Below are 115,343 nucleotides of genomic sequence, written 5' to 3'. Positions count from 1 at the left end.
AATGCTACTGGCCAACTGATTAACTTTTCCCTGTAAGTCACGATAAGTCCAGCGGATATTTTGATGGCGGGAAACCAAGGCTTCACGCTCAGGATATTTATCAACAATCGCATCAAAAAAATCCCCAATGGTCGCCTCAATCAACTGCACATCAAGTCCTTTATCATGGCTTTGGCTGAGTGGCGCATTTGCCGAGCGCGCACCTACATCAACTTTTGGAACATTATTAAGAATACTGTCAAAATCAGTAAGCTGAGTCATAACGAGTCCTTTCGTTTTACGGTTTAGGGTTTAGGGTTTAGGGTTTTTAGCAGTGCTATAAAAATAGGCTACCAAATTAAATGCGATATTTTTCCTTGAATACTTTTTAATGAATACTCTTTATCGCTATAGATTTATCACCGCAGATTCTGATTAAACTAAACTAAGTTTTAACCAATGATACGGTGCTTTAAATTAAAGAATATCAATAACAATACGATATGTATCGATAATATCAGACTGAAGCGTTCTTAAGTCTAAAATCGATAAAAGAGATGCGGTAGATATCAATAAAAAAAAGCCAGCACTGTATTAGAATGGCAGCACTGGCTATGGCTTAGAGTTTTTTTAATCATTAAACGTTAGGGATGACAGGCGCTTTAATAGTGACTGTTGCGCTAACTTCATTATTATCATCGAGTAAATCCATGATGAGCTCCTCATCAGTTTCAGTCTTTACCTGCCAATTACCAGACGCTTGTGGCACGCCCGTCGCCATTACCGATATCGCTTTGTTTTTTAAGCGAATCATCGGTGGCTTATGATCATAACCGCCGTGCTCTAAACCCAAGATGTCATCAGCAATGGTGGCGGCTTGCGCACGTAATGGCGCGACATAACGGCAAGCAACGCCATTGATAGACATACAGTCGCCAATCGCATAGATATTGTCGGTATTGGTACGCAGCGTTGGCGCATCCACCACGATACCGGTGCGGCGATTGAACTCAACCCCAGCTGCGGTTGGTAATTTATCATCAACGGTCAAACCAGCACTAGCAATCACATGGTCAACAATTAATGTTTCGGGTTGCTGAGCAGTATCACTGTCGGTGGCTGAGGCGACTGCTTCATAACTAACTTGCAGCTTACCCTCACTATTACGGGTGACATCAGATACTTGATAACCGCCTAAAAAGTTAATGCCCTGCGACTGCACTGCTTTGGCAATACGAGCAGTAGCTTGTGGCGGTAGCATCTGTGATAACGGCGCGTCATTCAAATCAATTAGTGTCACTTGATGACCAGCTTTTAATAAGTCTTCGGCGATTTCTGTCCCAACCATTCCGGCACCAACGATGGCAATGTGCTGACTGCCGGTTGCCAGCTTCTCTTGTAATTGTCCAAAACGCTCAATATGATTGACATGCCAGACCAAGTCTTGTGGCAAACTTTTTGGAAAGATAGGATGGGCGCCCATCGCCAGTACCAGCTTGTCATAGCCGATAGTAGCGTAATTGGTATAAACCGGATCTGAGCGCAGCGCCGAGATAAGCTGTACGGTTTGGCTAGTAGGGTCAATATCGGTCACTTGCGTATCGGCAAGCAAGTTAATATTTGCAGCCTTTGCAGCATCGCTACCAGTCGCCCGTACCAAATCCGCTGCATTTTTCTGTTGGCTAATCGCCATCGTTAGCATGGGTTTATGATAACGATCGCCATTATCAGAAGTGATCAAGGTAATCGGAATGTCTTTATCCTTTGCACGAATCGCATCAATGACGTGCCAGCCTGCTAAACCTGCACCGATGATAACGATACCTTTAGATTCTGCTGTTGTCGATGAAAGCATAGTTTTTGGGCTCATACTGACTCCATGATAGATGAGAGATTATTTTATTTTTATGATAGTGACTGCCATTGTATCAGTAAACAGGTATTCACTCACGTAGTGGCTTACAATAAAAAAAGCGTCTATTAATAGACGCTTTAACAAATAATTGAAAAACAGTATTGGATTTTAATGATTGAGAATCTTTGATAAGAACATCTGCGCGCGATCACTTTTCGCGCCTTCAAAAAACTCATCTTTGCTACAGTTTTCGACTATATGACCTTCATCCATAAAGATAATCCGATTCGCGACCTGACTGGCAAAACCCATCTCATGGGTTACGCACATCATGGTCATACCATCACGAGTTAGCTCAACCATCACGTCAAGCACTTCTTGAATCATCTCCGGGTCAAGTGCCGAGGTTGGCTCATCAAACAGCATCGCCACCGGATCCATCGCTAGTGCACGGGCAATCGCAACGCGCTGCTGCTGCCCGCCGGATAGCTCAGCTGGATATTTTGCCGCTTGTACCGTCAGCCCGACGCGGTCGAGATACGCCATGGCTTTTTGTTTGGCCTCGCTTTCTTTACGACCCAACACCTTAATTTGCGCCACTGTCAGATTATCTATAATAGTCAGATGTGGAAACAATTCAAAATGCTGGAATACCATACCGACACTACTGCGCAGTTTGGGTAAATTGGTCTTTGGCGCCCCCACAGAGATACCGTTGACCATAATATCACCTTTTTGAAAAGGCTCAAGTCCATTGACCGTTTTTATCAAGGTTGACTTACCACTACCCGATGGACCACAGACCACCACCACATCACCCTTGTGCACATGGGCGGTACAGTCATTTAGCACCTGAAAGTCGCCATACCATTTGCTGACGCTGCTCATCTTGATGACTATCTCATCGCTCGCATGACCATTGTCGGTGACCAGTCCGCCAAATTTATTTATATACGTGTCAGCATTATTCATTACTGGCTCATTCATCACTGGCTCCTAACTACATTACTTTCACAATTATTAAATAAAGCTCTTCTTATGCAATTTTCGATACCGATTTCATAAAAGCTATTAAAACCTTAAGCGTTTTTGCAGTTGCTGCACGCCTACAGAGGCACTTAAGCTGATGATAAAGTAAATAGCACCAGCGCCCAAAATATAAGGCGTTAATAAGCCCATCAGCTCACCACGGACGTAGGCGGCGCGGAAAAAATCCGTCAAACCAATAGCAAAAACCAACGTCGTATCTTGGAATAAAATAATACATTGCTGCAAAATCAGCGGTAGCATTTTGCGAAAGGCTTGCGGCAAGATAATCAAGCGCATTGTTTGGCCGTAAGTCATCCCAAGCGCTTTGGCGGCATTAACCTGCCCACTGCCGATAGATTGAATACCAGCCCGTACCACCTCTGAAAAGTATGCTGCTTCAAACATCATAAAAGCGACGACACACGAGGTAAAAGCGGTATCTAGCTGTAGATATTTACCAGCTATCCAAAAATAAATCATCGGTACGGCGAAATAAAACCATAGCAGCACCAATAGCAACGGTACTGAACGGAAATAATTGACGTATAGCTTTGCCGGTATCTCAAGTGCTTTGATACCAGATAAGCGCATCAAGGCCAGTACCGTCCCTAAACTGATGCCGCCCAAAATAGCCAAAAACAATACTTTTAAAGTGGTCAGCATCCCACCCATCAATCCAGGATAAGCGGTTGCCAATTCGGTCATCATGCTCATTTCTGACCTCCCGCAATTAGCCCAGGTACACGCAGTTTACGTTCAATTAACCCCATGATAGCAATCAGAGACAGATTAAAGACCAGATAAATAATGGTCGCATAAGTATAAATCTCGAGACTGTTTTGGGTATATTCACTGATGGTTTTGGTCTGACTAATCAGCTCCATTACCCCTACTAAAGACGCCACTGAGGCGTTTTTAAAGCAGTTGGTCAGCTCCGAGCTCAGCGGTGGCAAAATAACTCGAAAGGCTTGCGGCAATAGCACTTCTTTATACGCTTGCGGGATACTAAAGCCGAGCGCGTAGGCGGCGTTTATTTGTCCTTCAGGAAGTGACTCGATACCAGTACGTACTTGTTCGACGATACGCGCCGCGGTAAATAACCCTAAACCAATACTTGCTGACAGCATGGCTGAGGTGTTGGGAGATAAGTCCTTATACCACCAATCCTGTATCGCGGGCGTCAGCCAACCAGGGGCAATATAAAACCAAAAGAATAATTGCACGAGAAGTGGAATATTGCGAAAGAACGTCACATAGGCGGTGCCAATGCTACGAGCAGCCTTATTAGGCAAGGTACGCATAATACCAAAAATGGTACCCACGACCATAGCGATAGCCCACGCGATGCTGCCAATCAATAACAGCCAGCCAAGACCCGTAATCATCCAATGGATATAAAGCTCGTTACCGATACCGGTCTGCTCAAAGAGCACACCCCAGTTCCAGCTATAATTCATGATTGTCTCTCCAAGCAGCGATTGAAAAGCCGACGCGCCAGATTGACATTAAGATCAATCTGAGCGCGTCAGCAAGCTATATTGAGGGACAATGATTACTGTGCAGTCGCTACTTTTGGCTGATCGCTATCATGTGGATTGGCAATCAAGGCTTTTAAGTTATCAGACATCTCAAATTTCAGATTGACATTTTTTGGTGGAATAGGATTCATAAACCATTTGTCATAAATGCTATTGATCTCACCTGATTTAAAGACATTGGCTAATGCTTCATCGACCACCGCTTTGAATTCAGGATCATCTTTACGCATCATACAACCATAAATCTCAAAGGATTGTGGCTCACCAACGATAACCCAGTCATCAGGATTTTTTGCTTTGGCTTTTTCGCCAGCAAGTAGGACGTCATCCATCATAAAGGCATCAGCACGGCCATTTTCTAGCATCAAGAAGGCTTCGCCATGGTCTTTTGCTGAGATGATATTGATGTTCATTTTCTTATCATCGTTGTATTCACGAATATAACGTTCTGAGGTCGTGCCCGCAGTGGTGACCAAGGTTTTACCTTTTAAGTCTTCAAAACCTTTAATACCAGAGTCTTTTTTGGTCAATAGGCGCGTACCGATTTCAAAGAAGCCGTTTGAGAAGGCCACTTGTTTTTGGCGCTCTTCGTTGTTGGTGGTTGAGCCACACTCAAAGTCGACCGTACCGTTTTGCACCAGAGGAATACGAGTTTGCGAAGTAATAAGGTTATAGCGAATTTTTAGATCCGGCATATTCAGCTTTTCTTTTACCGCGTCAACCACTTTCATCTCTAAATCATGGGCATAGCCAATCGGCTGATTTGGGTCATCAGCGATATAAGAGAATGGAATAGAAGAATCACGGTGACCGACCACGATAGTGCCTGACTCTTTGATTTTTTGTAGCGTACCGTTGGCATTCGCAGCCTTTTCTGTCGTAGCCGCCCCATCTGCTGGCGGCGCTTCAGTGCTGGTCTGATTGCTATTATTACAGCCCGCTAAGCCCAACGCCATAAAGGCAACCAAAGTCAACGGTTTAGAGATTAAGTAGGTCATGAGATACATCCTTTTATCACATTATCACAAAATTGAGAGGGGACTTTGGCGCTGTTTAAGCCATTAATGACCTTTATCGCCATGCATCCGTGCTGTTGCTGTTATTTATTACTGTGCAACTTAATGTTACTGTACAACAATTCGAGCAGTGGGGGTAAACTTTTTTTAATGAGGCTAACTTTTAAAATATTTAAGCTTTTAATATTGATGAATAGTCAATAAAACAGACATGAGTATATAGAATGCTTACCGCTATTTAGACGCTTCATAAGAGCATCTATGCTTAATAAATAACTTAAATTCAGCAAGCAATTTAACAGCTATGATTGATAAATCGCGATCAATCCCCATAAAGCTAACAACTTCTTAATACTACCTATGACCTATGACACAAGATATTCAAGCCCCAAATACTGAGAGCCAAGCGGTTGTTCACCACCATGATAACGACGTGCGCCAACGCTTTTTTATCGAAGATTCACCGGTGCGCGGTGATGTGGTGCGCCTATCACGCAGCTATGCGACGACGATTGCGCAAAAGCCCTACCCTGAAGCAATTAAGCGCTTATTGGGTGAGATGCTGACAGCAGCAAGTTTGCTTATCAGTACCGTTAAAATCAATGGTCGTTTATCGATACAGTTGCAGTCAGCAGATAGTGACAGCTTACTGAATTGGGCGATGGCAGAATGTGACCAAGACGGTATCATCCGTGCGCTTGCCAGCTGGAAAGGCGATACTGACGAGCAAGCTCAGGCATGGGAACAGATGACCCATGCTAAAGAAGCCTTTGCGGAGTTGGGTGCTGCCGGTCAAGGGGTATTATTTATCAATATCCAGCCTGATGGCGGCGAGCCGTATCAAGGTATCGTTGAACGTAGCCACGACAATTTGGCTGACTGCTTAGCCCATTATCAAAAACAATCGGCACAGATTCCAACGCTGATTAACTTGGCATCTGACGGTTTGCAAGCGGGTGGTATCTTGGTACAAATGCTACCTCGTACGGCTCAAGAAACTTATGAAGTCGAGCAAAACCAAGACGCTGGTATCGATGATGACTTGTGGACGCGCTTAAGCGTATTAACGCGCACGGTGAAAGCGGAAGAGTTGACCACGCTAGATACCAATGAGATTCTTTATCGCTTATATCATGAAGAAAACGTCGTTGCCCCTGATCCTGTGTCTTTATCATTTGGCTGCACATGCTCACGCGAGAAGTGTGAAATGGCTATCGAGCAAATCGGTGAAACGGAAATCTTAGATATCATCGAAGAGCAAGGTGGTACTTTTGAGATGGATTGCGGGTTCTGCGGTGAAATCTATAAATTTAATAAAGACGATGTAGCCACGATTTTTTCTGAGTAGGCTGTAATTTTATTTATTTGATTGATTGTACGTATTTGATTCCGATTAAGTCAAAAAACCCTTAAGTGTTATGCTTGAGGGTTTTTATCATTCTACGCTTATTGCTCTACACTTATTAAACATGATATTAATGATTTCAAGAATGCTTAATACGCAACTTCATCAATTTCTGGATAAGAGTAGATACGATCATTAAGCGCATACTTCGCTTCATGCGCATCACCTTGGCTATTGGCTGATAACCAAGTAATGATTTGCTGGTGCACTCTATGGTTAGAAATTAGGTTCATATGATTGACACCATAAAAAATCGCCTTATGACCTTCTGGCACATGTAAAGTATGCTCTTCAGTATATTCGCCCAGCGCTGATTCTACTGACACCAGTCCGTCACCGAGCAAGCTTGTGGTCTTAGATTTATAATGAACTTCGACCAAAGCTGCCGCGATCAAATACGTATTGACATGTAAAGGCAAGCGCGTCGGATGGCGGAACTCTGCGGGCAGCACACTGCGACCTTCGGCTGATTTCCAGTCCGCATCGCGAATACTGCCATAACGTAAGTCAATAATACCCGCACTACGCAAATCACCCAGCTTTGCCAGCGAACCTGCAAAAGGCAGCTTAGCGATTTTATCTTGCACAAAATTGCCAATTTGCTCCAAGCTGGCACCATGGTGCGGCGAGCCTAAAGTGATAAGATTGCCCACACGTTGAACCCAGCTAAAACCCTGTTCTTTGCCATAAAACAGCGCGCTACGGCTCACCAAACCGCCCATACTATGACCGATTAAATCAAGCTGGGTGATATCTGGATTACTTTCGACCAAATCTTGCAAGACTTTTGCAAAGTTACGGCCATTATTAGAGATACGTCGGCCGGTATTGTAGTTTAAATACAAAACCGTCGTGTTTGGCAGGCTGCTGCTGAGCTTTTCAGCCAGATTACCCTCTTCAGATATCTGCCAGCTCAAGTGACTCATACAAAGACCATGGCATAAAACAATCACCCTTCCTGACAGTGCGCCACTTTGCACAAAGTTATCTTTATCGTACAGCACCATCGACACTGCTAATGGATTATGATGGGTGATAAGGTGATCGCCCATGACGCCATTTAGGATATTAACCAGGCGGCGTAAGTTTCTTGGTAAGGGTTGTACTTTTTTGGGCTTTAAAACAGTGTTGTAAAGCCGCAACCCTGAGGCGAGATTATTGCCCACCAGTTGCATTGCCTGACGTACCGTACCGTAAATTCTTCCGGTAATACCGCGCTGCCATCGCTCAAGACTGCCTTGATTAAACCGCCCTAAAGGCCGCAATAAAATCTCACGATGGATAGCTTCTACAATATCAGTGACTTCCACCACGCCCATGGTTGCAAGCTGAGCCAAGCCTTCAAAGAAATCAACCAAAGAGATAGGCTGATGCGGTTTGCTATAGCTGTTATCTACAGTCTCTGCGCTCATCTCATCGACATAAATATATTCAAGTTTCGCCAGCTCTTCATAGACATCGCCTTGAAAAGCTTCATCAGCACCCGCTTCACTATCAGGTGAAGGATGAGTTGTGGCAAATAAATCATGAATACTGTCGAAAGGTTTTGGATTGAGCATAATTTTGATACATCAAGCAATTAAGGAAGTTTTACATACTAGCCTGTAAATGCCATAAACAGAAGAGATTGATTTAACTGTCCCGTATCTTTATTGTCAGAGCGGTTACAAGCGCATATATATATATTGTTTACAGTGCTTTTCTGCAGTTTTTATTAAGCAAAAATATGTAATGCTCACACTTAAAGTTTAAAATAAAAAACCCCAAATATCATTTGGGGTTTTGATAGGGATTAGAAATTTTATCATGAACAATTTTTGTTATTCACCGCTAATAAACAGCTTACTTAACCTCTGCATGCCATTCATGCGCACCCAGTGCTAGGGTTAATTGGTCACCTGCTTGTAATATACCAACGCCGCTTGGCGTACCGGTCATAATCACATCACCTGCTTGCAAGCTAAAGGCATGGCTGATATTTACCAATAACTCATAAACAGGAAATAGCATTAAAGCGCTATCACCATCTTGCTTTAGCTCGTTATTAATATTCAGCTGATAATGCACATTTTTAAAATCGCCGAATGCTTGCGGGTCAAGCCAATCGCCAAGCACACAAGCGCCATCAAAGCACTTAGCACGCTCCCATGGATGACCTTTTTCTTTCAACTCAGTTTGCAGCTCACGCAAGGTCAAATCCAATCCTAACGTCACGCCACCAATGGCTTGCTTAGCTTCTTCAATCGTTGCCGCTGATAAGTCTGCGGCTAATTGCACACACAGCTCAGCTTCATAATGGGTCTCGCCATATAGCGATGGATTTGGACGTACAACGCCATGATGGATAGATACCACCGAAGAGGCAGGCTTCATAAATAATATCGGTGCTTTAGGTACTTCATTGCCTAATTCTTCAGCATGCGCTGCGTAGTTACGACCGACGCAGACCACCTTACCGATAGACGCACGTAAACGCTCATTGGCATCATTAACACTATTATCATTAACGCCCGCAGCAATCGCCTCAGCTAAAGACATATGTGGTGATTGGCTCATATTAGATTCTCACGGCAATTTATAAAATTATGGCTAGATTTTTACTTTATATTCACTATCAATACAACTAAGGAATCGTATTGGTGACGACATCTGGTGGTACATAACTGGCATGGCGATTCATGCGTTTTTCGAACAATCTAAAGCTAAATAAGATAACCCACGATAGCAATAGGTAAACCACACCGGCGGCAAAGAACAATTCCATCAAGGTATAGGTGCGCGCACTAATGGTACGGGCGACGCCAGTGATATCCATCAAAGCAATGGTTGATGCCAGCGCACTACCTTTGAGCATAAAAATAACTTCGTTACTGTAAGCGGGAATCACGATACCAAAGGCACGCGGTAAAGTAATACGGGTCAGCTTCTGCCATTTTGACATCCCAATTGCATCGGCGGCTTCAAGCTCGCCCACAGGGATATTTTGGATAGCACCGCGAATAATCTCTGCCAAATACGCACTGGTATTAAGGGTAAAGGCAATGATGGCACACCAATACGCTTGGCTAAGGACCGGCTCCCACAAGAACGAGTTACGTACCGCTTCAAACTGCCCAAGGCCATAATAAATCAGGAATATCTGTACCAAGAGCGGCGTGCCACGGAAAAAGAAGATATATAAAAACGGTAAGACTTGTACTAGCCAATTTTTAGATAACCGCAATAACGCCAAAATTAAACCAAAAAACAGCCCGATAATACCCGAGAAAACGACTAGCTGTACGGTCAATACCGCGCCATTAAGTAAATCAGGGATATGGTCAAAAATGACCTGCCAATTCCAATCCATAGTATCTCTCCTCTACCCTATGGTCGATTGACGGTGGGTTGTTTGACGGCTCAGCTTTTTGGCATAACGTGCTGCCGGATTAGCACGCCACTCAAGCCACATCATAAAGCCGGTAATCAACATGGTCAGACCCAAATAAATAATCGCCGCTGCCATATAAAAGGTAAATGGCTGCTGTGTCGACTGCGCCGCACGCGAGGACTGATACATGATGTCTTTGAGACCCACGACCGAGACCAATGCCGTGTCTTTGAGTAATACCAAAAACAGATTGCCCAGACCTGGCAGCGCAATTTGCCACACTTGCGGCAACGTAATACGATAAAAGGTCTGAAAAGGACGCATCCCTATCGCTTGCGCGGCCTCGCGCTGCCCTACTGGAATCTCTTGAATCGACATGCGAAAAATTTCAGTCGCATAAGCGCCAAAAGCAATAGACAATGCCATCACACCGCCCCAAAAAGCGCTAATCTCGACATAGTCGTTATAGCCAAACTTTTTGAGGATGCTCATCAGCACGATAGAGCCGCCATAATAGATAAAGAGTACCAAGAGCAGCTCAGGAATACCGCGCATCGTGGCGGTATAAACCGTCGCAAGCTTACGCAGCAGCCAGATATTAGACAGCTTTGCTGTGGCACCGAGCAAACCTAACGCCATTCCGATGACCAAACTGGTCATGGCAAGTTTTATGGTGACGGTTGCGCCGCTTAGTAATAGCGCGCCAAATCCTTGTAAATCAAACACAATTATCCACTCAGTCTCTTTATATTAGCAAGTTGCAAAATATGAGTTAAAAGAATCAGCATCAATAGCTGAGCGCTGCTGATAATCGTCTGCTAGACCAAATAGAGCTTGGCCTTTTACGTCACAGAGTGACGTCAGATAAATACGATTATTGCGGCGGTAATTGACACAGTAGAAATGAGCGCTGATTTTATCATATTCGTCACCAGCTATGTTAATACTGACATGTAAAAGCGCTGTCTAAATAGATGCTTATCAGCATAAATATCAAATAAATCAGTAAGATTTGATAAAAGTTGACCGTTAATCCCACTTAGAACTTAATGATTTGCTATAAAAAGCAAAAAAAGACATCACTATTATGGCAATGTCTTTATGCTCAAATACCCTCATGCTTATTAAGACACTATTTAATAAGTTATTAAGAAGCGATTCATCCAGTTGTGAATACAGTGATAATTCTGTGCAAGAATAATACTGAGCCGTTACTGTACTGCGCTCTCTACCGCTGGTGCTTCTGTTGGCGTCGCGCTTGCTGGTACAGCAAAATACTTTTGATTGATTTTATCATAAGTACCATTGGACTTTAGAGTGGCCAATGATTTATTAATTTTTGCTTGCAGTGCTGCATCATTAGGACGCACAGCTATCGCAAAATTGTCATTTATATCAATCTCATCGCCTTTTAGCACGTACTCGCTACCTGACGGTGAGCCAAGCCACTCTAACGCCGGTAGTTTGTCAGATATCATGGCATCGACGCGACCTGCACCTAAATCTAAAAACGCATTACTCAAGGTATCATAGAGCTTCATATTGGCTTTTGGATAAGCATTTTCTAACCACTGTGAAGAGATGGTCGAGCGCTGCGCCGCAATAGAATGTGCATTAATATCGCTGCTATTGGCTGGATCAAAGCTGCTGTCTTTTTTGGCTAAAAACACCAAAGCGTTACTAAAGTACGGATCGGTAAAAGCAACTTGTTTTGCACGCTCAGGCGTCACTGACATCGCCGCGACGATGGCATCGTATTTACCAGCCTTGAGACCAGGAATAATGCCGTCCCAATCTTGCGCTATGATTTCACAGGTCATCTGCATATCGGCGCAGATTGCATTGGCTATTTCAACATCGAAGCCGCCCAATGTCCCATCAGCATTGGTATAGTTAAAGGGTGCATAAGCCCCTTCGGTACCGATACGCAGTACATTATCATCAGCCGCAGCGGTATTATTTTCAGTCGCTTCCTTGGTGTTGGTGGCATCTGAGCTAACGTTTTCATTAGTCTCGTTTTGACCATTGCTGCAACCCGCCAAAGCCAACAGCGCAGCTAGGGCTAGCATCGTCTTTGTCTTCGGATTTGAGAAACGCTTGCTAGGTGACGAAATGATAGCAGACGTAGTAGTCATGCAGGCTGGGACAAGATGGTTGCTCATAATCATCCTTGATGTTATTACAGAGTAAAATACTATAAACGGGATAAAGCACGCTTTAGTTAAAACGTGCTTTATTAAAACCAGCTCTTACCTAATAGACCTTTGTTAAAAGCTCTATTATTTAGTCGCCGCTTCTGCTTGTTCTTCTTTGGCGATAACAGCATTGGCATCGACATTACCTTCATCAACGACCACCACTTCTTTGACACCGTCAGTCGCCACTGCTTTTTGCGCCGCAGCCGTTGAACTGGTACCAAAATAGCTACCGGTAAGTTGATCATAAGTGCCATTGTCTTTTAGTTCAGCCAAAGCTTTATTAAACTTAGCGACTAACGGATCACCTTTACGGAAGGCAATACCCATGGCATCCTCACTGGTGCTGATTTCCTGTCCTTTGACTTCGTAGCCTTTACCGGCTTCAGTTTTTAGCCAGTCGATACCCGTTACTTTATCAGACATCATGGCACGGACACGACCTGAAGTTAGGTCTAGGTAAGCATTGTCTTGGGTGTCATAAAGTTTGATGTCAGAATCGGCATGTTTTTCTTGCAGATATTGTGAGGCAACCGTTGAGCGCTGTGACGCGATCGGCTGACCTTTGAGAGAGTCTACACTGATGTCATCGCCTTTTTTACCAATTAGGATGATGCCAGTATGAAAGTATGGGTCGCTAAATTCTACGACTTCTTGACGCTCAGGGGTGATTGACATACCCGCGATGGCCGCATCAAACTTCTGCGCATTCAGTCCTGGAATCAAACCATCCCAGTCTTGCGAGATAACTTCACAGTCAGCTTTCATTTGCGCACATAGAGCGTCAACCAGCTCAATCTCATAGCCGATTAATTTGCCATCAGCATCAGTATAACTAAAAGGTTTATAGCTTGATTCTGTGGCGATTTTGATATTTAAAGGCGCCTCAGTAGCGGCAGCTGTTTCAGTACTTTCAACTGGTGCCGAGCTGTTATTACAAGCAGTAAGCATAAGCATCGCTGCACTCAGTGGTGCAAGCCACAATGCTTTTTTGCTCATTGATGATGTCATTGAAGTGATCATAAGGTTATTCCTTAATATATTTACCAGCCGTGTATTAATCCGCAGTGTGTTCGTCAGTTATTCGTCAATCAACGCTTCTCGAAGCAGTCTAATCATTAAAGACTCTTCCCAGAGCATATCAAGCAAATTATTGACCGAAATTTTCCTGTTCAAGACGGGCAAGCTCACCGTTGCTACGGATTTCGCTCAGCGCTTTGTTAAAGTTGTCTTTGATTGGATCGCCTTTACGCACAGCAATGGCAATATTATCGTCATTATCAATCTCTTCGCCTACGATACCGAAACCTTCTGGGTTGTCCGCTAACCATGATTTGGCGGAGACTTTTTCAGCAAGCACCGCATCACTTCGACCAGATTTTAGGTCTAAATAAGCATTGTCATAATTATCATAGAGCTTGACGGTGTTACCGTCTTTGCCTTCATAATTGTCTTGTAAATACGCACCAGGTGTCGTTGAACGTTGACCGCCCAAAGTTAAGCTTTTGATTGATTTAGGATCAAAGCCGCTTTTGGTATCGGTTAGCCAAACCATGGTATTGGCAAAGTAGGGTTCGCTAAAATCAACTTTCTCTTGACGCTCAGCCGTGATAGACATACCAGCGATGACGGCGTCATATTTTTGCGCCAATAAGCCTGGAATAATACCGTCCCAATCTTGGGCGACAATCTCACATTTGGCTTGCATCTGCGCACATAGTGCATTGGCAACATCGATATCGAAACCCGCCAAGCTGCCATCGGCATTAGTATAGTTAAAAGGAGGGTAAGCGCCCTCGGTGGCGATACGAATGGTCTTCCCAGCCGTTTCTGCAGCAGGGGCATCAGTGTTGGTATCGGTGGCTTCGTTAGCAGGCTGACTACAAGCACCAAGCATAAGCGCGGCGGTGACGGTCATCGATGACCACAATAGGCGAGAATTCGACATCATACATTCCTTAAATTCTGATAGGTTTTTTTAATATAGGGTTCTGATATTTTGTTCTCTGACGTCCCTGCCAGATACGCAATTTAATTAACAGAAGACACAAGCAGCCGTTACTAGCAACTGCCTGTAAACCTTTTGATAATACCTGACTCAAATATCAAAAACAAACGTTTTGCATACCGACTGTGATTATTGAGTAATAAACGCTCTAAGAAGATTACTAACAAGCAATTTTGGCGTTTTAATCGTTTAAAAACCATTAAAATTGAAGCAATTGAAAACTGTGTTTTAGTTTTGGCGGTGTGCTGCCATAAAGTCTTTAACACGCTCAGATTTTGGATTATCAAAAACCTGCTCAGGCGTACCAATCTCTTCAATAACGCCTTGATGTAAAAATACCACTTTGCTCGACACTTCACGCGCAAAACGCATCTCATGGGTTACAATCAACATGGTACGCCCTTCTTCTGCCAGCTCGCGCATAACGGCTAGCACCTCATTGACCAGCTCAGGGTCCAAAGCAGAAGTCGGCTCATCAAACAATAGTACTTGTGGCTTCATCGCAAGCGCGCGTGCAATAGCAACACGCTGACGCTGACCGCCGGATAAATTTTCTGGATACGCGTCTTTTTTATCGAGCAAACCGACTTTATCGAGCAGTTTTTCTGCATCGCTAATGGCTTGGTCTTTTTTGATTTTCAGAACCTGCGTTGGTCCTTCAATAATATTTTGCAAAATGGTCTTGTGCGGCCACAAGTTAAAGTTTTGGAAAACAAAACCCACGCGCGCACGTAAGCTTTCGAGCTGCTTGATATCTGCCGCTTGCAATTCGCCTGACTTATTAGGTTTTAGCATCAGCTCATCATTACCAATGATGATACGACCCTGATTGGGCTTTTCTAGCAGATTAATACAGCGTAGCAAGGTCGACTTACCGGAGCCGGATGAGCCTAAAATAGAGATAACGTCGCCATCATAGGCGGTGAGAGACACCCCTTTTAGCACGTCTAATGAGCCATAGCTTTTATGGACGTCTTGTAAATCTAAGGCGATAGGCCGAGTCGAATTCTTTGCAGTATCAGGCATGGTTTAGCAGACTTCCAATAAATATGAGTAAAAAAGTGCGCTATCAAAAAGCTCTCTAAAGAGCCACTGTATCAATAATAACAGTATCGATAGTAGCCAGATCAATATGAGTCATTCGAAGCTAAAGGCACTATCGAGGATTACTTTAATAGCGCTGTTTTAATAGCATCGTTTTGATAACATTATGAGGGGTTCAATAAAGGCGCGATATTGTCGCCTATAATGCAAGAAAAAGGCAAACCCAGTTTCTTTTGCCCATTAGGTTTTGACACTACAATACCCTTCATAAAATGAGGCCCATAACGCACCGTCAGTTATGGGCCTCATTTTATCATCTTAACACCGTTAGCGCTGTTTTATCTGCTGACTTAATCAATCGAAGTCAGTCAGAACTTAGCAAGACTAGTAAGTGGAAACATGTTCTTCGCTTTCAGTACCATCGAGTACTTCCGCATCATCGGCAGTTGCTACTGCAACATCATCATTTTCACCGACTGCCATACCTTGGTTGGTGTTGTTGCTGCTGCCATTCGCACTGGCAATTGCGACATCATCAGTGCTGCCTGCAGTTGCGACGCCCGTTGCTTCATCTTCTACCGCTGTCTGCGCATCAGCTGTTGGTTCGACATCCATCGGTGCCTCGTCTTTTTTACCGCAGGCGCTGATACTTAATGCCGCTGCCACTAAGCCAATCGTTAACCAGTTTTTATACGCATTCTTTTCAATAGCCATTTTATTCTCCATCATGAGTATTTATCCTACTAGTCACTGCTATTCATCTTATTAATAGCGTGGTGAGCTAATATCTTAGCGCCCACTATACGCACGACTTATAATCATTACCTTAGCAATTACAGCGCAGTTCTGTTAAAAATACGTAACAGCACACTGAGTTCTAGCTGCTCATCTTTTATTTTAAAGTACTATTCCTATTCTTATTGATAAAAACCAAATAATAGTAAAAACATAAAACCAAATGTTTATAAAAGATAATCGAAAACAACGCTAAAAAACTCTGCAGTGCTTGATAAACGGTCTTTGTTCACAAAATCGACTTTACTATGGTCTTCATCTCCTCTATGTTAAATAGCAGAGCATTTTCAGATTCTGAAAAAACATATTTTTGTAGATTAGTGATGATAATTGGCAGTTCTACTGCTTTTCTTTATGCATAAATATTTTATAACGCTTAAGATTCATGATTACTGGTCTACAACCCTTTATTTATAAATATAAGGAAGAGAATTTATGAGTCAATCGAATACCGCAGATATTACTACTTACATGCAAACCGTTGGTCAGCAAGCACGCGCCGCATCACGAGCACTTGCGGCGGCCAATACGGGCAAAAAGAACTCAGCGTTGATGGCTATCTATGATGAGTTAAAAAGCGCCAAAGCAGATATTTTAGCTGCCAATAAAGTCGATATGGATAAGGGTAAAAAAAATAACTTAGACGCCGCCTTATTAGATCGCCTAGAACTAAACGACGCACGTTTCGATGGTATGCTGCAAGGTTTAAAAGACGTCGCGGCGCTACCCGATCCTATCGGTGAAGTCACAGATATGACCTATCAGCCATCAGGTATTCATTTAGGTAAAATGCGCGTGCCACTCGGTGTGGTCGGTATGATTTATGAGTCACGTCCTAACGTGACCTTAGAAGCCGCTTCCTTGGCGCTAAAGTCAGGGAACGCTATTATTCTACGTGGTGGCTCGGAAGCATTTGAATCCAATCAAGCGATTGCTAAATGCATCTTAAAAGGTTTAAAGAAAGTCGATATGTCTGAGCATAGTGTCCAAGTGCTAGAGACCACCGACCGCGCTGCCGTTGGCGAGCTGATTACCATGACTGACTATGTCGATGTTATCGTGCCACGCGGCGGTAAAGGCTTGATTGAACGCATTAGCCGTGATGCACGCGTACCCGTTATTAAGCATTTAGACGGTAATTGTCATACCTTTATCGATAGCGATGCCGATGCCGATATTGCTATTAAAGTTAGCGTCAATGCCAAAACTCATCGCTATGGCACCTGTAATACTATGGAGACGCTATTGGTCGATGAATCAATCGCCAATGAGCTATTACCAAAAGTTGCTGAAGCCATCGTCAAAGCCGACGATGCCATGCAACTGCGCCTTGATGAGAAATCACAGGCTATTTTAAATGACAATGCTACCCTCAAAGGTCATCTGTCGGCAGCGACCAGCGATGATTGGGATACTGAATATCTCGCGCCTATTCTAGCCATTAAAGTAGTATCAGGTATCGATGAAGCGATTGAGCATATCAATACCCATGGCAGCCATCACACTGACGTTATCATTACCGACAATTACACCAAATCGCAACGCTTTATCCGCGAAGTCGATTCGGCCAGCGTCATGATTAACGCCTCTAGCCGTTTTGCTGATGGGTTTGAATATGGACTTGGTGCTGAAATCGGTATTTCAACCGATAAAATCCATGCGCGCGGACCGGTTGGACTCGAAGGTTTGACCTCACAAAAATGGATCGTTTACGGTCATGGCGAAACGCGCACCTAGCTCAATACCTGCCTAGCGTATTATTTCCTCACTATAATTTATTACCCAACTCAAGTATAATCAATAAAAAACGTCAGCTTCATTGCTGGCGTTTTTTATTATTGATAAATATGTTATATAAAAATTATTTTGCTGAATAAAAACCATCGATAGGATAGCGCGCCCATGCAAAGCGGCAAAATTAAACACTGGAATGCCGATAAAGGCTACGGCTTTATCGAGGTAGACAATCAAAGTGAAGATGTCTTCTTTCATATCAGCACCGTGCGCTTGGCGCAACCTATCAACGAAGGTCAACGCGTCTATTTTAATAGTCAGCGTAATGAAAAAAATCAATTGCGCGCGACTGAAGTTACCTCTGATGAATTAAGTATTTTAGCAACTTCAGCATCAAATTCAGTGACAAATTCAGCGCATCGCAATGTAGATAAGACTCAGCATAAAAATAATCGAAACGCTTATCAGAAAAACAATCAGCAGAAAAATACTCGTGGCAGCCAAAACAAGAAAAGCAGTTTCTCTACCTTATTGAGTTTAATCGCCATTATTGCCATCGCGGTTTACCTCTTTGGGGATTTAAAATCCAGTTTGTTTGCAGATGGCATGCAAACAACGCCTATATCACAGACGGCATCTAAAACCACTAGCTCCAGTGCAGCAGCTATCACGGGTGATGCACAAATAGATCAGACACTGGCGCTTATTCAGCAAGGCGGGCCGTTCCCCTATCCGAATAAAGATGGCACGACTTTCTATAATCGTGAAGGCAAGCTACCTGCCCAGTCGCAAGGCTATTATCGGGAATATACCGTACCTACGCCGGGGATTTCTGATCGAGGCGCACGGCGTATTGTGACAGGCGGTCATCCACCAACCGTCTATTATTTGACCGTCGACCATTACGATAGCTTTCGACCGTTAGAGGTAAACTAGTATGAGCCAAGCTATTTACTATGTTAATCAAAACAGCATCAATCAAAACGACATTGAGCAGGAAAATAAAGCCTTTGTGGACGGCATTCCTGAGCAAGCGATTAACATTCCAATTGGCGATGTTTTAGATAAAGAAACGCTACTGACCAGCTTAGCAAAAGCCGCCAATTTTCCGAGCTATTTTGCCCATAATTGGGACAGCGCTTGGGACTGTTTAACCGATAGTGATATCACAGATTTCACGCTTTACTTAAATAAGGTAGAAAAAATCAACACTGAGGACTTTAATGTCTTTAAGAGCATCATTGAGGACGCTTATAAAGATTTTGGCAAACCGAAATTATGGATTGTTGTGGCGTCCGACGATTCTTTGAGTCGCCCATAAGATAAGAATCTGAATTCGAGATAAAAACAGATTTATCCCGAATTCAGGTTAATTTATATTTATATTTATATAAAGGATTAACATATGGAAATCACCCTAAACGGCTATTACACCCTGATATTAGCCACGCTGGTACTTTTGCTTGGACGCTTCTTGGTAAAGAAGATCAAGTTCTTAGAAGACTTTAATATTCCGGAGCCTGTCGCAGGCGGTCTGGTTGCTGCTGCGATTGTATATGCTCTTAATTTAATATGGGGTCATACCTTTAGCTTCAATCAAGCGTTACAAACTGCGACCATGCTGATGTTTTTTGCATCCATTGGTCTGAGTGCCGATTTTGGACGCCTGAAAGCTGGTGGTTCACCGTTACTCATTTTTACCATTGTCGTATCCGTTTTTATTATCTTGCAGGATGTGGTTGGCGTAGCAATGGCAAGCGCGCTTGGTCTTGATCCTTTGCTCGGCTTGGTCACAGGTTCAATCGCTCTAACAGGCGGGCATGGTACAGCGGGTGCATGGGGTGTTGTGTTAGAAGAACAGTATGGTGTGGTTGGTGCCACCACCCTCGGTATTGCCGTTGCTACTTATGGTTTGGTTGCAGGTGGCTTGGTTGGTGGTCCTGTTGCACGTCGATTGATCAATAAAATGGGACTTAAACCAACACCTGTCAATCCAAATCCAAGCGAGGTAGAAAAATTAGCTGGTAAGCAGTCGTTATACAGTACCAAGCATACCGAAGATGACGATCATAGACATGAAGAGATGTTTGAGAAGCCTGATAACATTCGTCTAATTACCGCCTCGTCTACTATCGAAAGTTTGGCATTGTTTGCAGGCGCTTTAGCATTTGCCGATTTGATGACCATCGTTGCACAGGGCACCGCATTTGAGCTGCCCACCTTCGTTTGGGCATTAGCAGGCGGCGTTATTATCCGTAATGCGTTAACCATGGTGTTCAATTTTGATATGTTCGACCGTGCTATCGATGTGATTGGTAATGCTTCGTTAAGCCTATTTTTAGCCATGGCATTGTTGTCATTGAAACTGTGGGAATTGACAGATTTAGCAGGACCGGTCTTAATAATCTTACTCGTACAAACTGCCGTCATGATTGGTTATGCTTATTTTGTCACCTTTAGAATTATGGGCAAAGATTATGATGCGGCGGTATTGGCAGCCGGACATTCGGGTTTCGGTATGGGCGCAACGCCAACGGCTATTGCCAATATGCAGGCAGTGACCGATCGCTATTTACCATCACCTAAAGCATTTTTGATTGTACCGATGGTTGGTGCTTTCTTTGTCGATATTGTTAACGCGACTATCTTGCAGATATTTACGAAGATACCGTTTTAAGCTATTGATGCAATGTTGTTAGATTAAAAATAATTTATGAAATAAAAAACCGCCTAGCAAAAGCTAAGCGGTTTTTTTATATCTAACTTATAAAGCCAACTAATCAGAAATTACTGATTTTTAGCATAGACAGGAAGCTCTTTACAGATAGCTTCCACTTTACCACGTACTTCAGCGGTAACCTTTTCATCACCACGGCTGTCCAGCACGTCACAAATCCAACCTGCCAACTCACCCGCTTGCGCCTCATTGAAGCCGCGCGTGGTAATCGCTGGCGTACCGATACGAATACCAGAGGTCACAAATGGAGATTTCGGATCATTTGGAACGGCGTTTTTATTGACCGTAATGTGCGCATCACCCAACCATTTATCGGCTTCTTTACCCGTCATTTCTTGCTTAACCAAGCTGATGAGCATCAAGTGGTTTTCAGTACCACCAGAGATGATTTCATAGCCACGGTCGATGATAACTTTCGCCATCGCTTGGGCATTTTTGACCACTTGCTGCTGATAAGTCTTAAAGTCATCTTCTAATGCTTCTTTGAATGATACCGCTTTGGCAGCGATAACATGCATCAGTGGACCACCTTGGTTACCTGGGAATACCGCTGAGTTTAATTTTTTGGCAAGCTTCTCATCACGAGCAAGAATCATACCTGAGCGTGGGCCACGTAAGGTTTTATGCGTTGTGGTAGTCACCACATCCGCAAATGGTACTGGGCTTGGATAAACGCCAGCAGCGACCAGACCAGCTACATGAGCCATATCGACTAGTAAATAAGCACCCACTTCGTCAGCGATTTCGCGGAAACGTGCCCAATCTACTACTTGTGAATAGGCTGAGAAACCCGCGATAATCATTTTAGGCTTGTGCTCTTTTGCCAAACGCTCAACTTCGTCATAATCGATAAGACCCGTTTCTTCAACCAAGCCATACTGTACCGCGTTGTAGTTCAGACCTGAGAAGTTGATATGTGCGCCATGGGTCAAATGACCACCCGCATCTAAGCTCATGCCAAGGACGGTATCATTGGCTTCTAATAATGCTAAGAAAACAGCAGAGTTTGCTTGGCTACCAGAATGCGGTTGTACGTTCACATATTCTGCACCAAACAATTCTTTTGCACGGTCGATGGCCAATTGCTCAACGACGTCAACATGCTCACAGCCACCATAATAACGCTTGCCAGGATAACCTTCAGCGTATTTGTTGGTCAGGTCGGTGCCTTGTGCTTCCATCACTGCTTGTGAGCAGTAGTTTTCTGAAGCGATAAGCTCAATGTGGTTTTCTTGACGAACGCTTTCAGCGGCCATGGCTTCAGCAAGTACTGGATCAAATTCTTTGATAGAAATATCTTTAAACATAGTGATGTCCTAGGTAGTGGCTATCGTTAATGGTAGTGCTCATTGAAAAGAGGCGAGTAATAAAAGGAGGTGAAAATGGGCAAGCAAAGGCAATGAACCTGTTATTAACTTGTCCAGATTGGCGATAGACTCGAACTATAAAGGCATCGATATCATCGCTAAAGATTAAGTGTAACATGAAAATTTGTGCTGTGAGCGCAAAAAAACCTCGCCTTAAGCTCAAGGATTTAAATGATGCTATCAGAGAAATAAATGCGCAATAAAATAAATGACTTACTGATTTTGCATCTGAGCCTTTATGGCAATTATTTAACAGTCCTTAGATAAAAACGCCGCCAAAAAAGTTTCACTGATAAGTATGTTACGACCATACCAATCATAAAGTGTCTGCCGTTGCCAACCATCTGCGGTTTGTTGGATAAAACGCTGATTGGGCAAGGTACGACTGCGCTTAAATAACACATAGCCAATCGGCGTACTTTTTAGCTGCTGTAAACGGCGTGCCTGCCCCTTCAAACTCGCTAAAGGAAAAATACTTTGCGCTTGCACCCATGGCTTTACATCATTGCCATATAACTGTGCCTCGCGTACCCACGCCAAGAGCGGGCGACTCAGCGCCGCGCCTTGTACCCTTAATTGTTTTTTTTGAGCTAGGGACAATAACCGATAACCCTCAAAGCTACGCTCGACGCGTAACGGTTGCCCTGCTTTTACCTCAAGCATGGCAGTGAGCGAACCTTCAGTATTGAGAAAATCTAATAGCTCAATGGGAGCAGATAGCGGGTTAGAACAAGAAAGATTACGGTTCATAGTTTACGGCTGATAGGAAAAGGTTAAGTAAAAAGCTATTACATAGGCAATTGCTAAAAAAACGATATATCGAATATTAATCAGTGCTATCAAACATTAGTACTATCAAATGTAGGCATATTATCAATATTAAAGGGCAAGGCTTCAAATGCCTGCTCTCGATACTGCGCCATATGCATGCGGTCTTTGGCACAAAAATCGCTAATCGCTGGGACAAAACGCGCATCATAAATACGGTGCAACGAGTGGGTTTTGGTCGGAATGAAACCACGAATTAATTTATGCTCACCTTGGGTGCCTGGGTCAAAATACCTCAAACCTTGTTCGATAGCGAACTCAATACCTTGATAATAACACAGCTCAAAGTGCAGGCTATCATACTCACCAAGCGCGCCCCAGTAACGACCATAAAGCGTCGCGTTTTTACTCTCTGGCTTATCGTATAAAAACAAACTGCTGGCGATAATCTCACCATTGGCATCAAGCGCTTGCGCCAGCATCAAATGCTCAGGCATGCTAGCAGCTAATTTCTTGAAAAAATCTAATGTTAAATAAGGCTGTTGCCCTCGTACCGCGTATGTCATCACATAACAATGATAAAACGTTTTCCAATCTGCTGCAGTGATAGCATCACCGCATTTGCGCTGGCATACAATACCTTGCTCATTGACTTTTCGCCGCTCAGCACGAATGGTTTTACGTTTTTTGGCTCTGAGCGTCGATAAGAACGCCTCAAAGTCAGTAAAGGGTTGACTGTCTTTGCTCAGATGTTTATTTTGCCATAAAAACTGGCAGCCTTGGCGCTCCAATATCGGTAACTCACTTGATTTTGCCACTACGCCATTTGCTTGGTTTTTAAGCGCTACTTCTATCTCAATATCAGTCGGCATCGATGCGTTAGCGATAGCAGCCATTTCGGGCGTGACAAACAAGCCATGCCAGCCCGAAGCTTCTACTTGTTGAGCAATATCATCGACTCCTGCGATAGCGGCTTTTAAAATATCCGCATTCAGCATCTCACCCTCTGCAAACCACATACGTTGACCGGTAACGGGTGTATAAGGCGCGCTGGTTACCAAACGCGGATAATAATCGAGACCATACTGCGCATAGGCTTGTGCCCACGCATGGTCAAAGACGAACTCGCCTTGATGATGACCTTTGATAAACACTGGCATGACCGCAATAGGCTCCCCTATTTGTTCTGAAGATAGCACTTGCTCAGTTGCCTTGTTATTAATAGGATTATCAGCATGATTATGCCTATCGCTATCTACATCACTATTTCTATCGTTTGGGCGATGAATTAAGACATAAATAGGCAACCAGCCTGCTTTTTCACCGATTGCCCCAGTATCACTAAGCGCCTGCCAAAACTCAAACGACATAAAAGGCGTATCTAGTGTCTGCCAGTTGGTCAAATGCTGCCAACTGCTGTCACTCAGTAACGCATATTGTACATTCATAATTGCCACACTATCCCCATACTATTTTTTAGACTATTCTATTTATCGTTTAGCCTATCAAATAATCACTTCTTTACTGTCATAATTTGCAAAAAACCATGGACAACTTATCTAGCAGGACAAAAGTATACGCTTATCAAAACAGTTTAAAAAAAGGAGCATAAAAAAAGCCATCGACGGCAAGGTAGATGACTTAGGCTCGAATTTGTACGGCAATGAACGCTAGAGAAATGACTGTTTTAAAAAACCATTATTCTAAAATAATAGCCACTTTAACAAGCTCATCGTTTAAGAAACAAGCTAATGAATGAATAAAATAGCATTAAAAGCGTGCTAATTTTCTGCAAAAGATGATATCGACGCTGATGACTGGTAGAATAAGGCTATTACTAGCTTAATATAATTCAGATACATAGGATATGAGCGAAAATAGTATACTTAGTTCAATGTACAACATTGACATCATATCGGATTTATAGTGGATGCACTATAATATAACGTCAGCCATAAGCTTTTAGACCCTTTTAGTCTGAGAGCGTTGAGTAAATGGTCAAGATGACCTTTGAATAATGAGCTTTTAATAAAGTAAGCGCTTAAGACAGCGACTTTTTAAGAAAGACCAGCCAATAAAGGTCAGCGACTGCTCGTGAAAGATTTTTCTGACAGTCTTGCCACTCTAGAATGGCGATAAACGACGACACTTGATGTACTTGAACTAACCCCGTAGCCCATTATTGTATGAAGGCTGTATAGAGCTATTAAATGATATCTTAGCCTTATCAACCTCATTAATGACAACAAGGAATACTCTACTAATATGTCAAAAATTATTTATACAAAAACTGACGAAGCCCCAGCGCTTGCGACCTTATCATTCTTGCCTATTGTGAAAGCTTTTACTCAAACCGCAGGCATCGAAGTTGAAACCAGTGATATCTCTGTTGCAGCGCGTGTGTTGGCTGAATTTCCAGAATACTTAACGGAAGAACAGCGCGTTCCTAATACCTTAGCTGAGCTTGGTCAACTGACCCAAGATCCAAACGCCAATATCATAAAACTGCCCAATATCAGTGCTTCTGTGCAGCAGCTGAAAGCGGCTATTAAAGAGCTACAAAGCAAAGGCTACGCGATTCCTAACTTTCCAGATGAGCCAAAAACCGAAGAAGAAGAAGAAATCCGTCGTCGCTATGGTAAAAGCCTAGGCAGCTCTGTAAACCCTGTCATACGTGAAGGTAACTCAGACCGCCGTGCGCCAAAAGCGGTTAAAAACTACGCTCGCAAGCACCCGCATTCTATGGGTGAATGGAAGCAATGGTCACAGACGCACGTCTCACACATGCACAGTGGCGACTTCTACGACGGCGAGCAATCGATAACGTTAGATAAAGCCCGTACTGTACGTATGGAGCGCGTGGCTGAAGATGGCACTATTAATGTTTTCAAAACAGGCATTGCTTTGCTCGACAAAGAAGTCATCGATTTGATGTTTATGAGCAAAAAAGCGCTACTCGAATTTTATGAGCGTGAAATGGAAGATTGCCGCGAAGCCGGTATCTTATTTTCACTGCACGTAAAAGCCACCATGATGAAAGTATCGCACCCTATCGTCTTTGGACACGCGGTTAAAACCTATTATAAAGATGCCTTTAACAAACATGGCGCGTTATTTGATGAGCTAGGCATTAATGTCAATAACGGCATGGCAAGTTTGTATGAAAAAATTGCCGAATTGCCAGCCAGCTTACGTGAAGAGATTGAGCGCGATTTACATGCTTGCCAAGTGCATCGTCCTCGTCTAGCGATGGTTGATTCATCAAAAGGTATCACCAACTTCCATTCACCAAGTGATGTAATTGTCGATGCGTCGATGCCTGCTATGATCCGTTCAGGCGGTAAAATGTGGGGCGCTGATGGCAAAATGTATGACTGTAAAGCAGTTATGCCTGAGTCTACCTTTGCGCGTATTTACCAAGAAATGATTAATTTTTGTAAATGGCATGGCAACTTTGACCCAACCACGATGGGTACCGTACCTAACGTTGGCTTGATGGCGCAAAAAGCAGAAGAATATGGCTCACATGATAAAACGTTCGAAGCAAGCGATTCTGGCATAGCTCGTATCGTTGACGAAGAAACCAATGAAGTATTGCTTGAGCAGCGTGTTGAAAAAGGTGATATCTGGCGCATGTGTCAGGTCAAAGACGAGCCGATTCAAGATTGGGTGAAGCTTGCCGTACGCCGCGCCCGCGAATCAAATACCCCTGTTATCTTTTGGTTAGACCCTTACCGTCCACATGAGAACGAGCTGATCAAAAAAGTACAAACCTACTTAAAAGATCATGACACTGAGGGTCTACATATTGAAATCATGTCACAAGTTCGTGCCATGCGTTATACCTTAGAGCGCGTTGCTCGCGGTCTGGATACGATTTCTGCCACCGGTAATATTTTGCGTGATTATCTGACTGACTTGTTCCCAATTTTAGAATTAGGAACGAGTGCGAAGATGCTGTCAGTTGTCCCACTAATGAAAGGCGGCGGTTTGTTTGAAACCGGCGCAGGTGGTTCAGCACCGAAACACGTGCAACAATTGCTTGAAGAAAATCATCTACGTTGGGATTCACTAGGTGAATTCCTAGCCTTGACTGAGTCTTTAGAGCATTTGGCCAAAAACGACAACAACGCCAAAGCGAAAATATTGGCAGATACGCTTGATAGAGCCACTGAAACGCTGCTTTTAAATGACAAATCACCGTCACGTAAAACAGGCGAGTTGGATAACCGTGGTAGCCATTTCTATCTGGCCATGTACTGGGCTCAAGAGCTGGCAGCACAAGATGAGAATAGCGAGCTAAAAGCACAGTTTGCGCCACTGGCACAAAAGCTTGAAAGCAATGAAGCCGCTATCATTGAACAGCTCAATGAGGTTCAGGGTAAGTCTATGGACCTTAAAGGTTACTACTTGCCAGATGAGGCTTTAGCTGAGAAAGCCATGCGTCCGAGTGCTCTATTCAACGAGACCATTGCTTCGTTGTAACTGGCTTTACACTGACTTAGCGAGCTTTGCTAAGTTAGAATCAATCAAACACCCCAAAGGTCTCAGACTTTTGGGGTGTTTTTTTATTCTCTATCATGGATAAAACTGCTATAAAATCATGACAATAATAGAGAAAAACAACCATAAAAAAGCCACCTACATTGCTGTCGATGGCTTTTTCACCCTTCTTTCTAACGGTTTTCTAATAATACAATTGGCTAATATTTTAGCTAAACATTGATAAAGCCTGCTATTTATCTGTTTGGCTTTTAGGCATCCATATGCTTAATAATCGCTTCACCGAACTCAGAGCTGCTTAGCAAGATAGCATCTGGCATCAAGCGCGCAAAGTCATAAGTCACGGTTTTGTTTTTAATCGCCCCTTTGATACCATCAATAACAAGGTCAGCAGCTTCTGTCCAACCCATGTCACGGAGCATCATTTCCGCAGACAAAATCAATGACCCTGGATTGACTTTGTCTTGACCAGCATATTTTGGCGCTGTACCGTGAGTCGCTTCATAGACAGAGATTGACCCGCCTTTATTGGCACCCGGTGCGATACCGATACCGCCCACTTCGGCTGCTAGCGCATCAGAAATATAATCGCCGTTTAAGTTTAAGGTCGCGATTACCGAATAATCAGCAGGACGCATCAGAATCTGCTGTAAGAAAGCATCCGCGATGACGTCTTTAATGATAATCTCATTGCCAGTTTTTGGATTTTTCATCGTCATCCAAGGACCACCATCTAACAGCTCGGCACCGAAACGCTCAGCGGCAAGCTCATAGCCCCACTCTTTAAACGCACCTTCTGTATACTTCATGATATTACCTTTGTGCACGAGAGTGACACTTGGTAAGTCATTGTCGATAGCATGCTGGATGGCTTTACGCACCAGACGCTGCGAGCCTTCTTTTGATACGGGTTTGATGCCAATGCCGCAGTCATCTGAGAAGCGGATTTTGGTCACGCCCATTTCTTCTTTTAAGAACTTGATGACTTTTTTAGCGTCATCGCTACCCGCTTTCCACTCGATACCGGCATAGATATCTTCTGCGTTTTCGCGGAAAATGACCATGTCCGTTAATTCTGGATGATGGACAGGGCTTGGTACGCCTTCAAACCAACGTACTGGACGCTGACAGACGTATAGGTCAAGCTCTTGACGTAGCGCCACGTTTAGCGAGCGCATACCGCCCCCGACTGGCGTGGTCAATGGACCTTTAATACTCACCACGTATTCGCGCAGAATTTCGAGCGTTTCAATCGGTAGATATTCGCCGTCATAAATCTTAGAGGCTTTTTCGCCGCAATATACTTCCATCCAAACGATAGATTTTTTGCCTTTATAGGCTTTTGAAACGGCGGCATCGACCACTTTAATCATCACCGGAGTGATATCCACGCCAATACCATCCCCTTCGATAAATGGAATGATGGGATGATTGGGTACGTTTAGCGATAAATCAGCGTTGACGGTTACTTTTTCGCCGTCTCTTGGTACGATAACCTTATCATATGGCATGGGGTCAAACTCCTTGATTGTATTTTTATAGTAGATAGTGCAAGCATCCTTGGCACTCTGTTATGCTCGCTAGCTATTTATGTTTTGATTTTGGCTTTAGCTGAGCAGTAGCGTAATGCGTTAAACTTTAACAATTTGAGCAGCACATACTGAGCAGAAGATAGGTAAGCCGACATGCTTGGCGAGGTGATGTATAATTATTCTGAGAATACTCTTTAAAGAGCTTTTTAATTGTATTATTAATGGTTCTTTTAGTTATCAGGTAAAACTGCAGCGACTGCCATAAAACGATTTGGTCACTTATCGAAAAAATAAAATGTCATTACAGTAAGTAAAACTACAAGGTTGTTTTATAAAAAGTGAATAAAAATCTTAGACTGCGTGAATTTATTATTGTAAAAAAACCACCAGTTTGCTTAGTTATTTTACTAAGATAAAGGCCTCGCTGATAATTTTTGTTTTGCATGAGCCATCTTTAATTATCAATATCATTAATACCACAATTATAACATGGTTATTGATGATTATGAAACTAGCCTCATCACACGCTGGATTTTTAGCAAACATTTACTTTTTAATTATTTATAGTTACTGCAAACTTTGGTATTTTTATCTTTGCTGCAACGTTTATTTTTTGGGTGCTGCTAGCTTATACTGACCGCTTACAACCCATGACCAATCATTTTATTTTTTGGAAACGCTATTTTATGTCGACCTCGAGCCTGATTTTATTTAACAAGCCTTACGGAGTACAAAGTCAATTTCGTGATGACAGCAATAATGACCACAGTACCCTATCAGAGTACTTCACCGATAAATCTCTTCGCGTTGCCGGTCGACTTGATGCCACCTCAGAAGGCTTGCTGATTTTGACCAGTGATGGACGGGTTAATAAAGCCATTACCCAGCCGCCATCAATCAAGAATTTTGCGCAAAACAAGCAAAAACAAGGTAAAACCTATTTAGTACAAGTGGAAGGTCTCGTAAGCGATGATCAATTGAACCAATTGGCTATGGGGGTCCATTTAAAAGATGGCAAAACCTTACCTTCAACTGCGCTACTGGTCGAGGAAGCAGACTTACCGATTGCGTTATGGCAACGTGATCCCCCTATCCGTGAGCGTAAAAACGTGCCAACCTCATGGCTAATGCTGACCATTTATGAAGGCAAAAATCGTCAAGTAAGACGTATGACCGCGCATGTAGGTCTACCTTGTTTGCGTCTTATTCGCTGGTCAGTCGCTGGATTTGAGCTTGGTTCGCTTGGCGTTGGTGAGTTTATACGCATTCATTTAAGTCGTGAGCGTTGCCAGCAATTGGGTGTTATGGTCTAGATTTTTAGCTTTATTATTTGTTAGTTGTTGCTTCCTTTAATCACTGGTTAATTGGTTTTGCTTTTTAACTTGTTAGATATATTACGACTTGTCAAACATAGCGTCTCGAACAAGTAAGGTTTATCTGTTAAGATTCAAAACCATGCTATTTTTGGGTTATGTCTGTATTCAATTTAGCTGATATTTACTGCGGCTTGTTTGTTATTTTTTTATTGATAGTAAGGATATGTCATGATCGCTTCTCATCGTTTTGCCTTGTTTGCCACCAGCATGTCTGCTGCGTTGCTGCTAAGCGCTTGTCAGCCAGTAACAGAAGATACTGAGGTAATACCGGTAGAAGAGACGACCTCAACCACCTCTGAGCCGTCTGAAGCTGCTCATGATATGGACGCACATGCTGGTCATGATATGGCAGCAGGAGATACGATGACAGACGAAGCACAAATGACGGACATGCTTAAAGACTATACGGAATCGATGACCAGTATGCATAATGAGATGATGGTTAGTATGGGTTACAACGATCCAGATACTGCCTTTGCCAAAGGGATGCTGGGTCATCATCGCGGCGCGGTAGATATGGCAAAGATTGAGCTGAAATATGGGACTGACGAAGCCATGCGTAAGTTAGCCCAAGACATCATCGACTCACAGCAAGTTGAAATCGATATTATGAAAAAATGGCTGGCCAGCCACCCTGATGCGCCCAAACCTAAACCCCATACTGAGGCCATGCAAGCGGCTTATGCTAAAGGGATGAACACCATGCATAGCGACATGATGTTGGGCATTGCAGAGCCTGAGGCTGATATGGCATTTGCGCGCGGTATGCTGCCCCATCATATTGGCGCGGTGGATATGGCAAAAGTACAACTCCAATATGGAACTGATGAAGAGATGCGCAAGTTAGCCCAAGACATTATCGATACCCAGCAGCCTGAGATTGAGCTGATGCAAAATTGGATTGGCAGAACATCATTTGATGGCAAAGAGACTAATAATCTAACTGATAGCGCTCAGTAGATGCTAGATAGACAACTTTCAATAATAAGCTAACTTATTATAGATTTTTGATTTACAGATATTATCGCTTAACTGAATACTTAAACGAGGAAGTGGTATCATCTCTCACACGATATAATCTATAGAGGTCTATATGTTAGTTAATTTGATACGAGAAGGTTTAGGACGGATCATTGCTGCTGTGAGTGTATTAACTCAAGGTAAGCCAATGGCACGCAGTCAGGAACAGCAAGCGGAAGTGACTGCTGCCTGTAAAAATTTATCGCTATATCAATTTTATGCCTGTCCTTTTTGTATAAAAGTACGACGTAAAATGCATCAATTAAATTTACCTATCGAATTTCGCGATATCAAAAAAAATCCAAAATTTCGCAGCCAGCTCGCTGAGAATGGTGGACGCGTCAAAGTACCTTGTTTACGTATTGAGGAAAATGGCGACGTTCAGTGGATGTATGAATCGAATGATATTATCGCTTATTTACAGCAACGCTTTGGCTAATATTCCTGATCAGTGAAAGGCACTATCGGCTCGGGTTAGTAGGAACGTAACCCGAGCATTTATTTATCAGATTATTTATCATATCAAGTCACGCGCATTCTTTACTAACCCTACCTAATATTACTATGCATTGATTTAAAAAACTCTATCCCTTTAAGACTTAACAAAGTTAGGCGTCAACCATTGATTAAATCCTAACTTTTCCAGCTTTAGATTCACCTTATACGGACTGGCTGTGCCTACTTTATCTTGTTGGCTATCTCTTATTTCACTTGTCACAGTCGCTGCTACGCTGACACACATCAACTCGTCACGACGGAATAAATGACAGTCAGTCTCAGATTGCGCCATTGATACAGCAGCCAGTTGCTTACTGTCAGCTCTGATACCATCAAGAGCAATGATGACATCATGGGCAGATATGCCTGCTTTAGCAGCAGCGCTTGCACGCCTTACCTGATTCACCATAAGTCCAGCTGGCGTTTCCGTACATCGCATGCCCCACGGTAGAGATTTATCAGCCGTTTCTTTAGTGTTGCTATGCACTGTAATACCGTTTGCCGCAAGCAGCTCTTGCATCGGTAACTCTTCAACGCCATTAACATAACGCCGCTCAAAATCTTGCCAATCCGCTAACGGTATAAACTGCGCGATTACCGTTCCCATATCGGCACTATTGATACCAATACGCTGATTGTCATTTTGCTTCGCCTGCTCATAAAAAGCTTTAACCACATCAAACAAACGATAACGACCGTCACTTTTTTCAAGTAACGTTAAATCCAAACATAACGCCACCAAAGCGCCTTTATTATAATAACTGATGCCCGCATTACCGGTATTTTCATCGTTGCGATATAACTTAATCCACGCATCAAAACTCGACTCGGCGACGCTTTGATGCGCGCGCCCAGGGGTTTGATAATAGCGGTTGATTTGCTCGGTTAGTAATTTAAGATAACTTGCCTTATCAATCACGCCTGAAGCCTGCAACATAAAATCGTCGATATAAGAGGTAAAACCTTCAAACACCCATAACAATGGCGTAAAGGCTTCGCGTCGTAAATCTACATCCAACATCACATCTGGACGCACCGTTTTTACCCACCACGCATGAAAGTATTCATGGCTGCATAAGCCCAAAAAGCGTTGATAATCGGCACTTGGCACTTTTGGCTCATCAACACTGGGTAAATCGCGACGCGGGGTGATCAAACTGGTCGAATTGATATGCTCAAGACCACCGTAATCCTGACCACTGGCAAAGGTCATAAAGGTGTAATCATCAAATGGCGCATCACCGAGCCAATCTAGATAGGTTTGACATATTTGAGTGACGTCTTGCTGCAAGCGTCCCATATTAGGGCTATGCTTACCTGCTAGATAGAAATGGTGGCTAATCGTCTGGTGCTTATCATCTTGAATAATGAAATCAAAGGTATCTTGTTCCCCAATCTCAAACGGATAGTCGATAAGCTCGTGATAACTGTCTGCTTGTAGAGTATATATTCGCAGCTTAGCACTCTGTGATGGTGTTGCCTCAAGTCCACACGCCAAGCGCACACGGCCATCGTCTTTGTCGGTCAAAAATGCCGCTGGCACGCTTAAATCAACTTCTACTGCTTTTTGCTCTTTTCCTTCAATCGCTAAGGCAAGCGAGGTAAAATTGCCATAAAGACGCTGCTGGTCAACATAAGCGGTACGCACAGATAAATCATAACAATATACTTCATAGCTGACGTCTATTGCCTGCCCCGCTTTAGCATGTGGCAGTTGCCAAGTGTTTTTATCGGTCTTTATTGCGCGGTACACCTCCGACCGTTCATCATCTATTATTCGATAATGTACCGCGGTGATATTACGGGCAAATTCGCGCATCAAATAGCTACCCGGTATCCATGCTGGCAACCACAAACTTGGCGCGTCAGTATCGGCGGTAAAGGTAAGCGATACATCCACCAAATGCTCTAAAAAGCGCGCAAAGTCGAATTGGTAAGAGATATTGGCAGTTTGCTGGTTCAAAGTATTAACCGTTAAAGCTTGAGAAGATGCAGTCATGATCGTTATTTGTCCTTATGTTTATCACTATTCTTATTGTTATGGTCGTCTCTATGGTAGGAGTCATTATGCAAAAACGCAACTGGCAAACCTTAAACCACTGACGTTAAAGGGAGCAAAAATTAGAAAAATCATATTTATTTACATTAATTAGCCGATTAAATGGCATTTTTTATGTTTTTAACCTTGAAACCGATAGCAGGCATCGCAATTAAAGATGCTAACTGCTAAAGTTACCCTAATAAACTGATGATAATTGACTAATGACGTGGCTGTTTGGCTGGCTGATTGGCTTTTTTAGGTTTATTCCAACCGTATTTAAATTTTAATATCGACATATTTAGGATAATTTATGACTACTATCGCAAAAGACACTGCCGTCAAGTTCAACTACACCCTAAAAGACGACGAAGGCAATATCCTTGACCAGTCTCCAGAAGGTCAACCGCTTGCTTACTTACATGGCCATAGCAACATCATCCCAGGTCTTGAGCAACAACTAGAAGGCAAATCTGCTGGCGAAAGAGTCAATGCCGTTGTAGAACCTGCTGATGGTTACGGCGAATATCAAGAACAAGCGGTACAACATGTACCACGTGAAAACTTCCAAGGCGTTGAAGATATCCAACCTGGTATGCAATTTCAGTCAGAAGCGGGTGGTCAAGTTATGCTGGTTACCGTTACTGATGTAAACGACAAAGAAGTGACTGTTGATGCAAACCATCCATTGGCTGGTAAGCGTTTGACGTTTGATGTTGAAATTCAAGAAGTACGCGCAGCAACTGAAGACGAATTAAACCATGGCCATATCCATGGCGCTGGTGGCGTTGAGCACTAATCTCTTTTTGAGTTTAGCGTAGCATTATTAGCATGGTTAATATAATTAGACGAATACTTATTTATTAACGATAGTATTCTCGTTTAATTAGAAAAGGTCAGTAGAGCAATCTACTGACCTTTTTTGTGGGGTAATTTTAATACCATATTTTTAATGCAATGTTTGCATTATTAGCCATTTTCTAACAACCACACTTTTGCAAGCATTATAGGGATTGCAGACGTAACAAAGCCGCATAACGACAAACATTATGCGGCTTTTATCACTAACCATCCATGTTAATGTTATTAGATACTTAATCCCGGAGCATCTTATAACTGTCAGGCTTCCAGCCTTATCATCCCTAATCAGCAAACCACCTATCCCTGATGCGACCTTTAAGATACCAATCCCTAGTACCTATGAACCTTTTCGTTCAATCGTGCCGTACAGTTATAATCGCAGATTCACCCAAGGTTAGTAAGAGGTTTAAGCGTCAATGCGTGTAAGCATATGCTTACACGCATTTCTAATGACAGTGTGAATGGCTCAATAGATGAGCGTTTCTATAGTTTTTCTTCAGGGCTAGCAAGTACTTTTGCATCAGCACTGAGCATGATATAAGCGGCTTCATTAATAAAGGCTTCATCTTCAGGCAGCTCAGGGCGCTCATTAGCCTTCATCTGGCTACGCTCTTCAAATTTTGCATCCATTGCTGCTTGATAAGTATTCCAGTTGGCATAAGGACGCTCACCTGTTGCGATAAGGCGCTTATTTTCAGCCTCCAACGAACGCTTTTCTATCAGCTGCATTTTGGCGCGGCGGCTATTGATATCGAGAGGAATTGGTTTTTTCTCGTCTTCCATATTACGAATATCATTGAGCGTTGATAGATAAACGAACTGTGGATTTTTCTGCTGACGGATTTTTGATTGTTGGTTTAGCGTCGCTAACGTATTGGCAGAGAATTTACCTTCAGGTTTATAAGGCGCGGTTTTAATGGTATCCCAAGGTAAGGCTTTTTTCTGCGCACGCTCGCCAAAGGTTGCATCATCATAGATATTGACCAATTCAACATCAGGTACCACACCTTTATTCTGCGTACTACCACCCGTGATACGATAGAACTTACGCTGCGTTAGGGTTGCTGAACCCAAAGCCAAGCTATCTAATTGAATTTGTGCAGAACCCTTACCCGTCGTTGTGCTACCGACAACCAAGCCACGACCATAATCCTGAATCGCGGCGGCAAAAATCTCACTGGCAGAGGCAGAGGCAAGGTTGGTCAAAACGACTACTTTGCCATCATACAGTTGCTCGCCGCCATCGTCATCACGGTAGACTTGGATGTTGCCGCGATTGTCGCGGATCTGTACCAATGGACCACTCTTGATAAAGAAGCCAAGCATCTTGGCAACTTCATCGAGCGAGCCGCCTGGATTATTACGTAAATCAACCACCAGACCATCGATGTTTTCTTTATTCAGCTCTTTAAGGGCTTTTTCAGTATCAACACTGACACTACGGTAATCTTCACCGTTACGACGAGCACGATAATTCAGATAAAAGCTTGGTATCTCAAGCACGCCGATGCGTTTGGGTGTTTTATCAATATTAGGGCGCTGCACTTCAACGACGCGCTGGGTAACGCCAGATTCTTCTTGTTGGATAATATCACGAACCACGGTTACGTTACGAGCGCTGGCGTCAGGGGTATTCGGTTGACGTACTTTAATGGTCACCGACGTGCCGCGCTTACCACGAATTAAACCAACAATTTCACGCGTTGACCAGCCAACTACGTCCGTCATGGTCTCGCCGTCTTTGGCAATACCGATAATCAAATCATTGGGTTTAATCTGACCCGATTTAGCGGCTGGACCACCGTCTACCAAGGTGACAATGCGAGTGTAATCCGGGTTTTTACGGTCAGGGCGAATAGAAACCCCAATCCCTTCTAATTGTAAGCTAGATTGAATTTGCAGCTCATTTGCTTGAATCGGCGCATAATAATTACTATGTGGATCATAGGTCAGCATCGCCGTATTCAAGATGGTTTCCATGATTTCATCATCTTTTAGACGGGTAAATTGCTCTTGCTGGCGTGATAAACGATTGAGCAAAATCTCACTTGGCGTTCTCTCGTCATTACGCACCAAATCTTGCCCGCGCGTAATATCGGGATTGTCTAAAAAGACTTTTTCTTTCGCTTTCTCATCTTCTTGACCCAAAGTAATACTCATCAGCTGAAACTTAAGCTGACGCGTCCAATAATCGCGCTGCTCTTTTTTGGTTTTAAAGTGACTGAGCTTTTCGCGGTCAAGTACAATAGTATCTTTACTGGTTAAATTAATATCCGTCTTTAGTAGCTTCTTTGCCATGGTAAAATATTCATTAGAGCGTTTACGGTAGCGCTCAAAGACTTCTACGCCAGCAGATAAGTCACCGCGTTTTAAGCGAGCACCAAAGTCGTCAGCATATTTTTTCTTAAATTCATCGACATCAGATTGCAGAAACAACGTATGGTTTGGATCGAGACTATCGATATACATGGATAGAATCTCGCTGCCCGTTGCGCTATCGAGCGGCTGATTGAGATAATGGCTACGATCTAGCAAGGCAGCGACCTGACGGGTGGTGACCTGTTGCTCAGGGGTTGCCTTAAAACCTTCGGTATTGCTATCGGCAACTGCGGTACCATAGCTTTGGGTAAGAATAAGACCAGCGATGCCCACTGACGCTGCACTGAGTAACCACTGTGCTGGTTGTTTTTTCATCATATATACCTAATTATTTTAAGTGAAAAGTATGCAAAATATGCTTAATTGTTATTGATATTAAAAGTTATCTAATAAACGGCTATCCATAAAATTTAGCTGTTTTTTACTCTAGTATATTTACCATTAAAACATGCGTTACGCTAGCATTAAAAGCATGCCAACGTATGAACATATGATAGTTATTTTAGTTTTATCGTTAAAAAATCAATCAATACTAGCATGGCCATAAATACGTCACTGTCTCAAACTGTATAAACAATCTTACACCCAGCGGCGCTATTTCCTACCATCTAACATTCAAGCTTTTTATCGAGCACATTCATTGTATTAATTTAACAAATATTAGCCCGCTTGCTTAAATCAATTTTTCTTAAATCAATTAAGTAGCTATATTAGGCTCATCTCGCAATAACTGTCATAATATAACCAAAATGGTAATGAGCAGCGACAGGCAATGATGCCGATATATGATGTGCGTCATTGGTCAGCGCTTTTTTTAGCTTAAATGGTTTTTTTAAGCTTAAATGATAATATAACAATGTATAGCCTAATAAGGATCACGCAATGTACGGCGTCTTAATGATTGATATCGATAGCACCGCACTGACCGCTGAGGATGTCAGTTTAATCAAACAAGCACAAGTGGGTGGAGTGATATTATTCGCTCGTAACGTGGCAGATGCGGCGCAAGTGCGGGCATTATGTGACGATATACGCTATCACAATGCCGATATATTGATTGGCGTTGACCAAGAAGGTGGGCGCGTTGCTAGACTACGTAACGGTTTCACGCCATTGCCTGCGATGGGTAGGCTTGGTGAATTATTTCATGATAACCCCAGCCGCGCCCTGAGCCTTGCTTACGATTGTGGTTATTTGATGGCGGCAGAGGTATTGGCAGTCGGCATTGATTTGAGCTTTGCGCCAGTGCTCGATAGAGACGGTATCAGCCAAGTTATCGGCGATCGTAGCTTTCATCATGAGCCTCAAGCGATTATCGCGTTAGCAAGCCAATTTATGCGCGGGATGAAAGCTGCCGGTATGGCAACCACGGGCAAGCACTTTCCCGGCCACGGTGCCATTGCGCCTGATTCACATGTAGCAGAGGCAGTCGATACGCGTAGCTTAGATGAAATTATGAATAGCGATATGCAGCCTTTTGCACAGACGCTACCATTGCTTGATGCCTTAATGCCTGCGCATGTGATTTTCTCACAAGTCGATAATAAGCCTGCAGGATTTTCAAAGATTTGGCTCAAAGACATCATTCGTGAACAGCTTAATTTTAATGGGGTTTTATTTTCTGACGACTTATCGATGGCAGGGGCACAAGCAGCAGGCGATGTGAGCGCCCGCGTTAAAGCAGCGATTGAAGCAGGTTGTGATATTGCTTTAGTTTGTAATGATCGCGTTGCCGCTCATGAAGCTGCCGAAGCGGCCCAAGAGCTGCCCTATCCTGACCAAAAACGCATCAAAACCATGTGTGGACAGATACCCATTTGGCAAGGTGACCTTGAATCTACTTGCCAGCAGTTTGATTATTGGCAACAAGCAAAAGATAATGTCTTGCAGACTTTTTTTCCTGAGCAAACAGACGCTCAACCCGAATCTCAAGCAAGCTTTCAAGCATCGGCGCACACTGAACTAAAAGATCCCACTGCTTATAAATAATTAACTTAATAAAATACAGACAATTTAGCAAAATAAAAACCGCACCTTTATTAAGATGCGGTTTTTTTGTTATTAAAACTTCAGTTAGAATTTAATAAGTATCCGTAAGCTCGTATTAGTTAGTTGCTTTTGGGTCTAATGCAGTACCACGACTAGGATCATCAGCGTCAGGCATTAAATCATCATTATTACTGTCTAATGGATTTAAATCTGGGTCAAGCGCACTGTTACTAATCACCATGCCATCGTTGGCATTTGCTGTCTCATCATAGACGACAAACTCGATACGGCGGTTACGGAAACGACCTTGCTCAGTGGCGTTTTCAGCAATAGGATCAGTCTCACCCATCCCCTTAGTCATGAGCTTACTAGGATCAGCACCTTGCGCGACCAAGTAGTCCTTCATGGATTGGGCACGCTCTTGTGACAGTTTCATGTTGTATGCAGCATCAGCGGTTTTGTCAGTATGACCAATAATCATCAGCTTCATATCTGGCACTTGTTCCATCAGCTTGACAGCGCGGTCTAACAGCGCTTTATTGGCATCAGGAATGACGGCTTTATCCACTTCAAAATTCACCACTTGTAGACTTAGCGCGCGGGCCACATCACGAGGATCAGGGTTTTGACCGAGGTTATCCATCGCAGCTTGAGATGTCGTTAAGCTGTTATCAATCTCAGCTTGTGCATCTAATGGACCTTCTGCTTGTACGGTCATCGCTGGCGCAACCGCTTGTAAATCTGCAACCATTTTATCTAGCGCAGCAGCATCAGGCGCATTAACGGTAATAGTATCGCCTTTAATTAACATGCTGGCATTGGGTACATTTTTGACGATGGGTAAGATAGAAGCAAGCTGAGCGGCAGCAGGCATATCAATCGAGAAGTTATTATCAACATCCGCACGGCAATTATTGGCTTCATCACCAAATGTAGCGGTTAAAGCGTCCATGACATTGGACTGTAGCGTCTCATTACCTACATTCATGCGGCAAGCATATAACTCACTGTTTTCACCGGTGGCAATACGCAATGACGCAGGTTCAATATCAGCGGCGACCGCTAACTGCTTATCACCATTAACGGCTTGCTGCTCGGTAACAACTGGCGTTCCGACTGGCTCAGGATTGTCTTGGCAACCTCTTAGCAGCGCCCACGCCAATGCCCCCAGAATAATCAGTCCGATAATTGGTAGCAGCGCTTTCATGAAGCTACCTTTTTCTTCTTCTTCACGGTGAATGGGCGCGGTGCTGACCGTATCAGAAATACGGGCGCCAGCGGGTGCAGCAGCAATCATACCGGCAGGCAGCACCGCACTCGCCCATACAGGGATGTGATGCTGATAACTAGCAAGGTTATCATTTAAGAACTGAGGCACGGGTGTCGTTCCTGCCAAGCTTTTTATTTCGTGATATGCCAAAGGCGCTGCCATCGCAATTAAGCCACGAGCCGCGGTAGCATCGACATTGTGTTTGCCAGCAAGCTCACGAGCGATTTGGTCACGGTGCGCGCCATCCGTCCATACTCGATCGTAAAACTGTTGATCATCACGAGTAATATTTTCATTGGCAAAACGATTGTAGGTATCATTATCGGCGAGACGAGCTGCAAAAATAGCATAGAACTGTTCAAGTAAATTTTTCTTAGCAGGAGTGCGGTCATCTCCTAGTACTGCTGGGCTAACCGTCCGCGTTAAGTGACTGATAATATCCATAATGTCATTCCTCAATTAATCGTTATTTTAAATCGCTTGTTTTATATAGCGTACATTCTCAAAAATGTAGAAGGTTGATATTTAATGACTGATGTTTGATATAAGCTCATGCTATTAATATTAAATACCAGCGACAATATTAAATACTAGCAATAACTAGATTCAACTTTTGTTATTATAAAAGTATTAAGGATGTATTCACAATCAACACGCTGTTGTGCAATTGCTACGTTAAGTAATATTTCGATTGTTACTCGTAACTGCGACGCTTATAACATACAAACCACTAACATATAGAGGGTTAATACTTCAATCCTGAATAGGTGGTTAGTGAATAGGAATTTGCCTAAATTCTTTTCGATAGTGCTTTTCTACTGTTATCATCTTTACTTAGCAGCAACCAAAAAGGAGCGCAGTCAATCATTGATACTGCACTCCTTTTAGCTCTTAGCTCTTTATTTTATATTCCCTTTTAACAATAGTTTTTTCTATCTTTTGACTTGTGCGGGCTCAGCCACAATGACACTGTTTGCCATATCATCTACTTCTGACTCTGAGAAAGGTCCCGGTGGCCTCGTTGATGCTGGGCGCTCATTGTTCCTAGGTTCGTTATACATAGGCGGGTTATTGAAATCATTATTGCGGGCAGGCGCAGGCATCACGCTATCACCTGTATTATCGTCAGATGCTTGGTAGTCACTATTGCCGTTAGCATTATTATTAGCATCGTACTGGTTGTTTGTCGGCATACCATCGTTAGCAAACTGATTGTTTGCACCATTCGTAGCCGCCATATCAGCTGCTCCTATACCACTGTCATTATTATTAGGTAGTGGTAGCGGCGCTGTACTATCAACCATCATCGCAGGCACCAAAGTACGGATATCCGTGGCTAATCTCTGCAGCTGCATACTATCTGGCGCTTCTAAGGTCATACGGTCGTTTTGCAGCTGTAAGCGCGCAAATGGGGTCGCTCTCAATAATGTCAGAATATTAGGTAGTGCCTCGATAGGCATATTGGCAATATTATTGGCGACCCTTTTTTGAACCGTAAACTGACACGTACCCGCCTGCTCACCAAAGCTGCTATTGAGCGCCTGTTGCAGCGTACTTTGTAGCGCGGCATCACCGACAGAGGCACTACAGCTATAAAGACTGCCGCTATTATCCACGCCAACGATAAGTTCAACGGGCGTTAATACTTGCGCTGGCGGCTCAGCGATAGGCGGTATGACCATAGGCGCAGTCACGACCGGCTCTACGGGCGGGGCGTTATTAGGCCGAATTAATAATGCCCATACCAGCGCAATCACTGCAATTGCGGCAAATAATAGAAATACCCGTATTAATAAATCATTGCGTTGGTTGCGGGTACGTACTTTCTCACGCTTTAGGCTGCTGTTCTCTTCTAGGTGATGGGCGGCAGGATTGGCATGGATAGCACCCGTATCTATAACAGCTGTATTTAGACTGTTATCAAAGCTGTCGATAGCAGGGTCGTTGGGCAAGTTCGCAGAAGGATTCATCCTACTTGCTTCAATGGCATTAAACTTATTTAGTGAGACAGGCATGGCTGCTATATCAGCTACCGCGCTTTGAGCATTAAACAGCTCATCCTCAGCATGTTGCGGCGCGGTAATCACTGAGGCTGCCCATATCGGCAAATAGTGGCGCAATGACGGTTGCTGGCTTTGTAAAAATGCCGGTAAAAACTGACCGTTTGCCATGACCTTGAGCTCACGATAAGCTAACGGGGCAGCATTCATAATAAGCTTTATAGTAGTCGGCTCATCAATATGATGGGTCGCCGCAAGCTCTTGAATAAGGGTTTGGCGCGAACTCGGTGCTTGCCATAACTGCTCAAACAAGGGCTTTTCTAGAATATTATCATTAACAATCAGCTGATCATCACGCAGTAATTGCGAGTAAATTTGCGGCAACGCCAAACGCGCCGCCAACATGGCATAAAACTGCTCTAATAAGCTGACATAGGACACACCGCCGTTATCAACTGGACCAGTAGTAGTGTCGCCATTAACATGATTGTCATTACTATAGCCACCTAACACCGCTGAGGTTACTGTTTGTTCTAATTGGTCAATGATATTCATAAGTTATAGCCTTCGTCGGCGCTGTTATAGGATATATAAAGGGGATTTTTTAATTGAATTTTTTACGCTGTAGACTCTAAAATGCTGACAGATCTGGGCACTTAACGGGCCGGCATTTAACAAGCAATATTGGTATATAAACTGCCTATCATTTATAAATCCCATTACTTTTTAACTGACTATCAAGTAAACAACTATAAATGTAATAGCGGTGAGTCCGATAAGCCTAAATCAATACCACCTATTCATTATTCATTTTTATTCTCTGTCGTGAATCGTTACGGTCAGTATACGAAGCATTACTCATTGTGCCTGATACGCTGTTATATTATTTAATATAAACGATTATTAAAGCATAATTTTGTCGTCTATTGGTTTTTGCCTTAGTATCACTGCTATTATTGTTGGTGTCGCACTTTAGTCATTGATTATTACTGATGATTTAGTCCTCATTTATGATTTCATAGTTAGTATCAGTTGTTATTCAGCCAAAACACTTGGGCTTTAAGCGTTACGATTTATACCATTGCCATCTATCAGGCTCGGCCTAAGGACTCTCCTTTGTTTAACCAAACGACTCTTATTATTATCATTACCGTTATCGTCAGTTTATTGGCATGGCAAAACAAAACACTGTTTAATCGACTGATTTTTTATCCGCCAGCTGTGAACAATGGTCAATGGTATCGCTTTGTGACTCATGGTTTCATTCATGCTGATGCGATGCATCTACTGTTTAATATGTTTACTTTGTACTTTTTTGGTCGTGCGATCGAAGGCTTGTATCAGTCATTTTTATTCGGTTATGGTTTCGTGGTTTTTTATGTATTGGCCATCGTTGTCGCGATGATTCCAAGCTACATTAAGCATAAAAATAATGCCAGTTATTTAAGCCTTGGTGCATCAGGCGGCGTATCAGCGGTACTCTTTGCTTTTATCCTGCTCGCGCCATGGGAAAAGATTTATCTGTTTGCAGTCATTCCTATCCCAGCCATATTGTTTGCGGTCGCTTATATCGCTTATAGTATTTACGCCGACAAACGCGGCGGCTCTAACATCAATCATATGGCGCACATGTGGGGCGGCGCATTTGGGATTATTGCAACCATCATTCTAGAACCTCAAGTACTACCGCACTTTTTAAATGCGCTATTGTCTCCTGGGTTTTAAGCTCAATAGTAAAACCGAGTAATCAAGCTTATAAATAAAGTTCAGTAATGAACATTGAAATGAAAGCTTGGTTTATGATGGCAGTTTAAATACTTGAGCCAGTGTTAGTTTCGCTAAGCATTTTGCGCAAACTTATACTCAATAAAATATTTAAGAATTTGATAATTATTATGATTATAGATGTGATTGGTGATATTCACGGTTATGCAGACAAGTTGGTGGGCCTACTAAAACAGTTGGGCTATGTTCATAATGGCACCCATTTTGTACCGCCATCCGGTCATCGGGCGCTATTCATTGGTGATTTCATTGACCGTGGGCCGCAGCAAGTAGCATCGCTAGAGATTGTGTTTGCCATGTTAGATGCAGATGTTGCCGATGCGGTGATTGGCAATCATGAATATAATGCATTAACCTTTGCCATGCCTGACCCAGAGCAACCTGAGCGCTATTTACGCTCGCATAGCGCTGTTCATGTGCGCCAGCATGAAGCGTTTTTAGCAGAAGTACCGTTTGGCTCAGAAGCGCATCAATACTGGCTGCAGCGCTTTTATGAGATTCCCTTGTGGCTTGAGACTGACTATGCTTGCTTTGTACACGCTTGCTGGGATGTCGATAGCATGGCGGTATTGAAGCCGCTTTTGACTGCCGATAATTGCCTGACGCCTGCAGCCATCATTGCCACGGCGCAAAAGTATAGCCCTGCTTATGAAGCGCTTGAGCGTGTGCTAAAAGGCGTAGAAACGGCGTTGCCCGATGGTTTAGTCATGGTCGATAAAGATGGTGCAGCGCGCTCACAAGTACGCGTGCGTTGGTGGCTTGATGAGCTCAATAAACGCACCATTCATGAGATTGCCCGTGCACCCAGCTCAGGATTGGCGCAAATTCCAAGTGATGCCCTAGCGGAAAATATCGAGTTTGCCCTTAAAACCCATAAACCGGTATTCGTCGGTCATTATTGGCTGACCGGCGCGCCGCAACCCCTTAGCCCGCAGGTCGCTTGTACCGATTATTCAGCAGCGATTGATAGCGGTTATCTGACCTGCTATCAGCTCGATACCGAGCAGCCATTACCGCTTAAAGCTTATAATTTTGTACAGTATCGCCATGATGAAGACTCAAGGATAAATGCATAAAATCAGCGTTATTTAGCCCGCTTTGCTATTAAACAGCAAACTTGGCTTTACGAAGGCAGCAAAACTTTTGTATGATGGTCTTTTTGAGGATATCAAAGCATGAGCACTACGTCGGCTACCGTTACCCCTGTTGAGCAAAACAGCCCAATCACTTCTCCTGCTGGTCAACCAAAAGTAGGTATTATCATGGGCTCGCAGTCTGATTGGGCAACCATGAGTGCAGCGGCGCAACTACTTGCCGACTTTGATATCGCTTTTGAATGTGAAGTGGTGTCAGCGCATCGTACCCCTGATAGATTGTTTGATTACGCCAAAAGTGCTAAAGGTAACGGATTACAAGTGATTATCGCTGGGGCTGGCGGTGCGGCTCATCTGCCCGGTATGTGCGCCAGCCAAACGCCGCTACCTGTCTTTGGCGTGCCTGTAAAATCATCGATGCTCAGTGGTTGGGATAGCCTACTCTCTATCGTGCAAATGCCAAAAGGCGTGGCCGTTGGGACCTTAGCAATTGGTGCGGCTGGCGCGTATAACGCTGCTCTCCTTGCTATTCAGGTCTTAGCATTGCATGATGAAACAATTGCGACTAAGCTGGATAACATGCGTCAAGCGCAAACCGATACCATTCTTGCCAGCCCAATACCCGGTATTATTAACGCGTAAAGCCTGCCAAATAGCGTTAGTTTTTAGCAAGAAACAGTTAGCAGAAATGCAATTTTAACAAAAAAACATTAAGCGCAATCATCTGGTTTTTAAATCTCAATATCAAACTTAAATACCAAAATTAACAAGCAATGTTCTAAACTTGATATTTTTGCTCAGATGCGTTCTACTAAATACAAGGTGCATACAGTGCACCTTTTCCTATTTTAATAACATAAGTTTTATCCCGTAGTTTTTAGATATTAATACTCAAAACCCCTTATTCATTTTTAATGTAAAGAGCCTGCCATGACTACAGCGAACGCTTATCCTGTAACCCAAACCATTCGTACCATCGGTATTTTAGGCGGTGGTCAGCTTGGTATGATGCTCGCCGAAGCCGCCATGCCGCTCGGTTATCAGTGCGTATTTTTAGAAGACAATGCCGACTGTCCGGCCAGCCTATATGGCAAAGTTTTTCATAGTGAGCAGTTAGAAGCATTTATTGCCGCAGCTGACGTCTTTACCTTAGAATTTGAAAACACGCCTACTGCCACGGTTGAACAATTGGCTAGCCTATCAAAATCTGGTAGCAAACAAGGCATGTTTCCGCCACCGATTGCCCTTGATATCGCTCAAGATCGTTTAAAAGAAAAGCGCATGTTCAATGAGCTCGATATCGCCACTGTGCCATTTATGGCGGTCAATTCTGAAGCGGAATTGAAGCAAGCTTGCGACGAGCTAGGATTGCCTATCGTCCTAAAGACCAGCCGCGGCGGTTATGACGGCAAAGGTCAGTTTGTCATCAAAGAAGAAAGTGATATTAAAGTTGCTTGGCAAGCGCTTAAAGATGCGGTTAGTGGTAAAGGTGCACTGACGCCAACGCCTGCCCCACTCATTGCAGAAGGCTTTATTAACTTTAGCCGTGAAGTGTCTATCATTGCTGCACGCGCCCAAAATGGTCAAGTACGCTGCTATGATTTGGTCGAAAACCATCATCATCATGGCATATTGGCCAAAACCCGCGCGCCGGCCGTTGGTACTAGCCATCTATTTCAACAAGCAACCGATGCTATTACCACTGTGATGAATCATTTAGGTTATGTCGGAGTGATGGCGCTTGAGCTATTTGTGAGCAAAGACGCTCGTGGTAACGACTATCTCCTTGCCAACGAGATTGCCCCGCGCGTCCACAACTCTGGACACTGGAGTATTGAAGGCGCTATCACTAGCCAATTTGAGAATCATATTCGCGCTGTGGTCAATCTGCCGCTAGGCGATACTGACAACGTCCATCCAGCAATTATGCTTAATGTATTGGGGCAGTATCCTGATATCAGCGCCGTGTTAAATATCGATGGCGCCCATTACCATAGCTACCATAAGGCTGAGCGCGAAGATCGTAAGATTGCGCATATTACCTTAATGCCAAATGACGTTGCAGATTTAGAGCCTGCATTGGCTAAGCTGGTGGCTGTTTTGCCTAATAAAGTGGGTCTTGATAAAAAGTTAGCCCCTATGGCTACCGAGAACCAAGCAAAAACGCTAGAAGAACCAAGCAATGCCGATACTGCCTACGCTGTAGAAGATAATGATATCCATGTTAAAGACAACCAGACAGAGGCTGTAACAGCTATAGACGTTTTATCGACAGCAGATAAGGCTAAGCAATAATGCAGATCTGGGTAGATGCTGATTCAGTGCCACTGATTGCCAAAGACTTGATTATCAAAACGGCTGAACGCACAAAAACCATGGCGATATTCGTCGCCAATCAGCCCATTAAATTACGCAAATCACCGCTGCTCGTCATGACCGTGGTGCCCTCGGGGTTTGATAAAGCCGATGATTATATCGTCGAACAAATCCAGCCAGGCGACTTAGCCATCACTAGCGACATTCCACTGGCAAATGATATTTTAGATAAAGGCGGGATGGTGTTGACCACGCGCGGGATGGTCTATGATAAAAACAATATCAAGCAAAAGCTCAATATGCGTGATTTTATGGATACCATGCGCGGCACTGGCGTGCTCGAGCTGCAAGAAATGAGCGGCCAAAAACCTTATGGTGACCGCGATAAAAAAGCCTTTGCCGATGGTCTTAATCGCTTAGTACGTTAACTGGTGCGTTAATTTTCTTACTCATTATTTAGCAATTACCCTTTCTAGCGCTTCCTACCTTCTTTTTATCATTATAAATAACAGCTTTTATAAAGAAAAACTTTTATAAAGAGCAACCTTGCAATCCGTATACACTCTATAACTAAACATCATGCAAACGGCACGCTTCATAACGAAGTGTGCCGTTCATTCTTGTTACGCTATATTCAGCTTTTAAGACAACCAGTATTTGAATAACTGGTCTTTAAACAACAAGTCTTAAAATAACGATAACGTATATAAAACGCATATAAAAATAGGAATGATGATGAAAATTTTAGTGATTGGCGCCAGTGGTCGAGTGGGTACAGATTTGGTCAAGCAGTTATTAGCCGATGACCATCAAGTGATAGGGACAACCCGTCAAAAAGAAAAGCTATTTAACGATGACAATTATAGTCAGTTAGATTTAGACATCACTGCTGAAAAAGAGGCTATTCAACAGCAATTCGAGCAAGAGATTGATGCCGTCTATTTCGTCGCTGGTTCTGGTGGTAAGGACGTCTTAGAGGTCGATTTACACGGCGCGGTTAAGACCATTCAAGCCGTGGAAGATAAAGGTATCAAACGCTATATTATGCTAAGCACAGTGTTTTCATTAGACACCAGCAAGTGGGACACCCCTGGTATTGCTGATCTAAAAGCATACTATATCTGCAAGCATTACGCTGATCAGTGGTTAGTCAATAACAGTAGCCTTGATTACACTATCGTGCAAGCAGGTGCGCTAAAAGAGCGTGCAGCGACTGGTAAAATCACTATCAACGATGACAATGCGGGTGAGAACTCAATTGAAGATGTGGCCACGACGTTAGCTGCGGTCCTTAATGCCAATAATACGACTAAGAAAGTTTTTAGCATGCACAACGGTGAAATCGCAATTAATGCAGCGATTGCACAGTTATAGTGAATTTCATGCAACTCTATAGTATATACAGAAAAAAAAAGCGAGTAAGCCTTCCGGTTTACTCGCTTTTATTATGATTGGCTATCGGAAATAAAAGGCGGCTGCGTTATATTTATTACAGGGTGACTAAGCCAAGCCACTAGGAAAAGGAATCACCTGCTCTAAGCTGCTAGCGCCAGTTATAACCATAAGCAACCTGTCAACACCAACCGCGATACCGCTGCAAGATATTAAATCATCAGATGCCGCTAATAAATGCTCATCAATTGGCATTTGTGGCAAGTTATGACGCTGGCGTAATCGGTTGTCCTGTTCAAAGCGTGCCCTTAAGGCCTGCCCATCTGCCAGTTCATCATAAGCATTGGCAATCTCAATACCATTAATATAAAGCTCAAAGCGTTTAGCAACTGTATTACCGTCTTTATCCACCGCCGTTTTCGCCAATGCCGCAGTTGCAGGTGGATATTCTATAATCAACGTCGGCAAATCGTGACCTAGATTTGGCTCGACGGCATGACTAAATAATAAATCTAACCAACTTTGACGAATATCTGCTTCGTTATTGATTGCGCCGCTTGCTGTACTATTAAAATCAAACCCTGTCAAACCTTTATCTTCTGCCACGGCTTGTAGTGACTCAATACTGGCAGTCAGCGGATGAATACCAACAAAATCCATGAAAGCATCGACGTAACGGTAATGACTCAGCACAATCGGATAGCCATATAGCGCCTCTAATAGCTCGCCCAATTCAGCGGCCATATCATCTAGGCTATAGTTCGGCTGATACCATTCGAGCATGGTAAATTCAATATTGTGGCGGACACCTATCTCATTATCACGAAATACCGGACAGATCTGATAGATGGGTACCTGCCAGCTGGCAAGTAGGCGCTTCATGGCAAACTCAGGCGAAGTATGCAAATAATAGGTAAAAGGTTTATCTTGGTAAGTAACCTGCGCCGCTACTGATTGCAAAAAAGTATCGGTATTGCCTGCTTGTGATAACAAGGGCGTCTGCACTTCAAGCACTTGACGCATGGCAAAAAACTGCCGAACATCACTGATAAATTGCGCACGTTTTTGTGCCATTGAAACGGTCATGGTCGGCGCATAGCTAGGTTTCAAAGAAGAATTACTTGCTTGGTTCATTATTATTTACTGTCATTTAAGAATAAAAAATGGAGTTTAAATGGGTATTTTAAACTTTAAGACTGCCTGACCTTTAAAATTGCCTAACTTTTACGACTGCCATTCACGGCGTAAGTGATAATCTCGGCGCAATTGATCAAAGTCTATGCCTTTTACCTGCCCATCAGCTAACTTGCTTCGTAGTGAGGCATCATCTTGCATAATGTCATAAAACTTAATCAGCCTTTCTGGATGTGCCTTAAGCTCAGACCATAAAAACATATTAAGTGGTAATAGTGTGTGCATAGACTGCACAGGTGTGACTGCCAGCTGTTCACAGAGCGCATCATAGATAATTTGCGTACCACGTAGCTTACCTTCGACCGTATAACCGGCGATGTGCGGTGTGGCAATAGCAAGTTTGGCTAATAAACTCTCAGAAATCTCTGGCTCATGTTCAAACACATCAAGCACTACTTGGCGTCCCGTAAGCTCAATATCTGCTTCTAAATCACGCGCATTAATGACGGGTCCGCGCGCGCTATTGATTAATAAAGTCTCTGACGGCAGCGCATCTAATGCATTTTTATCGATTAGATACCGTGTTGGATAATCGCTGCCATTAGGATTAGTATTATCTTTTTTATCGGTTAACGGGACATGCAAGCTAATCACATTACTTTGGCTCAGCACTTGCGCAAGGCTAGCATTATTAGTATTCGATGCAGGGAGAAGCGGATCGTAACCCAATACTTGCCAACCCAAATCATGAGCATATTGAGCAAGAGTTCTGCCAATATTACCCAGTCCGATAATGCCCAGTGTCACTGGCGCTATCGATTGCTGCCAATACTGCGGGCGCAAGGTTAAGATAGCGGTTAATACATATTGCGCAACCGAATGCTTACTACAGCCAGCAGCATTGGCAAAGGCAATATTGCGCGCCGCCAAATAGTCTTGATCGATATGATCAGTGCCGATAGTCGCCGAACCGACAAACTTAACACTCTTATTATCAGCCAGTAGAGGCTCGCCCACTGGCGTCACTGAACGTATCAATAGCACGTCAGGCTGTAACTCTGCGAGCAATTGGGCATTGATAGTACGTCCAGCGACGGCAACAATATCTACTGGGCGCTTAGTCTCTTGACCAAGCGTCGACGCATTGAAGAACTCACTAAGGCTGGCAATATTGCTATCAGCAACGATGGTCAGAGGACGAATATGTTCGTTATTCATCATGCTGGCATTAAGCATCTTTAGATATCCCTATTCATAAAGGTTTATTAGCAACAATCGCATCATTAGCACAGTCTATTTTTTATTATTAAACTTTATGGGCTAACAGTCTGGCAGTAAAAATTCTACAAAAAAGTTTTTAGCATCTTACCTTTCAATCCTACAGTCAGTCGACAGAGGCTATATTCTCATCTTTATCTTGTTCATCAATTTTAGGTAGAGGTCGACCGTCAGCCAACATTCCTTCGTGCTGAGCAAATAACTCATTCTGATGCTGCGATATCCATTCACGCCATACCGCAAGGCCGATTGCCAATACCACAGGACCGATAAACAATCCAACAAAACCAAAAGCGGTCAAGCCGCCCAACACCCCGATAAAAATAATGATAAAAGGAATTTTGGTCGCGCCACTAATAACGATAGGACGGATAAGATTATCAACCCAACTGATAACGAGGATGCCCCAAAGCCCTAAGCCGATACCTTCAACGGTATGGCCTTGGCTCAATAACCAAATAGATACCCCGCCCCAAACGAATGGCGTGCCAAATGGAATTAAAGCAATGATGAAAGTCACAATCGTTAGTAAAATAGGGCTTGGGGCGCCAGCGAAATAATAACCAACACCAGCGAGCAATGCCTGTGCCAATGCCGTCAACCCAATACCATAGACTACCGCGCGCGTAGTCGTGCCGACCGAATCAATATAACCATCGATGCGATTGCCAATGACATTGCGTAACGCTTGACGAATTTGACGTACCAAACTTGTGCCATCGCGATAAAAGAAAAATAGCGTCATCAGCGCCATCCCAAGCTTGGCAAGACCGCTAAATACGACATCGAAGGCGACTTTGCCATAATACAGATGCGACTGTACCCAAAGACGAAAGGCCTCTAGCGTCCCTTCGGGATTTTTATTAATTCTCCACAGCACATCTTTGACTTGCTGACCGATGATTGGTAAGTCCTTAATCGAGTCAGGCACATCCAGATAGCCAACCTTGATGCGATAGATTAAATTGCTAATGAGGCTTAGCGCTTCTTGCTGCAAGATAAAGATACCGACGACGAGCGGTACACCTATCATAAGCGTGATGCTGACTGTCATAATGGCAGCGCTAAGGTTTGAGCTGAACCGAACTCTTTGGTGAAAAAAGTTATAAATAGGAAAAGTCACATACGCTAAAATTGCCGCCCATAGCGCTGGTACAATAAAAAACTGTACAACTTGGAAACATAATACGAACAGTACCACCAATAAAGTAATGGCCAATAAGCGCTGAATAAGGAATTCTTTTGTCCAGTTTTCAATCATAGCGTATAAACCAAGAGCGAACAGCAAAAAGCCCTTTCGGCTCTGCTGTAAAACTTATAAATAGTGGAGAGCAATGACAGATCACAGCCATAACCTGCCTCCATTAGCGAGTGTTTTTAGTAATAGGTTTTGGATAATAAATAATGCATAAACTATTTGCTGCGAATAAGCACAGCAATATGGCTACCGTACCATAGAGCGCTTTTATAAACATCCTATTCAGCTATAAAAACAGCGTTAATATATAAAAATAGTCTGCACTGATAAACATAGCGTTTATTTCGTATTTATAAGTGCTTAAATGCTACAACCAATCGATCAAAACGGTTTATTATGCAACAGAATAAGCCTAATAAATAAGGCTATGTTGTAATCTTTACTTACAATTATCTGCACGTATTATTGGTGAATATTGATGCTGACATTCTCAAATGACCGAGTAGATTTATCCTTGCAGAATAACGGTCAGCTATCGCCTTTTTACTATCTCCAACTATGATATCTCGCCAGCTAAATCACTGCTCAGTTCTATTAGTACGGACAATTGATGTTATACTAAAGTAATTAATCTGAACGCTTAAACGCTGTTAAGTTAGTGTGACTTTATTCATTTTTGTCATTATCAGCCTTGGGGTTTTGAAAAATACTTCTTGCAATCCTCATTTGTCACCCTACTCTAGACGGTCTTAATAACGTGTTTTTAGAGCAGCGCTGCATATTTTGGTATTGTCGATAAGCATGACATTAATGCCTATCCAAGCTTGGCCCTCATCATAGCGACTCACTATTGAAGAGTCATTCTTTGAGTGCACGATTCAACACTTATATTTTGCGTTACTTTTATAAATTACTTTGATTTGGTTTTATTTGAAACCAAGGCGGATTTAACACATTTAAACAACCTATTGATAGGAACAATAACAATGTCAAAAGACACTGATAACCCCAATTTTACTTCTTCAAATGACACCAATACGGCTTCTAAACCGCAAGACAGCGTTACTTTTGCTTTGGCCCAATCCCATTTTTTAGTTGGCGATATCACCGCTAACGCTGAAAAAATGCGCACACTCGCGCTACAGGCACGTGAACAAGGCGCGGATGTCATTATCTTTCCAGAGTTAGCATTATTAGGTTACCCTCCTCAAGATTTATTATTACGCCCAAGCTTATCTGGTCGTATCAAAAGCGCGCTGTCTACTTTAAGTGATATCGATGATATCGTGATGATTGTTGGCTACCCGCATGTTGATCATCATGGCACCTTTAACTCAGCAGCCATTTTGCACAACGGTCATCAGAAAGGCTTTTATCATAAACAAATCTTGCCAAATTATGGCGTATTTGATGAGCGCCGTTATTTCGATAAAGGTCGCAATCAAGTATTGTTTGACTATAAAGGCATTACTATCGGTCTGCTTATCTGCGAAGATTTGTGGGAAAAAGGTCCGATTGCCGAGCTTAAGAAACAAGGCGCTGACTTAGTTGTGAGCTTAAACGCTTCACCATTTGAGATTGAAAAACAAGACAACCGTAAAACCATGCTGGCCAAACGTAGTCGTGAAAACAATCTGCCTATCATTTATCTAAATGCTGTTGGCGGTCAGGATGATTTGGTATTTGACGGTGGCTCTATGGCAATCCAAGCCGATGGCAGCGTTGCCCACGAAGCTTCGCGCTTTATGAATCAGCTTATGTTAGCAACATTCGATGTAAAAACAGCAAAATTTGATACGCAAGCAAAAGCACCTTTATCATTAAGCCGTGAGTCGGAGATGTACCAAGCGCTGGTCGTTGGTCTACGTGATTATGTCAATCTTTCAGGCTTTACTGGCATCATTGTTGGCTTATCAGGCGGTATTGATTCAGCCTTGACCTTGTGTATTGCCGTCGACGCCTTGGGCGCAGATAAAGTATATGCCGTCATGATGCCGTACGAATACACCTCTCAAATCAGCTTAGAAGATGCACAAGCACAGGCACGTCGCTTAAACGTTTCTTATACCGTTTGTCCGATTTTCGATGCAGTTGAAGGTATCCGTCATACCTTAGCGCCATTATTTAATAAGTCTCCTGCTGATACTACCGAAGAAAATATCCAAGCGCGCGCACGCGGTGTGGTACTAATGGCACTGTCTAATAAATTTGGTCATCTGGTCATTACCACGGGTAATAAGTCAGAGTTAGCCGTTGGTTATTCAACTTTATATGGCGATATGGCTGGCGGCTTTGATGTGTTAAAAGACGTTTATAAATCACAAGTTTATAAGCTCGCCAGCTATCGTAACCGTTTAGAAGATACGCCTGTTATTCCTGAGCGTGTGATTACGCGTCCGCCATCTGCTGAGCTGCGTCCTGATCAAAAAGACCAAGACAGCCTGCCTGACTATGATGTCCTAGATGGTATCTTAATGTCGTATATCGATGAAGATATGGGTTATCAAGATATTGTCGATAAAGGCTTTGACGCTGACTTGGTTGCCAAAGTCATTAGAATGGTTGATAACAGCGAGTACAAACGCTCGCAAGCACCGATTGGTACCAAAATTAGCCATAAAGCTTTTGGTCGTGAGCGCCGTTATCCACTGGTGAATAAATGGTCAATCAAAGGCTAGGCTTTAACCACTGATTTATCATTACAACCTTTTAGATATGCCGTTATTTTTTAGAGTAACGTCTATTTAAATTACAAACTAAAAGGTTGGATAACTTTCAGTTTTTATATAATTTTATATAATATCATTCAAGTGTTTTATAATTAGCTGGGTGCTTCTTACCCAGCTTTTTTAGTTTTTATCGATAAATATTTTCGTTATCTACTAACGTTTCTAAATATTTATACATATTTTTTTACTTCTCATTATTTCAACTATTGTTTCTAATTTAACTATCTTACCTATTTTTATCCGAGTCCTTCATGAGTTTGCTAACCGCTACTATCTTCCTTCTTTTATTACTTACCTTGAGTGCTTTTGTCTCTGCCGCCGAGATTGCTATCGCTGCTGGTCGCAAGATTAAGCTCCAAATCATGGCAAAAGAAGGCGAAGTCCGCGCCCTTGATGTCCTGCATATGCAAGAAAATCCTGGTGGATTTATTACTGTGGTGCAAGTTGTTCTTAACGCCGTCGCCATTTCAGCAGGTGCGGTTGGTGAGTCAGCCATTAGCCCTTATTTGCAGCTGTTGATCAAGCATGAAGCGGCGTCATCCGTTATCTCATTTGTCCTTATTACCAGTTTATTTTCCCTACTTGCTGATTTGATGCCTAGGCGCTTGGCGATGTCTAATGCAGAAATCTTTGCTGTGCGACTGGTACGCCCTATGATGGCGTTGACTTTTATTTTTAAGCCAGTTATTTGGGTCTTTGATGGTGCAGCAAACCTCATCTTTGAGCTTTTTGACATATCAACTATCCGCCAAGATGACATCACTCCAGAAGATATCTATGCCGTGATGGACGCTGGCGCTGAAGCCGGTGTGCTCAAAAAACAAGAGCATCATTTGATCGAAAATATCTTTGAGATGCAAGAGCGTACCGTCACCTCAGTGATGAATCCTCGTGAGCATATCGTCTATTTTGATAGCAAGACCAGTACAGAAGAAGTGGTCGAGGTGATGATTGCGCAGCCGCATAATAAGTTTTTGGTCTGTGAGGAAGACGATTTAGAACAAATTATCGGTTATGTAGAATCGCGCAGCTTTTTAGCCTTGGTGCTTAACCAGCAAGAGGTTAGCTTAATTGACAAAGCGCTATTAAAACCGGCGTTATTTGTACCCGATACCTTGTCTTTGTTTGAAGTGTTAGAGATGTTTAAATCGACCGGCGCTGACTTTGCCGTTATCGTCAATGAATATGGCTTGGTGGTTGGCGTCATTACCCTACGCGATGTGATGAGCATTGTCATGGGTGAGCTGGTGACAGTTGAGGAGCAGCCTATCGTGCAGCGTACGGATAATTCTTGGCTTATCGATGGTATGACGCCCATTGAAGACGTCATTCGGGCGCTAGATATTGTTAATTTACCACGCAGTCAGAACTATGAAACCATCAGCGGCTTTATGATGTATATGCTGCGCAAAATTCCTAAAAAAACCGATACCATTGAATACGCCAATTATCGTTTTGAAATTATCGCGACCGACAACCTTAAAATTACCCAGCTACTTGTCACCAAACTTGATGAAGCAGTTAAATAATTACCATACTTTAAGCTCAATGCCAGTGTAAGCTTTAACGGCTTAATTGGTTGAATAACAATGACAAAAATCAGGCACGTGCACCAAATATTGCCGTGCCGACGCGTACCATGGTAGAGCCGTTGGCAATGGCGGCGCTAATATCGTCACTCATACCCATGCTCAGCGTATCCCACTGCTGCAATTCTGGATGTTCGCGCTTGATGTCTTCAAATAGTTGCTTGGTTCGAGCAAAGGCATCGGTGTTGGCTTTTGCTGGAATAATCATCAGACCACGCAATTGCAAGCGCTCGTAATGCTTAATAGCAGTTATCAATTCGGGCAGATCGGCTGGCAAACATCCTGATTTACTGTCTTCAGTATCGATATTGACTTGTATAAGCACATTAAGAGGCGACAGCTCAGCGGGGCGCTGTTCATTGAGGCGCTTGGCAATAATCTCACGCTCCAGCGTTTGCACCCAATCAAAATGCTCAGCGATATCTCGCGTCTTATTGCGTTGAATACTACCAATATAATGCCAAATAATAGATTCACATTCTGGCTGTCCTCGTAAAACTTGTATCTTCTCAAGCGCTTCTTGCAGATAATTTTCACCAAAATCGCGCTGCCCTTGACGTGCTAATGTCGCAATCATCTCAGCAGGCTTGGTTTTAGATACCGCCAGTAAGGTGACCTCATCAGTCTGCCTTTTAGCTTGTGCACACGCCTGCGCTACTTGTTTATTCACCTGCTGCCAACTTTCAATTAAACTTATATTATCGATGTTACTTTCATCATTTTGCATGTCAATGGTAGCCATGACAGTAGGAATATTATTTCTATGGGATCGTTTAGCGATATCGTTCATAAAAGGCTCACGGAGATAAAGAATGCGGTTGTTTTAGAGAATTATTTTTATAAGTAATTTTAAATTCTAATAAATACTCTGTTAATAGAGAAATGATAAACTCATATTAATGAGCAATGAAGAACTGAACTATTTTTGCATTTTATTTATATAGTAGATGGTTAAATAACCACATTCTTGTTATGATATTGTTACATGGTCTAACATATACTACTGAAAAACATAGTAATAGTAACAAACACAGTAAATATCAACATATTTTTAAGATAATTGGCTTAAACAGCGTTAAAAATAGCTATTCACTATTTCTTTTAGACGCTTTTTGGCTCACCCTTATTTATTGATAGGAATACCCGATTATGGCTGAAAAGAACAATTTAAGCATCGAAGACCTGCTGCGCTTTACGGTCAAGCACAAAGCTTCAGATTTACATATTTCAGCCGGTATGCCAGCGATGATTCGTGTCGATGGCGAGATGACCCGTATCAATATGCCAGAGATGAGCCATCAGGTCGTGCATCAGCTGATCTATGACATCATGAATGATAAGCAACGTGCCGATTTTGAAGAGTTTTTTGAGACTGATTTCTCTTTTGAAATTCCGAATTTAGCGCGTTTTCGTGTCAATGCCTTTAACCAAAATCGCGGTGCTGGCGCTGTTTTTCGTACCATTCCTTCCAAAGTTCTCACCATGGAAGACTTAGGTATGGGTGAGGTTTTCAAACGTGTTTCTGATTTTAAACGCGGTGTAGTGTTAGTCACAGGTCCGACGGGCTCAGGGAAATCGACCACGCTTGCGGCAATGATTGATTATATCAATGAAACCCGCAAAGAACATATTTTGACCATCGAAGACCCGATTGAGTTTGTCCACGAGTCTAAAAAGAGTTTGATTAACCAACGTGAAGTACACCGCGATACCTTAGGTTTCGAGCCAGCATTGCGCTCTGCCCTACGTGAAGATCCAGACGTTATCCTCGTTGGTGAGCTTCGTGACCTTGAGACCATTCGCTTAGCCTTAACTGCTGCTGAAACGGGACACTTAGTCTTTGGCACCTTGCACACCAGCTCAGCGGCCAAAACCATTGACCGTGTGATTGACGTCTTCCCTGCTGCTGAAAAAGATATGATTCGAGCGATGTTATCAGAATCGCTACAAGCGGTGATCTCGCAAACCCTTTTACGTCGTCAAACCGGTGGACGAATTGCCGCGCATGAAATTATGCTGGGTACACCCGCTATTCGTAACTTGATACGTGAAAACAAAATCGCCCAAATGTACTCTTCTATTCAGACTGGTGCTGGTGATGGCATGATTACCCTAGATCAAACGCTCAAAAACTTAGTGTCCAAAGGTACCATTAGCAAAGATGTCGCACGTCCTTATGCCAAGCAGCCTGAGGCATTTATTTAGTATTGGTTTTCATCATACTAAACGTGCTAACACTCAGTATTTTATACCATCACAAATTAACAATCATAGATTCTTGCTCGGCTTCATTTATTTTTAATGGTCGTTATTGGCAGTCTTTAAAAGTTTATTGAAGCACTTTTTAATCTATATATTACGAATGTAGGTACGTTATGGACATTGATAAACTTTTACAGTTAATGATTAATAAAAATGGCTCTGACCTTTTTATTACTGCTGACGTCGCGCCGTCCATGAAAATCAATGGGAAAATCTTGCCCGTGGGTAAAACACCCTTAACGGCTGAGCAAACTATGAGACTGGTTAAAGGTGTGATGACGTCAAGCCAGCAAAAAGAGTTTGACGAAACCAACGAGTGTCAGTTTGCGATTACCGACCAAGCTCAGCAGGCACGTTTTCGGGTTAGCGCTTTTATACAGCGCGATATGGCGGGGATGATTTTACGGAAAATTGAAAATAAAATCCCAACGGTTGAAGAGCTGCGCTTGCCACCGGCATTAAAAGAGCTTGCCATGAAAAAGCGCGGTATTATTTTACTGGTTGGCGCTACGGGTACAGGTAAATCTACCACCCTTGCGGCAATGATTGGACACCGTAACCAAAACTCGCATGGTCATATTATTACCATCGAAGATCCTATTGAGTTTGTGCATAAGCATCGCGGTTGTATTATCACTCAGCGCGAAGTCGGCATCGATACCCATTCTTTTGAAGCGGGTCTAAAAAACACCTTACGCCAAGCGCCTGATGTCATTTTGATTGGGGAGATTCGTAACCGCGAAGTCATGAGCTACGCCATTCAATATGCCGAAACGGGCCACTTAGTATTTGCCACCTTACACGCCAACAACGCCAACCAAGCCATTGACCGAATTATTCACTTTTTTGAAACCAGTCGTCATAATCAGTTGTTTATGGATTTGTCATTAAACTTGCAAGCCATTATCGCCCAGCAGCTGATTCCAACGCCTGATGGCAAAGGACGCCGCGCCGCTATTGAGATTTTATTAAACTCTCAGCTGATTAGTGACTATATCCGTAAGGGCGAGGTTCATGAAATTAAAGATGTGATGACGCGCTCACGCGAGAGCGGTATGCAAACCTTTGACCAAGCGCTGTTTGATTTGTATGAACACGGCGAAATTACTTATAAAGAAGCCATTCTCCATGCCGACTCCCCTAACGATTTACGCTTAAAGATTAAATTGAGTAGTAAAAACGGCACCGCTAATTTAGATGAAGGCGCTGATAGTCTATCGTTAGATATTACTTAGTTTGATATTGCTTCATTAGTATTTTCCCATAAAAAAGCCCTCATTGAATTTGAGGGCTTTTTTTATAGTTTTTAAATTATCATTATAAGGCAATTCGTTTCTAAAACGCTTATTTTGCGCTGTCTTTACAAGCTTGATTATCACAAATACCGTAGAGTACTAAAGAATGACCAGACAGCTTGAAGCCATGCTCTGCTGCTACTTTCATCTGTTCCTCTTCGATAATTTTGTTATGAAACTCGATAATCTTACCGCAGACATCGCAAACCAGATGGTCATGATGCTCTTCTTGGGTAATCTCAAACACCGATAGATTGTTTTCAAAGTTATGGCGCTCGACAATACCCGCTTGCTCAAACTGAGTCAGTACGCGATAAACAGTTGCGAGACCCACATCCTCACCTTGTTCAATCAGCGCCTTATACACCTCTTCTGCACTCATATGATGCAGCTCAGCACTTTCAAGCAGCTCTAAAATTTTTATACGTGGCAACGTTACTTTCAAACCCGCTCTACGTAAATCTTGATTGGTAAAAGAAGCCATAATGTCCCTTCTGACTATGAAAGTCTTAGCAAATAAGTTCAAAAAACACGAGTTAAATAATCGTCAATAAGTCGTAATACTGGATAAGAGAAAAATAAGAGTCATGAAAAATTAGCCACTATTAAGCAAATCTTTAGATCATTTTTTTATAGAAATCTGACGCCAAGCCTATGAATTTAAAATATAAATAATAAATACTGTAAGATAGCATTTGGTAAATAATGTCGTAAGTGGTAGGCAATTGCAAGTAAATGACGTATCATTTGTCCAAGATTGTCAGCGAGACTAGCATCATCGGTTCTTAGCTGCGCCTAACCCATTTCTTATGAGTCATCTTACCATGATAAAGACATTAAATTTTCGTTCGTTAAGCGCTGCCAATGCAGTACGCAAGATTGCCATTACCAGTATGCTTAGTGCCGCTGTGGCTATGTCTGGCTGCTCACTACTGAGTGTCTATAAGATTGATTTGCCACAAGGGACCGCTATTACCCAAACCCAGGCACAAAAGCTACAAGTGGGTATGAATCAAAATCAGGTTCTTTATATACTTGGCAGTCCAGCGATTAAAGATACATTAGAGCCTAAACGTTGGGATTATATTTACGACTATAAAGCAGGGACAGAGGGTCGCCGCAAAGGTATCGCCGATGTCAAAAATGCCAGCCAGCATTTAATTGTCTATTTTGATGACAATGGTATAGTAACCCGTATCGAAGGTATCGACAGCTTACCAGCATCTTAGGTCTACTAGCAAATCATAATAACTTGCTAGCAAATCATAAAGACTGATGGTTAACCGCGAGACTTATTTTTGCGTTGAGACATAGGATCAGCGCTTAAGCTGCGATACACCTCTACCCGATCAAAAGGCTGTAATGTGTAATTTAGCGGCTGCTTTTGCGCATATACGCCAACACGCCAACGCTTAGCCGTTGGCGTTGTCATCTCAGCAACTTGCTCACACCATCTTGCCAGTTCTTCAAACTGTGTTAGCCAACCTACTTGCGCCAACGTCTCATACAAAGTAGCACCTTGGCTGACTTGGACGGTTAGGTAATGCTGACGCTCTGCATCTTCGGCATACGCCAGATATACCGTCATCAAATTGCTTTGCTCAGCCTGAGACATATCAATGTCAGCTTCACTGTTATTAGCAGCAGTCGTTAGCTTAACCACTGCATCACCCAACCTATTAACGCTAATAGTAACGCCAGCGGCACGATCAACCGTATCGCCACTCGCCATAAATTATAAAAAGCTTCATTACCAAAGTTTAGAGACTTGCGCAAATGGCTGATTTTCATCTGCCAACCCGCAAAAACTGACAGTAATAAAACGGCGATACTACTGATAATTACTAAAATACCAACCAGCCAATGAGTAGGTATGGCAACCACTAACAGCAGCGCTATCACGAAAGTTAACACCACACTGACCAGCAAGCCAAATTTATGCGCCAATTGCTGGCTGCTATAGTGTAACAAATAACTAGCCACAAACAACACGCCTACCCAATACAATAACTGGCCAATCGGTGGCAGAGCCATGCCACTGATAAATAATGCGACCACGCCAACCACCAGCTGTAATATCCAAATCGGTAGTACGAGCTTGGTTGCGCGATATTCTTGCGCAGCATGATGGCGGGCAGGTTTTTGGGCATTATAGTTATCAGCACTTACGGCGCTAACCGCTTGCTTACTCACTAAATTTTGACCGAACCAATATAAACCCGTACCTGCACCCACACTGACTAACGCTAAGGCAACAGCACGTGCCCACTCGCTTAAACTGACATCGGTCATCGCAAAAGCGATATTTGGTAAACCATTTGCCACTCCTAACAATAGACCGACCAGCATTAAGCCTAAGCCAATCGGTAGAGGAGCTACGCCCAGTAAGCTTAATAAGACAGCAATGACCATTAAGCCTGCCCCAATGGCAAAGCTTGGCACATCAGGCGCGCTATTTAACTCTGTTAGAGCGGTTAGAATACCACTGCTTGCGCCAGATATGACCAGCGCTGCAATAATAATAGAAACCAATGCCGCCAACCAACCGAAACCGCGCCATAAAGCGTTGGCATCCGCTTCGCGAGTGAGCTTTTGCATACCCGCCAAAGGTGCATCAGCACTACGATATGCCAAGGCAATCTCAGCATAAACGACCGGCAATGATACCAGTACCATTGCTAAAAGCCAAAGCAACCAAAAGTCGATTTCACCGATGGATGCTGGTGCAAACCAACGAAACAGTAGGAGCGGTAGCAGCGCTGCGATAAAGTAAGAAGCATAGCGAATCATCATAATTTAAATCCAAGCGATTCAAAGTGAATAACATTTACTAATATAAAGCACTGATAAGCGTCTATATTTTCTCTATTAGCTTTGTATAGAGGCAACTTATCTTATACAAGTTTTATAAAAGATCATGCAAATTATATAAGGACTGACAGTTATAAAAAAACCCCGAAATCGGGGTTCAATAGCTAAATCATGACGGCGGCGTGAAAGTAAGCACAGTATAGTATTTTGCTATTCACGCTAAGTATGTAACGAATTAGTGGATAGCACTCACATAATCTGACAAGATGCGAATATCGCGATCAGAAAGTTTTGAAGCAACCGTCTGCATCATGCCCATTTCGCCTTCTTTTGCCGCGTCGTTAACACGCTTTTGCTCATCGCTATCAATATCATCTGCACGGCCAGCCGCACGGAAAAGCTTTAGCTGAGTAGCGATATATTCAGCATGCTGTCCACCTAAACGTGGAAATGCAGCCCAAACGTTACCCGCTGCGTCTGGACCATGGCAGCCTGCACAACCGATGACACCGCGCGTCTTATCGCCGCCTAAAAACAGCTTAGTCGCTTCTTGCGTGGTCGCAGGGTTTCCGAATGCCACACCCCAAGGTTTTTGGCTCGCATAATACCCTGCTACGTTGGCCAGATCTTGCTGAGATAAATTGGCAACTTGCGATTGCATGATACCGTTTTTACGATAGCCTGATTTAAAATTAACCAATTGTTTGTATAAGTACTTCACATTTTGACCGCCAAGATTCGGCTGGGCGGGTACAGGACTCACACCATCAACACCATGACAAGCCGCACAAACGGTTTCGGCGATTTGTTTACCAGCGTTAAGATCGTGTTCAGGAACAGTGATAGCAGCTTGTACGCTGAAACTTGCAACACATAAGCTGGCGGCAGCGATTAACTTTTTCATTGATACAAATCCTACTAACTCGATGTAAGCGTTATCTAGCATGATTGCATTGTCAAGAGACACAATATCTACATAGCCAGCTAAGCCATATATTTTGCGGTCTTTATCACAAGCAGCCCGAAAGTACTTACTAATATCAGGGTTTATTTTGGATTATTATAGCAAGACTTTTTACTATTTGCCTACTTAATCGTAGCATTGCGGTTTTTTTATATTCACACCATCACTGTGTACTGAATAAAAAAATAAAAAGCGCAAAAGGTTTAGCAACCTTGCGCCCTATATCATCTATCTAAACCACTATTTATATCTTAAATGATTGCCTTTTAACTATTTACTCATATATTCGATAAGCTTGCGGTAATCATCATCGCTACAGCCTTCGCACAATCCGCCCGCTGGCATCTGAATCATGCCACTTTTCACCGATTTAATCAGTGCTGGCATGCCTTTTTGTTTGATAAGCTGTTGCCATTTGGCACTGTCGCCTTTTTTAATGGCATTGAGCGCGCCACTATCGTGACAAGCGGCACATGAGTTATTATAGGACGTTGCAATATCATCTGCACTGGCAGTACTGAACATCGCCGCACTGATTATTAGCGTGGCAGCAGTATTGGCTAATAAGCGATAGCTTTTGCCAAGCGTTTTGGTGATTGAGAACATGGGACACCTCACATCGTTTCTTCATTCGCTTAATTAATGATTTTATTAAACGTCTTTCATCCAACCTATCTGACTGAATATTGTAACAATATATGTCGATTTAATATATATAAATATAGTTTAGCTTTGTTAACAGCTTCTAATAAGCTCGAGGGCTGCCTTAAGAGTTGATTTACTTTACGGCTATCTTGAGAGTATGTTGCGGATAGGTTGTAATTAATATAAGGGTAATAGCCGTTATTTCAATAACTAAGCGCAGTAATAGTATAGAATAGGCCTTATCCTAAAACCCTTATATTTCTATAAGTTTTATTTTTGCAGCCCATCCATTCTATGCGCTGCTTTCAGCACTGCTTAATTGAAAAAATCTTTATTACCGTATCTAATTCTTTAAGATTAATGAGCCACTTATGAGTACCCCGTTCAAAGATGTCGCCGCTGAACATGCGGATTTTAACACCAAAGCACGTCAGCGCATTCAACAAACTGAATTTCTGATGTCTGCGCCAACTTTTCGCCTTTGTCCTCCTGATGTTGGGCTAGAGGTTGCCTTTGCTGGACGTTCAAACGCCGGTAAATCTTCAGCGATTAATGCATTGACCAATCAGCGCCAATTAGCACGCTCGTCTAAAACGCCTGGTCGTACGCAGATGATTAACTTTTTTAGCATTGGCGATAGTGACAGACGTTTGGTTGATTTACCAGGTTATGGTTATGCTGCCGTGCCGCTTGAAATGAAAAAAGAATGGCAGGTTGAGCTAGAAGAATATCTCGTATCGCGCTCAAGCCTTGCAGGTTTGGTGCTGATGTCAGATATCCGTCATCCACTTAAGTTCTTCGATGAGCAGATGCTGCATTGGGCAAAAGATGGTGAGCTACCGGTGCATATCTTGCTGACTAAAGCAGATAAGCTTAAATATGGCGCTTCCAAAAACGCCCTACTGAATACCCGTAAAAGACTGAAGCAATTGGGCTTAGACTGCACCATTCAGCTATTTTCGGCCTTAAGAAAAGAAGGTCTCGATGAATTGGCAGGTGTCATGGGCAACTGGTATGAGTATCAGCTTGATGCAAATAAAATTATTGAGTCCTCTTTTGCCTTGCTAGAAGGCGCTGAGCTAGAAGACGCTATTGAAAAGGATGCTGTTCAAAAAGGCAATGTTGAGAAGGATAATGTTAAAAACGACAGTGTTGAAGAAGACGGCGAGTAAACCTTATGGTTGTTAGCCAAAAAGGGTTTATCGCTCATCACGATAAACCCTTTTTTATTGGCATTTTTTATTATTTAAACTAATTTTATTTAAGCACACAATAGCTCAGCCAAGGCTTGCGGTGTGTCCACTTGATAAGTCGGCTGCTGGGCGGCAAGCTCGCTACTCGATGCCGTACCATAATTCACCGCAATACTGGTCATGCCCAAACGGTTTGCCATTTGAATATCATAAATACTATCGCCGATAAATACCGCATGAGAGATGGGTTGCTTGGTATAGTCTAGAATATCGCTCAGCATTTGCGGGTCAGGTTTTGAGCCTGACTCATCAGCACAGCGCGTGATGGCAAAATAGTGATGACTGTCAGAACCCTCTAATACCCGATCTAGTCCCTTTCTTTTCTTACCTGTGGCGACCGCAAGCTGCTTATTTTGCTGCTGTAAGGTCTGCAACATATCTTGTATCGGCGCAAAAAACGGCGTACGATGACTGTTTGGAATATAGTAGTCCGCATAACTTTGCTGAATCGCTAGCTTCTGCGCATCGGTTGCTTGCGGGTATAAAATCTCAATGCCATGCATTAAGCTCAGCCCGATGATGTCTTTGACTGCCTGATCCGTGGTGGTAAAGCCATGCGCCTCGCCTGCCACATGCATTGCCTCAACAATTAAGCCAATCGAATCCATTAAGGTGCCATCCCAATCAAAAATAATCAGCGTTTTATCTGCTAAATGATGGTCGGCTGATAACTCAGAATTATTGGTTGGTGCTAATGTATTAGCGCTAGATACTGCTGTCATGGACTAACCCTTAACGAATCATCGTAAATGGCGGATATGAAAACGTCACAATCACTTATTTAGCTAAGACATACCCTAAATAAGTGACTGTGACGTTTATATTTAATATGCATTTAAAAACTGAGAATTGAATCTTTCAAGCTTATTTAGGCAACTGCATGTCAGCTGGCAACCAAGCTGCCATCTCATCTGGTAATGGCGCAGTAATGGTCTCATAGCCAGGAATATCCAAACGCCATGCATGTAAACACAGACGATGGACGCCAGATTTGTCATGCACGTTGTATTTATCATCCCCTAAGATAGCATGACCAATATGCGCCAAATGCACACGGATCTGATGGGTACGACCCGTCAGTGGCTTAGCTTCAATCAAACTTACTGGCTGATTGGCAAGCATAAAACGACCATGAACGATAATATCTGTCTGGCTTTCTTTGGCTTGGGCATCTTGTGCATCTACTTTCACGCGGCGCTCACCGCTAGCCAGCGTATAGCGCAATAATGGCGCATCGATACGCTGCTCGTTCAGTGCAGGCTGACCTTTGGCGAGGCAAAGATAATGCTTTTGAATGGTTCTGTCGACAAGGTGCTGCTGCAATGCTTTTAGCGATGAGCGCTTCTTAGAAATCATCAGTAGACCTGAGGTATCTTTATCGATACGATGGATCAGCTCAAGATACTTTTTACCTGTCACTTCGCGCATGGCTTCAATAACGCCAAAATCTAAACCACTACCGCCATGAACGGCGATGCCAGAAGGTTTATTCAATACAATCAAGCCTTCATCTTCGTAGACCACACGTGCCAATAAGCTCTTGGCAAATTCGGTACTGATAATAGGTTTATCACGGGTAGCTAGCTGTACGGGCGCGATACGCACCACGTCTTCACGCTGTAATCTGTCATGCGCTTTACAGCGTTTATTATTGACGCGCACCTCATCAGAGCGAATCATTTTATAAATATGCGGTTTAGGCAAGCCTTTTAGACGATTGAGCAAAAAGTTGTCCAAGCGCTGGTCATGCTGATGGCGAGTCACTTCAAGGTAATTGACCTTTTCAAAGTTACTAATTTCGTCATCGGCGCTTTGCGGGCGCGTTTTGCTGTTAAAGATAGCTGGAGCTTCGTGGATAGGTTCGTCGTTTGTCATTTTAGCATTCGTCATTTTTAGTTAGGTATTTACATAAAGATTTGCTATAGTTTAGCATGTTGAGCGCCAATTAAGCAGAGGCTGCGACAATAATTCATTGTTGTTACAGACAGTGCAGCGCCGTTTTTATTACTGGCCAGTACTGGTTAGTAAAGCGCTGCCAGCTATAAAACCTGCCAAGCTTGTGTGTTTCATCTGATTTTAAGGGTGTTATATCCCTTGATATACCCTATAATGCCCCATAAATCGTAAGAGCAACGCTGATATTTATAGTAAAAAAATGATTTATCAGCACCAGATTGTTTATCATTACAGAATATTGTGACATTAGACAATATCGCTTTGATAGATTGCATAAAAACAATCTTATAAAACGATAACAACATACCATTTACTCACTACCGCATAACTACGACTTGCCTTGATAATTATTTATCACACAGTCCTTTAGGCGCGCAGATGAGCAAGTATGGGTCGTTTAGAGCCAGAATCGAGCATCATTAACTGATTGTCGATAGCTGCCTGAATATTGGTGGTCAAACAGAGGACGATAAGTAGAATAGACAAGAGACACCGTGCCGATAAGCCGGTCATTTATTCTGTTTGCCAAGTACGCCCCGCTGATGAAAGCAGCGCCACCTAGCTTTGAGACACCCCAGATATTATTGACGTTATACCCAAAAGAACGATAAATATAGAATGACCAATTGCTTCACCTAAAAGGATAACCGCTGCACGGCACTATTTTATAAGATAGCACTTATACAATGGTCCTTTATTAACAGCGATATGATTGCTAGACCTTGATTGATTAACTGTGGCAGCACGATACTTTCTTAGTACCTGTTATGTCTTGAATCTCAGTCACTATCCACCGCCACCCTTACAAAGTGCGCTGAACATCAAACTGGATAAAACGACTGATAATGAAAGATCACTAACTTGCTCCTATATTAATCGTTAAAACAAGCCTACTCATAATAACTCTATAGATAGTAGCCTTACACCCTATCTTATCTATATGAGCATTACCGACATTAGCATAAAGAATCGCTAATATATTTTAGGTCAAAAAGCGATTGCACAAAGCCCTCGCGCTTTACTGCGTTCATAGTTTACGTTCTACCACTCATTAACATCTGCTCGGGCTAATTTTATGATTAGCCACACTTGCCACCCTGCTCTAGAGCCTGTCTCGTCGTCGTTATGCGTACTCATAGGATACCAATATGAAACGCATTTTAATCAACGCCACCCAAAACGAAGAAATTCGTGTTGCCCTTTGTAAAGGCAATCATCTTTACGACTTCGATTTAGAAAACCGTACCCGCGAACAAAAAAAATCTAACATTTATAAGGGTCACGTCACCCGTGTCGAGCCATCACTTGAAGCAGTGTTTGTCGAATATGGCTCACAGCGCCAAGGTTTCTTACCGATTCGTGAAATTTCTGCTGAGTATTTGAGCGGCAATCCACGTGATGAAAACATCAAAAAACTGATCAAAGAAGGCGATGAATTAATCGTCCAAGTCGAAAAAGAAGAGCGCGGTAATAAAGGCGCTGCCCTCTCAACTTACGTCTCACTAGCAGGTCGTTATTTAGTCTTAATGCCTAACAACCCTCGTGGTGGTGGTATCTCGCGTCAAATCTCAGGCAAATTGCGTGAAGATATGAAACGCATGCTTGGCAGTCTTGATTTGCCAAAAGGCATGAGCGTCATCATTCGTACCGCTGGTATTGGCAAAACCCAAGAAGACTTGCAACACGATTTAAATCACTTGCTGAATATCTGGCAAGCTATCCAAGAACAAAATCAAAAATATCCTTCACCGCGCTTAGTTCATCAAGAAGCTGGCGTTGTTACGCGTGCCGTGCGTGACTATCTACGTGATGATATCGCTGAGATTTGGATCGATAACGAAAACGCTTATATTGAAGCGGCAGGTTTTATCGATGCAGTGATGCCAACACAAGCAGAAAAACTGCGCAAATATACCGATTATGAGCCGATGTTTTCGCGCTTTAATATCGAAAAACAAATCGAAACCGCTTATCAACGTGAAGTGCGTCTGCCATCAGGTGGTTCAATCGTTATTGACCAAACAGAAGCACTGGTGTCTATCGATATCAACTCAGCCAAGTCAACCAAAGGTTCAGACGTCGCTGAGACTGCCTATCATACCAACCTAGAAGCAGCTGATGAGATTGCTCGTCAACTACGTTTGCGTGATATGGGCGGCTTAATTGTCATTGACTTCATCGATATGAATGACAATAAGCACCAAAAAGAAGTTGAAAAACGTCTAGTCGACGCGACCAAATATGACCGTGCCCGCGTACAGTTTGGTGATATCTCTAAATTTGGTTTGATGGAAATGAGCCGTCAGCGTTTGCGTCCGTCATTAGAAGAATCGACCGGTTATATTTGTCCACGCTGTCATGGTAATGGCATGATTCGTGATTTGCGTTCATTGTCGCTATCGATTATGCGTCAGATTGAACAAATCGCCCTAAAAGAACGTCAAGGCGAAGTGCAAGCTGAAGTACCAACGGATATTGCCGCTTTCTTATTAAATGAAAAGCGCGATGCCTTGGTCTACCTTGAGCAAGACAGTGGTACCCGTATTACCATTTTGCCGCACGCACATTTAGAATCGCCAAACTTTAAGCTACACTTTAACCGTGATGGCTTTGCCCCATCGAGCTATGAGCGCATCACTGATACTCAGCAGCAAGAACATAGCGAACTTGGTTATAACGTTGATTGGCAAACGGCTGAAAAAGAGCGTCCAGAACAGCAGCCAACGCGTCAACCACGCCAAACAACCGATAACAGCAGTAACGATAACGGTAACAGCAGTCAACAAAATGCGCCGAACCAGCAGCAGAATACGACCAGTCATAGCAATGACCATCGTAATAATACCAATACCAATACCAATACTAGCAATGTCTCATCAGCACGTGCACCGCAGCCTCAGATACCAAATGTACCGACTGTTGCGGCTACAGTTGCTCCAGTAGCGACCCCAACTACTCCTGTTGCTGCCGCCCAACCACAAGCCGTCGCTTGGTTATCCAATTTATTTGCGCAAGCACCGCAGGCGCAAATCACCCATAGTATCAGTAGTCGTGATGCCGCTGAAGCTATTGAAGCATTGGTCAATACGGGCGCGCAAAGTCTAGGCTCTTTTGGACAAGTCGATAACAGTGCGTTAACTGACAATAATCAAGCCCCAACAGCACCGCAAGAGAGCAATCAGCAGTCAAACGCTAACGCCAATCATCAACAGACAGCGAATAACACTGCTGACGACAATAATGATGCTGAGGATAGAAGAAGACGTAAGCCACGTAAATCAAGACCTTCTAAGACGCGCCAAAGAAAAGAGCCGTCAGATGATACGAATGACAACGTCGCTAGCGATGGCAGCGCAAATAACACTGATGACCAGCAAGCGGATAACCAAGACAAACGTCAACAGGATAACAGACGTCCTAATGATCGTAATCGCAATAACCGTCAAGATAGCGGTCGCAATGGTAATGAGAACAACGAAAAAAGCAATGAACGTACCGATGCTGAGGGCAAAAATGCCAATGAGGCAGATGAGCAAACTCGTGCTAAGCGTAAGTCAAACAGTCAACGTCAATCACGCGGTAAACTTGAGCGCGGTGAGACGTTAAGCGCTGACAACAATCAGCAAAATGCTCAGCAAAGCACTAAAGATACGGGCAATGGCAAAAACCAATCCAGTTCGCGCCGCAACCAAGACCCTAACGAAGTTATTTTACAGGTCAATGAAGCAGCCACAGAGCTCAAATCGCCAGAAGTTGTGCATTTATCTTTAGATGACAGCAAGTCTGTAGCAGCCGTGCGCCCAGCGCCTGAAAAGCAAAGCTCAGAAAAAGCTGGCAATGAAGCTACTACAGAGCAAGCACGTCAAGAGGACAGTACTCCGAAAATTGATGACAAGCAGAAAGCTGTTGAGCAAAATACTAACCGCCAACCTGCTAAGCATAGTAGCGACTCGGTTGATGACCGTCAAAAAAGCAGTAAGCAAGTTGATACGGCTAAAGCTATTGAGAATGGAGACGCTCAGGTAGAAGAGAAAAAAATAGCAGAGACAAAAACGGAGCAGGTAGCGCTAAGCACGACTGAAGATACAGCGCAAAAGTCTGATGCTAAGTCTACAGACGATAGTACAGTCGAGGCTAAGAGACCGACAGCAGATGAGCAGCCTGTTTCTAACAGCAGCAGTGATGTTCAGACTGACCGTCAAGCTGCTGACAGCCAAAAGCCAGTAGACGCCACCGCTGAGAATGTAGCAGCTACAGAGAAAGCTCAGAACATTTCTTCTGATGTTGTTTCTGATGTTGTTTCTGATGTTGTCTCTGATGTTGTCTCTGATATTAACTCGGAGGCTGACGACGCTAACAGTAGCAAACAACCAGCGTTTGAGCTTAACCATGAAGCATTATTTGCTAACCGCTACGTAACTGCGAATAAGTTTGGTCAAGCCAGTAATGATCCACGTGTGGTACGTCGTCAGCAGGCTCAAGTGCCTCAGGCAAATGAGCAAAGCGAGCAACTCACTGTAAACGCACCAACTATCCGTGGTACGGTTGGCGAGTTTATACGTGCGACGCTACCTGAAGCACAAGCGCGCTTAGCTGCAGAGGGTGTTATTAATTGCTTTAACGCTGCCATTGCCTTGCATTTAGAGCACGCTCAAGCTGTTACCACTGACAAGGCCAAAGCCAATAGTAGTAGCGAGCAGCAAGTGCCGACTAGTGAAGCTGTCAATCAAGACTTTGACTTTAGCAACTATGGTTATCAGCCTTTAGCAGCAGATTATCTCGCACGCTTTAAGGCAATGACGCAAGCGGTTAGTCAGTTTGCCGCAGCGCAAGGTAAAACAGCCGTTGAACCACGCGCCATTAGCAAACGGGCAAGCAACGATCCACGCGGTCAGCACCCTGATTATCAGGAAGTAGCTGTAGTGACAGCGCCTGAAGCGCCTGAAAATAATGCTTTACCAGTCAACAGCGAAGTCAATGCTGACAAAGTAGAAGCGACTGCTCTTGCCAATCAGAGTCAGACAGACGATGTCAGCGCCAATAGTGAGCAACTGTTAAAGGTAGAAAAAGCCCTAGAAGAAAATGCCACGCAATCTGATGTTGAGGCGGAAAACGTTAAAACAGAAAGTGTTGAAGCGGAAGATGCTGATGCTGTTAATGAAGTCAAAGACGCTGCTGTCGAGCCAAGCGAAACTGAGCAAACGTCTGAGCCAGTAGCAGAGGCAGCAACAAAGGAAGAAATTCAGGCAGCGAAGTCGAAAACAACGATAGCCAGTTATAAAAACATGATTGAAAATGTGGCTGAGCAGCTGTTGCCACAGAAAAGCATGTTTAATTTAACCACGCCAAAAGTGCCTAAGGCTCGTACGCGTAAGCCTAAGGCTGAAAACAAGAAGCCAACGCCAGCTGAAAAGTCAGAATCTGACGATACGGATAGCGAAAGCTAATAACGTACTATAAAATGTAAAAGCCCCAAAGTTGTCAGCAACTTTGGGGCTTTTTTACGCCTTTTTTAACAGAATTTTTTATCAATAGACTTCTTAATAACAGCGCTTTTACCAGTACAACTCTTTAACAGTCAGAGCCTTTAACAAGTCAGAATCTTTGAAAAATAGAATTAATGCGCAGAAGGCTCATCTTTATGGCGTATTTTATTAATGACCGTAAACAGAGCAACGATAGCAGCACCAATAATAAAGCCGATAACAGCATTTAATAATGCTGTCGTAAAACTCTCAAAAATACCAGTAAGATGGGCAATGTCTTCAACTTCGTGGTGTAAGAAGTTAATTCCGTGTACTAAGATACCACCACCGACTAAGAACATCGCCAAAGTACCAGCGATCGATAAAAACTTCATTAATTTAGGCGCTGCCGCAAATAAAACCTTACCAACTTTTTGAGTAAACTTGCCGTCTTTTTCCATCATATGCAGGCCCACATCATCGATTTTAACGATACCGGCGACTAGACCATAAATACCAACGGTAATGCCAATAGCTAAAATAGACAGCACCAAGCTGCGCTGTAACAAAGTAGCCGTTGCCGTTGCTCCTAGCGCAATGACGATAATCTCTGCCGACAAAATAAAATCAGTTCGCACCGCACCTTTGATCTTTTCTTTTTCAAAAGCAACCAAATCAACCGTTTCATCAGCATTGGCTTGCCGACGAGCTTCTTGCTCCTCATCATCTGGCAAGGCATGCGGCCAAAATCGATGAATCACTTTTTCAGCGCCTTCATAAACCAAAAACAAGCCACCGCACATCAGCAAAAAGGTAATCAAAGGCGGATAAATGGCACTGATAAGGATTGCCGCTGGTACCAAAATAAGTTTATTAATGAAAGAGCCTTTGGCGACCGCCCAAACCACTGGCAGCTCACGATTTGCTTTGACGCCGGTGACTTGCTCCGCGTTCAATGCTAAGTCATCACCCAATACCCCCGCGGTTTTTTTGGCGGCTACTTTAGTCATGACCGAAACGTCATCTAGTATCACACTGATATCATCAAGTAAGGTTAATAAACTGGCACCTGCCATACGGGCTCCTTAGTAAAATTGCTTTATCAACTCAGTTTAAATAGGACCCATGAAATAGTCATATTTAAATTGATTGTAAAAAATAATTATGAAAAATGGTTATAAACGGTAGCCTACCTAGACATAAGCCGAGATGAAATAGTACAAATGTATTTTATTTCTCTTGTCGTAACATTTATCTATAAATTGTAGATTTGACAACGCTAATAACTCGCCTTTAGTGGTTATTTATAAAAATATGCTAATATGACAGCTATTGCCACTTATCTTTTATTATCAATAAATTGTATATCATCATTGAAATATATCGTTCTGATAACAAAATCTAGTAGATATGGTGCAAGCATTTACGCACTCTTTACTGCCCTCTTTTTTATATCTATATCTTGCTTAGGCATGCCTGCCTAAAGGAAACACCCTATGTTTTTACCTTCTTTTTCGAAAACCAACGCCACTCGTGATACATTTTCTCGCACTCATTTATCACGTGTGATGATGGGTGCCTTGCTGGTCGTTGTTGCGGCGGGCTGCTCGAATAATGCGGCTGATGCGACCAGTAACACAGGGATTGTGAATAGCGCAGAAGCCAAAGTTAGCACTGCGCAAGTCACCAATGATAGTGATTCAGCGGTAGTCAAAGCCTTACAAGCAAACTTAAAAGCCTCGGGTATTGAAGAAAATATTCTTTCAGCCGTACCAACAGATATGGACGATATTTACTGGGTAACAGCAACGGGCTTGCCGTCTTTCTTCACTGATAAATCAGGCAAACATATTATTCAAGGTCAAATCATCGCTGTTGGGGCAGAAGCGCCGGTTGATATCAGTGGTGCGTTGGTTGCCAAAACCGCGCAAGCCGCTCTAAAAGCGGTCGACAAAAAAGATATGATTATTTATCCTGCTAAAGGGGTGACCAAATCTGTTGTTTATTCCTTTACCGATGCCGATTGCCCTTATTGCACCAAGCTCCATGAAGAGATAGGTGATATCAATGCGCGGGGCATTGAAGTGCGTTATTTGGCATGGCCGCGCAGCGAAGGCAGTATTCCAAAGATGGAAGCCATTTGGTGTAGCGAAGATCGTAATGCCGCGATGGATCAGGCAAAAATGGGTGCTAACGTCCAAGCCCCTAGTTGTAATAGCCCGGTAAAATTACAAATCGAGCTTGGTATGGCATTGGGTGTCCGCGGTACACCTGCTATCTTTACCGAGTCTGGACAACAAATCGGTGGCTATTTACCAGCTGATCAATTGGCGCAAGCCGCGATTGATGCCAGCTAGTTATCTGCCCTGATATTGTTGACTTTGGCGACAGTGAGTTTGGGTAGACGTCACAAGCGCTTGTCGGTATGATACGATAAAGCGCTAGGTAATATTAGCCGTATATTTTTATGCCGTTCTTCTTTATATCAGCACTCTTTATATCAACCCTTTTATATCAGCGTTTTTATGTAAGAGCCTGCATAGAAGCATTTTTATCCAACTCTATAATCTCTTGAGGATACTGTGAGCAAATCCATCAAACTAGCGATACTTGGTCTCGGCACCGTCGGAACGGGCGTGATCAACCTAATCAATGATAATTTAGATGAGTTAAAACGCCGTAGCGGACGCGATATTTTGATTACCGAAGTCGGTACCCGTCGTCAGCGCGATGATATCGACCCTACTATTATTCAAAGCAGTGATTTGATGGCAACCGCTGCCAGTGACAATGTCGATATTGTCATCGAAGTGATCGGCGGTACGACGCTGGCTAAAGACGTGATTATGCATGCCATCAAAAATGGCAAGCATGTCGTCACAGCTAATAAAGCGTTACTCGCTGAACACGGCAATGAGATTTTTGCCTTTGCTGAAGAGCACAATGTGCATGTCGCTTATGAAGCAGCAGTGGCAGGCGGTATCCCAATTATTAAAGTCATGCGTGAAGCACTTGCCGCTAATAGAATTGACTGGTTGGCGGGTATTATTAATGGCACTGGCAACTTTATCATGACCGAAATGCGTGATAAAGGTCGCCCATTTGCCGATGTACTGACAGAGGCACAAGAACTCGGTTATGCGGAAGCCGATCCAACTTTTGATGTCGAAGGTATTGATGCGGCTCATAAATTGGCACTACTGGCTTCTATCGCCTTTGGTATTCCGCTACAGTTTGATAAAGTCTACTGTGAAGGTATTACTGGCATTACTTTGCAAGACGTCAATTATGCAGAAGAGCTTGGCTACCGTATCAAGCATCTAGGTTTTGCCGTGCGCCGTGATGGTCAAGGTGATGGCTCAGGTGACACTAGTGCCGCTGGTATTGAGCTGCGCGTACACCCAACGCTCATTCCGCAAAATGCCCTACTTGCCAACGTCAATGGCGTAAAAAACGCGGTGTTGGTCAACTCTCATCCGCTTGGACAAACGTTATATTGCGGCGATGGTGCTGGTGCAGGCGCCACTGCTTCTGCGGTGATGGCTGATGTGATGGATTTGGTTCGTGTTCTAGGCAGTATAGATAGCAACAATGAAAGCACTAATGGTCACCATGTTCCGCACCTAGCCTTTATCCCAGAACAGTTATCAGATACGCCTATCTTGCGCGCTGAGCAAATGATTACCGGTTATTACCTACGCGTGCATGCTCACGATAATCCTGGGGTATTGGCTGATATCACGCGTATTTTGAGTGATGCTGGGATCAATATCGATGCAATTTTACAAAAACCTGCCCATAAACTTGGTCAAGTGCCAGTGATTATCTTGACACTACCTGTGATTGAGAGTCAGATGAATCTGGCCATCGAAAAAATTGAAAAACTAGACACCATTACTGATAAAGTAGTACGCATTCGTTTAGATGAGCTAGCGTAAACCAAAGCTAGATAGGTGTTAGCGAATCAGCGTTTGATTATAGTTTAAGTAAAATACTCTCATTTAAAACATGTAAAAAGGAATAATAACGATGTCAAATGATTCAATTGTAATTTTAAATGGCGCCCGTACCCCAATGGGCGGTTTTCAAGGCGCACTAAAAGATATGAGCGCGACTGAACTTGGTAGTGCTGCTATTAAAGCCGCTGTCGAACGCTCAGGTGTGAATGTCGATAGCATTGATGAAGTCATTATGGGCTGTATCTTAACCGCAGGTCTCGGTCAAGGTCCTGCCCGTCAAGCGATGCGTAAAGCGGGTCTAAATGATGCAACGGGTGCCGTCACCATTAATAAGCTTTGTGGTTCAGGTCTAAAAGCAATCATGCAAGCGCATGATGGTATTAAGGCAGGCAGCTTTAATGTAGCGGTTGCAGGTGGTATGGAATCGATGACCAATGCGCCTTACATTATGCCAGGCTCGCGTGGCGGCTACCGCATGGGTCATAAAGAAGTCAAAGACCATATGTTCTTAGACGGTCTAGAAGATGCTGAAACTGGTAAGCTGATGGGTCAATTTGCGCAAGAAATGGCCAATGAAAAAGGCTATACCCGTGAGCAAATGGATGAATTTGCCATTGAATCGCTCAACCGTGCTTTAACTGCGATTAAAGATGAGCATTTTAAAGATGAAATCGTGCCTGTAAGTTTCAAGACCCGTAAAGGCGAGCAGACTGTCGATACCGATGAGCAGCCCGCCCTTGCCAATGCTGATCGTATCCCTACCCTACGTCCTGCATTCGCAAAAGACGGTACAATTACGGCGGCAAACGCCAGCTCAATCTCAGACGGTGCTGCTGCGGTAGTGATGATGAAAGAATCACAAGCAAAAGCTGAAGGCTTGGATTACCAAGCACGTATCGTAGCGACTGCTTCTAACTCGCGTCACCCAAGCGAATTTACCATTGCTCCAATTGGCGCCATTGAAAAAGTATTGGCCAAAGCAGGCTGGTCAGTTGCTGATGTCGACCTATGGGAAATCAATGAAGCGTTTGCGATGGTGACTATGGCTGCGATGGATGAGGTAAATATCGAGCATGCTAAAGTCAACGTCGAAGGCGGCGCTTGTGCCCTTGGTCATCCAGTAGGTTGTTCAGGTGCGCGTATCGTCGTTACCCTTATCAACTCTCTGAAGCGTACGGGCGGCAAGAAAGGCGTCGCTACCTTATGTATCGGTGGTGGTGAAGCGGTTGCCGTCGCGATTGAACTTGCTTAATTGTAGACTGCTCAAATAATTTAACTTTCCAATATCTAGTTTAGGATTTTGAGTTTCAACTGATTTTCTTACTATTTAAATACCGCATTGCTTTTGGCTGTGCGGTTTTTTTATGCTCAAAACTTACAAATCACCAGAAGTTGTTTAGTGCCGTAAGAAAGCCTTAACTTAAATTTATATAGTAATGGTGAATTTTACAGCCTATTACACGCAATTACCTCAAGCGCACACTTTGCTACCTTGCTTATATATCTCATTGAAAATCACACTGCTACGATATGCATAAGTTGATGGAAAGGCTGCATATCAACGTTACTCAAGCAGTTTCTCCAATAGAGCCATCTTGGCTTAAGACAACAACTTACCAAGTTTTTAGCAATGTGGATTTTTACCGCATTGCTATTTTAAAAAAATAATTACTAATGTACTCATATAAAAGGAAGATAATAATGAGCCAACTAATTCGTTTAAAAGACATCCAAGCTACTCATCGTGACATTATTGGTGATGACTATTATGACCCAACAGGCAAAACTGCTTATGGTGTTGATGAAGAAAAAATCGGTAAAATCGAAGGCGCTTTAGTGGAAGATACCACTGGTCGCATTCGTTATTTAATCGTTGATGCAGGCGGTTGGTTTAGCTCAAAAGAAGTGTTGGTACCAGCAGGTCTCGCCCGTATTGTTGGTGATGATGTATTTTTCGATAGCTTAACGCAAGCACAGGTAGAAGCGATGGAAGTATACGATCACGATTATCAGTACAGCTATAAAGAGCAATACGAAAAGGATCGTCAATCATTTGTTGCTGATAGCATCCCAGAAGCAGAGCGTATGGAGATTGCGGAGCATGCATATAACGCCCCAAATACCTTGGAGTTATTAGAAGAACGCTTGACAGTCAATAAGGATCGCATCGTTGCCGGTTTGGTAAAAGTTGGTAAGCATGTCGTGACCGAAGAGCGTAATGTCGATGTTGAACTCGAAGAAGAGCACGCTAACATTCAGCGTACCAATGTAGATCGTCCAACAGACCGCCGTATCGGTGATATAGATGGCAATCAAACGATTGAACTTGAACTAGAAGCGGAACGTGCACGAGTTAATAAAGAAACCTATGTAGCTGAAGAAGTAAACGTCGGTAAGACGACTGAGCGTCATACTGAAACGATTGCTGAAACCATCCAACGCGAAGAGTTGGATATCGATGGTGACGGTAATGTGATTGACCGCGATGGCAATCTTTTTGACCGCGATAATATCACTGCCGAAGACGTACGCCGCGCTCGTGGTATGTAATAAGCAATTCTTTCACCTAGTCATCAGATAGTTATAAGCTATATAGATTCTCAAACGTGATTTTCAGCTTAGAATCTTGTAGCTTTATTTGAACAACTACTATGTGAGAGTAATTAGCAGCTGGGTTGTATGCTCAGTGAATAAGACCAGAGCTCGTCTCTGGTCTTTTTTTATACCTATTCATTTTTATATCTATCCATAAGGAACATGACCATGAATGCCGATGATAATGACATTAAGCAGCAGCAACGTGAAAGCCAGCAAGCTCAGCAACAGCCAGTTCAGCAACAAGTACCTTTATCGACAACCACTGCTTCCCCTTTAGATAGAATCGCCAATCACAGCGGCGAGAATAAATTACCTGCGCCTGCTTTAACGGTATCTGACTATCAACAACAACCCATCTTAGACAATCAACAACAGGGCGCGGCAAACAATTTATCGAATAGCTTATCTAATAATTTACAAAGCACGGGTAATGATGGCTATCTAGAGCTATTAGAAGAGCGTCCTGTCATTAATAAAGAACGCTTAGATGTTGGCAAAGTAACGGTAACTAAGCATACACGCACCAAAACCATTGATGTCCCTATTGATTTGATAGAAGAATACATTACCGTGCGCACTGATTATTATGATGCCGAAAGTGAGGATTTATTATCAGGCAATTATGATGATAAAGATATATTGCGTCATGTAGAACCATCGCTAGATAGCAGAGCCGTGGTAACCATTAATGGCAAACAGATTGAGATTGGTGACGCGCCAATTGAGATTGTCTTATCGCGTCAAGTGGCGACAATTACCAAAGATACCCATGTGATTCAAGAAGTGCAGATTAATAAAAGCACTCATACGCATAGCGATAGTATTCAAGTAGAGCTTAAACACGAAGAGCTAGACGTTAGCGAAGAAGGGTTTTTAGCGCATGATAGTGAACCTCATGCTGTGTATAAAAAATAGCGCTTATATAAAATTGAGCATTCTTTCTAAGAACTTCAAAAACGAGACCACAAAAAAGCAACGTCAGCGTTGCTTTTTTTATGGGTTATATTTAAGTTTAGTCCGATAAAAGCCACATTTATGAATCTGCTTTTATACGGCTTCTTCTACCGTTTCTAACTCTTCTGATTTTTTACACTCATAAGTGCTGACTTTGGATGCATCTGCACCAGCCGTACGTATCACACCTGTTTCACGCTCTGTATGCGCGACGCGCCACTGTACAAAGCCTTCACCACCATCGAGGGCAGTTTTTGCTTCAAACACTTCAGGGTTGCTGGCATCATTGGTTTTCGTTAAAGTAGCTGTTCCTTGGGCAGTCGCAATAACGACTTGATTATCAGCATCTTTATACGTTGCTTCAACGGCAAGCGCAGGCGAACATGAATAACTCATTTGATTGACGCCCGTATTAACAGAGGCAACGGTGTCATCTTCTACGTCACTGGCAGGCGCATCTAACACCACATCACTTGGCTCAGCGGGCTCAGCAGACATTGGCACAGACTGCTCTTCACTGATACTGTCTTCTAGACTCGGCTCTGTCTCTTGCTGTTTTTGACAAGCACTCATCGTCATAGCGCCAGCCAGTAAACCGGTTAGGACGACAGAGGTACGCCATTTTTTTAATGATTCCACATTCATCACATTCTCCCAAATAAAGATGTTAAACACTATAGCGCACCCATAAATTCACGCCTATGTTGGATTTGTAATTAATCGCTACAAAAGCACTGATATTTTTATCATCGTAATTTTCTTACTATTTATCAATTATTCGATATGAGTACTACTGCCAAGGCTATACTATAAAAAAAGTCCCTATCTATTTTAGATAGGGACTTTTTATCATAACTTAACAATTTTTGATTATCAATGTTTAGATTTTACCATGGCATTGCTTATACTTCAGGCCTGACCCACAAGGACAAGGAGCGTTACGGCTGATGTTCATACCAGCGTATGGGTCTGGATCATTTACATCGCTGCCACGGCCTACCATAGCACCTACTGCTGCACCGCCAATGACATTACGACTTTGCGCGGCCGCTCTTTCCACACCGCCATCCATATTATCAATATCACTGTGCTCAAACTGCATTTGCATATGCGCTGCATTTTCACGCTGCTGAGCTTCTAATGCTGCTAGCTCTTCTTTGGTCGGAATATGCACACGTGATAAATCTTGTACCGTTTCAGACTTAATTGCGCCAAGCATCATTTGGAACAGCTCAAATGATTCACGCTTATATTCTTGCTCAGGATTTTTTTGTGCATAACCTCGCAAATGAATGCCTTTACGCAGCTGATCCATTTGCGTCAAATGCTCTTTCCAGTGCTTATCTAAACTCTGCAGCATAAAGTGACGCTCAAGCTGGGCGGCATCTTTTTCGCCCATTTGCTCACGGCGACTGTGATAACGATCTAAAGCCGTTTGGATAATTTTGGCACGTAGACCTTCTTCATCTAAGCGGCGGTCTTCATCAAGCCAATCGTTAATTGGCATCGCAATCTTGAATTCTTCCTCAAGCTCGTCCTCTAGACCGTCAATATTCCACTGGTCATCGATAGAACCTGGCGGGATAAACTGGTTAATCATGGCGTTATAGACTTCATGATGCATAACTTCGATGGCTTCTAATAAGTCCATCTCTGCCAGTAAGTCATCACGTTGTCCGTAAATAACTTTACGCTGCTCATTGGCCACATCATCATATTTTAATAGATTTTTACGCGCATCAAAATCGCGGCTTTCTACTTTACCTTGGGCGTTTTCAATCGATTTGGAGACCATTTTATGTTCGATGGCTTCGTCTTCTTTAAGACCCATGGCGCGCATCATATTAACGACGCGATCACCGGCAAAGATACGCATCAAGTCATCTTCAAGCGATAAGAAGAAACGCGACATCCCAGGGTCACCCTGACGACCGGCACGACCACGTAGCTGGTTATCAATACGGCGTGACTCATGACGCTCAGAGCCAATAATATGTAGACCACCAGCGGCAACCACTTGGTCATGCTTGACTTGCCATTGGGCTTTTAGGCGTGCCATCTCTTCCGGACTAACGGCATCAATATCTTCAATAAATGATTGCCAGTTACCACCAAGAATAATATCGGTACCACGACCTGCCATGTTAGTAGCAATCGTCACGGCTTTTGGACTACCAGCCTGCGCGATGATTTCTGCTTCACGCTCATGTTGCTTGGCGTTTAGGACGTTATGCTTAACGCCTTCTTGGTCAAGCAAATAAGACAGTTCCTCACTGGCTTCAATCGTCGCCGTACCGACTAAGACTGGCGCACCTTTGGCTTGAATCTCTTTAATCTCGCGGATGATGCCTTTATATTTACCTAACTTGGTCAAGAAAATCTGGTCATCCATATCGATACGGGCAATCGGCTCGTGCGTTGGAATAACGATGACGTCTAAATCATAAGTTGATTTGAATTCTGCTGCTTCAGTATCAGCGGTACCTGTCATACCAGATAACTTGTCATATAAACGGAAAAAGTTCTGGAATGTGGTGGTTGCAAGTGTTTGGTTTTCTGCTTGAATCTCAACACCCTCTTTAGCCTCAACGGCTTGATGCAAACCTTCTGACCAGCGACGACCAGGCATAGTACGACCGGTATTTTCATCAACGATGACCACTTCGCCATCATCAACAATATAATGGATGTTTTTGACAAAAACATGGTGAGCGCGAATCGCAGCTTGTACGTGTGCTAATAATGGCAAACGGCTCGGGCTATAAAGACTTTCATTTTCGCCAAGCTCGCCGACTTCGATTAAGAAGCGCTCAATTTTCTCATAGCCTTTTTCGCTAATCTCGATTTGACGATTTTTCTCATCAATCCAGAAATCTTCTTCTTCGTTATTCTTATTGGCTTCTTCGTCTTTTGAGCGAATCAGCACAGGAATAATGGTATTAATCAGCGCATACATACGCGATGAATCTTCGGCTTGACCCGAGATAATCAGTGGCGTACGAGCCTCATCAATTAAAATAGAGTCAATTTCATCGATAATACAGAAGTTTAGCGGGCGCTGTTTTTTCTCAGCTAAGCTAAAGACCATGTTATCGCGCAGATAATCAAAGCCATATTCGTTATTGGTACCGTAAGTGATATCCGCTTGATAAGCGTCAATTTTTTCTTGTGGCGGCTGCTGCGAGTAAATCACCCCAACTGTCATGCCCAAAAAGCTGAATAATGGACGGTTTAATTCCGCATCACGTGCCGCCAAATAATCGTTGACCGTCACCAAATGCACGCCTTTACCGCTGATGGCATTGAGATACATAGCTAAGGTACCCATGAGAGTCTTACCCTCACCGGTTTTCATCTCAGCGATTTTGCCTTCATGCAAGGTGATACCACCGATTAGCTGCACATCATAGTGACGCATACCATTGACGCGTAGCGACGCTTCACGGCAGACCGCAAACGCTTCTGGTAATAATGCATCTAAGCTTTCACCTTTTTGGTGTCTTGCTTTAAATTCTTCGGTTTTTTGTTGTAATTGCTCATCAGACAGGGCTTGTATCGTAGCCTCGTGTGCGTTAATTTTGCTGACCACTTTGCGCATGCGCTTGAGTTCACGCTCATTTTTGGTGCCAACGACACTGCCTATAATCTTTGATAACATAATTTTTTGACCTATGGAAATATTCGATAATTAGTGCGCATTAGCTAAGGCTTAGTATGCTGCTGCCTTGTCATTACAGTCATCACCCGACTAAGTACTTCTTAACAAAGCACTGATTCATAAGATACTGCCTAATGACGGGTCGCCTAATGAAGTATCGCCCAATTAAGTGTGACGTCATTATATATGGTTATGAAGCCGATGGATACAAGGGCAATGAGTAGATATTTGCCGACGTAAAAACCTAGTCGAACGTGTTAAAATAGCGCTTATAGACTTAATTTTCCAAGCTTTTTAACTGCTTCATTTAACGGGATAATTTATCATCCTCAGCCGCTATTTATTCTTATAAAAATAACCATTTCGCTCCAAGCAAACCCACTTAAGCATCATAAGAGATCCTGCATGACCGTTAAGCCGTCCGCTCAAAATCCTCATTCAGCTGAACCGTTAGTTATAGGCGATGCCGTTTATCACTTAGCAGACCATACACCGATGATGGTGCAATATCTAACCATGAAAGCCAACTATCCACAAGCGCTACTGCTGTACCGGATGGGTGATTTTTATGAGCTATTTTTTGATGATGCCAAACGTGCGGCGCAGATACTCGATATTACGCTCACTCGCCGTGGTACGGATAAAGCCGGTAACACCATTGCGATGGCAGGTGTGCCTTTTCATGCAGCTGACAGCTATATGGCACGGCTGATTGCTGCTGGGCAGACAGTAGTCGTTTGTGAGCAAATAGACGAATCAACCACCGACGCTAGTAATACGTCCAATGCTTCTATTATGGGCGATAAACAAAAAAAGGATAAAAGCAAATCTGCCGCTGGCAGCATTATGCGCCGTGAAGTGGTTAAAACCTTGACTGCAGGTACCATTACTGATGATGCACTGATTGCGCCCAACCATACGCCGACCGTCGTCGCGATTGATATAGAAATACCTAGAGCTAACAGCAAACAACCTGTGCAAGCCGCTATCAGTCAAATGGATTTGGCCGCTGGAACGTTAACCACGCAAACATTTAGCGCAAATCATGATGACATTGAAGGGCTACAAACCCAAATGCTGACGGTGCTGGCACGCTTCGCCCCTAGTGAATGTATCATTAGCGAAGCACTCGGTGACAGTATTGATGGTATCGGCGAAGAATGGCTGCTATGGCTACGTCAAAATCTTGACTGCCCTATTATAGAAGTTGCGGCCAATGACTTTCATCGTGAGCATGCTAGCGAGACGCTTTGCCAGCAGTTTGACGTGCAACGTCTTGATGGACTAGGTATTAGCGATGCGTCATTGGCTCAATCTAGCTGTGCGGCGCTGATACATTATGCGCGGCAAACCCAGCAACGCCATGTACCACAAGTGAATCAGCTTATCGTTGAATATAATGACGATTATTTAATCATTGATGCCAATAGTCAGCAAAATCTTGAGCTATTTACACCCGTTAGCAGTAACGGTACGTCATTAATATCTGTACTCAATCATTGTCAAACGCCCATGGGACGCCGCTTACTCGTGCAGCAGATGAAACGCCCGCTGCGTCAGCATGCACGTATCAATATGCGCTTAGATGCGATAACCAGTCTATTGCAGACAGATAATCAATCTGGCGAAAACAAACATATTAAGCAAAATTTAGAAAGTAGTTCATTAATCAATAGCTTACGTGAGACTTTGAATGCGATCGGTGATATCGAACGTATTAGTAGCCGTATCGGACTGATGAGTGCCAAACCACGTGATTTGCGTAAACTTGCTGATGGCATTGCCAGTAGCGCTCAACTGAGCAATTTATTGACGGCTGCAGCTATCAGCCATGAGCAGGCAGGATTGCTGCCCATGCTGATGCAGCAATTGCCTGAACAGTTACCTTCGGTACAATCCGTCGCTGAGCTGATTGAGCGCGCTATTGTCGTAGAACCACCTGCGCATATTCGTGATGGTGGTATGTTCGCTGCTGGCTATGATAAAGAGTTTGATCGCCTGACCCATCTACATGACAATATCCAAGTGACCTTGGATAAAATGGTAGAGCGCGCGCGGCAAGAGAACCAATTACCCAGTCTAAAAGTGGGTTTTAATAAGGTCAGTGGTTTTTATTTTGAATTGCCTAAAATGCAAGCAAAGAATGCGCCAACGCATTTTATCCGTCGGCAAACGCTGAAAAGTAGCGAACGCTTTATCACTGACGAGCTTAAAAAGGTTGAAACTGAATATCTAAGCGCGCAGTCATTAGCATTAACTCGTGAAAAGCAGTTATATCAAGAGTTGCTAACCATCTTAGGCAGTCATTTAGCCGAACTTCAACAGCTAAGTGCTGCTATCGCGCAGATAGATGTACTTAGCAATTGGGCGCAACTTGCCATAATTTATAACTGGCAACGTCCAGTGATGAGTAATGACTCAAAAAATGATAGTAGCTTAGAAAGCAGTAGCTCAAAGACTGACAGCATAACGAGTATTGATATTAGACAAGGTCGTCATGTGGTTGTCGAAGCGGCGTTAAATCCAAATAATACTCCCACTCAAAGCAAAACAACCAAACATACTAGCCAATTCGTTGCCAATGATTGCGAACTAGGCAGTCATACCAACCCTGAAAGACTGTTAATTATTACTGGTCCTAATATGGGCGGTAAATCAACCTATATGCGCCAAACAGCTCTGATTGTCCTACTTGCGCATTGTGGCAGCTTTGTCCCCGCATCAAGCGCTCATATCGGTGATATCGACCGTATCTTTACTCGTATTGGCTCAGCGGATGATTTGGCGGGTGGCAAATCAACCTTTATGGTGGAAATGATTGAGACGGCTAATATTCTCAATCAAGCAACCAATAAATCGCTCGTGCTGATGGATGAAGTTGGACGCGGCACGGCAACCACTGACGGATTGGCAATCGCTCATGCTTGCGTCAATCGTCTGGTGGAGATTGGCTGCCTGACATTATTTGCCACCCATTATTTTGAGCTGACAAAATTGGCAGAAAACAATAAAGATAATCACAGCAACATCCGTAATGTCCATGTCGCCGCCAGTGAAGTTGATGGTCAGTTGCTACTACTGCACCAAATCAAGGATGGTGCAGCGAGCTCTAGCTTTGGATTACATGTGGCAAAAATGGCAGGTATACCCGCTCAAGTGCTTAATGATGCTAAGCGTTATTTATTAGATAACTTAAAGATAGATAATCTAAAAGCGGATAACAAAAAAACCATTGATGATAAAAATGAATTAACTAAGTCGTTAAACGATAAACAGCAGCAGAATCATGAGAGTAAACTAGAAAGCGTAAACGTCAGTAATATTACTCAAACTCAATTAACAACCAATAATCCACAACAAAATCATTTGTTTAGCTTACAAGATGAGCTAAACGCGATTAATCCTGACAACCTAACGCCAAAGCAGGCGCATGACTTACTTTATCATCTAAAGGAAATCATTAGTCATTAAAGGGAATTGTCAATTAGTGGTAAAAGCGCTAAAATGTGCCTTATTTTTAATCTATTCTATTTCGCCCAATCCAATAACAGGTAGACAGTACTATGACCTTTGTCGTTACAGAGAACTGCATTCTTTGCAAATACACCGACTGTGTGGAAGTCTGTCCTGTAGACTGCTTTTATGAAGGACCGAACTTCCTCGTCATCGACCCTGATGAGTGCATCGACTGCGCGCTATGCGAGCCTGAATGTCCTGCCAATGCTATCTTCTCAGAAGATGAGGTGCCAAAAGGGCAAGAGATATTTACGCAGCTAAACGAAGAGCTGGCACAAAAATGGCCAAACATCACTGAGATGAAAGGACAACTGCCAGAAGCTGAAAAATGGGATGGTGTAGAAGGTAAGATTCAGTATTTAGAGAAGTAATTAGATATTTGAAATAAATTAATAGAATCCTGATATAAAAAACCATCTAATACCAATATGGTTTTAGGTGGTTTTCTTTTAAGAAAATAATAGTTTGTAAAATAACCGACAATAATTAACTTACTCTTTAGTAAGATACTTTGCACATTTCAGTGCTCGTATAATCTCTTTACTTATTCTCCAGCTTCGTAGCTTTATACAATAGACTGCTATTGATCCTATCATTAATAAATAAGGTTTGTTTCTAACAAAAACATTTTTGCCAAATTTGAAATGAATGTGAAAAAGATTGCGAAACATATAAAATGCTTTCCATGAATCTATAGCGCCCTGCTGATCGAAGGGAAGCTGCCTAATCAGCTTAGCATCTCTAACGGCTTTAATAGAGTAGCCTGCTTTTCTCGCTCGTAGAGCATAGTCCACATCATCGTAAAATATAAAATACTTAGGTTCAGGATAACCTATGATATCGATGACCTCACGTTTAATCATAAAGCCTTCAAAGGCTACGTTATCCACTTCTATAGTAGCTGGCATATCACTTCTATTTTTATACTTATCACATACTGCCTGTCTTTTAGGATTCAAATAAAAAGGGTTAGATAGATTATACTCTATAGCTGCTCTTTCAACTAACTGCCCATCTTTATATTCTCGCACTGCAACCATGCAAGGATGAGCTACCTTCATTAGCTGCTCTATACAGCGAGAATCAGCAAATACATCATCATCCATGATAAAGATCCACTCATAACCTAACTGATGAGCATACCTTATACCTGTATAGAACCCACCTGCTCCTCCTGTATTCACCTCATTATGAATCACTGTAAGCGGTAAATTTCCTTTGTAACTATCCAAAAAACTTGCAGTTACTCCATCGGTCGAAGCATTATTAACGACAATCAAACTATCAATAGCATATGTTTGTTTTTCCAGCTTTTGCAAACATTGCGTTAAAAGTTTCAAACGATTATAGGTCACAACTACTATTGCTAGATTCTTTTGGGTCATGCTTTCTCTACTCAAAGGTTTTACCTATAAACTGACGATGTTTAGAAAAATCATTAAACCAACCTGCGGACAAGCCGTACAGAGAGAATTTTAGTTTTTTCAGCGAAGGTTGAGTGAAACTATAAAACCATATAGTTTTTATGCTAAATAATAATGCATATAAGTTTCCATGATATTTTTTTAGATTAACGGTATTGTTTCGACATAAACAATAAAGCTTAATTTTTGAATTTGTATCATTAAACTGCATTTTCCCAAAAAACATAGGAGTACCAAGACTAGGTGCCGTAGGGTGATAAAACTCGATATCGGTAATCGTCGCTATTCTTGCACCAGATTTTCTAGCACGCTTGGTATATTCAATATCATCGCCCCAAATAAAGAACTTGGCCAACGGATAACCTATATGGGAGACTAACGAAGAGCGCAGTAATACTCCGTTGAAGGGAATAAGTACGTTTGACAACACCTTATTATTTGAACTAAAAATATCCAACTGGGTTTTATTACGAACGATTCTTTTGGAAGTAGGTAAAGTGATAGGAAACGATAAAGTAGTTTTATCCTGATCACTCAATACAAGTGGGCCATAAAAATCATACCTATCTTGATACTCTAAAAGTGTCTCAAGACAAGTTTGTGGTGGATAACCATCGTCATCCATTAGCCATATCCAATCTACATCAGACTCATGTGCTATTTTGGTGCCCTCGTAAAACCCACCTGCACCACCTGTATTATTAACAAGCTTATGATAAAACAGATTAGATTTGTCTAAATATCCTAAATGCTGTAAAAGCTCATTTGTACCATCATTGCTAGCATTATCTATAACTACTATTGAGTGTAAAGGTAAAGTCTGTTTATAAAGATAACTAAGAGTTCTCAATAGTAGCTCTTTTCTGTTAAAAGTAACGACTACCGCGCATATTTTGTTATTTGACTTCATTGGACTTAAATAACTGTTTGATAAAAAGCTTTTGGCTTTTTACTATTTTCAAAACTATGTAACAAAGCATCAGCTGTTTCTAGCGCTTCTTTAATAGTGACATCCATATCTAAATAGCGATAAGTTCCCAATCGTCCAACAAAAGTGACTCCATTACACCGCTGAGCCATATCAATATACTGACCTAAAAGCTTCTTGTCATTCATCAAACGTATTGGATAATACGGGATATCATTTTTATCACAGGCTCGGCTGTATTCCTTATAACAAATACTTTTACTATGATCTTCCCAAGGAGCAAAATGCTTATGCTCTGTAATTCGGGTATAAGGAACTTGTTCGTCACAGTAATTGATAACGGCATTTCCCTGTATATCGCCTTCACCATAAAAGGGTACAAAATCTAAGGTTCTATAACCCAATCTGCCTAATCGGTGATTAAAGTAAGCATCTAAAGGTCCAGACCAAACCATATACTCAAAGTCACTTCGCATTTCTTCAAAATACTCAGTCTCTAGTTTTAGCTCAATATTGTGATGATTTAATATATTCTCAACTATACTAGTATAGCCATTTCTGGGCATACCTTGATATTTATGATTAAAATAATTATCATCGTAATTAAATCTTAGGGGTAGTCTTTTAAGAATACTAGCAGGTAGATTACTTGGCTCTGTACCCCATTGCTTAATGGTATAGTATTTAAAAAAAGCCTCATATAGGGGTTTGCCAACGAAGCGGAGAGCCTGTTCTTCAAATGTTTGAGGCTCATCGATACTTTTGTCTGATTGAGCTTCTATAAATGCCTTAGCATCATTTGGACTCAAGGTTTCGGAAAAAAACTGATTGATAGTATGTAAGTTAATAGGCAGGGAGTAGACTCTATTGCCTGTGACAGCTTTGACTCGGTTTACATACGGCATCATCTCACCGAAACGGTTGATATACTCCCAGACAGTTTCGTTATCTGTATGAAAGATATGTGGACCGTATTTATGTACCATGATATCAGTCTTTTCATCTCTATAAGTATGACAATTACCCGCCACATGATCACGACTGTCAATGACTGTCACTTTGTGCCCAACTTCCGCTAGACTACGTGCAATTACCGCCCCAGAGAAACCTGCGCCTACTATTAATATCTTTTTCATAAACTATTTCCTATAAAATTATTAATTACTAATACTGTATACATCTTTAATAATTTTATTCATATGGTCGCTCATCGAAAAGACATTTAAGTCCTTTTTCCAAAAGTCTTTGAGTTCTACTTCCTTATTCAAAAAATTGGAAATTTTATTAATAAAATCTTTTTTATCATCATGTCTAAAGATAAAATGAGGGTTTTCTGCTATTTCTGAAGCGCCACCTAAGTTTGAGGTTAGTACAGGTATTCCATTACACACATACTCAATAGCTACTTGAGGTAAATTATCTTCCCATTGAACAGGCACTATACCAAGATCAATCTCTTCAAGAATTAAAGGTAGACTTTCATGAGTGTATCCATCATATACTTTAAAACTATTAAAACCATCACTTAGAGATTTCAATTTTTCCGCCGTTTCTTTATCTCTACAATGAGCAGCTATTATTATATTAATATTTTTCTTAGCTTTTAAGTCCATTTTATCAATACTATTGATAAAAAAATCAAAACCCTTATCTTTCCTCATATAACCAAGATAACCAATAGTTAGGCATTTTTCAAAACCCTTTTTTAACTCAGCGCTTTTATATACATCATAAAAACTAGTACCAATATAAACCACATTTAACTTATTTTCTTTCACACCATGTCTCTTCATTATATCTTTCGTTCTTTCAGAAACACAGATTATTTTATCAAAAATATCATTACACATTTGTATATTTTTCTCTCTAAAATCCCTGAAAGCAGCAGAATTATTCTCAATATTAACTGTAGGTATTCTATTTTTCTTCTTGTAAATCTTATGATTTAAATATCTATACTTGTGCAATGTTTTCTTTGTTAAAAGATAAACATTCTTATGCAGAGCTGATTTACCTAACATTTTATCAGAGAGAGTAGTTTGAATTTTCTTTATTATTAAGTTACTTTGGAAACTATTATAGTTGTTATTACAATTTAAGCATCTACTACCTTCCTCAAAATCTTGGCAGTTTTCCTTATCATTAAACCATAGGTTCACCTGCATACATAATAAATTATAGTTATGAACACTGTAGATAAAATTAGATAAAATAAAAGATTCTCTTAGTTCTTTAATAAAACCATAAGTTAATCCCTCTATATTATTAAAATGGAATACATCTATATCTGAAAACCTTTGGAATATTTCATGAGCAATTTTATCTAAGCTATTACTGTTGGTAAAAACTTCTGGTTCGTAGAAAGAACTACTGGCGGGCGCTAGAAATGGTGAATTATAGACAATACAACGAGTTAAGTTACCTTCTTTCTTAATATCTAGTCGTGGTTTACTATTCTTTATATCATAACTATTACCTGAGCTTAAAAATATTACTTCATGATTGCTTTGAAGCAAGCTTTTAACTAGGTTCGCTAAATATACCGTTACACCTCCGCCTCTTCTTTCAATGTCATCAAACTGAACATAGTTATATAGTAGTATTTTCAAGTTTTCTGTCTCCATTCTTCCTAATTAACTTTAAATTCTTTGAATTTCGTATTATTAGCACTCAAGTCTTTATAACTCCCACTATCAATAATCTCACCATTTTCCATAAAGCAAATAATGTCGCAATCCTTTACTGTACTTAAACGATGAGCGATCATGATTAGTGTTTTCTTACCTTTTAAATTATTGATCGCTCTCATAAACGCTTTTTCTGTCACATTATCTAGAGCCGCTGTCGCTTCATCCATAACCAGTATTTGAGGGTTATGGTATAACGCTCGAGCTATGCCTATTCTTTGTCGCTGGCCACCCGATAACTTGACTCCTCGCTCTCCGATCACTGTCTCTACACCATTAGGTAGTGAACAAACCAGATCATCAAGTTGAGCAACTTCTAACACTGTCATAACTTGGGCATAATCGATATAATCTTCTTTTACACCAAACGCAATATTAGCTTTGATCGTATCATCAATAAGATAAATATCTTGCGGTATGTATCCTACATTTCTCTGCCACTCTGGCAATACATCATCAATATCTCTACCATTAATCAAGGTGTTGCCAGTATCTTGTGATAACAGGCCTAACATAATATCAATTAACGTACTTTTACCCGATCCAGAATGACCCACAAAGCCGATACTTTGATTTCGCTCAATCGTCAATGAAATGTTTTTAAGGACGGGTGTATTAGCAACATAGTTAAAATTAATATTTTTTAAAGTAAGACTTTCAAAGACAAATTCGTTTGTTCGAAAATTTTCGTTAATTTGAACAGTGTTATTCATATTAGTAGCAGATACGATATCTCTCATAACATCTTTTAATACACCTTGCATGTATTTAATAGAATTAAGAGCGTTTAAAATGCGATTCATCGATGGAAGTAACCTAATACCTGCTAGACCAAATACAGATAACATAAGTATCAACTCACCTGAAGGCTGTCCTTGATACAGTAGTATCATGGCAAGACTCATCATAACTGTGACAATCGAAGTTTCTAAAAAAAATCGAGGTAAGCTCTGTGTTAAGTCAAGGTATTGATTTGCAATAGACATCTGTTGTACAGCGCTATTAAAACTATTGACAAAAAAGGCTTCTTTTCCTAGCATCTTTGTTGTCTTAAAGCTACCTAGGCTTTGAAGAACCGCTTTATTCGAAGCAGATCTATTCCTAGCAACGATTTCCCCTGATTCTTGAAGCTTTGCTCTTGAGTAGTAAAATATACCCGTTACACATACACCGATTAATACAAAGACATACAGGGTAGCTATAGGGTTTATGGCAATCAAAAAGGCTAATAATAACAAAACAACTAATACTTCAGTGACCAGCAATAGTATTGGAAATAAAAACCCTTGGATCAGATCTAGTGTCTGTTGATTTACATTTCTTATAATATCACTCGTATTACGATTAATATGCTGTAAATAGCTTTCGTTTAAATAGTAATGCAGTAGGTCAGATGACATACGTGTGTAAAGATTATAATTAAACCCGACTTGATAACGTAAGCTAAAAATAAAAAATATATTCTTCAGCCAGTAAAAAACAATAATAAGAAAGGTAGACAATATAAGGAAATGCGTAATTCCATTGACAAGACCACTATCTTTAAGAGTGCTATATATCTCACTCATAAAAGGCAGCGTTAGAATTTTTTCAGTATCTAATAGAATAGCAAGATAAGGTAAAATTATCCCTATACCTAAAACCTCGAGACAGCTACTCATGAATATGAGCAGCATCATAAGTAAGATTGATAATTTATCTTTCTTATTTAAAGTTTGAGAAAATTTGAGATACAGGCTATACAATCTAATTACCTTTGTAGTTTAAAATCATTTCTCGTTACCTCGCCCCAAACCCTGTCACCATCGTCTGAATAGTTTTAATCACTATCAATAAATCTAACGTCAACGAGAAGTTTTTGATATAAAAAAAGTCATGCTCAAGCTTAACCTTAGTTTCATCCTCGTCACTGGCATAGCCATGCATGACCTGAGCCCAGCCAGAGATGCCAGGTTTGACGATATGACGATAGCGATAGAACGGAATGGTCTCATTGAAGCTCTCAACGAAGTCTAACTGCTCAGGACGAGGACCAATTAGGCTCATCTCACCCTTTAGCACATTGATGAACTGCGGCAATTCATCAAGGCGAGTCTTCCTGATAAAGCAACCAAACTTCGTCACCCTCATGTCGTTGTAGCTCGCCATCTGTGAGCCACTTGCCTCGGCACTGGGAATCATACTGCGAAACTTATACATGATAAACAGTTTACCACCTTGCCCTATACGGCGCTGTTTAAATAATACCGCACTACCACTATGACGCCCTTCCCACTTTATAGCTAAAGCGATTAATAGTGCTATAGGTGTAACAAAAGGCGCACTCATAATGATGATGGCAGTATCTGCTATACGTTTTACCAGTAGATAGCTCTGAGATGGGAGTAGTGAGCCTAGATTGTTTTCATACAAGTGCTTAATAGGTAAGCGACCAGTCAATGACTCAGAGACTTGTAGGATGCTATAAACTGGCGTACCTTGCAAAGCAGCCTCGGCTAGCAGCTGCTCCCACTCTCCTGATAAGCCTTTATCGGCAAAGTCAGCGACTACCGCATGGAAGGGTAGACGATCGTGGCTGGCTGGTTTAAAACACTTGGTCAGCTCGATCCACCGTACGTTATTTATGTTCAGTAAACTCTCATAACGACCTATAGGCACATATCCTATGGTTACTTGCATCACTGAGCGTAAAAAAACTTGCGACACAAAGCAATAAAGCAGGCCTAACGCGGCACTCAAAGATAAATAATATACAGAGTATGGTAGACGAAAAACAAGTAGCATCAATCCGACGATCAATCCGCTCGCCAGTAGCGTCGGTAGCACTGTCACCATGGATTTCTGCCCAGGGAACTGAGTCAGCTTATCCAAACCTATTAAGCTTAATATTAGGGCGACACTACTCGCGATAACACTATTTATCTGGGTGAGCAATATACTATCAGTGAAAATATATTCCCAAAATAGCGCTGCTGCTGGTAACAAACAGACAAGCAGCCAGCCTACTATGATCCGTATGCTCAAGTATTGCCATAAATGCTGTTGTGTATTACTGATATGAGCCCCTAATATTAATAAACTTTCTGATAACTATAGAGAGTAATTTAATGTTTCTAAGACTATGTGCTCGAGTGAGAGAGACCTTACTTGCAAGCATATGGTAGGTAGATCTCAGCAATATCAGGAGATGTCATGCATTGCCATATTCCATCAGCAGTAACGCTTAAAGTCATAAACTCATCTTGAAGATAATTGAGATTCTGAATATGACAAGTTATCGCACTAGGTGCGGAACCATTATCACTCGGTGGCATCACGCTGAATTGACAGTATTTGCTTTGTGCTGACAAATTTAATCCCGTAGCGCTAAAGCTTGCTGCTGTTGCACCTTCATTGATTAGCATCTGATAAGGCATACGGAAATTACTTAGCTCTTGATAAATAGTACTGAGTTGCGTCTGTCTTATCTGCATATAATAGCCTGTCGTCGCTATAGTCGCCAATATGCCAACAATAGCCACTACAACCATCAGTTCTATTAAGGTATAGCCAGATTGTAGCATATAGGCATTATCATAATTTTGAGACATAAGAATAACCAACTTTACAGTTTATAATATAATAGTGCACGCATCATGCCACCATTTATTATAATAAAGACAGAAAGCTCTGCACTTCTTTATACTACAGTCATTCAGTTTTACAAAGGTAACAACAAACATTTCTGAATACGCGAATTAGATCATGTTCTAACTATTCCTATCTCGATTTTTTTGCCTATGTCACCTATTTTTTAATAGGATTCAGATCAAATATTTAAGATTGAGAACTAACGCCGTTTTTTTACTGTTTGGATGCTAGTCGTACTTATCAATGCAAGGTATGACTATCGGTGCATAGCTGAAGCCTTTGAGCACGCCTTTTTCAAAGCCACTCTCACCTATGTAAATATAGTCTTTCATTGGTTTTCTATAGTTTAGATAAATCGTACTTTTACTTATATACTGGATAAAAAAACACATCCAATATTTATAATATATCAAAAAATTTTATATCCATTTTCCAAAAAGCGTGGTCGTGTCATTAACTCATTATCTATCAGCGCCGTAGTAGTGATAAAAATATAAATAAAGAACCCAGCCAATAGTAAATAGCTAGCAATAGATAAAAAACGGTGCGACGCCAAGCCAAATGCAGGTACTCGACTAAAATATTTAGCATGCAAAAAATCTGGGGATTTTAGTAAAAAGACGAATAGCCATAGTAATGCTATCTGAGTGATTGGATATATATGAATACCTGAAAGCGACAGCTCTATACTGATGGCTAATAACGCTGCAATGACAAAGTAATTCTGCTTCAAATTCCAACTTATATTCTTAGCAATTACAAATATAATAACTAATAAAAATCCAAAACCTATTAATCCTATCTCGCTTAAAGCTTGTAAAAATATATTATGAGGGTGTGCGGCTAAGGTTCGGTCACTATCTAATTGATAAAATCCGCAACCCAAAATCGGACTTTGCGACCAACACTTTAAAGCATCCATCCAGATGTCATAGCGCTGGCTAGTCGTCGCTCTAACTATCTGTACTGCTGCGGTACTGCCAGCATGTAAAGCAGCAAGGTAAGAGATTGCTAAATAAGTGAACCATGACATTGCATAGGCAGCAAGCAGCTGCCAGCGAGCGCTGCGATTAAAAAGGCAAATCATGGTTATAAAAGCACTATAAGCCAGTGTTGCTGAACGCCCTCCATCTATCAATATCGATAGGAAAGCTAAGGATAAAAAGCCTAAATAAACGTTTTTATATGAGTTTTCGGTCAAATACAACCATACCGCAAAAATTGAAATAATTAATAGATAGCTATTATAAATGCGAATATTTAAGCGCAGTGGATACCATTCGGTAGAGTACGTACCTGTCGCTATATAATCCCACAAAGCGACTGGCAGTAATAAAAAAAACAGAAAACTAGCGAATACGATAATTTTAGTAATTACAGGACGATACTCTAACCAATAAAAACTTTTATATAATAGGTAAATCAATAGTAAATCCGCTATCAAAAACAGGGCGTTAGACCAAAAAAAGCTACCCAATATAACAAATGCAAAAAACAGCCATTCTACCTTTGTGACTAGATAGTGATTACAACAGTAACTATATATGCATAAGCCTAATAATAGGACAACCTCAGCAATTCTAGATTCATTATAAACACCGTATTCACTACCTGCGGTTATGCCTAGTATAAATAATAGAAAATACAACCCTATAAATGACTCTTTAGTAGCCAAAGCTTTGATAGCATTAGCTACTATATGTAACTTAGGTCGGTTATCTAAAGACAGTTTTTTATACATAGCGAAAAAAGCCAAAGTTAAATATATAAAAAAAGCCAAACATTACGTTTGGCTTTTTCGTCAATACATCTCACATATTAATTAGTCTATAAATACTGACTATTAGGTGAATGATTTAGGTAATAAGTCTACAGCAAGATCAGTAGAAGCATTTTTAACTAGCGTACCATTATTATGTAAGTCAGCACCAATTTTCTTACCTGCTACTTGACTTGAAACACCTGTAGCTTTAAATGTATATACCAATGTACAACCACTAGCCGCTGTTGCCGCAGCATTAGCATCTAATACAGGAGTACCACTGATGACTAGATTACCATATTTACCCGCTACTGTATCATCTGTACCTGATGCTTTAGTACATAAGTTACCTTGCAAATTCGTATTGACGTCAGCTTTAGCACCACCCATCAAAGTGAATGCTTCTGATACTTGTGACTTAGCAATATAATTCTGATAAGCAGGAATAGCGATTGCAGCTAGAATACCAATAATAGCAACAACGATCATTAGTTCGATCAGGGTAAAACCTTTTTGATTAGTGTTCATATGAACTCCTTTTAGGGTATATAAAGATAACTGGCTATTATTAATACAGCCGCGCTTTATCTTTAGGGATATAATGTATTCTTTTCTTACTCCAAATACTGCACTTACTATGCCAAAATTTCGGATGGTATTGATTTATTACTAATATCGTATTAAACATCCTCATTTGCTGCTAAAAACTTATTATTTTTAATTTTTTTGACATTAAATGTTACGCTTAGACTACTGAAAATTGTCAGTCTACCTATTATAGGTAATATAAGGTAAAGACGACTGACGTTTTTTGTTAGAATACTAATCTTTCTATCCATCTAACATTATTTATTCCACTCATCTTCATTACCACATTTTTTATTCGTACCTTTGATTCGGCATTTAATACCTTGGTAATTGAAAGTAAGATTACCATCGCTTAACATTTGACTACCAATTTTTGGCGTGGCAGTAATTGTCCATTTAGAAACTAGTGGATCGGTTATGGTTACATCATATAGCTGAGCCCCCTGCTTTGGGTACGCGTTAGCAAAATCCGTTTTGACAGATGCACTAATAGCACTATAACTACCCTGGGCCAACTTACGGCTTTCAATCTCTGAAGCAATATTTTGCATCTCAGTCATCATATCCGTACGTTTGGTCTTGATAACGTACTGTTGATAGCTTGGGTAAGCAATCGCTGCTAATACACCAATAATGGCGACGACAATCATCATTTCGATTAGTGTAAAACCTTGTTGCTGCTTGAATGTCGCTTTAGATATTTTGGTCGTAGCAGACATTACCAGTCCTCCTTTCCAGTGCCACAATCAGTCGACGCAGTAGTAATAGCCCTATCCTTACTTTTGCAGCGAATTCCTTTGCTACTGTTCATTAAAACATTAGCATTTAAGTTTTTAAATGAGGTGTTTGGCTCTGCCAACATACGCCATGAGCTGCCCGCAGTAGAATAGCCCGTGCCTGCAGGGGCCAAGGTATTGCCTGTACTAGCGTCTACTAAGGTAATCAGATAATGGTAATTGGTGCTATCGCTACCCTTAGGGACGTAGATGGTTTTATTATCAGTCTCATCATATGCATAACTGATATCGCCATTATTTGCTACCTTTTTGGGTGTAAATCCTTTATAAGTCAAAGCACTAGCGCGCCAACGATTGAGCTCTATATCCAGCTCCTGCATCCTTGCTTGTGCTTGAGACTCAGCATTACGTACCACAAACTGCCGATAAGACGGAATCGCAATCGCCGATAAGATAGCCACTATTATAATGACTATCATCAGCTCTATGAGCGTAAAGCCTACTTGTTGTTTTAACGCCTTCATATTCATGCGACTATCCTATTAGTCTACTTCATACCAAGTTTTAGGCTGTAACGTATAACGTTCATTAAATATCATATCAGGTGCTGTGCCATTACCAATGACACTGTCAGTCGCTGTTAGACCACCTTGATCCAAACCTTTAGGGTTCGTCAGAGCATTGAAAAGCCCCTTATCACCATCAGATCCAAAGTTCACACGATCATTAGCACGCTCGGTCAATGTACGCGTGCCAATAAGTAAACGCTGATTGGACAGACTTGAGCTACGTGGTCCGAGCGTTAGCTCTTGAATACCTTTACCTGCCTGCACATATCCACCCGTACCATTCTTCGAAGCTTCATCAGTACAGATACCATAAGGCAAGCAATAGAGCTGTCTTTCTGAACCGCCCGTTACTTTAGCAGAGCAAGAATCTGTAGCACCATAGCTCATATCTGGGTTATAAACGGTTGTATATATAAAGCTGTCCACGACTTCAGACTTACCAACACCTTTGGTATATCTGACATTGCCGTAGCCATCAAAGCGTGTAAGAGGATAGTACCAGCCTCTTTTTGTGCCAGCTTTCAGAGTATTAATAGCGATAGTTTTTTGTTCTAAGTTATACTCTGTATCATTAGGGCTTCCAATATCTGATGGAAATTTAGATAAATTACTGTCTGCTAAATCTTTGATTGTTTGACCGCCCGTTGTAGTAGCAAAGTTACTAGCATAAAAAACGTTATCTGCCTTAGTAACATCGCTGTCTATAATGCCATAGAGACGATCAGCCTTGGTATTATCACGTATTTTTGATAAAGGTGAGCTGCGATCACCTGAGATGGCATTAACCAATGCAAATAAACTGTTGCTACTGTCATTACGATAGAAACTGACAGTAGGGCGTTCATAGAAGCGATAGTTATACTTTGTGTTACTACCTGTATAGGCACTTTGGAGTATACGCGTGACTCTAGTATTGCTAAAAGAAGTTTCAGCTGATGCAGTTCCTGATGTGACTGGTTTTATAAAACCCGCATTGGTAAAATCAGCACGGAATATCTGACCACCCAAGTCTGCAAAATATATATGATCCAGGAAACCATCATTATCGCGGTCTAAGGTAGTAATACCAGCGACAACGCTGTTAGTCATAGCAGGAACAGTATTTGATGCACCTGCGGAATTAGAAACGTTAGAAGCTGACCATATTAACGCACCGGTTTTAGCATTGATGATATATACCGCATTACCTTTGGTAGACGATATATTTGAGCAGCCAACTAACGCTAACGCCGCATCGGTAACACCGACTTGGAAAGTCTCATTTTCGTAACACATATCATAACCACCACCAAACACTAATACATCGGTACCTGTATCAGTAGTACTGGTTTTTATTTTGGCTTTGGTAGGTTTTTCCCAAATTTGACCCATACGACTAAAGCCTGTTGTTTCTGGCGTAATCGTAAACATCATACTCGGATTGTTACTATCATTAAGGTTTACGCCATAAAAAGCCTCACCGCCCATGCGTAAACCACCATAAGCAAATACGCCCTTACCACCTGCTTTATTAACGTTTACTTTATTGTTTGACAAATCATACTTATAATCCGCAGTGACCAACCAAGGGGCGTCGATACCAAAGTTCGGTGATCCCAATCCAGTTTTAGTTGCGGCTTTAATAAGCGCATCAGACTTACTAGCATCTCTTAGCATCTCTCTGGGTATTATGACAAACTTTTCTTTGCCACCATCACCAGTGCCTTGATCGCCTGCATCTACCAAATGCAAACCACCTTCAGATGAGCCAAATAACACATAGTCATCGCGTGCATCAGTGACTCTGCCAGTAGTAGCATCGAGAGTAGCTGAATATGAAACGGCCGCTGGTGTAGAATGGATCGTTGCCCCTAGCACTTTGACAGGTTTGGTTGCGTTCGCGGTTGTTAGCATCATGTCTTTGACGGAAGTAGCCGGAAGCACATCGAACCCTAAAAAGTTCAAAAGCTTGCGTAGCGTCGCTTCATTATAGGTTGTGGTATCCTTGAAGCTCGTGGCGCTCAACAGGTTATTATTGACAGTCACCCGACCATCAGTATTTACCGCAAACTTCTTCAATACTGATTTATTGTCGCTATTATTGGCACTATTCCAGTCTTCGACATACAAAGTTCTAAGGGACGCCGCCCCTGTCTTAGGCGTATTTAGTAACGAATAAAATCCGCCCGACTCTACCTTGTCATTGGCACCAGGATAGTTTTTATCTGACCACATATCTTGGGTTGCGGGATCCAAATCACCTGCGATACTTTTAAATAGCTTAGAGCTGCCTTTTCCATATAAGGTACCTTCATTTAAGGTATACTTTTTTAAATTACCTTCCCAAATAACTGCGTTTTCCGCTACTTTGGGTTGTAACGTAGGATAATAGGCAACAGCAAGCTGGCTATCAGCACGATACGGGTCATCAGGTATGATAATCGTACCTGATGGTACCGATGGTAAGGTTTGATTTAAATCACTGACGAAAGTGATAATACTATTAACAATATCTTCTGTTGACTGTGCTGAGTAGAAGCCACCTTCCCCAAATCCACCAACTCCTAACAAAGAAGGATGAGATTTTTCACCCCAATTACAAGCATTCCTTGCGTCAATATTTGTAATTTTTTTACAGTTGTAAAAATCGCGATCTGCGGTCACTCCAGTTTTTGGATTGGTATAAGGCAATCTACGAATAACTCTGTCTTCTATATTTGGTTTGCTTGCATCTGCTGCTCTATCTACATCAAAAACTGAGCCAAAACCAACGACTGCAGTGAATATTTCTCTATCTGTACCTAGCGGATTGATAGTTGGATCACGTAAGGCTTTGGCAAAGGCACCAACTTCGGGCATACCGTTACCACTTTGACTACCACTTGGTAGTGTAACCGCTGGTATACTGAAATTAGTAGAACCTAAAGCTGACTTCATTAACGGTAAAGGAACAGGAGAGCTGTTTGGTTCACCATCGGTTAAGAAGTAAATACCCCGTCCATCACAGCTAGAGGGTGACGACAGCGGGCTTATATAGTTTGAACCAGACTTTGCACTTGAAATAGAGTTTTCAAAACCACTAAAGCCCCAATCTTCTGCACTTTGGGTTTTATCTTTAGATAGACAAGTACCATTATAATACTTACAAGAACTGCTCGTATAACCGGATGTTGAAATTCGATAGGAATTACCCAGTCCAGTACATCTTTCAGCAGTCCATGAGATACATTGTGAATAATAATCCCCATAGTAGTCTCTACCAGCATATCTATACTCTTCTCTTGGATAGGTAATAGATGATGTAGATGTGTTTTTGCCTAGCATGTAAGCGCCGACCTCTGCATAAGCATTTGCTGTCGGTGTTCCATTCTCTCCTTTTAATGCTGCTACTGCTGTTTTGATAGCGTCACGCTGGATCTGATCAACCAGTTTTGCCGGTACGACTATCTTTCCACTGGTACCATCAGCACCTATATATGTATTATTATTTTTATTGCTTTGCGTTGAGTACTGACCAATTCCAATGGCTACTTTTGTAGCATCTAATTGGGTGTTATTCATTAGAGAAAAAAGTGCATCTTTCAGACGGGTTAAACGGTCGTAATATTCAACATTTTCAATTTTATAATAATACGTATCATTAGAGTTCCTACCGCCACCCTCTTCAGTATAGCCAGAGATTGATGGTGCTGATATTACAGTACTACAAGAACTAGTACTATCACTACCTAAACTGCTATTGTCACCACAACGGTACCAAGTAGTACTTCTCCCACTAGAAGTTTTTTTATAGAAATATTTTTTATTAGTAACCTCACAGTATATTCTGGGATAGACCGGCGAGGTAGTAGAATTTACGGTCTTAATTGCACTAGAATAGACTCCAGTAGGTAGGTCACATGCATCAGCTCCAACATTAGATACGAGTGCGGACATACTACCCGAAGTATCTAACATCATGGTTATCGTGGTTTTACCACCTTCCGCAGCTTTGTAAATCTCTAAATCGCCGATTTTTTTACCTGCCACATCTGCCTGTGAGATTGGCATTGTCATCATGGATGCCACGACAACGACCAAATATCTTACTGGTATTGCAATCATGTTAGTTGTTGTCGGTACGTTGTCAAATCGTTTCATGACATCTATCCTTATATTATTTCAAAGCAATGAATAGGCAAATTAAGGTGTAGAAAGCACACACTTAGAGTTCATGGATCCTCTACCAAATGGATAACACTTGGTGGAAGACGAAACGTTTTCGACATCCGCTTGCTCATATAGCATTTTGCTGGGTGTGCTAGCCGCTAATAGGCACTCATTTAATGATTTTTTGCCAGTTGCTACATTATTACGAATACTGGTTTGCTCAAAACACTTATCACCCCCTACCTTAGGCTCACTATAAGCTGGTAGTGAAGACGTTGGGCGAATATCAAATTGGAACTTTTTACTGGTTCTATCCTCAACCTCTTTACCAATAACAACATGTTCAAACGGTGTTGCATTAACGCTAGGAGGCGTAAGCGCAATACTCACTTGTGTCATCACAGCCTGTCTAGCACTCGTATAATCGGATGCATTTGCATAATTACAGACGCCGTTATTGAGACCATCTACGTACCCACCAGCAGGTACTCTAACTGTGGCACTATTGGTTAAATACCTTTGGGTACGCGGATTGAAACAATAAATAAATTCATTGACTTTATTATCTTCAAATAATAAAAAATGACCAAGTGCGCCTGTCACACTTGTTACATCTTTGTATCCTTCAGACGCTGGGCTACCATTTACCATCGTTTCTAGCTTCTGATTGGCACTGTCTGCGGATTGTAGTAAGACCGTGTTAATCTGATCACTTGTCGCAATTTTGAGATCTGTCGTACTCTGTCTAACTGCGATAGCGCCTGCCAACATAATAAGTACTAAAAACAATAAGACTACTATAAGCGTCGCGCCTTGCTCGGTGCTGCGAAATGCCAAACCCATATTGATATGTTTCTGTGTCGAACTTGATAAATCACGATATCGAATCACTTTTAGTCTCCTTACCAATATGTTATAGGCTAGTATTTATATTTACGACACGAGCGTTACGCAATAATGTTGTGGTCTCATAAGTGCTACGGACTTTCTTTTTGCTACTAGCATCTGTCTTTAACTTATTATCTGCGGGCAACTGACCTAACAAAGCAAATTCCGACTGTTCAGCACTACCTATAATAGGGGTACTGCCATGAACAATTAAGCCGATCTTGACAGAAGTGACTGCTGGCTTACCAGTCGTTATCGCCGAATAGGCGCTGCTGGGTAGATAAATGATTTGCCCTGCATTAGCCCCAGTCGTGTACTGAGCACCTAATAAAACTTTAAACTGATCAACATTGACAATAAACTCTTGCCCAGCTTGACCAAAGTTTCTTGGATCACTTGATGGTGTCACAGTAGCTATACCACCAACTGTATTAACGCGTCCTGCATCACAGGCCAAGACTAAGTCTTTGATAGTACCAGTGCTAGTAACACCTGTTGCCTGACGTAGAAAATAACGCTCAATCACGATATCATTGACAGCAGCGACTGCACCCTCACAATCTGTCATTGGAGCGCCTGTTATGTTGATATATTGAATCGTCAACTGATCGCTATTGGTATTGGTATTTGATATACCTGTCCACCCATTCGCACCAACGGCGCTATCTCCTGCACGTCTTGTCAAATATCCCGTATTAGGATAAGGAGTCGGTGCAGCTGGAACGCCAATATTAAGCCCCGTTAAGACAATGCCCCCATTAGGTGTAGTACCATCAATTCTAGTGGTTGGATTGCCAAGGTTTGCTAGGCGAATACTTTTTTCTAGTTGTTGTAATCCAAACACACTGGCATCTTGTAACTCACTACCACTGGCCTGAATACTGCTTGTTTTTACATTGATCAGATATACTTGAATAACGGCTGCAGATACGATTAAACCAAGTACCAAAGAAATCATCAGCTCTATTAACGTAAAGCCTGCTTGATGATCATTCATATATTTGCCTTGATAGTTATATGACATCAGTAAGCCTCCATAATAAAGCACTCTGCGCCGTTTTTATAACTACCATTTACATTGGCACAAGCTTTAGGTGCAGTATCACTTAATTCAACTGTGGTATCTCCCCAGCTTGCTACAAAGCACTGGAGTTCTTGATTACCAGAAGTGCCAGGACAGCCGCCTGGTACCATACCAATATTAATATCATTAGCGCTTGCATATGATTTTAGTAATAGTCCATCACGTGTCGCCAGTTGATTGATAGTGCAACTGGCTGCTGCTGTAGGTTCAGTATTGGCACTCGTCAAACAACTATTTTTAGTTATGGTTTTGCTATCAACATTAACACTATCTGAAGTGCCGTTTATCGCTGCCTTAAAAGCAGCAATGCCGCTAGGGTTAGTACGCATCGTCTCTGCCCCTCCGCGCATAATAGCTAAAGAGCGAGTACGCATTAAACTTTCGTCTGTCGCTTTAATCGCTGACATTTGCATGGCGCTAAACCCTAAAACAGCCACAGCTAGTAACAGCAATGCAACCATCACTTCTATTAAACCTACGCCTGCCTGCGTGTCTTTAATCTTCATTAACAACTCCCAGCATTTATAGTGTTCACATTAGCAATATTGTTAAGATTTACTTGTTTAGGTGTCTCACTATTAGAGCCACTATCACAGATGGTATATACTACTGTGGCATTGTTAGCTATTTTCTTATTGGGTTGAAAAATAATATTACTTACCGTAGATGGGGTAATAGTTTGAGTAATAATACTTTGCTTACCAATATTATAGACAGATATATTAGTATCAGAAACAGGCGGAGTATTAATAGCTTTCAGAGTAATTGTTTTAGGTGTCGTAGTAGCGTCATATATCAATTCTACATTTTGGCGACGAATAATGCTTTCTACTTTAGCTTCTTTTAAGGCATTAGCAATAGTAGCCGTTGTTGATTTTACGCGCTGATTGGCCAGTTGAGTACTAATACTAGGCGCTGCAATACTAACAATAATAGCAAGCACGGCGATCGTTACCATCAGCTCAATCAGGGTAAACCCTGAGCTAGTCATTCGTAATTTCTGTGCTACCTTATTTGTAGATGCGTTCACATCAAATCCCTATTTATAGCTGTTACTGTCTTTAATGAATACTAGGTTCAGAATATAATAATTACTCTTAATAGCCTTTCTAAAACCCATTCTTAGTCTATTTCTTAACCATACTCATTGATATACGTGCAATTTTTGTTCCAATAGATACAATCGTCATACAGTAACACTACTTATGTTCAATATATTTATCGATTCAAACCTTATAAAGCGTCATTAATCATATAACACTTTCTTTAAGCAATAAAAAAACAAAATATGTAGGTAAAATTTGTCAATAATATAACGTTAAGGCAACACATTAGCAACATAATAGTTATTATAAATCGATAGAAGCATTGTTTTGATAGAAACAGAGTTTACGATTGACTGCCATGCGCTAATGCATAGGCTAATAGATGATATTGATTAGAATTATGAGGTTTAGTGTCTGATAAGCCATTAGATTGACCGATTAACACACGACCCAATGCTTGAAGGCTAGCACCTGTGGTCGCAACATCGTCAAACAATATTAAGCGCTTAACATGAGGATTTTCGATTACAGCAAAGGCATTGTTTAAATTACTTAAACGTTCGGCACGTGTTAACCCTTGTTGACTGATAGTATTATCGATACGTTCGACGCCTTGCCAAAGTGGAATGTGCCAATGTTTAGACAATTGGGCAGCTAAAATACTGACCGGGTCAAAGCCTCGTTTGACAACGCGTTGCTCCGTTGTCGGCATAGCAACAATCACACTATTATCATGATGACAGCCGTGCGGCCGGGGCAATTGACGCAATACATGTAACAATAACGGCAACTTGGTCATATCTTCGTCATGCTTAAAAGCACGAATGGCTTGACGTATCGGATAATCGTAATAAGTCGCGGCTTGAATAGAGAGCACAGTGCCCACAGCGATATCTACTTCGAAGGGTTTGGGTAGCCACGCGATACTATTATGACAATGTGAGCAAAGCAATCCGCTATTAAGACGCTTAGTTAAGAACCAATGCTTATTTGGTAAATTTGGTGGGGAATTCGGCGTGGTGTCAGCAGTCAATAGACTACTGATATTTAATGGAGAGTGGATTTGTAAGCGTTGTGATGGTGGCGCACTGCGATAAATACGGCATAACTGGCAGCGCATATCTCCATACTCTGCCAGCCATAATCCAATTTGATAAGGCGCTAAATGGCGCATCGGACAATGCCTATAGACGCGCTTATATTAGAAACCTTTCCAATCGTTAAGCATAATACCAAAACCAATAGAGGTATTTTCATGATTATAATCAATAATGGACTCCCCATAACCTTGGAAGAGCTGTACATAGGCATTGACGTTTTTGCTTAATGGATACACATAATCGATTTGTGCCGCGCCTTTATTGGTGCTTGGATTATAACGTAAGGTACCGCTTAAACTCTGTTGATCAGGTAAGTCATATAAGAATTTGATATCGCCGTAACCCATGTAATCTTCAATATCTGGATTATCCTCACTGCTAGAGCTCTCGTTATTGATTCGAGCCCATAGACGCGGTATGACTGATAGCTTGCCCCACTCTGCCCCTGCCATGAGATACGCACGGTTCCACGAGCGTGATAATGGATCATCTTGCCCGTTAGAGTGGTGAATTGCCCCCGCTCCCAACATGCGTAGACGGCCACCAAAAGGCAGGTCAGCGGCAACTGGCTGAGTCAAAAATATCTCAGGCTGATAGTCAGTGGCGCGAAATGGTCGTGAGTTGTCTTCGTTATAAACTTGCCAGTGCGACTCTTGGGTATAACCAAACCATAAATCTGCACTGGTATCAAACAAGTCTTCCATTACTTTGGTCTTTAAAGACAGCTGAAACTTGAGCTCAGTATTGCGCGTGTCGTTAGACGTTAAAGGCACTGCAGGTTGAGACGGTGTATTTGGGCCTAAATTGGGATCAAAGGTATAAAATATCGGTAGTATATAGGTCGGTCGGTACGGCCTGGCGGTCCACTTCCCACGCTCACTGTTTTTATCCAAATCATAAGATAAACTTAGCGGGGTGAATTTATCAATGTCCGTTTGTGTGACCCCGACGCTTTCTAATACCTCAGCTTCCCTTTGCGTCAGTCCAACCGTGTCTAGACCTTCTATATCCGCTGACTGACTATCTGCCGTAGCATTGGCATCCGCTGTGATGGTGCTATTTTCTTCTACCAACACGACTTGCGGATTGCCTGAAAGTGTACTTTGAAAGGTTTTTGCCAAATCGACTGGTTGTTTGGTCGTGGTATAACTTGGCTTTTTGCCTTCTTCCGCCACTTTATCGAAACAGGCTAAACGGGCAGCACTGGTCTGTACTTGGGTACATTCATAAAAAAATCTCGCTTGTTGGGCGACGAATTCCTTACTAATGACCTTGTCGCTTTGCGCGGCTGCATTCGAATTTACAACGCGCTTATTCACAGTTTTTGAGGATTTATCCGCTCCAGTCTCAAGTGCGATATCCTCTACAGGCAAATCCTCATAAATTTCACCGCCATTTGCAGCATGTCCTTGCAGCGTAAAACAAGTGAGCGCCATACCAATAGCGATCGTTAAATAGTGCTTTGCCATCTGAGGGTTGGTGTTTTTATGCGCTTTAATAATCGGCAAAGAGGTGCGCTGCGGAGTAATATGGGAAAACATAAGTGTCCTTTATCCAACTGACATCATTGCCAGCAGAGTATATGAGATAAGTAATATAACCATTAGCGTTAGCGCTAAAATAGAATAAGAACTAAAAGAAAATCAATAAATTGGGACATAAAAGGCAGCCACTACGCATAGTAATGCTCCTTCGACAATGTTGCTTTATTGTAATGAAAATATGTGCACTATACTAGCGTTATCGTTGTCTAATGCCAATGTAAACAACTCTAAACCAAAGATTTAGCGCCTATATTAAAGAAGCTATTTATTGACTTCCTCCCCTGCCTAAACGGAGGGGATTCCTACTGCTAGACGCTCAAGCCCGAGCGCAAGAATGTTCTTTGCCGCATTAATATCGCGGTCATGAATGACACCGCACTCAAAAAGCCATTCTCTTATTCCAAGACCTGTTCTACCTTTCGGACTGTTTTGGCGAGAGCCACAACACGAACAAGTTTGGGTGGTGTAATGCTCATTCACTTCAATATAGTGACAACCTGCATGCTTGCATTTATATATCAGTTGCCGCTTAATCTCAAACCAACCAGCGTCATAGATGGATTTAGCTAGTTTGGCCCGAGTAAATGAGGTTGATTGAAGTTTGCCAATAACTATTAAGGTGTTATCGTTGACAAGCTTGGTGGTGAATTTACGGATCAGGTCTTGGCGGGTGTTCTTAATCTTGGCATGAATGGCCTTGACCCGCTTTTTATTCTTAGCACGCCCCGCGATGGCTAGCTTGGCAGCCCATTTTTGAGTTTGCTTAATAACTAATTTGTTGCCATCACTGCTGACTGCGGCATCCTTACAGCCCAAATCAAGACCGACTTGACCATGACCGCATTTAATTGTTGGAAACTCTTTAACCGTCATACAGGCGTACCAGTTACCACGAGCATCTTGGACCAGCTCACAGGTATTGATGCTGTAGAGAGCTAAGTTGTAGCTGTCCCATAAATCTATAGTGAGCTTTTTACCCTTAGCGAGGCTGAGCTGAATGGTTGTTTTCAAGCTCTTTTTACCAGTTTGTCTTGTTGCTAGGTGTTTGATGGCTGTTTTTTTAAACGGTATCCAGCCTAAGTTTCTGCGTTTGGCTTTAGGACTGTTGGTACGCCATTTGAGTTTGGATTTTTTAAATTGCTTACGAGATTTGGCATGGGTTTCTGCCACCGCTTGTAATGTTTGGCTATGCAAGTTTAGGTATTCACCCGCTCCTTTGGTGTAGCTTGCTAAATCATAAGCTGAAAAGAATTTGCCAGTACGTTGCAAGTGTTTAAAACTCAAATCATTGACATAGTTCCAGACAAAATTAACTGCCCCAGTCAGCTTATTGAGCTGCTGAGCATGTTTGTCTCTGATGCGTAGTTTGAGCGTTTTCATGAGGTAATTATGTTCTTAACGGGTTTGGTTAACAAGGTGTCTTCAAGAGTAGACGACAATGACTGACGCCTGATATCCATGCCCTAGAAGTGATGTGGTTTTACGGCGCTTTTCGGTAAAATTGAAAAAGCCAACGCCCTATTATTAAAGGACGTTGGCTTTTTAGTGTATAGAAATGAAGAAAAATTTATCTAAATTTAATGATTAATTCAGTGCGGCTAGGGTTTGCTCGAATTCTGAACGATCAATCTCACCCACTTGTTGATTGGTCAATTGACCATCTTGATAATACAGCAATGCTGGCGGACCAAACAGTTTATAACGCGCTAAGATAGCTTTAGAGTCGGCAGTCGTTTCTGTTATATCAAGTCTGACCAACTGCCAATCTTGCATTTGTACCGGACGATTATGAAATAGGTTTTTATCCATAATGCGGCATTCAATACACCATTCAGCAGTGACATCGACAAGCACTTTAGGATTGGCGGCGATAATTGCATCTAACTCGGTAAGCGTAGTAACGGTTTTATCTGTCGTATTACTTATAGCTGCTTGACCAGTCGTCTGCATCATCGGAACGGCGCTCAAAGATGCTAGTGGATGTAGGCTGTCATCGTTACCCAATGCGGCGCCAATGATCAAACAGGCGGCCCAAATCCCGGCGATTAACCCTAGTGCTTGAGTTAGCATACGACCTTTACCCAACCAACCCCACGCCCACATCGCCACTACCATAAACCATAGCGCCCATACCATTAGCATCACAGGTGAGATAAAGACGCGCTCAATCAATAGTAAGGCAACCGCAAAGAGCAATAAGGCAAAACCTTGCTTCACCCAGTTCATCCACTCGCCAGCCTTAGGCATAATTTTACCCTGAGTGGCACCAATTAAGATAAGGGGCGCTGATAAACCAAAACCTAGCATAAATAAAGCGGCAAACCCAAGTAGTGGACTACCAATCGTCGATACTGCGAGCAGCGCCCCAAATAATGGAGCAGAGACACAAGGTGATACGACTAAGGCTGATAAGAAACCGGCGATTAAACTGCCGCCCGTGCTACCAAGCTTACTATCCCCGGCTTGGCTTAAGCCTTGCATCTTACTACTAATAAATCTTGGCAGACGAATGCTAAACAAACCTAGCATGTATAGTGCAAGTAGGACAAATACAATAGCAAAACTAATCAAGATAATTGGATTTTGCAGCCAACCGATAATGCCTAACGATTCACCAAACACCGCTATAACTGCACCTAAAATTCCATAAGCTGTCGCGACACCAATGGCATAACTGCTGGTCAAAATAACACCGCGTTTTACCGTCGGGTTTTCCTCACGCGCAACGATATTGGCGACAATCGGTAGCATCGGTAATACGCATGGCGTCAATGCCAAGCCTAATCCTGCTAAAAATAATAATACCAATGCTAACCACGGATGCGAAGCCAAGCCAAAAGGATCGCTATTAATCGCATTATTGCCAATCACTGTATTACTATCTGTTGCAGCAGCATTATTTATGACAGCGTCATTGTTTGCTGCTCCACTTGTGACATTACCACCTATAACTTCTTCGTCTGCGCCAGAGATGGTATTGCTAGCACCAAGTTCTGCATCTAAAGCCGCATCATCTAACAAGGCATAATCAATCACCTCATCATCTGGCAAGGTTTGCGCTGCGGCAACATCATTAGAATCATCGGCATTTGCAGATAGAGGTTTATCATTCGTAGGATTATTTTGCGCAGTGGAAATATTGGCGCTATTCGCTGCCGATTGTTGCGGCATGGCCGCGATATTGACCGTGGTTTTTATTTTCTCCGGTGGATAGCACAGACCCGCTTTGGCGCAACCTTGCCAACCAATCGTCACAGCAGCATTATCTATAGCTTTGCCATTACTACTGCTCAAAACGGTACTGGCAACCATATTGGCTTGGTCAAAAACCAATACTTGTCCAAAGGTTGGATCGTCGATTGAAACTGGCTTTTGGCTAAAGGTAAAAGGCGTAGCTGTCACACCAGCAGGCAGGGTCAGCTTAATTTGGTCTTTATAAACATAATGCTCAGGGGTAATATCAAAGTTAATCGCTAAACGGATGCCATTATTGGTAGGTTTGCTACTTCTGCTGACCTGAAAAGCTTGGTCAACTGGCAAAAATTTTGGCTGGATAGCACTTTTATTACCAAATAAATCACCCAATCCTGCCGCTTGCGATGCCACTGGCGCAACCACTAGTCCAGTAGCGGTTAATCCCGTCAACAGTGAACTAGCGCTTAAAGCAAATGCCAATAGATAAGATTTTTTTGAAGATCTATTTTCCGTTAATGACGGAGATTTTTCTGCGGTCTTAATGGACATGAAACACTACCTATTATTACCAAAATTCAAATTGACCCATTCACTGTTTATCTACGTGATTACTTATTTACGTAGCGTAGCAATATTTACCGTGGTTTTTATTTTCTCTGGTGGATAACACAGACCCGCTTTGGCACAGCCTTGCCAACCAATGACAACCGGTACATTTTTGGCGCCTTTACCATTATTGCTGGTCAACGTGGTGGTGGCGATTATATTTTTTTGAGTAAAGACCGGAACTTTACCAAAGGTCGGATCATTAATAGCAACTGGCGACTGGCTGAAGCTAAATGGCGTGGCACTGATACCTTTAGGGAAACTGACGGTGAGCTTTTCTTTATAAACGTAATGGCCAGGCGTGATATCAAACGTAATCGATAGCTGCGTGCCTTTAGAGGTCGCTTTGGAAATACTATCCACTTGAAAGGCTTTATCAACTGGCAAAAACTTTGATTGAGCTGCATTATTGTTACTAAACAACTCACCTAGTCCTGCTGCTTGTGCGCTCATTGACATCATTGATAATCCTGTCATCAATGAGGTGCTCATAAGCGCAATTGCCAATACATGAGGTTTTTTAGCAAGGCGTTTATTGATAATTGACGTGGCTGTTTTTATGAACATAAATACCTACCTTTGATGATGGAGTTTAATAACTGACTATAATAATGAGCACACTACAAAAGAAACGCAGTGCTACTGCGAGGAATTTTGCGCAGCCTCTGTCTGCGTAGGCACAGCAAGCAGGGAAAATTTATCCCAGTAGCACGTTTATATACTTAGTTTATGTCTTAATAAAAAATATCAACCAATAAAGCCTTATTGGTTGATATTTAGAAATTATAAACGGCGCTTTAGTCAAGAAAATGTCATTATTAGAAAATAAGATACTGCTCATCTCTAACCACTTTAAGGCCAAACTTATAGCTGGGCATAAAGGTCAGCGTCTTGTCCTTCACCGCCCTGCTGTCCATCTGCACCCAACGAAAACAAATCATAAGGTCGACCTTCGCTACCTGGCGCGACATATTGCAACTCGTTTTCCCAACCATCGGTCGGATAACCACCTTTGATATAACCGCCATCAGGATAGTTTTTGGCCTCTGCTGGCGGTGTGGTTAGCGCTTCTAAACCTTGCGCCGTAGTTGGATAACGCGAATTATCAACTTTGTACATATCAAGAGCATTAGATACGGTCGCAAGCGCCGTTTCAGTGGTTTTGACGCGAGCTTTATCACTTTGTCCAACCACTTTCGGCACCACCAAACCTGCAAGAATGGCCAGAATCACAATCACTACCATAATTTCAATAAGAGTAAATCCAGAC

The 115,343-nt window shown here is 42.2% G+C and carries 91 protein-coding genes (2 of these 91 only partly in view); 31 read left to right on the top strand and 60 right to left on the bottom strand.

What is annotated here, in order from left to right; translation table 11 throughout:
* The 6 genes from FQ084_RS10675 to FQ084_RS10650 all read right to left on the bottom strand — a co-directional run.
* Nucleotides 1-261, bottom strand: partial view of an AMP-binding protein gene (locus tag FQ084_RS10675; RefSeq protein WP_149490603.1) — the beginning only. 1,497 nt of this gene lie to the left of the window's left edge; the window shows 261 of its 1,758 coding nt (coding positions 1-261); its start codon is at nucleotides 259-261; its stop codon lies beyond the left edge, outside the window.
* Nucleotides 262-616: 355 nt separating this feature from the next.
* Nucleotides 617-1,849: an FAD-dependent oxidoreductase gene (locus FQ084_RS10670; RefSeq protein ID WP_149490602.1), complete on the bottom strand. Its 1,233-nt coding sequence runs from the start codon at nucleotides 1,847-1,849 to the stop codon at nucleotides 617-619.
* Between the two features lie 153 nt (nucleotides 1,850-2,002).
* The gene (locus tag FQ084_RS10665; protein WP_188032955.1) at nucleotides 2,003-2,722 is read right to left on the bottom strand and encodes an amino acid ABC transporter ATP-binding protein; all 720 of its coding nucleotides are present in this window, start codon (nucleotides 2,720-2,722) and stop codon (nucleotides 2,003-2,005) included.
* Between the two features lie 183 nt (nucleotides 2,723-2,905).
* On the bottom strand, nucleotides 2,906-3,577 hold the full coding sequence (locus FQ084_RS10660) for an ABC transporter permease subunit (protein WP_149490600.1): 672 nt from the start codon (nucleotides 3,575-3,577) through the stop codon (nucleotides 2,906-2,908).
* Nucleotides 3,574-4,320, bottom strand: a complete 747-nt coding sequence (locus FQ084_RS10655) for an amino acid ABC transporter permease (RefSeq protein WP_149490599.1) — start codon at nucleotides 4,318-4,320, stop codon at nucleotides 3,574-3,576. Before FQ084_RS10655 ends, FQ084_RS10660 begins: the two co-directional genes overlap by 4 nt.
* A gap of 95 nt (nucleotides 4,321-4,415) precedes the next feature.
* The gene (locus tag FQ084_RS10650; RefSeq protein ID WP_188032947.1) at nucleotides 4,416-5,399 is read right to left on the bottom strand and encodes a glutamate/aspartate ABC transporter substrate-binding protein; all 984 of its coding nucleotides are present in this window, start codon (nucleotides 5,397-5,399) and stop codon (nucleotides 4,416-4,418) included.
* Nucleotides 5,400-5,784: 385 nt separating this feature from the next.
* On the opposite strand from FQ084_RS10650, the gene FQ084_RS10645 reads away from it, so the two are divergent.
* On the top strand, nucleotides 5,785-6,765 hold the full coding sequence (locus FQ084_RS10645; protein ID WP_149490597.1) for an Hsp33 family molecular chaperone HslO: 981 nt from the start codon (nucleotides 5,785-5,787) through the stop codon (nucleotides 6,763-6,765).
* A gap of 146 nt (nucleotides 6,766-6,911) precedes the next feature.
* Here FQ084_RS10645 and FQ084_RS10640 read toward each other — a convergent pair whose 3' ends face one another.
* The 9 genes from FQ084_RS10640 to FQ084_RS10600 all read right to left on the bottom strand — a co-directional run bounded on the left by FQ084_RS10640 (nucleotide 6,912) and on the right by FQ084_RS10600 (nucleotide 16,168).
* A complete protein-coding gene (locus FQ084_RS10640) occupies nucleotides 6,912-8,381 on the bottom strand; it encodes an alpha/beta fold hydrolase (protein WP_149490596.1) in 1,470 nt (489 codons plus the stop codon).
* A 283-nt stretch (nucleotides 8,382-8,664) separates the two neighbouring features.
* Entirely contained in the window at nucleotides 8,665-9,378 is a 714-nt protein-coding gene (locus tag FQ084_RS10635) for a fumarylacetoacetate hydrolase family protein (protein WP_149490595.1), read from the bottom strand.
* 67 nt (nucleotides 9,379-9,445) lie between these two features.
* On the bottom strand, nucleotides 9,446-10,171 hold the full coding sequence (locus FQ084_RS10630; RefSeq protein ID WP_149490594.1) for an ABC transporter permease: 726 nt from the start codon (nucleotides 10,169-10,171) through the stop codon (nucleotides 9,446-9,448).
* Between the two features lie 12 nt (nucleotides 10,172-10,183).
* A complete protein-coding gene (locus tag FQ084_RS10625) occupies nucleotides 10,184-10,918 on the bottom strand; it encodes an ABC transporter permease (protein ID WP_149490593.1) in 735 nt (244 codons plus the stop codon).
* A 485-nt stretch (nucleotides 10,919-11,403) separates the two neighbouring features.
* Nucleotides 11,404-12,354 carry an ABC transporter substrate-binding protein gene (locus tag FQ084_RS10620; RefSeq protein ID WP_410477341.1) on the bottom strand — a complete coding sequence of 317 codons (951 nt, stop codon included), beginning with the start codon at nucleotides 12,352-12,354 and terminating at the stop codon, nucleotides 11,404-11,406.
* A 117-nt stretch (nucleotides 12,355-12,471) separates the two neighbouring features.
* Nucleotides 12,472-13,410 (bottom strand): transporter substrate-binding domain-containing protein, encoded by a 939-nt coding sequence (locus FQ084_RS10615; RefSeq protein ID WP_149490592.1) that lies wholly within the window; start codon nucleotides 13,408-13,410, stop codon nucleotides 12,472-12,474.
* 127 nt (nucleotides 13,411-13,537) lie between these two features.
* On the bottom strand, nucleotides 13,538-14,338 hold the full coding sequence (locus tag FQ084_RS10610) for a transporter substrate-binding domain-containing protein (RefSeq protein ID WP_188032946.1): 801 nt from the start codon (nucleotides 14,336-14,338) through the stop codon (nucleotides 13,538-13,540).
* Nucleotides 14,339-14,623: 285 nt separating this feature from the next.
* Nucleotides 14,624-15,421, bottom strand: coding sequence for an ABC transporter ATP-binding protein (locus tag FQ084_RS10605; RefSeq protein ID WP_149490590.1), 798 nt, complete (start codon nucleotides 15,419-15,421; stop codon nucleotides 14,624-14,626).
* A gap of 402 nt (nucleotides 15,422-15,823) precedes the next feature.
* Nucleotides 15,824-16,168: a hypothetical protein gene (locus FQ084_RS10600; RefSeq protein ID WP_149490589.1), complete on the bottom strand. Its 345-nt coding sequence runs from the start codon at nucleotides 16,166-16,168 to the stop codon at nucleotides 15,824-15,826.
* 501 nt (nucleotides 16,169-16,669) lie between these two features.
* On the opposite strand from FQ084_RS10600, the gene FQ084_RS10595 reads away from it, so the two are divergent.
* The 4 genes from FQ084_RS10595 to FQ084_RS10580 all read left to right on the top strand — a co-directional run bounded on the left by FQ084_RS10595 (nucleotide 16,670) and on the right by FQ084_RS10580 (nucleotide 20,645).
* Entirely contained in the window at nucleotides 16,670-17,971 is a 1,302-nt protein-coding gene (locus FQ084_RS10595; protein WP_149490588.1) for a glutamate-5-semialdehyde dehydrogenase, read from the top strand.
* A gap of 165 nt (nucleotides 17,972-18,136) precedes the next feature.
* Nucleotides 18,137-18,904: a ribonuclease domain-containing protein gene (locus tag FQ084_RS10590; protein WP_149490587.1), complete on the top strand. Its 768-nt coding sequence runs from the start codon at nucleotides 18,137-18,139 to the stop codon at nucleotides 18,902-18,904.
* 1 nt (nucleotide 18,905) lies between these two features.
* The gene (locus FQ084_RS10585) at nucleotides 18,906-19,289 is read left to right on the top strand and encodes a barstar family protein (RefSeq protein WP_149490586.1); all 384 of its coding nucleotides are present in this window, start codon (nucleotides 18,906-18,908) and stop codon (nucleotides 19,287-19,289) included.
* An 84-nt stretch (nucleotides 19,290-19,373) separates the two neighbouring features.
* Nucleotides 19,374-20,645 carry a sodium/glutamate symporter gene (locus FQ084_RS10580; protein WP_149490585.1) on the top strand — a complete coding sequence of 424 codons (1,272 nt, stop codon included), beginning with the start codon at nucleotides 19,374-19,376 and terminating at the stop codon, nucleotides 20,643-20,645.
* A gap of 110 nt (nucleotides 20,646-20,755) precedes the next feature.
* Here the strand turns inward: FQ084_RS10580 and glyA are convergent, their stop codons facing one another.
* The 3 genes from glyA to FQ084_RS10565 all read right to left on the bottom strand — a co-directional run bounded on the left by glyA (nucleotide 20,756) and on the right by FQ084_RS10565 (nucleotide 24,288).
* Nucleotides 20,756-22,012 carry a serine hydroxymethyltransferase gene (glyA, locus tag FQ084_RS10575; RefSeq protein ID WP_149490584.1) on the bottom strand — a complete coding sequence of 419 codons (1,257 nt, stop codon included), beginning with the start codon at nucleotides 22,010-22,012 and terminating at the stop codon, nucleotides 20,756-20,758.
* Between the two features lie 309 nt (nucleotides 22,013-22,321).
* Nucleotides 22,322-22,822 (bottom strand): chorismate--pyruvate lyase family protein, encoded by a 501-nt coding sequence (locus FQ084_RS10570; protein WP_149490583.1) that lies wholly within the window; start codon nucleotides 22,820-22,822, stop codon nucleotides 22,322-22,324.
* A gap of 89 nt (nucleotides 22,823-22,911) precedes the next feature.
* A complete protein-coding gene (locus FQ084_RS10565; protein WP_149490582.1) occupies nucleotides 22,912-24,288 on the bottom strand; it encodes a GNAT family N-acetyltransferase in 1,377 nt (458 codons plus the stop codon).
* Between the two features lie 817 nt (nucleotides 24,289-25,105).
* Between FQ084_RS10565 and FQ084_RS10560 the strand changes: the two genes are divergently transcribed.
* Nucleotides 25,106-27,325: an NADP-dependent isocitrate dehydrogenase gene (locus tag FQ084_RS10560; RefSeq protein ID WP_149490581.1), complete on the top strand. Its 2,220-nt coding sequence runs from the start codon at nucleotides 25,106-25,108 to the stop codon at nucleotides 27,323-27,325.
* 269 nt (nucleotides 27,326-27,594) lie between these two features.
* On the opposite strand, the gene icd is transcribed toward FQ084_RS10560, so the two are convergent.
* Nucleotides 27,595-28,854, bottom strand: a complete 1,260-nt coding sequence (icd, locus tag FQ084_RS10555; protein ID WP_149490580.1) for an NADP-dependent isocitrate dehydrogenase — start codon at nucleotides 28,852-28,854, stop codon at nucleotides 27,595-27,597.
* Nucleotides 28,855-29,561: 707 nt separating this feature from the next.
* Between icd and FQ084_RS10550 the strand changes: the two genes are divergently transcribed.
* The 3 genes from FQ084_RS10550 (at nucleotide 29,562) to FQ084_RS10540 (ending at nucleotide 31,710) form a co-directional block, all read left to right on the top strand.
* A complete protein-coding gene (locus FQ084_RS10550) occupies nucleotides 29,562-30,188 on the top strand; it encodes a pseudouridine synthase (protein ID WP_149490579.1) in 627 nt (208 codons plus the stop codon).
* Nucleotides 30,189-30,419: 231 nt separating this feature from the next.
* Entirely contained in the window at nucleotides 30,420-31,211 is a 792-nt protein-coding gene (locus FQ084_RS10545; RefSeq protein WP_149490578.1) for a DUF305 domain-containing protein, read from the top strand.
* 133 nt (nucleotides 31,212-31,344) lie between these two features.
* The gene (locus FQ084_RS10540) at nucleotides 31,345-31,710 is read left to right on the top strand and encodes a glutathione S-transferase N-terminal domain-containing protein (protein ID WP_149490577.1); all 366 of its coding nucleotides are present in this window, start codon (nucleotides 31,345-31,347) and stop codon (nucleotides 31,708-31,710) included.
* 153 nt (nucleotides 31,711-31,863) lie between these two features.
* Here the strand turns inward: FQ084_RS10540 and FQ084_RS10535 are convergent, their stop codons facing one another.
* Complete coding sequence (locus tag FQ084_RS10535) at nucleotides 31,864-33,768, bottom strand: M61 family metallopeptidase (protein WP_149490576.1); 1,905 nt, start codon at nucleotides 33,766-33,768, stop codon at nucleotides 31,864-31,866.
* A gap of 352 nt (nucleotides 33,769-34,120) precedes the next feature.
* Here FQ084_RS10535 and FQ084_RS10530 point away from each other — a divergent pair, with 352 nt between their 5' ends.
* On the top strand, nucleotides 34,121-34,606 hold the full coding sequence (locus FQ084_RS10530; protein ID WP_149490575.1) for a peptidylprolyl isomerase: 486 nt from the start codon (nucleotides 34,121-34,123) through the stop codon (nucleotides 34,604-34,606).
* Between the two features lie 545 nt (nucleotides 34,607-35,151).
* Here the strand turns inward: FQ084_RS10530 and FQ084_RS10525 are convergent.
* Nucleotides 35,152-37,362 carry a carboxy terminal-processing peptidase gene (locus tag FQ084_RS10525; RefSeq protein WP_149490574.1) on the bottom strand — a complete coding sequence of 737 codons (2,211 nt, stop codon included), beginning with the start codon at nucleotides 37,360-37,362 and terminating at the stop codon, nucleotides 35,152-35,154.
* A 567-nt stretch (nucleotides 37,363-37,929) separates the two neighbouring features.
* Between FQ084_RS10525 and nagZ the strand changes: the two genes are divergently transcribed.
* Nucleotides 37,930-39,036, top strand: a complete 1,107-nt coding sequence (nagZ, locus tag FQ084_RS10520; protein ID WP_149490573.1) for a beta-N-acetylhexosaminidase — start codon at nucleotides 37,930-37,932, stop codon at nucleotides 39,034-39,036.
* 115 nt (nucleotides 39,037-39,151) lie between these two features.
* On the opposite strand, the gene FQ084_RS10515 is transcribed toward nagZ, so the two are convergent.
* Together FQ084_RS10515 and FQ084_RS10510 are read right to left on the bottom strand one after the other, a co-directional pair.
* The gene (locus tag FQ084_RS10515) at nucleotides 39,152-40,750 is read right to left on the bottom strand and encodes an OmpA family protein (protein WP_149490572.1); all 1,599 of its coding nucleotides are present in this window, start codon (nucleotides 40,748-40,750) and stop codon (nucleotides 39,152-39,154) included.
* Between the two features lie 488 nt (nucleotides 40,751-41,238).
* Nucleotides 41,239-42,861: a hypothetical protein gene (locus FQ084_RS10510; RefSeq protein ID WP_149490571.1), complete on the bottom strand. Its 1,623-nt coding sequence runs from the start codon at nucleotides 42,859-42,861 to the stop codon at nucleotides 41,239-41,241.
* A 561-nt stretch (nucleotides 42,862-43,422) separates the two neighbouring features.
* Here FQ084_RS10510 and FQ084_RS10505 point away from each other — a divergent pair.
* From FQ084_RS10505 to FQ084_RS10480, 6 genes are all read left to right on the top strand, one after another.
* Nucleotides 43,423-44,031: a rhomboid family intramembrane serine protease gene (locus FQ084_RS10505; protein WP_149490570.1), complete on the top strand. Its 609-nt coding sequence runs from the start codon at nucleotides 43,423-43,425 to the stop codon at nucleotides 44,029-44,031.
* A gap of 170 nt (nucleotides 44,032-44,201) precedes the next feature.
* Nucleotides 44,202-45,167, top strand: a complete 966-nt coding sequence (locus FQ084_RS10500; RefSeq protein WP_149490569.1) for a metallophosphoesterase — start codon at nucleotides 44,202-44,204, stop codon at nucleotides 45,165-45,167.
* A 99-nt stretch (nucleotides 45,168-45,266) separates the two neighbouring features.
* Nucleotides 45,267-45,827, top strand: coding sequence for a 5-(carboxyamino)imidazole ribonucleotide mutase (purE, locus tag FQ084_RS10495; RefSeq protein ID WP_149490568.1), 561 nt, complete (start codon nucleotides 45,267-45,269; stop codon nucleotides 45,825-45,827).
* A gap of 288 nt (nucleotides 45,828-46,115) precedes the next feature.
* Complete coding sequence (locus FQ084_RS10490) at nucleotides 46,116-47,480, top strand: 5-(carboxyamino)imidazole ribonucleotide synthase (RefSeq protein WP_149490567.1); 1,365 nt, start codon at nucleotides 46,116-46,118, stop codon at nucleotides 47,478-47,480.
* Entirely contained in the window at nucleotides 47,480-47,929 is a 450-nt protein-coding gene (locus FQ084_RS10485; RefSeq protein WP_149490566.1) for a YaiI/YqxD family protein, read from the top strand. Before FQ084_RS10490 ends, FQ084_RS10485 begins: the two co-directional genes overlap by 1 nt.
* A 307-nt stretch (nucleotides 47,930-48,236) precedes the next feature.
* Nucleotides 48,237-48,875 carry an NAD(P)H-binding protein gene (locus FQ084_RS10480; protein ID WP_149490565.1) on the top strand — a complete coding sequence of 213 codons (639 nt, stop codon included), beginning with the start codon at nucleotides 48,237-48,239 and terminating at the stop codon, nucleotides 48,873-48,875.
* Nucleotides 48,876-49,001: 126 nt separating this feature from the next.
* Here FQ084_RS10480 and epmA read toward each other — a convergent pair whose 3' ends face one another.
* From epmA to FQ084_RS10465, 3 genes are all read right to left on the bottom strand, one after another.
* Nucleotides 49,002-50,027 carry an EF-P lysine aminoacylase EpmA gene (epmA, locus tag FQ084_RS10475; protein ID WP_149490564.1) on the bottom strand — a complete coding sequence of 342 codons (1,026 nt, stop codon included), beginning with the start codon at nucleotides 50,025-50,027 and terminating at the stop codon, nucleotides 49,002-49,004.
* 90 nt (nucleotides 50,028-50,117) lie between these two features.
* Nucleotides 50,118-51,230, bottom strand: coding sequence for a 4-phosphoerythronate dehydrogenase (locus FQ084_RS10470; RefSeq protein WP_149490716.1), 1,113 nt, complete (start codon nucleotides 51,228-51,230; stop codon nucleotides 50,118-50,120).
* Between the two features lie 181 nt (nucleotides 51,231-51,411).
* Nucleotides 51,412-52,566 carry an AI-2E family transporter gene (locus tag FQ084_RS10465; RefSeq protein ID WP_149490563.1) on the bottom strand — a complete coding sequence of 385 codons (1,155 nt, stop codon included), beginning with the start codon at nucleotides 52,564-52,566 and terminating at the stop codon, nucleotides 51,412-51,414.
* Nucleotides 52,567-53,489: 923 nt separating this feature from the next.
* Between FQ084_RS10465 and FQ084_RS10460 the strand changes: the two genes are divergently transcribed.
* Together FQ084_RS10460 and FQ084_RS10455 are read left to right on the top strand one after the other, a co-directional pair.
* Complete coding sequence (locus FQ084_RS10460; protein ID WP_149490562.1) at nucleotides 53,490-55,181, top strand: NAD+ synthase; 1,692 nt, start codon at nucleotides 53,490-53,492, stop codon at nucleotides 55,179-55,181.
* Nucleotides 55,182-55,483: 302 nt separating this feature from the next.
* Nucleotides 55,484-56,761 (top strand): hemolysin family protein, encoded by a 1,278-nt coding sequence (locus tag FQ084_RS10455; RefSeq protein ID WP_149490561.1) that lies wholly within the window; start codon nucleotides 55,484-55,486, stop codon nucleotides 56,759-56,761.
* A 70-nt stretch (nucleotides 56,762-56,831) separates the two neighbouring features.
* Here FQ084_RS10455 and FQ084_RS10450 read toward each other — a convergent pair whose 3' ends face one another.
* On the bottom strand, nucleotides 56,832-57,548 hold the full coding sequence (locus FQ084_RS10450; RefSeq protein WP_149490715.1) for a YggS family pyridoxal phosphate-dependent enzyme: 717 nt from the start codon (nucleotides 57,546-57,548) through the stop codon (nucleotides 56,832-56,834).
* 422 nt (nucleotides 57,549-57,970) lie between these two features.
* Between FQ084_RS10450 and FQ084_RS10445 the strand changes: the two genes are divergently transcribed.
* Entirely contained in the window at nucleotides 57,971-59,026 is a 1,056-nt protein-coding gene (locus FQ084_RS10445; RefSeq protein WP_149490560.1) for a type IV pilus twitching motility protein PilT, read from the top strand.
* Between the two features lie 170 nt (nucleotides 59,027-59,196).
* Nucleotides 59,197-60,318, top strand: a complete 1,122-nt coding sequence (locus FQ084_RS10440; RefSeq protein WP_149490559.1) for a PilT/PilU family type 4a pilus ATPase — start codon at nucleotides 59,197-59,199, stop codon at nucleotides 60,316-60,318.
* Between the two features lie 109 nt (nucleotides 60,319-60,427).
* Here the strand turns inward: FQ084_RS10440 and fur are convergent, their stop codons facing one another.
* Nucleotides 60,428-60,862, bottom strand: coding sequence for a ferric iron uptake transcriptional regulator (gene fur / locus FQ084_RS10435; protein WP_149490558.1), 435 nt, complete (start codon nucleotides 60,860-60,862; stop codon nucleotides 60,428-60,430).
* 325 nt (nucleotides 60,863-61,187) lie between these two features.
* On the opposite strand from fur, the gene FQ084_RS10430 reads away from it, so the two are divergent.
* Nucleotides 61,188-61,607 (top strand): outer membrane protein assembly factor BamE, encoded by a 420-nt coding sequence (locus tag FQ084_RS10430; RefSeq protein ID WP_149490557.1) that lies wholly within the window; start codon nucleotides 61,188-61,190, stop codon nucleotides 61,605-61,607.
* A 50-nt stretch (nucleotides 61,608-61,657) separates the two neighbouring features.
* On the opposite strand, the gene FQ084_RS10425 is transcribed toward FQ084_RS10430, so the two are convergent.
* The 4 genes from FQ084_RS10425 to FQ084_RS10410 all read right to left on the bottom strand — a co-directional run bounded on the left by FQ084_RS10425 (nucleotide 61,658) and on the right by FQ084_RS10410 (nucleotide 64,759).
* Nucleotides 61,658-62,110, bottom strand: coding sequence for an RnfH family protein (locus FQ084_RS10425; protein WP_262880737.1), 453 nt, complete (start codon nucleotides 62,108-62,110; stop codon nucleotides 61,658-61,660).
* On the bottom strand, nucleotides 62,029-63,171 hold the full coding sequence (locus FQ084_RS10420; protein ID WP_149490556.1) for a hypothetical protein: 1,143 nt from the start codon (nucleotides 63,169-63,171) through the stop codon (nucleotides 62,029-62,031). Before FQ084_RS10420 ends, FQ084_RS10425 begins: the two co-directional genes overlap by 82 nt.
* A gap of 253 nt (nucleotides 63,172-63,424) precedes the next feature.
* Complete coding sequence (locus FQ084_RS10415) at nucleotides 63,425-64,093, bottom strand: c-type cytochrome (protein WP_149490555.1); 669 nt, start codon at nucleotides 64,091-64,093, stop codon at nucleotides 63,425-63,427.
* 330 nt (nucleotides 64,094-64,423) lie between these two features.
* On the bottom strand, nucleotides 64,424-64,759 hold the full coding sequence (locus FQ084_RS10410; RefSeq protein ID WP_149490554.1) for a c-type cytochrome: 336 nt from the start codon (nucleotides 64,757-64,759) through the stop codon (nucleotides 64,424-64,426).
* 410 nt (nucleotides 64,760-65,169) lie between these two features.
* Here FQ084_RS10410 and yihA point away from each other — a divergent pair, with 410 nt between their 5' ends.
* A complete protein-coding gene (gene yihA / locus FQ084_RS10405; RefSeq protein WP_149490553.1) occupies nucleotides 65,170-65,970 on the top strand; it encodes a ribosome biogenesis GTP-binding protein YihA/YsxC in 801 nt (266 codons plus the stop codon).
* A gap of 89 nt (nucleotides 65,971-66,059) precedes the next feature.
* Here the strand turns inward: yihA and FQ084_RS10400 are convergent, their stop codons facing one another.
* From FQ084_RS10400 to FQ084_RS13320, 3 genes are all read right to left on the bottom strand, one after another.
* Nucleotides 66,060-66,773 carry an HAD family hydrolase gene (locus FQ084_RS10400; protein WP_149490552.1) on the bottom strand — a complete coding sequence of 238 codons (714 nt, stop codon included), beginning with the start codon at nucleotides 66,771-66,773 and terminating at the stop codon, nucleotides 66,060-66,062.
* Between the two features lie 142 nt (nucleotides 66,774-66,915).
* Nucleotides 66,916-67,926 carry an RluA family pseudouridine synthase gene (locus FQ084_RS10395; protein ID WP_149490551.1) on the bottom strand — a complete coding sequence of 337 codons (1,011 nt, stop codon included), beginning with the start codon at nucleotides 67,924-67,926 and terminating at the stop codon, nucleotides 66,916-66,918.
* Nucleotides 67,927-68,373: 447 nt separating this feature from the next.
* Nucleotides 68,374-68,520, bottom strand: coding sequence for a hypothetical protein (locus FQ084_RS13320; protein ID WP_223144872.1), 147 nt, complete (start codon nucleotides 68,518-68,520; stop codon nucleotides 68,374-68,376).
* A 635-nt stretch (nucleotides 68,521-69,155) separates the two neighbouring features.
* Between FQ084_RS13320 and FQ084_RS10390 the strand changes: the two genes are divergently transcribed.
* Nucleotides 69,156-73,454: an Rne/Rng family ribonuclease gene (locus FQ084_RS10390; RefSeq protein ID WP_149490550.1), complete on the top strand. Its 4,299-nt coding sequence runs from the start codon at nucleotides 69,156-69,158 to the stop codon at nucleotides 73,452-73,454.
* Between the two features lie 170 nt (nucleotides 73,455-73,624).
* Here the strand turns inward: FQ084_RS10390 and FQ084_RS10385 are convergent, their stop codons facing one another.
* Nucleotides 73,625-74,548 (bottom strand): DUF808 domain-containing protein, encoded by a 924-nt coding sequence (locus tag FQ084_RS10385; protein WP_149490549.1) that lies wholly within the window; start codon nucleotides 74,546-74,548, stop codon nucleotides 73,625-73,627.
* A gap of 420 nt (nucleotides 74,549-74,968) precedes the next feature.
* Between FQ084_RS10385 and FQ084_RS10380 the strand changes: the two genes are divergently transcribed.
* The 5 genes from FQ084_RS10380 to FQ084_RS10360 all read left to right on the top strand — a co-directional run bounded on the left by FQ084_RS10380 (nucleotide 74,969) and on the right by FQ084_RS10360 (nucleotide 80,944).
* Nucleotides 74,969-75,829 (top strand): DsbC family protein, encoded by an 861-nt coding sequence (locus FQ084_RS10380; protein WP_149490548.1) that lies wholly within the window; start codon nucleotides 74,969-74,971, stop codon nucleotides 75,827-75,829.
* A gap of 225 nt (nucleotides 75,830-76,054) precedes the next feature.
* Nucleotides 76,055-77,410, top strand: coding sequence for a homoserine dehydrogenase (locus tag FQ084_RS10375; RefSeq protein WP_149490547.1), 1,356 nt, complete (start codon nucleotides 76,055-76,057; stop codon nucleotides 77,408-77,410).
* A gap of 91 nt (nucleotides 77,411-77,501) precedes the next feature.
* Nucleotides 77,502-78,683, top strand: coding sequence for a thiolase family protein (locus FQ084_RS10370; protein WP_149490546.1), 1,182 nt, complete (start codon nucleotides 77,502-77,504; stop codon nucleotides 78,681-78,683).
* A gap of 449 nt (nucleotides 78,684-79,132) precedes the next feature.
* Nucleotides 79,133-79,981: a DUF2382 domain-containing protein gene (locus tag FQ084_RS10365; protein WP_149490545.1), complete on the top strand. Its 849-nt coding sequence runs from the start codon at nucleotides 79,133-79,135 to the stop codon at nucleotides 79,979-79,981.
* A gap of 213 nt (nucleotides 79,982-80,194) precedes the next feature.
* Nucleotides 80,195-80,944, top strand: a complete 750-nt coding sequence (locus FQ084_RS10360) for a YsnF/AvaK domain-containing protein (RefSeq protein WP_262880736.1) — start codon at nucleotides 80,195-80,197, stop codon at nucleotides 80,942-80,944.
* Between the two features lie 132 nt (nucleotides 80,945-81,076).
* On the opposite strand, the gene FQ084_RS10355 is transcribed toward FQ084_RS10360, so the two are convergent.
* Together FQ084_RS10355 and secA are read right to left on the bottom strand one after the other, a co-directional pair.
* The gene (locus tag FQ084_RS10355) at nucleotides 81,077-81,628 is read right to left on the bottom strand and encodes a hypothetical protein (RefSeq protein WP_149490544.1); all 552 of its coding nucleotides are present in this window, start codon (nucleotides 81,626-81,628) and stop codon (nucleotides 81,077-81,079) included.
* A 235-nt stretch (nucleotides 81,629-81,863) separates the two neighbouring features.
* The gene (secA, locus tag FQ084_RS10350) at nucleotides 81,864-84,641 is read right to left on the bottom strand and encodes a preprotein translocase subunit SecA (RefSeq protein WP_149490543.1); all 2,778 of its coding nucleotides are present in this window, start codon (nucleotides 84,639-84,641) and stop codon (nucleotides 81,864-81,866) included.
* Between the two features lie 405 nt (nucleotides 84,642-85,046).
* Here secA and mutS point away from each other — a divergent pair, with 405 nt between their 5' ends.
* Complete coding sequence (gene mutS / locus FQ084_RS10345; protein ID WP_149490542.1) at nucleotides 85,047-88,112, top strand: DNA mismatch repair protein MutS; 3,066 nt, start codon at nucleotides 85,047-85,049, stop codon at nucleotides 88,110-88,112.
* A gap of 92 nt (nucleotides 88,113-88,204) precedes the next feature.
* Nucleotides 88,205-88,528: a ferredoxin FdxA gene (gene fdxA / locus FQ084_RS10340; protein WP_133103830.1), complete on the top strand. Its 324-nt coding sequence runs from the start codon at nucleotides 88,205-88,207 to the stop codon at nucleotides 88,526-88,528.
* A gap of 120 nt (nucleotides 88,529-88,648) precedes the next feature.
* On the opposite strand, the gene FQ084_RS10335 is transcribed toward fdxA, so the two are convergent.
* From FQ084_RS10335 to gspG, 22 genes are all read right to left on the bottom strand, one after another.
* Nucleotides 88,649-89,542 carry a glycosyltransferase family 2 protein gene (locus FQ084_RS10335; protein ID WP_149490541.1) on the bottom strand — a complete coding sequence of 298 codons (894 nt, stop codon included), beginning with the start codon at nucleotides 89,540-89,542 and terminating at the stop codon, nucleotides 88,649-88,651.
* A 7-nt stretch (nucleotides 89,543-89,549) separates the two neighbouring features.
* On the bottom strand, nucleotides 89,550-90,491 hold the full coding sequence (locus tag FQ084_RS10330; RefSeq protein ID WP_149490540.1) for a glycosyltransferase family 2 protein: 942 nt from the start codon (nucleotides 90,489-90,491) through the stop codon (nucleotides 89,550-89,552).
* Nucleotides 90,492-90,496: 5 nt separating this feature from the next.
* Nucleotides 90,497-91,645, bottom strand: a complete 1,149-nt coding sequence (gene glf, locus FQ084_RS10325; RefSeq protein WP_149490539.1) for a UDP-galactopyranose mutase — start codon at nucleotides 91,643-91,645, stop codon at nucleotides 90,497-90,499.
* A 21-nt stretch (nucleotides 91,646-91,666) separates the two neighbouring features.
* Nucleotides 91,667-93,118, bottom strand: coding sequence for a glycosyltransferase (locus FQ084_RS10320; RefSeq protein ID WP_223144871.1), 1,452 nt, complete (start codon nucleotides 93,116-93,118; stop codon nucleotides 91,667-91,669).
* Nucleotides 93,119-93,138: 20 nt separating this feature from the next.
* A complete protein-coding gene (locus FQ084_RS10315; protein ID WP_188032945.1) occupies nucleotides 93,139-94,857 on the bottom strand; it encodes an ABC transporter ATP-binding protein in 1,719 nt (572 codons plus the stop codon).
* Between the two features lie 118 nt (nucleotides 94,858-94,975).
* Nucleotides 94,976-96,220 (bottom strand): sugar transferase, encoded by a 1,245-nt coding sequence (locus FQ084_RS10310; protein ID WP_262880735.1) that lies wholly within the window; start codon nucleotides 96,218-96,220, stop codon nucleotides 94,976-94,978.
* Between the two features lie 119 nt (nucleotides 96,221-96,339).
* Nucleotides 96,340-96,786 (bottom strand): prepilin-type N-terminal cleavage/methylation domain-containing protein, encoded by a 447-nt coding sequence (locus tag FQ084_RS10305; protein ID WP_149490711.1) that lies wholly within the window; start codon nucleotides 96,784-96,786, stop codon nucleotides 96,340-96,342.
* A gap of 449 nt (nucleotides 96,787-97,235) precedes the next feature.
* The gene (locus tag FQ084_RS10300) at nucleotides 97,236-98,567 is read right to left on the bottom strand and encodes an O-antigen ligase family protein (protein WP_149490536.1); all 1,332 of its coding nucleotides are present in this window, start codon (nucleotides 98,565-98,567) and stop codon (nucleotides 97,236-97,238) included.
* Between the two features lie 102 nt (nucleotides 98,568-98,669).
* On the bottom strand, nucleotides 98,670-99,116 hold the full coding sequence (locus tag FQ084_RS10295; RefSeq protein WP_149490535.1) for a prepilin-type N-terminal cleavage/methylation domain-containing protein: 447 nt from the start codon (nucleotides 99,114-99,116) through the stop codon (nucleotides 98,670-98,672).
* Between the two features lie 317 nt (nucleotides 99,117-99,433).
* Nucleotides 99,434-99,895 (bottom strand): type IV pilin protein, encoded by a 462-nt coding sequence (locus FQ084_RS10290; protein WP_149490534.1) that lies wholly within the window; start codon nucleotides 99,893-99,895, stop codon nucleotides 99,434-99,436.
* Nucleotides 99,895-100,443: a type IV pilin protein gene (locus FQ084_RS10285; RefSeq protein ID WP_149490533.1), complete on the bottom strand. Its 549-nt coding sequence runs from the start codon at nucleotides 100,441-100,443 to the stop codon at nucleotides 99,895-99,897. The genes FQ084_RS10290 and FQ084_RS10285 overlap by 1 nt, the downstream gene beginning before the upstream one ends.
* 12 nt (nucleotides 100,444-100,455) lie before the next feature.
* The gene (locus FQ084_RS10280; protein ID WP_262880734.1) at nucleotides 100,456-104,601 is read right to left on the bottom strand and encodes a pilus assembly protein PilY; all 4,146 of its coding nucleotides are present in this window, start codon (nucleotides 104,599-104,601) and stop codon (nucleotides 100,456-100,458) included.
* Nucleotides 104,602-104,643: 42 nt separating this feature from the next.
* Nucleotides 104,644-105,501 carry a PilX N-terminal domain-containing pilus assembly protein gene (locus FQ084_RS10275; RefSeq protein WP_149490532.1) on the bottom strand — a complete coding sequence of 286 codons (858 nt, stop codon included), beginning with the start codon at nucleotides 105,499-105,501 and terminating at the stop codon, nucleotides 104,644-104,646.
* A gap of 22 nt (nucleotides 105,502-105,523) precedes the next feature.
* Nucleotides 105,524-106,495: a prepilin-type N-terminal cleavage/methylation domain-containing protein gene (locus FQ084_RS10270; protein WP_262880732.1), complete on the bottom strand. Its 972-nt coding sequence runs from the start codon at nucleotides 106,493-106,495 to the stop codon at nucleotides 105,524-105,526.
* A 26-nt stretch (nucleotides 106,496-106,521) separates the two neighbouring features.
* Nucleotides 106,522-107,088, bottom strand: coding sequence for a type IV pilus modification protein PilV (gene pilV / locus FQ084_RS10265; protein WP_149490530.1), 567 nt, complete (start codon nucleotides 107,086-107,088; stop codon nucleotides 106,522-106,524).
* The gene (locus FQ084_RS10260) at nucleotides 107,088-107,612 is read right to left on the bottom strand and encodes a Tfp pilus assembly protein FimT/FimU (RefSeq protein ID WP_262880731.1); all 525 of its coding nucleotides are present in this window, start codon (nucleotides 107,610-107,612) and stop codon (nucleotides 107,088-107,090) included. The genes pilV and FQ084_RS10260 overlap by 1 nt, the downstream gene beginning before the upstream one ends.
* Nucleotides 107,613-107,971: 359 nt before the next feature.
* A complete protein-coding gene (locus FQ084_RS10255; RefSeq protein ID WP_262880730.1) occupies nucleotides 107,972-108,802 on the bottom strand; it encodes a ComF family protein in 831 nt (276 codons plus the stop codon).
* A gap of 27 nt (nucleotides 108,803-108,829) precedes the next feature.
* On the bottom strand, nucleotides 108,830-110,269 hold the full coding sequence (locus tag FQ084_RS10250; RefSeq protein WP_149490529.1) for a phospholipase A: 1,440 nt from the start codon (nucleotides 110,267-110,269) through the stop codon (nucleotides 108,830-108,832).
* A 288-nt stretch (nucleotides 110,270-110,557) separates the two neighbouring features.
* Nucleotides 110,558-111,652: an RNA-guided endonuclease InsQ/TnpB family protein gene (locus FQ084_RS10245; RefSeq protein WP_149490528.1), complete on the bottom strand. Its 1,095-nt coding sequence runs from the start codon at nucleotides 111,650-111,652 to the stop codon at nucleotides 110,558-110,560.
* A gap of 204 nt (nucleotides 111,653-111,856) precedes the next feature.
* On the bottom strand, nucleotides 111,857-114,016 hold the full coding sequence (locus tag FQ084_RS10240) for a protein-disulfide reductase DsbD domain-containing protein (protein WP_149490527.1): 2,160 nt from the start codon (nucleotides 114,014-114,016) through the stop codon (nucleotides 111,857-111,859).
* Between the two features lie 63 nt (nucleotides 114,017-114,079).
* Nucleotides 114,080-114,640 (bottom strand): protein-disulfide reductase DsbD domain-containing protein, encoded by a 561-nt coding sequence (locus tag FQ084_RS10235; protein WP_149490526.1) that lies wholly within the window; start codon nucleotides 114,638-114,640, stop codon nucleotides 114,080-114,082.
* Nucleotides 114,641-114,937: 297 nt separating this feature from the next.
* Nucleotides 114,938-115,343: the 3' portion of a type II secretion system major pseudopilin GspG gene (gene gspG, locus FQ084_RS10230; RefSeq protein WP_149490525.1), read on the bottom strand. It continues 134 nt past the right edge of the window; only the last 406 of its 540 coding nucleotides appear in the window; its start codon lies beyond the right edge, outside the window; it ends in the stop codon at nucleotides 114,938-114,940.

The sequence above is a fragment of the Psychrobacter sp. ANT_WB68 genome (genome assembly GCF_008369115.1).
In the GTDB taxonomy this organism is placed as follows: Bacteria; Pseudomonadota; Gammaproteobacteria; order Pseudomonadales; family Moraxellaceae; genus Psychrobacter.
Note: the sequence above shows the minus strand (reverse complement) of the source record. Positions and strands in the feature narration are given on the sequence as shown.

What these genes read in the sequence shown, in the direction of transcription:
- FQ084_RS10585 (WP_149490586.1), top strand. Translation starts at nt 18,906, where the DNA reads ATGAGCCAAGCTATTTACTATGTTAATCAAAACAGCATCAATCAAAAC.
- FQ084_RS10415 (WP_149490555.1), bottom strand. Translation starts at nt 64,093, where the DNA reads ATGAAAAAGTTAATCGCTGCCGCCAGCTTATGTGTTGCAAGTTTCAGC.
- FQ084_RS10600 (WP_149490589.1), bottom strand. Translation starts at nt 16,168, where the DNA reads ATGATGGAGAATAAAATGGCTATTGAAAAGAATGCGTATAAAAACTGG.
- nagZ (WP_149490573.1), top strand. Translation starts at nt 37,930, where the DNA reads ATGTACGGCGTCTTAATGATTGATATCGATAGCACCGCACTGACCGCT.
- FQ084_RS10620 (WP_410477341.1), bottom strand. Translation starts at nt 12,354, where the DNA reads ATGAGCAACCATCTTGTCCCAGCCTGCATGACTACTACGTCTGCTATC.
- FQ084_RS10660 (WP_149490600.1), bottom strand. Translation starts at nt 3,577, where the DNA reads ATGAGCATGATGACCGAATTGGCAACCGCTTATCCTGGATTGATGGGT.
- FQ084_RS10390 (WP_149490550.1), top strand. Translation starts at nt 69,156, where the DNA reads ATGAAACGCATTTTAATCAACGCCACCCAAAACGAAGAAATTCGTGTT.
- mutS (WP_149490542.1), top strand. Translation starts at nt 85,047, where the DNA reads ATGACCGTTAAGCCGTCCGCTCAAAATCCTCATTCAGCTGAACCGTTA.
- FQ084_RS10425 (WP_262880737.1), bottom strand. Translation starts at nt 62,110, where the DNA reads ATGGCGAGTGGCGATACGGTTGATCGTGCCGCTGGCGTTACTATTAGC.
- FQ084_RS10485 (WP_149490566.1), top strand. Translation starts at nt 47,480, where the DNA reads ATGCAGATCTGGGTAGATGCTGATTCAGTGCCACTGATTGCCAAAGAC.
- FQ084_RS10270 (WP_262880732.1), bottom strand. Translation starts at nt 106,495, where the DNA reads ATGAATGATCATCAAGCAGGCTTTACGTTAATAGAGCTGATGATTTCT.
- FQ084_RS10455 (WP_149490561.1), top strand. Translation starts at nt 55,484, where the DNA reads ATGAGTTTGCTAACCGCTACTATCTTCCTTCTTTTATTACTTACCTTG.
- FQ084_RS10545 (WP_149490578.1), top strand. Translation starts at nt 30,420, where the DNA reads ATGATCGCTTCTCATCGTTTTGCCTTGTTTGCCACCAGCATGTCTGCT.
- FQ084_RS10355 (WP_149490544.1), bottom strand. Translation starts at nt 81,628, where the DNA reads ATGAATGTGGAATCATTAAAAAAATGGCGTACCTCTGTCGTCCTAACC.
- FQ084_RS10480 (WP_149490565.1), top strand. Translation starts at nt 48,237, where the DNA reads ATGAAAATTTTAGTGATTGGCGCCAGTGGTCGAGTGGGTACAGATTTG.
- FQ084_RS10335 (WP_149490541.1), bottom strand. Translation starts at nt 89,542, where the DNA reads ATGACCCAAAAGAATCTAGCAATAGTAGTTGTGACCTATAATCGTTTG.
- FQ084_RS10365 (WP_149490545.1), top strand. Translation starts at nt 79,133, where the DNA reads ATGAGCCAACTAATTCGTTTAAAAGACATCCAAGCTACTCATCGTGAC.
- FQ084_RS10370 (WP_149490546.1), top strand. Translation starts at nt 77,502, where the DNA reads ATGTCAAATGATTCAATTGTAATTTTAAATGGCGCCCGTACCCCAATG.
- FQ084_RS10440 (WP_149490559.1), top strand. Translation starts at nt 59,197, where the DNA reads ATGGACATTGATAAACTTTTACAGTTAATGATTAATAAAAATGGCTCT.
- FQ084_RS10380 (WP_149490548.1), top strand. Translation starts at nt 74,969, where the DNA reads ATGTTTTTACCTTCTTTTTCGAAAACCAACGCCACTCGTGATACATTT.
- FQ084_RS13320 (WP_223144872.1), bottom strand. Translation starts at nt 68,520, where the DNA reads ATGACCGGCTTATCGGCACGGTGTCTCTTGTCTATTCTACTTATCGTC.
- FQ084_RS10550 (WP_149490579.1), top strand. Translation starts at nt 29,562, where the DNA reads ATGTCGACCTCGAGCCTGATTTTATTTAACAAGCCTTACGGAGTACAA.
- FQ084_RS10255 (WP_262880730.1), bottom strand. Translation starts at nt 108,802, where the DNA reads ATGCGCCATTTAGCGCCTTATCAAATTGGATTATGGCTGGCAGAGTAT.
- FQ084_RS10290 (WP_149490534.1), bottom strand. Translation starts at nt 99,895, where the DNA reads ATGTCTGCTACGACCAAAATATCTAAAGCGACATTCAAGCAGCAACAA.
- fdxA (WP_133103830.1), top strand. Translation starts at nt 88,205, where the DNA reads ATGACCTTTGTCGTTACAGAGAACTGCATTCTTTGCAAATACACCGAC.
- FQ084_RS10560 (WP_149490581.1), top strand. Translation starts at nt 25,106, where the DNA reads ATGTCAAAAATTATTTATACAAAAACTGACGAAGCCCCAGCGCTTGCG.
- FQ084_RS10400 (WP_149490552.1), bottom strand. Translation starts at nt 66,773, where the DNA reads ATGACAGCAGTATCTAGCGCTAATACATTAGCACCAACCAATAATTCT.
- FQ084_RS10360 (WP_262880736.1), top strand. Translation starts at nt 80,195, where the DNA reads ATGAATGCCGATGATAATGACATTAAGCAGCAGCAACGTGAAAGCCAG.
- FQ084_RS10410 (WP_149490554.1), bottom strand. Translation starts at nt 64,759, where the DNA reads ATGTTCTCAATCACCAAAACGCTTGGCAAAAGCTATCGCTTATTAGCC.
- FQ084_RS10395 (WP_149490551.1), bottom strand. Translation starts at nt 67,926, where the DNA reads ATGACAAACGACGAACCTATCCACGAAGCTCCAGCTATCTTTAACAGC.
- purE (WP_149490568.1), top strand. Translation starts at nt 45,267, where the DNA reads ATGAGCACTACGTCGGCTACCGTTACCCCTGTTGAGCAAAACAGCCCA.
- FQ084_RS10640 (WP_149490596.1), bottom strand. Translation starts at nt 8,381, where the DNA reads ATGCTCAATCCAAAACCTTTCGACAGTATTCATGATTTATTTGCCACA.
- FQ084_RS10610 (WP_188032946.1), bottom strand. Translation starts at nt 14,338, where the DNA reads ATGATGTCGAATTCTCGCCTATTGTGGTCATCGATGACCGTCACCGCC.
- FQ084_RS10595 (WP_149490588.1), top strand. Translation starts at nt 16,670, where the DNA reads ATGAGTCAATCGAATACCGCAGATATTACTACTTACATGCAAACCGTT.
- FQ084_RS10295 (WP_149490535.1), bottom strand. Translation starts at nt 99,116, where the DNA reads ATGAACACTAATCAAAAAGGTTTTACCCTGATCGAACTAATGATCGTT.
- FQ084_RS10250 (WP_149490529.1), bottom strand. Translation starts at nt 110,269, where the DNA reads ATGTTTTCCCATATTACTCCGCAGCGCACCTCTTTGCCGATTATTAAA.
- FQ084_RS10445 (WP_149490560.1), top strand. Translation starts at nt 57,971, where the DNA reads ATGGCTGAAAAGAACAATTTAAGCATCGAAGACCTGCTGCGCTTTACG.
- FQ084_RS10605 (WP_149490590.1), bottom strand. Translation starts at nt 15,421, where the DNA reads ATGCCTGATACTGCAAAGAATTCGACTCGGCCTATCGCCTTAGATTTA.
- FQ084_RS10315 (WP_188032945.1), bottom strand. Translation starts at nt 94,857, where the DNA reads ATGAGTAGCTGTCTCGAGGTTTTAGGTATAGGGATAATTTTACCTTAT.
- FQ084_RS10330 (WP_149490540.1), bottom strand. Translation starts at nt 90,491, where the DNA reads ATGAAGTCAAATAACAAAATATGCGCGGTAGTCGTTACTTTTAACAGA.
- FQ084_RS10655 (WP_149490599.1), bottom strand. Translation starts at nt 4,320, where the DNA reads ATGAATTATAGCTGGAACTGGGGTGTGCTCTTTGAGCAGACCGGTATC.
- FQ084_RS10670 (WP_149490602.1), bottom strand. Translation starts at nt 1,849, where the DNA reads ATGAGCCCAAAAACTATGCTTTCATCGACAACAGCAGAATCTAAAGGT.
- FQ084_RS10245 (WP_149490528.1), bottom strand. Translation starts at nt 111,652, where the DNA reads ATGAAAACGCTCAAACTACGCATCAGAGACAAACATGCTCAGCAGCTC.
- FQ084_RS10490 (WP_149490567.1), top strand. Translation starts at nt 46,116, where the DNA reads ATGACTACAGCGAACGCTTATCCTGTAACCCAAACCATTCGTACCATC.
- FQ084_RS10590 (WP_149490587.1), top strand. Translation starts at nt 18,137, where the DNA reads ATGCAAAGCGGCAAAATTAAACACTGGAATGCCGATAAAGGCTACGGC.
- secA (WP_149490543.1), bottom strand. Translation starts at nt 84,641, where the DNA reads ATGTTATCAAAGATTATAGGCAGTGTCGTTGGCACCAAAAATGAGCGT.
- glf (WP_149490539.1), bottom strand. Translation starts at nt 91,645, where the DNA reads ATGAAAAAGATATTAATAGTAGGCGCAGGTTTCTCTGGGGCGGTAATT.
- FQ084_RS10665 (WP_188032955.1), bottom strand. Translation starts at nt 2,722, where the DNA reads ATGAGCAGCGTCAGCAAATGGTATGGCGACTTTCAGGTGCTAAATGAC.
- FQ084_RS10500 (WP_149490569.1), top strand. Translation starts at nt 44,202, where the DNA reads ATGATTATAGATGTGATTGGTGATATTCACGGTTATGCAGACAAGTTG.
- FQ084_RS10530 (WP_149490575.1), top strand. Translation starts at nt 34,121, where the DNA reads ATGACTACTATCGCAAAAGACACTGCCGTCAAGTTCAACTACACCCTA.
- fur (WP_149490558.1), bottom strand. Translation starts at nt 60,862, where the DNA reads ATGGCTTCTTTTACCAATCAAGATTTACGTAGAGCGGGTTTGAAAGTA.
- pilV (WP_149490530.1), bottom strand. Translation starts at nt 107,088, where the DNA reads ATGAAGATTAAAGACACGCAGGCAGGCGTAGGTTTAATAGAAGTGATG.
- FQ084_RS10650 (WP_188032947.1), bottom strand. Translation starts at nt 5,399, where the DNA reads ATGACCTACTTAATCTCTAAACCGTTGACTTTGGTTGCCTTTATGGCG.
- FQ084_RS10430 (WP_149490557.1), top strand. Translation starts at nt 61,188, where the DNA reads ATGAGTCATCTTACCATGATAAAGACATTAAATTTTCGTTCGTTAAGC.
- FQ084_RS10580 (WP_149490585.1), top strand. Translation starts at nt 19,374, where the DNA reads ATGGAAATCACCCTAAACGGCTATTACACCCTGATATTAGCCACGCTG.
- icd (WP_149490580.1), bottom strand. Translation starts at nt 28,854, where the DNA reads ATGCCATATGATAAGGTTATCGTACCAAGAGACGGCGAAAAAGTAACC.
- FQ084_RS10635 (WP_149490595.1), bottom strand. Translation starts at nt 9,378, where the DNA reads ATGAGCCAATCACCACATATGTCTTTAGCTGAGGCGATTGCTGCGGGC.
- FQ084_RS10540 (WP_149490577.1), top strand. Translation starts at nt 31,345, where the DNA reads ATGTTAGTTAATTTGATACGAGAAGGTTTAGGACGGATCATTGCTGCT.
- FQ084_RS10420 (WP_149490556.1), bottom strand. Translation starts at nt 63,171, where the DNA reads ATGATGATTCGCTATGCTTCTTACTTTATCGCAGCGCTGCTACCGCTC.
- FQ084_RS10525 (WP_149490574.1), bottom strand. Translation starts at nt 37,362, where the DNA reads ATGAAAAAACAACCAGCACAGTGGTTACTCAGTGCAGCGTCAGTGGGC.
- FQ084_RS10465 (WP_149490563.1), bottom strand. Translation starts at nt 52,566, where the DNA reads ATGATTGAAAACTGGACAAAAGAATTCCTTATTCAGCGCTTATTGGCC.
- FQ084_RS10510 (WP_149490571.1), bottom strand. Translation starts at nt 42,861, where the DNA reads ATGAATATCATTGACCAATTAGAACAAACAGTAACCTCAGCGGTGTTA.
- FQ084_RS10305 (WP_149490711.1), bottom strand. Translation starts at nt 96,786, where the DNA reads ATGTCTCAAAATTATGATAATGCCTATATGCTACAATCTGGCTATACC.
- FQ084_RS10450 (WP_149490715.1), bottom strand. Translation starts at nt 57,548, where the DNA reads ATGCAAAATGATGAAAGTAACATCGATAATATAAGTTTAATTGAAAGT.
- FQ084_RS10615 (WP_149490592.1), bottom strand. Translation starts at nt 13,410, where the DNA reads ATGATCACTTCAATGACATCATCAATGAGCAAAAAAGCATTGTGGCTT.
- FQ084_RS10240 (WP_149490527.1), bottom strand. Translation starts at nt 114,016, where the DNA reads ATGTCCATTAAGACCGCAGAAAAATCTCCGTCATTAACGGAAAATAGA.
- FQ084_RS10235 (WP_149490526.1), bottom strand. Translation starts at nt 114,640, where the DNA reads ATGTTCATAAAAACAGCCACGTCAATTATCAATAAACGCCTTGCTAAA.
- epmA (WP_149490564.1), bottom strand. Translation starts at nt 50,027, where the DNA reads ATGAACCAAGCAAGTAATTCTTCTTTGAAACCTAGCTATGCGCCGACC.
- FQ084_RS10570 (WP_149490583.1), bottom strand. Translation starts at nt 22,822, where the DNA reads ATGAACCGTAATCTTTCTTGTTCTAACCCGCTATCTGCTCCCATTGAG.
- glyA (WP_149490584.1), bottom strand. Translation starts at nt 22,012, where the DNA reads ATGTTTAAAGATATTTCTATCAAAGAATTTGATCCAGTACTTGCTGAA.
- yihA (WP_149490553.1), top strand. Translation starts at nt 65,170, where the DNA reads ATGAGTACCCCGTTCAAAGATGTCGCCGCTGAACATGCGGATTTTAAC.
- FQ084_RS10565 (WP_149490582.1), bottom strand. Translation starts at nt 24,288, where the DNA reads ATGAATGTACAATATGCGTTACTGAGTGACAGCAGTTGGCAGCATTTG.
- FQ084_RS10645 (WP_149490597.1), top strand. Translation starts at nt 5,785, where the DNA reads ATGACACAAGATATTCAAGCCCCAAATACTGAGAGCCAAGCGGTTGTT.
- FQ084_RS10285 (WP_149490533.1), bottom strand. Translation starts at nt 100,443, where the DNA reads ATGAATATGAAGGCGTTAAAACAACAAGTAGGCTTTACGCTCATAGAG.
- FQ084_RS10630 (WP_149490594.1), bottom strand. Translation starts at nt 10,171, where the DNA reads ATGGATTGGAATTGGCAGGTCATTTTTGACCATATCCCTGATTTACTT.
- FQ084_RS10515 (WP_149490572.1), bottom strand. Translation starts at nt 40,750, where the DNA reads ATGGATATTATCAGTCACTTAACGCGGACGGTTAGCCCAGCAGTACTA.
- FQ084_RS10385 (WP_149490549.1), bottom strand. Translation starts at nt 74,548, where the DNA reads ATGGCAGGTGCCAGTTTATTAACCTTACTTGATGATATCAGTGTGATA.
- FQ084_RS10460 (WP_149490562.1), top strand. Translation starts at nt 53,490, where the DNA reads ATGTCAAAAGACACTGATAACCCCAATTTTACTTCTTCAAATGACACC.
- FQ084_RS10535 (WP_149490576.1), bottom strand. Translation starts at nt 33,768, where the DNA reads ATGACTGCATCTTCTCAAGCTTTAACGGTTAATACTTTGAACCAGCAA.
- FQ084_RS10280 (WP_262880734.1), bottom strand. Translation starts at nt 104,601, where the DNA reads ATGAAACGATTTGACAACGTACCGACAACAACTAACATGATTGCAATA.
- FQ084_RS10300 (WP_149490536.1), bottom strand. Translation starts at nt 98,567, where the DNA reads ATGTATAAAAAACTGTCTTTAGATAACCGACCTAAGTTACATATAGTA.